Annotated in this window: 92 protein-coding genes (1 of these 92 running past the window's edge); 36 read left to right on the forward strand and 56 right to left on the reverse strand. The window is 48.4% G+C overall.

Annotated elements, in window-relative coordinates:
* Positions 1–54: 54 nt before the first annotated feature.
* The 12 genes from NG795_RS17775 to NG795_RS17835 form a co-directional block, all read right to left on the reverse strand.
* Complete coding sequence (locus NG795_RS17775; protein WP_367289981.1) at positions 55–2,091, reverse strand: ATP-binding protein; 2,037 nt, start codon at positions 2,089–2,091, stop codon at positions 55–57.
* Positions 2,092–2,418: 327 nt separating this feature from the next.
* A complete protein-coding gene (locus tag NG795_RS17780; RefSeq protein ID WP_367289982.1) occupies positions 2,419–2,739 on the reverse strand; it encodes a hypothetical protein in 321 nt (106 codons plus the stop codon).
* Positions 2,740–2,781: 42 nt separating this feature from the next.
* On the reverse strand, positions 2,782–3,177 hold the full coding sequence (locus tag NG795_RS28450) for a tetratricopeptide repeat protein (RefSeq protein ID WP_436836061.1): 396 nt from the start codon (positions 3,175–3,177) through the stop codon (positions 2,782–2,784).
* A 90-nt stretch (positions 3,178–3,267) separates the two neighbouring features.
* Entirely contained in the window at positions 3,268–3,423 is a 156-nt protein-coding gene (locus tag NG795_RS17795; protein ID WP_367289983.1) for a hypothetical protein, read from the reverse strand.
* Positions 3,424–3,653: 230 nt separating this feature from the next.
* Positions 3,654–4,544 carry a tetratricopeptide repeat protein gene (locus NG795_RS17800; protein WP_367289984.1) on the reverse strand — a complete coding sequence of 297 codons (891 nt, stop codon included), beginning with the start codon at positions 4,542–4,544 and terminating at the stop codon, positions 3,654–3,656.
* Positions 4,545–4,568: 24 nt separating this feature from the next.
* A complete protein-coding gene (locus tag NG795_RS17805) occupies positions 4,569–5,345 on the reverse strand; it encodes an SAM-dependent methyltransferase (protein WP_367289985.1) in 777 nt (258 codons plus the stop codon).
* Positions 5,346–5,474: 129 nt separating this feature from the next.
* Entirely contained in the window at positions 5,475–6,269 is a 795-nt protein-coding gene (locus NG795_RS17810; RefSeq protein WP_367289986.1) for a pentapeptide repeat-containing protein, read from the reverse strand.
* A gap of 206 nt (positions 6,270–6,475) precedes the next feature.
* Positions 6,476–7,327, reverse strand: a complete 852-nt coding sequence (locus NG795_RS17815) for an MBL fold metallo-hydrolase (RefSeq protein ID WP_367289987.1) — start codon at positions 7,325–7,327, stop codon at positions 6,476–6,478.
* Positions 7,328–7,401: 74 nt separating this feature from the next.
* A complete protein-coding gene (gene panD / locus NG795_RS17820) occupies positions 7,402–7,791 on the reverse strand; it encodes an aspartate 1-decarboxylase (RefSeq protein WP_254563706.1) in 390 nt (129 codons plus the stop codon).
* A 46-nt stretch (positions 7,792–7,837) separates the two neighbouring features.
* Positions 7,838–8,026, reverse strand: coding sequence for a hypothetical protein (locus NG795_RS17825; RefSeq protein WP_367289988.1), 189 nt, complete (start codon positions 8,024–8,026; stop codon positions 7,838–7,840).
* A gap of 11 nt (positions 8,027–8,037) precedes the next feature.
* Positions 8,038–8,553: an inorganic diphosphatase gene (locus NG795_RS17830; RefSeq protein ID WP_367289989.1), complete on the reverse strand. Its 516-nt coding sequence runs from the start codon at positions 8,551–8,553 to the stop codon at positions 8,038–8,040.
* A 342-nt stretch (positions 8,554–8,895) separates the two neighbouring features.
* On the reverse strand, positions 8,896–9,087 hold the full coding sequence (locus NG795_RS17835; protein ID WP_367289990.1) for a TLTLP motif-containing protein: 192 nt from the start codon (positions 9,085–9,087) through the stop codon (positions 8,896–8,898).
* A 239-nt stretch (positions 9,088–9,326) separates the two neighbouring features.
* Here NG795_RS17835 and recN point away from each other — a divergent pair, with 239 nt between their 5' ends.
* The 4 genes from recN to NG795_RS17855 all read left to right on the forward strand — a co-directional run bounded on the left by recN (position 9,327) and on the right by NG795_RS17855 (position 17,848).
* On the forward strand, positions 9,327–11,138 hold the full coding sequence (gene recN, locus NG795_RS17840) for a DNA repair protein RecN (protein WP_367289991.1): 1,812 nt from the start codon (positions 9,327–9,329) through the stop codon (positions 11,136–11,138).
* A 694-nt stretch (positions 11,139–11,832) separates the two neighbouring features.
* Entirely contained in the window at positions 11,833–14,505 is a 2,673-nt protein-coding gene (locus tag NG795_RS17845) for a GAF domain-containing protein (protein WP_367289992.1), read from the forward strand.
* Between the two features lie 121 nt (positions 14,506–14,626).
* Entirely contained in the window at positions 14,627–15,469 is an 843-nt protein-coding gene (locus NG795_RS17850) for an adenylate/guanylate cyclase domain-containing protein (protein WP_367289993.1), read from the forward strand.
* Positions 15,470–15,739: 270 nt separating this feature from the next.
* Positions 15,740–17,848 (forward strand): ABC1 kinase family protein, encoded by a 2,109-nt coding sequence (locus NG795_RS17855; RefSeq protein ID WP_367289994.1) that lies wholly within the window; start codon positions 15,740–15,742, stop codon positions 17,846–17,848.
* Positions 17,849–18,098: 250 nt separating this feature from the next.
* Here the strand turns inward: NG795_RS17855 and NG795_RS17860 are convergent, their stop codons facing one another.
* Both NG795_RS17860 and NG795_RS17865 read right to left on the reverse strand, forming a co-directional pair.
* On the reverse strand, positions 18,099–18,743 hold the full coding sequence (locus tag NG795_RS17860) for a Uma2 family endonuclease (RefSeq protein ID WP_367289995.1): 645 nt from the start codon (positions 18,741–18,743) through the stop codon (positions 18,099–18,101).
* A gap of 219 nt (positions 18,744–18,962) precedes the next feature.
* On the reverse strand, positions 18,963–20,525 hold the full coding sequence (locus tag NG795_RS17865) for an FAD-dependent oxidoreductase (RefSeq protein WP_367289996.1): 1,563 nt from the start codon (positions 20,523–20,525) through the stop codon (positions 18,963–18,965).
* 264 nt (positions 20,526–20,789) lie between these two features.
* Between NG795_RS17865 and NG795_RS17870 the strand changes: the two genes are divergently transcribed.
* The gene (locus NG795_RS17870; protein ID WP_015151455.1) at positions 20,790–21,473 is read left to right on the forward strand and encodes a response regulator transcription factor; all 684 of its coding nucleotides are present in this window, start codon (positions 20,790–20,792) and stop codon (positions 21,471–21,473) included.
* 343 nt (positions 21,474–21,816) lie between these two features.
* On the opposite strand, the gene NG795_RS17875 is transcribed toward NG795_RS17870, so the two are convergent.
* The 4 genes from NG795_RS17875 to NG795_RS17890 all read right to left on the reverse strand — a co-directional run bounded on the left by NG795_RS17875 (position 21,817) and on the right by NG795_RS17890 (position 25,940).
* Positions 21,817–22,560, reverse strand: coding sequence for a PHP domain-containing protein (locus tag NG795_RS17875; protein WP_367289997.1), 744 nt, complete (start codon positions 22,558–22,560; stop codon positions 21,817–21,819).
* 818 nt (positions 22,561–23,378) lie between these two features.
* Positions 23,379–24,653, reverse strand: a complete 1,275-nt coding sequence (locus NG795_RS17880; protein WP_436836062.1) for a HetZ-related protein — start codon at positions 24,651–24,653, stop codon at positions 23,379–23,381.
* A gap of 164 nt (positions 24,654–24,817) precedes the next feature.
* Positions 24,818–24,961, reverse strand: coding sequence for a hypothetical protein (locus NG795_RS17885; RefSeq protein ID WP_367289998.1), 144 nt, complete (start codon positions 24,959–24,961; stop codon positions 24,818–24,820).
* 343 nt (positions 24,962–25,304) lie between these two features.
* Positions 25,305–25,940 carry an L-threonylcarbamoyladenylate synthase gene (locus NG795_RS17890; RefSeq protein ID WP_367289999.1) on the reverse strand — a complete coding sequence of 212 codons (636 nt, stop codon included), beginning with the start codon at positions 25,938–25,940 and terminating at the stop codon, positions 25,305–25,307.
* Positions 25,941–26,022: 82 nt separating this feature from the next.
* Here NG795_RS17890 and larC point away from each other — a divergent pair, with 82 nt between their 5' ends.
* Positions 26,023–27,351 (forward strand): nickel pincer cofactor biosynthesis protein LarC, encoded by a 1,329-nt coding sequence (gene larC / locus NG795_RS17895; RefSeq protein ID WP_367290000.1) that lies wholly within the window; start codon positions 26,023–26,025, stop codon positions 27,349–27,351.
* Between the two features lie 58 nt (positions 27,352–27,409).
* On the forward strand, positions 27,410–28,204 hold the full coding sequence (gene yhdJ, locus NG795_RS17900; protein WP_367290001.1) for an adenine-specific DNA-methyltransferase: 795 nt from the start codon (positions 27,410–27,412) through the stop codon (positions 28,202–28,204).
* Positions 28,205–28,228: 24 nt separating this feature from the next.
* Here yhdJ and NG795_RS17905 read toward each other — a convergent pair whose 3' ends face one another.
* The 4 genes from NG795_RS17905 to argF all read right to left on the reverse strand — a co-directional run bounded on the left by NG795_RS17905 (position 28,229) and on the right by argF (position 32,028).
* Entirely contained in the window at positions 28,229–28,708 is a 480-nt protein-coding gene (locus NG795_RS17905; RefSeq protein WP_367290002.1) for a GNAT family N-acetyltransferase, read from the reverse strand.
* Positions 28,709–28,714: 6 nt separating this feature from the next.
* The gene (locus NG795_RS17910; RefSeq protein ID WP_254567000.1) at positions 28,715–28,966 is read right to left on the reverse strand and encodes a DUF8624 family small hydrophobic protein; all 252 of its coding nucleotides are present in this window, start codon (positions 28,964–28,966) and stop codon (positions 28,715–28,717) included.
* 152 nt (positions 28,967–29,118) lie between these two features.
* Positions 29,119–30,918, reverse strand: coding sequence for a sodium:solute symporter family protein (locus NG795_RS17915; RefSeq protein ID WP_367290003.1), 1,800 nt, complete (start codon positions 30,916–30,918; stop codon positions 29,119–29,121).
* A 189-nt stretch (positions 30,919–31,107) separates the two neighbouring features.
* Positions 31,108–32,028, reverse strand: a complete 921-nt coding sequence (gene argF / locus NG795_RS17920) for an ornithine carbamoyltransferase (RefSeq protein WP_367290004.1) — start codon at positions 32,026–32,028, stop codon at positions 31,108–31,110.
* Between the two features lie 413 nt (positions 32,029–32,441).
* On the opposite strand from argF, the gene NG795_RS17925 reads away from it, so the two are divergent.
* From NG795_RS17925 to NG795_RS17940, 4 genes are all read left to right on the forward strand, one after another.
* Positions 32,442–33,008, forward strand: a complete 567-nt coding sequence (locus NG795_RS17925; RefSeq protein ID WP_367290005.1) for a DUF2887 domain-containing protein — start codon at positions 32,442–32,444, stop codon at positions 33,006–33,008.
* A gap of 83 nt (positions 33,009–33,091) precedes the next feature.
* Positions 33,092–33,343 (forward strand): hypothetical protein, encoded by a 252-nt coding sequence (locus NG795_RS17930; protein ID WP_367290006.1) that lies wholly within the window; start codon positions 33,092–33,094, stop codon positions 33,341–33,343.
* A gap of 62 nt (positions 33,344–33,405) precedes the next feature.
* Positions 33,406–33,819 carry a type II toxin-antitoxin system HicB family antitoxin gene (locus tag NG795_RS17935; protein WP_367290007.1) on the forward strand — a complete coding sequence of 138 codons (414 nt, stop codon included), beginning with the start codon at positions 33,406–33,408 and terminating at the stop codon, positions 33,817–33,819.
* A complete protein-coding gene (locus tag NG795_RS17940; RefSeq protein ID WP_367290008.1) occupies positions 33,816–34,247 on the forward strand; it encodes a type II toxin-antitoxin system VapC family toxin in 432 nt (143 codons plus the stop codon). Before NG795_RS17935 ends, NG795_RS17940 begins: the two co-directional genes overlap by 4 nt.
* A 43-nt stretch (positions 34,248–34,290) precedes the next feature.
* Here the strand turns inward: NG795_RS17940 and NG795_RS17945 are convergent, their stop codons facing one another.
* The 4 genes from NG795_RS17945 to NG795_RS17960 form a co-directional block, all read right to left on the reverse strand.
* The gene (locus NG795_RS17945) at positions 34,291–37,047 is read right to left on the reverse strand and encodes a bifunctional acetate--CoA ligase family protein/GNAT family N-acetyltransferase (protein WP_367290009.1); all 2,757 of its coding nucleotides are present in this window, start codon (positions 37,045–37,047) and stop codon (positions 34,291–34,293) included.
* A gap of 622 nt (positions 37,048–37,669) precedes the next feature.
* The gene (gene pflA, locus NG795_RS17950; RefSeq protein ID WP_367290010.1) at positions 37,670–38,452 is read right to left on the reverse strand and encodes a pyruvate formate-lyase-activating protein; all 783 of its coding nucleotides are present in this window, start codon (positions 38,450–38,452) and stop codon (positions 37,670–37,672) included.
* A 99-nt stretch (positions 38,453–38,551) separates the two neighbouring features.
* Positions 38,552–40,840: a formate C-acetyltransferase gene (gene pflB / locus NG795_RS17955; protein ID WP_367290011.1), complete on the reverse strand. Its 2,289-nt coding sequence runs from the start codon at positions 40,838–40,840 to the stop codon at positions 38,552–38,554.
* 466 nt (positions 40,841–41,306) lie between these two features.
* Positions 41,307–41,609, reverse strand: a complete 303-nt coding sequence (locus tag NG795_RS17960) for an amidohydrolase family protein (RefSeq protein WP_367290012.1) — start codon at positions 41,607–41,609, stop codon at positions 41,307–41,309.
* Between the two features lie 998 nt (positions 41,610–42,607).
* Between NG795_RS17960 and pckA the strand changes: the two genes are divergently transcribed.
* The 11 genes from pckA to NG795_RS18015 all read left to right on the forward strand — a co-directional run bounded on the left by pckA (position 42,608) and on the right by NG795_RS18015 (position 63,634).
* Positions 42,608–44,365, forward strand: a complete 1,758-nt coding sequence (pckA, locus tag NG795_RS17965; protein WP_367290013.1) for a phosphoenolpyruvate carboxykinase (ATP) — start codon at positions 42,608–42,610, stop codon at positions 44,363–44,365.
* A 303-nt stretch (positions 44,366–44,668) separates the two neighbouring features.
* Positions 44,669–45,694: a type I glyceraldehyde-3-phosphate dehydrogenase gene (gap, locus tag NG795_RS17970; protein WP_367290014.1), complete on the forward strand. Its 1,026-nt coding sequence runs from the start codon at positions 44,669–44,671 to the stop codon at positions 45,692–45,694.
* 1,049 nt (positions 45,695–46,743) lie between these two features.
* Positions 46,744–47,538: a DUF928 domain-containing protein gene (locus NG795_RS17975; protein ID WP_367290015.1), complete on the forward strand. Its 795-nt coding sequence runs from the start codon at positions 46,744–46,746 to the stop codon at positions 47,536–47,538.
* 4 nt (positions 47,539–47,542) lie between these two features.
* On the forward strand, positions 47,543–52,351 hold the full coding sequence (locus tag NG795_RS17980) for a CHAT domain-containing protein (protein ID WP_367290016.1): 4,809 nt from the start codon (positions 47,543–47,545) through the stop codon (positions 52,349–52,351).
* Positions 52,352–52,429: 78 nt separating this feature from the next.
* Positions 52,430–54,616 (forward strand): CHASE2 domain-containing protein, encoded by a 2,187-nt coding sequence (locus tag NG795_RS17985; protein ID WP_367290017.1) that lies wholly within the window; start codon positions 52,430–52,432, stop codon positions 54,614–54,616.
* Between the two features lie 42 nt (positions 54,617–54,658).
* The gene (locus tag NG795_RS17990) at positions 54,659–55,909 is read left to right on the forward strand and encodes a response regulator (RefSeq protein ID WP_367290018.1); all 1,251 of its coding nucleotides are present in this window, start codon (positions 54,659–54,661) and stop codon (positions 55,907–55,909) included.
* A 790-nt stretch (positions 55,910–56,699) separates the two neighbouring features.
* Positions 56,700–57,029, forward strand: a complete 330-nt coding sequence (locus NG795_RS17995) for a DUF3040 domain-containing protein (protein WP_367290019.1) — start codon at positions 56,700–56,702, stop codon at positions 57,027–57,029.
* An 11-nt stretch (positions 57,030–57,040) separates the two neighbouring features.
* A complete protein-coding gene (locus NG795_RS18000) occupies positions 57,041–59,125 on the forward strand; it encodes a dynamin family protein (protein ID WP_367290020.1) in 2,085 nt (694 codons plus the stop codon).
* A gap of 115 nt (positions 59,126–59,240) precedes the next feature.
* Positions 59,241–61,319 (forward strand): dynamin family protein, encoded by a 2,079-nt coding sequence (locus tag NG795_RS18005; protein WP_367290021.1) that lies wholly within the window; start codon positions 59,241–59,243, stop codon positions 61,317–61,319.
* Between the two features lie 226 nt (positions 61,320–61,545).
* Complete coding sequence (locus tag NG795_RS18010) at positions 61,546–63,216, forward strand: dynamin family protein (RefSeq protein ID WP_367290022.1); 1,671 nt, start codon at positions 61,546–61,548, stop codon at positions 63,214–63,216.
* A 79-nt stretch (positions 63,217–63,295) separates the two neighbouring features.
* Positions 63,296–63,634 carry a J domain-containing protein gene (locus NG795_RS18015; RefSeq protein ID WP_367290023.1) on the forward strand — a complete coding sequence of 113 codons (339 nt, stop codon included), beginning with the start codon at positions 63,296–63,298 and terminating at the stop codon, positions 63,632–63,634.
* 176 nt (positions 63,635–63,810) lie between these two features.
* Here the strand turns inward: NG795_RS18015 and NG795_RS18020 are convergent, their stop codons facing one another.
* Complete coding sequence (locus NG795_RS18020; protein WP_367290024.1) at positions 63,811–64,470, reverse strand: SDR family oxidoreductase; 660 nt, start codon at positions 64,468–64,470, stop codon at positions 63,811–63,813.
* Positions 64,471–64,524: 54 nt separating this feature from the next.
* On the reverse strand, positions 64,525–64,743 hold the full coding sequence (locus tag NG795_RS18025) for a hypothetical protein (protein WP_367290025.1): 219 nt from the start codon (positions 64,741–64,743) through the stop codon (positions 64,525–64,527).
* 821 nt (positions 64,744–65,564) lie between these two features.
* On the opposite strand from NG795_RS18025, the gene NG795_RS18030 reads away from it, so the two are divergent.
* The 5 genes from NG795_RS18030 to NG795_RS18050 all read left to right on the forward strand — a co-directional run bounded on the left by NG795_RS18030 (position 65,565) and on the right by NG795_RS18050 (position 70,925).
* Entirely contained in the window at positions 65,565–66,611 is a 1,047-nt protein-coding gene (locus NG795_RS18030; protein WP_367290026.1) for a glycosyltransferase family 4 protein, read from the forward strand.
* 62 nt (positions 66,612–66,673) lie between these two features.
* Positions 66,674–67,930, forward strand: coding sequence for a competence/damage-inducible protein A (locus NG795_RS18035; RefSeq protein ID WP_367290027.1), 1,257 nt, complete (start codon positions 66,674–66,676; stop codon positions 67,928–67,930).
* A gap of 257 nt (positions 67,931–68,187) precedes the next feature.
* The gene (locus NG795_RS18040) at positions 68,188–68,325 is read left to right on the forward strand and encodes a hypothetical protein (RefSeq protein ID WP_015151235.1); all 138 of its coding nucleotides are present in this window, start codon (positions 68,188–68,190) and stop codon (positions 68,323–68,325) included.
* A 32-nt stretch (positions 68,326–68,357) separates the two neighbouring features.
* A complete protein-coding gene (gene aroQ / locus NG795_RS18045; protein WP_367290028.1) occupies positions 68,358–68,810 on the forward strand; it encodes a type II 3-dehydroquinate dehydratase in 453 nt (150 codons plus the stop codon).
* A gap of 423 nt (positions 68,811–69,233) precedes the next feature.
* Positions 69,234–70,925, forward strand: coding sequence for an NAD(P)H-quinone oxidoreductase subunit 4 (locus NG795_RS18050; protein ID WP_367290029.1), 1,692 nt, complete (start codon positions 69,234–69,236; stop codon positions 70,923–70,925).
* Between the two features lie 98 nt (positions 70,926–71,023).
* On the opposite strand, the gene NG795_RS18055 is transcribed toward NG795_RS18050, so the two are convergent.
* The 19 genes from NG795_RS18055 to hypE all read right to left on the reverse strand — a co-directional run bounded on the left by NG795_RS18055 (position 71,024) and on the right by hypE (position 94,961).
* The gene (locus tag NG795_RS18055) at positions 71,024–72,364 is read right to left on the reverse strand and encodes an SGNH/GDSL hydrolase family protein (RefSeq protein WP_367290030.1); all 1,341 of its coding nucleotides are present in this window, start codon (positions 72,362–72,364) and stop codon (positions 71,024–71,026) included.
* Positions 72,365–72,524: 160 nt separating this feature from the next.
* A complete protein-coding gene (locus NG795_RS18060) occupies positions 72,525–72,773 on the reverse strand; it encodes a hypothetical protein (RefSeq protein ID WP_367290031.1) in 249 nt (82 codons plus the stop codon).
* A 282-nt stretch (positions 72,774–73,055) separates the two neighbouring features.
* Positions 73,056–75,335 carry a 6-phosphofructokinase gene (locus NG795_RS18065; RefSeq protein WP_367290032.1) on the reverse strand — a complete coding sequence of 760 codons (2,280 nt, stop codon included), beginning with the start codon at positions 75,333–75,335 and terminating at the stop codon, positions 73,056–73,058.
* Between the two features lie 286 nt (positions 75,336–75,621).
* Complete coding sequence (locus tag NG795_RS18070; RefSeq protein ID WP_367290033.1) at positions 75,622–76,647, reverse strand: dihydroorotate dehydrogenase-like protein; 1,026 nt, start codon at positions 76,645–76,647, stop codon at positions 75,622–75,624.
* 373 nt (positions 76,648–77,020) lie between these two features.
* Positions 77,021–80,629, reverse strand: coding sequence for a pyruvate:ferredoxin (flavodoxin) oxidoreductase (nifJ, locus tag NG795_RS18075; RefSeq protein WP_367290034.1), 3,609 nt, complete (start codon positions 80,627–80,629; stop codon positions 77,021–77,023).
* Between the two features lie 578 nt (positions 80,630–81,207).
* Positions 81,208–81,441: a HypC/HybG/HupF family hydrogenase formation chaperone gene (locus NG795_RS18080; protein ID WP_367290035.1), complete on the reverse strand. Its 234-nt coding sequence runs from the start codon at positions 81,439–81,441 to the stop codon at positions 81,208–81,210.
* Positions 81,442–81,449: 8 nt separating this feature from the next.
* Positions 81,450–83,792 (reverse strand): carbamoyltransferase HypF, encoded by a 2,343-nt coding sequence (gene hypF, locus NG795_RS18085; RefSeq protein ID WP_367290036.1) that lies wholly within the window; start codon positions 83,790–83,792, stop codon positions 81,450–81,452.
* 294 nt (positions 83,793–84,086) lie between these two features.
* Entirely contained in the window at positions 84,087–84,875 is a 789-nt protein-coding gene (gene hypB, locus NG795_RS18090) for a hydrogenase nickel incorporation protein HypB (protein WP_367290037.1), read from the reverse strand.
* Positions 84,876–84,878: 3 nt separating this feature from the next.
* Positions 84,879–85,202, reverse strand: a complete 324-nt coding sequence (gene hypA, locus NG795_RS18095) for a hydrogenase maturation nickel metallochaperone HypA (RefSeq protein WP_436836063.1) — start codon at positions 85,200–85,202, stop codon at positions 84,879–84,881.
* The gene (locus tag NG795_RS18100; RefSeq protein ID WP_367290039.1) at positions 85,202–85,717 is read right to left on the reverse strand and encodes a hydrogenase maturation protease; all 516 of its coding nucleotides are present in this window, start codon (positions 85,715–85,717) and stop codon (positions 85,202–85,204) included. The genes hypA and NG795_RS18100 overlap by 1 nt, the downstream gene beginning before the upstream one ends.
* 17 nt (positions 85,718–85,734) lie before the next feature.
* Positions 85,735–86,895, reverse strand: a complete 1,161-nt coding sequence (locus tag NG795_RS18105) for a SpoIIE family protein phosphatase (RefSeq protein ID WP_367290040.1) — start codon at positions 86,893–86,895, stop codon at positions 85,735–85,737.
* A 1-nt stretch (position 86,896) separates the two neighbouring features.
* On the reverse strand, positions 86,897–87,403 hold the full coding sequence (locus NG795_RS18110) for a PAS domain S-box protein (protein WP_367290041.1): 507 nt from the start codon (positions 87,401–87,403) through the stop codon (positions 86,897–86,899).
* A 2-nt stretch (positions 87,404–87,405) separates the two neighbouring features.
* Complete coding sequence (locus NG795_RS18115) at positions 87,406–87,672, reverse strand: (2Fe-2S) ferredoxin domain-containing protein (RefSeq protein WP_367290042.1); 267 nt, start codon at positions 87,670–87,672, stop codon at positions 87,406–87,408.
* Between the two features lie 371 nt (positions 87,673–88,043).
* Entirely contained in the window at positions 88,044–89,468 is a 1,425-nt protein-coding gene (locus NG795_RS18120) for a Ni/Fe hydrogenase subunit alpha (protein WP_367290043.1), read from the reverse strand.
* Between the two features lie 78 nt (positions 89,469–89,546).
* Positions 89,547–90,095, reverse strand: a complete 549-nt coding sequence (locus tag NG795_RS18125) for an NADH-quinone oxidoreductase subunit B family protein (RefSeq protein ID WP_367290044.1) — start codon at positions 90,093–90,095, stop codon at positions 89,547–89,549.
* On the reverse strand, positions 90,083–90,799 hold the full coding sequence (gene hoxU, locus NG795_RS18130) for a bidirectional hydrogenase complex protein HoxU (RefSeq protein WP_367290045.1): 717 nt from the start codon (positions 90,797–90,799) through the stop codon (positions 90,083–90,085). Before hoxU ends, NG795_RS18125 begins: the two co-directional genes overlap by 13 nt.
* A 68-nt stretch (positions 90,800–90,867) precedes the next feature.
* Entirely contained in the window at positions 90,868–92,502 is a 1,635-nt protein-coding gene (locus tag NG795_RS18135; protein ID WP_367290046.1) for a NuoF family protein, read from the reverse strand.
* Positions 92,503–92,593: 91 nt separating this feature from the next.
* Complete coding sequence (gene hoxE / locus NG795_RS18140) at positions 92,594–93,136, reverse strand: bidirectional hydrogenase complex protein HoxE (RefSeq protein ID WP_367290047.1); 543 nt, start codon at positions 93,134–93,136, stop codon at positions 92,594–92,596.
* Between the two features lie 778 nt (positions 93,137–93,914).
* The gene (gene hypE / locus NG795_RS18145; protein ID WP_367290048.1) at positions 93,915–94,961 is read right to left on the reverse strand and encodes a hydrogenase expression/formation protein HypE; all 1,047 of its coding nucleotides are present in this window, start codon (positions 94,959–94,961) and stop codon (positions 93,915–93,917) included.
* A gap of 198 nt (positions 94,962–95,159) precedes the next feature.
* Between hypE and NG795_RS18150 the strand changes: the two genes are divergently transcribed.
* The gene (locus NG795_RS18150; RefSeq protein WP_367290049.1) at positions 95,160–96,128 is read left to right on the forward strand and encodes a formylglycine-generating enzyme family protein; all 969 of its coding nucleotides are present in this window, start codon (positions 95,160–95,162) and stop codon (positions 96,126–96,128) included.
* Between the two features lie 30 nt (positions 96,129–96,158).
* Positions 96,159–96,761, forward strand: a complete 603-nt coding sequence (locus NG795_RS18155; RefSeq protein WP_367290050.1) for a flavodoxin family protein — start codon at positions 96,159–96,161, stop codon at positions 96,759–96,761.
* Between the two features lie 74 nt (positions 96,762–96,835).
* Here NG795_RS18155 and NG795_RS18160 read toward each other — a convergent pair whose 3' ends face one another.
* Both NG795_RS18160 and NG795_RS18165 read right to left on the reverse strand, forming a co-directional pair.
* Positions 96,836–98,557, reverse strand: a complete 1,722-nt coding sequence (locus NG795_RS18160; protein WP_367290051.1) for a SulP family inorganic anion transporter — start codon at positions 98,555–98,557, stop codon at positions 96,836–96,838.
* Positions 98,558–98,660: 103 nt separating this feature from the next.
* On the reverse strand, positions 98,661–99,356 hold the full coding sequence (locus tag NG795_RS18165) for an MBL fold metallo-hydrolase (RefSeq protein WP_367290052.1): 696 nt from the start codon (positions 99,354–99,356) through the stop codon (positions 98,661–98,663).
* Positions 99,357–99,733: 377 nt separating this feature from the next.
* Between NG795_RS18165 and NG795_RS18170 the strand changes: the two genes are divergently transcribed.
* The 3 genes from NG795_RS18170 (at position 99,734) to hemJ (ending at position 102,119) form a co-directional block, all read left to right on the forward strand.
* A complete protein-coding gene (locus tag NG795_RS18170; RefSeq protein ID WP_367290053.1) occupies positions 99,734–100,276 on the forward strand; it encodes a rhodanese-like domain-containing protein in 543 nt (180 codons plus the stop codon).
* A gap of 409 nt (positions 100,277–100,685) precedes the next feature.
* Positions 100,686–101,402, forward strand: a complete 717-nt coding sequence (hetL, locus tag NG795_RS18175; protein WP_367290054.1) for a heterocyst differentiation pentapeptide repeat protein HetL — start codon at positions 100,686–100,688, stop codon at positions 101,400–101,402.
* A 153-nt stretch (positions 101,403–101,555) separates the two neighbouring features.
* Entirely contained in the window at positions 101,556–102,119 is a 564-nt protein-coding gene (hemJ, locus tag NG795_RS18180) for a protoporphyrinogen oxidase HemJ (RefSeq protein ID WP_367290055.1), read from the forward strand.
* Between the two features lie 69 nt (positions 102,120–102,188).
* On the opposite strand, the gene acsF is transcribed toward hemJ, so the two are convergent.
* Complete coding sequence (gene acsF, locus NG795_RS18185) at positions 102,189–103,262, reverse strand: magnesium-protoporphyrin IX monomethyl ester (oxidative) cyclase (protein ID WP_367290056.1); 1,074 nt, start codon at positions 103,260–103,262, stop codon at positions 102,189–102,191.
* 242 nt (positions 103,263–103,504) lie between these two features.
* On the opposite strand from acsF, the gene NG795_RS18190 reads away from it, so the two are divergent.
* From NG795_RS18190 to NG795_RS18200, 3 genes are all read left to right on the forward strand, one after another.
* Complete coding sequence (locus tag NG795_RS18190; protein WP_367290057.1) at positions 103,505–104,260, forward strand: biliverdin-producing heme oxygenase; 756 nt, start codon at positions 103,505–103,507, stop codon at positions 104,258–104,260.
* A 155-nt stretch (positions 104,261–104,415) separates the two neighbouring features.
* Positions 104,416–105,813, forward strand: coding sequence for an oxygen-independent coproporphyrinogen III oxidase (gene hemN, locus NG795_RS18195; protein ID WP_367290058.1), 1,398 nt, complete (start codon positions 104,416–104,418; stop codon positions 105,811–105,813).
* 265 nt (positions 105,814–106,078) lie between these two features.
* Positions 106,079–106,924, forward strand: a complete 846-nt coding sequence (locus NG795_RS18200; RefSeq protein ID WP_367290059.1) for an acyl-CoA desaturase — start codon at positions 106,079–106,081, stop codon at positions 106,922–106,924.
* Between the two features lie 307 nt (positions 106,925–107,231).
* Here the strand turns inward: NG795_RS18200 and cobJ are convergent, their stop codons facing one another.
* From cobJ to NG795_RS18230, 6 genes are all read right to left on the reverse strand, one after another.
* A complete protein-coding gene (gene cobJ, locus NG795_RS18205) occupies positions 107,232–108,668 on the reverse strand; it encodes a precorrin-3B C(17)-methyltransferase (RefSeq protein ID WP_367290085.1) in 1,437 nt (478 codons plus the stop codon).
* Between the two features lie 134 nt (positions 108,669–108,802).
* Positions 108,803–109,504: a precorrin-2 C(20)-methyltransferase gene (locus NG795_RS18210; RefSeq protein ID WP_367290060.1), complete on the reverse strand. Its 702-nt coding sequence runs from the start codon at positions 109,502–109,504 to the stop codon at positions 108,803–108,805.
* On the reverse strand, positions 109,501–110,130 hold the full coding sequence (locus NG795_RS18215; RefSeq protein ID WP_367290061.1) for a precorrin-8X methylmutase: 630 nt from the start codon (positions 110,128–110,130) through the stop codon (positions 109,501–109,503). The genes NG795_RS18210 and NG795_RS18215 overlap by 4 nt, the downstream gene beginning before the upstream one ends.
* Before the next feature lie 323 nt (positions 110,131–110,453).
* Positions 110,454–111,953, reverse strand: a complete 1,500-nt coding sequence (gene cobG / locus NG795_RS18220; protein ID WP_367290062.1) for a precorrin-3B synthase — start codon at positions 111,951–111,953, stop codon at positions 110,454–110,456.
* A 374-nt stretch (positions 111,954–112,327) separates the two neighbouring features.
* The gene (locus NG795_RS18225; RefSeq protein WP_367290063.1) at positions 112,328–113,338 is read right to left on the reverse strand and encodes an ROK family protein; all 1,011 of its coding nucleotides are present in this window, start codon (positions 113,336–113,338) and stop codon (positions 112,328–112,330) included.
* A gap of 322 nt (positions 113,339–113,660) precedes the next feature.
* On the reverse strand, positions 113,661–113,936 hold the full coding sequence (locus NG795_RS18230) for a hypothetical protein (RefSeq protein ID WP_367290064.1): 276 nt from the start codon (positions 113,934–113,936) through the stop codon (positions 113,661–113,663).
* Positions 113,937–114,190: 254 nt separating this feature from the next.
* Between NG795_RS18230 and cbiE the strand changes: the two genes are divergently transcribed.
* Positions 114,191–115,343: the 5' portion of a precorrin-6y C5,15-methyltransferase (decarboxylating) subunit CbiE gene (cbiE, locus tag NG795_RS18235; protein WP_367290065.1), read on the forward strand. It continues 83 nt past the right edge of the window; the window shows 1,153 of its 1,236 coding nt (coding positions 1–1,153); the start codon lies at positions 114,191–114,193; its stop codon lies beyond the right edge, outside the window.

Here is a 115,343-nt window from a genome sequence, read left to right on the forward strand (position 1 = left end):
CCCTGCCACTTGTGGTGAGCCTTCACTTATGGTTTCCTATCTCAGGGAGTAGGGTCAAAAATGAGCGAACCGTAAGTTATAATCGTCACTCAACGGTAAGATAAACCCCTCGTTCAGGGCAGGCTTTAAGGTGAGAGCAGTTTCTCGGGCTGACGTTTCAGCAATGATCGCTAAAGTTGTCAAGTCAAATTGGTTGCCAATACAAGCCGCTAACTCTAAAATTGTTTGGGTTTCTGGGGGCAGCTTGTGCAGTTTGGCAGCCATCAAGTCTACTACATTATCGGCGATGGGTTGCCCTTGAATCTGCTGGATATTCCATTGCCAGATTCTGCCGTTATAATCAAATCTCAGCCATCCTTCTCCATATAAAGTCTTTAAAAACTCGGTGAGGAAAAATGGGTTGCCACCCGTTTTGCTTTCAACTAATTCAGCGAGGGGTTGCACTTGTTGCGGCCTTTGATACAGGGTATCGGCGAGTAATTGCGTCACATCAGAGAGTGCTAAGGGTTTGAGGGAAATTTCCAGAACCCTTGCCTGAGTTTTTTTAATGGCTTCTACCGTCAGCATTAGGGGATGGGTAGCGCTGACTTCGTTATCCCGATATGCGCCGATTAAAAATAAGCATTGACTCTCTGGGGCCGTCATTATCAGTTCAATCAGTTGTAATGAGGCGCTATCCGCCCATTGCAAATCGTCTAAGAAGATTGCAAGGGGATGCTCGGGTTGAGTAAAGACTTTGATAAAATTTTGAAAAGCCAGATTAAAGCGGTTTTGGGCTTCCACTGGGGACAGTTCGGGAATGGGGGATTGAGTGCCGAGAATGGTTGCGAGTTCGGGGATGACTTCAATAATCACAGGGGCGTTTACCCCCAAGGCTTTTTGGAGTTTTTCCCGCCATTGGGCGATTTGGGAATCGGTTTCCGTCAGGAATTGTTTAATTAAAGAGCGAAAGGCTTGGATGAGGGAGGCATAGGGAATATTCCGGTGAAATTGATCGAATTTTCCCGCAATAAAATAGCCTTTTCCCCGAGTAATTGGTTTATAAATCTCTTGGACTAAAGCGGTTTTTCCGATACCCGAATATCCTGAAACAAGGGTTATTTTAGTTGAGTTAAATTCTGGATCGTCAGGAGGGGAGGTAACGCTTTTAAATGCTTCGATAAGGGTTGCCACTTCTTGTTCTCGTCCATAAAGTTTTTGAGGGATTTGGAGTCGCTCAGAAATATCCTGTATCCCGAGAGGAAACAACGCGATTTTTCCCTTTCTCTGCAATGAATCCCAGCATTGTTGCAGGTCAGCTTTTAATCCTGATGCAGATTTATAGCGGTCTTCAGCATTTTTAGCAACTAATTTGAGGATGATTTGCGAGAGTGCTTGGGGAATTTTGGAGTTGATTTGATAGGGTGGAGTCGGAGGTTTAGCAAGATGGGAATGCACCAATTCTAAAGGGTCCTGGGCGAGAAAGGGAAGGCTGCCGGTCAGCAGTTCATAGAAGGTAATACCGAGGGAGTAAAAGTCGGTACGATAGTCTACACTCCGATTCATCCGTCCGGTTTGCTCCGGGGAAATATATGCAAGGGTTCCTTCTAATAAGTTGGGATTACGAAAGGTAGAAATTTCTTGAGATAGGACCGTGGAAAGGCCAAAGTCAATGAGTTTAATTGTTTGGGTGGTGGGATTGAATAGGATGTTTGACGGATTAATATCTTTATGGATAATATGGTTTTGATGTAGATAGCCTAATATTTCGACTATCTCAATGGCAAGGGGAAGAAAGTCAGTCGGGGACAAGGGGGCAAGGTTGAGTTGGTGGAGGTTCTGCCCACCGAAATCTTCTAAAGAGATACACCAGCGATTGTTCAGTGTTTCGATATGATAGGCATCAATGATGCCTGGATGATGCAAGTTATGAGTGAGTTCGTATTCCCGTTTAAATTGGGCAATGCGTTCGGGGGATGGATAAGTATCTTGGAGGAGTTTGAGGATGACGCTTTGTCCGTCGGTTTGCCGGAGAACTCGGTAAATCAAGGAGTTCCCGCTTTCATAGAGGGTTTCAGTAATTTGATACGCTTCACTAAAAAAATTTTTCATTTTTTTTGCTTTCTACTGCTTAAACTTTAAAAGCTCAAATGTGAATAGCTGGATCCTTCCAGCTATTCACATTTGCAAATTCCCCTTCAACTTGAAGGAATGAGTGGGGAACGAGTTATAATAGCGGAATTAGCTACTCATAGGTCGCCTTTAACCCAACTCCTTAAGGGTGACAAATATACAGACGTTAGTAAAGCCTGGGCCGATAGGGCTATAGCCTTAAGAAGCTCGGGCTAAATAAAAAACAGAACTTTAACAACCGGATGGGTATGATTCGGTTTTTGTTGGTTTTACATTTTCAGATGAGTGGATAACCCTTGCTTTTGCTTATTCCTCGGAGGGTTGGGACTCGGGAGCATCGGTATAGGGTGGTGCATCGGAGGGTTGGGAGTCGGGAGCATCGGGATAGGGTGGTGCATCTGGATCTGGTAAGGGATCGGGTCCGGGATCGGTCACAATCACCGCTATCGGGGAACGGCCCCCAGCAAACAGGGCCTCAATTTGGGCCTGATCGCCACTAGAAAGGGCTGCTGTTTCCAGGTCGGATAAACCGGCTGCCTCTAGAATTCCTCGGGAATGTTTGGCAAATGCCACTTGAGTTTTAGGGTTGATCGCCAACTTAGTCAAGAATTCCACTGCATTACTCATTGTTTCTACCTCTTGAGTTTATTTCTAATTCCAGGACTGTTCTTATTCTCTCTCAAATTCCAGTTCCTCTACTTGTACATTTGATCGTAACATGGTGGTCTCTAAGTGGGACACCTGAGTAGACTTCAGGGCCTCAATCGGGAGGGTTGGATCGAGTTCGATCGCTCGCATTAAGCAGTCCCAAGCCTTTTTGTACTGATCCATCAAAGCGTAGATCACGCTGAGGTAGGCATGGGACCAAGCGTATTCAGGAATCAGATCAATGGACCGTTTAAAATGCTTTGCAGCCCTCTCATTGAGTCCTAAATAGCGAAGTACCCTGCCCCGATGAGCGATCGCCCAAGCGTAGTTGGGATTTAATTTGATGGCTTTAGTAAACGCCTCAACTGCGTCTTTATAGCTACCCATATAAAAGTAAGTCTCACCCTGATGAGCCAATGCCCAAGAGTAGTTAGGATGGTGGTGAATTGCCTCCTCGAAATCATTGATCGCCTGAAGATAGTTGCCTATCTCATAGTAGCTTTTCCCTCAATGACCCAATGCCCAATAATTTTTGGGATCCTCATCGATCGCTTGCGTAAAGTAAATGATCGCTTCTCTAGGATGTCCCATTAAGCGACAAGTTTCCGCTTGATGGAGAAGTTGCGAGACTTTAGTAGGATGACGTTTTATCGGATCGCTCATTGAACAGATACCTGCTTGGTTTGAGGATAGGTTAATTTCCGTCTTTATTCAAGTTAATTGAGGCCAATTAACTTGAAATTTCTAAGAATTTGATTGAAGTTATAAACGGTTAAAATGATAGAATATTAGTCCTATTCATGCAACGGTGCGATGAAGCAGGCTTTAGCAATAATCCGCTCGGCAAAGCTTATCGAGATTCCCTCCTATTTTTATAACAGCTTTTAGACTTTTTAATGTTCTGGTTCCTCTGGGTTAGAAGGCGTCGATAAAGGTAGAATTTCAACCGTTGTTGGACGGTTGGCAGTTTTTCCGATTAAGGCTTGAAAGCAAGAATTTTCCCCCAAGTCATGCCACACCGGGTCGTGATGCACTAGCTCGATCGCCTCCTCCTCAAGTGGAATAGCCTGTTCCAAATGGCTAAAGGCTAGGTCCTTCTCTCCTTCGAGGGCAGCCAAAGCTGCCAATCTATAGAGAACGATACCACAGGCAGGGGAATTTACTCTATTTCTTAAAGCAATCTTCGCAGTTTCAATCTCGTTGCCTGCCTTGATGAGTCCTTTCCAAGCAGCCTTGGCTACCGCTTGACAGTAGAGTGCTTGATAGTCATGAGGATCCTGTTCCAATGCTTCTTCACAACAGGCGATCGCCTCGGCATATTTTCCCTGATAATAAAACATCAGTCCCCGCTTGCTGCGCCAAGTCGGATAGAGGCTGGGTTCGAGGGCGATCGCCCGGTCAAATTCCTGCAATCCTTCAGCATAGCGATAGGTGAGTTCATAGATCAAGCAGCGATAGGCGATCGCCCAGGCATAGTTCGGTTCAAGGGCGATCGCTTGATTGAAATCCCCTAAAGCCTCGTCATAGCGATATAATTTTCGATACACTGCCCCGCGATGAGCATAATTCCAAGCCGTCGGATTGAGTTCCACCGCCCGATTGAAATCTACCAGGGCTTCGGAATATCGTTTCATCAAACAATAAGTTTCCCCTCGGTGGGCGATCGCCCAAGCATACTCAGAATTCAGGGCGATCGCCTTGGTAAAATAGGCGATCGCTTCATCATATTGTCCCTGTTGCCGAGCAGTTTCCCCTTGCTGTGCTAGTCGTCGGTCATTTGTCATTTGTCATTGGTCCATTGTCCATTGTCATTTGTCCATTCCTAAGCGTACCATCATCTCTTGATCCACAGGTGCAGGACCGAGGGGCGGTACATACAACGTAGAAACCGTTGTTACCTTGGCTGGCGGCAGAGAATGCAAGGGAATGCGATTGATTACCGGCTGACACACTGGGTAATAAACCGCTGCCTCATAGATCACCACTTGATGATCCGCCGGATAATCCTGTTGTAACACTTCTGCTAATACCTTTAACCCCCGTTTCTCAGACCCCTCTTGATAAAATCCCCGATTGCCAATGAGCGCAACTTGCCATAAAATCAAGTGAGAATTGGGGTCGAATTTGCGCTGCCGGATTAAAAAGTCTGTAGCTTCAAAACTCTGGCAGCCACCTTTTCCCGGGTCGATGCCCAGATCGGCAAATAAACAATCCTCCGCAGAAATTCCGGGTAACATTTGAGCAGCGTAACCTTCGCGCCTTGCCTGGGCGATCGCCATGAGTGCCGGGTCCGCAAATACCCCCGGATGGCCGTAAAATACGGCACAGATGTTCCCCCCTGAGCGCACCGCCTCCATCATGCGATCGACCATTTCCCCGTAAGTTTGCCTGCGGCGATCGCAGTTGGTGTTATAGGGCAATGCTTCAGCCGTGGGATTCAGAGTTTCTAACCATTTCGCCGTCACGGGGTCGGCGACCGCAAACAACAGTTTATCCGCCTGTTTAATCCAGGCTTGAGCCGCTAATGTGAGATGCCCTCCCAGTTGAATCTCCGTTCCTACAATTATTAATGAACCCCGTTGCAAAGTATATCTCCTAAATTCTTATTTCATGAGTTACTCAAAAAGATAGCACATTTAGGGCTTTAAAAAACAAAAGGTGAATTGTGAGCCATGCTACTCACAATTCACCCCCATAACTGAGCCGATCGCCGGTTACTGCATCCCCGGACGGGGAAGGGCCAAACCGCTACCGCCTCCGGGATAAGCCCCGGGGTGACCAAAGGGAATATACGCCATCCCCGCCTGATGCATCCCCGAGTTGCGATCGCCAGACATTCCCATGCCACTGCCATAGAGTCCGATCGCACCATCCAGCTTGGCATGAGCCAAATTTGCGCCTCCCAGGTTCGCCCCTGTGAGATTCGCCCCACTGAGATTGGCATTAAACAAATTGGCATTTCTGAGATCCGCCCCATTGAGATTGGCATCTCGCAAATCCGCATCCACCAACCGGGTATCACTCAAATCCCCATTGGTCAAATTTGCCTCCACCAATTGTGCATTCCCCAAATTCGCCCCCGCACATTGCACCCCACTGAGATTGGCATGATTGAGGATAGCCCCAATCAGATTCGCGCCTTTGAAATCCACACCGCTGAGATTTGCATCAGTGAAATTTGTATTCACGCAATTGGCAAAGGTCAAATCGGCCCCACTGAGGTTGGCATGATTCAGCTTCGCCTCAAACAGGTTCATCCCCTTGCCATCCAACCCACTCAGATCCGAGTGGGTGAGGTTGGCATCGACTAAGTTGGCAAAACTCAAATCAGCCCCACTCAAGTTGGCATGACTGAGATTGGTTTGATTGAGATTGGCAAACAGTAATTTAGCACCACTTAAGTCTGCTTTATTCAGATTAAAACGACCCAGGTTTGCTTCATTGAGGATGCCTCCCTGACACTGCTTGGTTTCGAGTAACCGTTTGATGTGGGCATTATTAGCAGCCATATAGTTTTTAAGGGATAGATGATTTTCTGATGGAAAATTATTCTTCTCATCTTACTCCCCTGGGTGGGAGATGGGGAGATGGGGAGATGGGGGATGAAGGATGAAGGATGAAGGATGAAGGATGAAGGATGGGGGAGACTGTTCATAGTAACGACTGAACGTTACTACGAACTTGGGTTTTTAGGAATTGTGATGGAGTGGTGACTTTAAATCAGATTTAACTTCATGCCTTCTCTGGCTAGGAAGGCATCGGGGAATTCGGCTTGGATTTGAGATTCTACATTAGCTAGAAACTCATCATCATGAGAGGGGTCGTGATGAAAAATGACTAAATGCTTGACTCCAGCGGCTTTGGCGATTTTGATGCCTTCTTTCCAGGTGGAGTGGCCCCAGCCTATTTTAGGGGTGACGGGGTGATAGTATTCTTCATCGGTGTAGGTGGCGTCGTAGATGAAGATATCAGCATTTCGGGCCAGAGAGAGGACATTTTCATCGAGGCGATCGGGATAATGTTCGGTATCGGTACAGTAAACTGCGGTATGTCCTCCCCAGGTGACGCGATACCCGAGGGCTTCACTGGGATGATTCAGATGGGCGGTTTCAATGGTGATATCATCAATGGTGACTACATCCCCGGGGTGTAAGTCGTAGAATTTCAACTCAGACCTCATGCCTTGAAGCGGAATGGGAAAGTTGGGATGCAGCATTTGGTCCGAGAGGCGCTGTTTCATGGTTGCACCATTGGGAGCAACGGCACCGTAAACATGAAAGAGATTGCCGGGGATAAACGCGGGGACGAAGAAGGGGAAGCCTTGAATGTGGTCCCAGTGGGAGTGGGAAAAAAACAGATGCGCCTCCACGGGCATCTGGGGCATTAAACTGGTGCCGAGGAGTCGCAAGCCGGTCCCGCCATCGAAAATCAGGCGTTTACCAGCGACGCGCATTTCCACACAGGAGGTATTGCCACCATAGTGAACGGTTTCTTTTCCGGGTGTGGCAACGCTGCCGCGCACGCCCCAGAAGTTGATAAAAAACGCAGAGTCCAGGCTGGTTTCCATAGAGACTATCCGATCGCAAGGCGGTGGGGTGGGTTTAGGGTAATCAGCAAAGGCGGGGTTTAGGGTAATTCCGCCTAAACGAGGCTAAAGGTATGCAATTCTTCATACCGTCGAACTTCCAACAGACGGTTTTGCTCATCAACCAGAACCACCCGAGGCGAATATGTTGTAACTTCTTCCGGGGTGAATTGTCCATAGGTCATAATAATCAGGCGATCGCCCGGTGCACCCAGACGCGCTGCGGCCCCATTGAGTTCGATCGCCCCAGACTTCCCAGGGGCCTCAATCGCATAAGTGATTAACCGTTCTCCGTTAGATTTGTTGACAACTTGCACCTGCTCGTAAGGCAAGATACCGGCTGCCTCCATTAAGGTTTGATCAATACTAATGCTTCCCACATAATTCAAATTAGCATCAGTGAGCGTGCAGTTATGGATTTTTGCTAAGAGAAGAGTTCGCTGCATGATCCGGAGTCGTTTCTAAGGAGGTTAGGGACTTTCTGCCTCAATGTTAGAACATCAGGACCGGAAAACCCAGAAAGTTCGGGGTAGCTTTGCGATCGCGACAGATTGCAGGGGGTCCAACGGGATGGATGCGAGGCAACATCCGGCGGGGGATCAATCCCATCAGACGAGCAGCCACATCCGACGGGGGTTTAAACCCCCGCCGGATGTGGCTTAACTCAGGGTGTCGTTCCACTCAGTCTCTATTTAGCCTTTTTGACCGGCCTTAACGCACTTCTCAACTAGAGGCATCACCTTCTCTACATCATGCCAGCCGAGAATTTCAGTTTTCTTCTTTTCCAGATTTTTGTAGGTTCTGAAAAATTCAGCAATTTCCTCTAATCGATGAGGGGCGATATCTTTCAGGGACTTGACATGAGCATAGCGGGGGTCTTTGTCCGGAACGCAGAGAATTTTTTCATCCGGGTCCCCCCCGTCAATCATTTCTAAAAACCCCACGGGACGGGCGGCAATTACACAACCGGGAAAAGTGGGTTCATCCATAATCACCATGCCATCGAGGGGGTCTCCATCCTCAGCCAAGGTATTCGGGATGAAGCCATAATCGAAGGGATACTGCACCGAGGCATACAGGACGCGATCGAGGGCCAAAGCGCCTAACTCTTTATCAAATTCATACTTATTCTTGCTTCCGCCTGCGATTTCAATTAAGACGTTAATCAGACCAGGTTTCGGTTGGGCTGGAATCTTCGTTAAATCCACAATAACTCCTTGGATGGCGAGGGTTGTTTTTACCTACCCGAATCTTGTCGATTCAGCAGGGTTAAATTGGGGTCAGCCCAGGGTCTTCAACGCCGTCGCTCAGATGGGCGATCGGCCTGTTTCACCCGGGGAGAGTCCGTCAGCCATCGTACCAGAAACCTTGAACCCACAAACCATCGGTTTGCGGTTTGTAATTGGGCGGAAGCTTGCCAGAGGAGAGTATCGGTCCGGGGTTACCGTCAAGATTAGAAACCGGGTTTTTGGTCCAAATTGGCTGCTGATGAGCAGAGATTTGGTTAAAAACCCGGTTTCTGGTCCCTGGGGGATATTAAGGCGCTAGGGTCACCTCCTCACCCCGCTGAGGGGATAGGATGGGGGGGACGGCAGGTTCGGGAGACGATTCGCGGAAAAAGTCCCGATCGCCAGGAGGGGGAGCAAGAGAGTCAGTAAGGCGATCGCCGCACCGAATAAATTGGATAAAGTATTTTGGGGAAAGGGTTCAGAAGACCGGGCAGAAGGACTACCGGATTCCATAAAGAAAACTATTGAATTTTTTTAAAGTGTCGCCGTGAAATCAATCTAACCAAAAGCTCTCGCACGGAGCCTCTATCATCAGTATTAAATATTTTTCGCGGTAAGATTGTCATCAAGCAAACAATCTGGGATATTTCTATTGTACTCAACATCCTGGAAATTGACCGGATCCCTGACCTTCCACAAGAAGGCTCGGCTTTTCCCCTGTATAGTTCAGTTCCACAAGGATAAGAATTGCCATGTTGCTGTCCCTGCGGATAGAAAATTTTGCCTTAATTGACTGCTTAGATCTGGACTTTGGGAGGGGTCTCAACGTCCTAACTGGGGAAACGGGGGCGGGAAAATCCATTATTCTGGATGCCCTGGATGCAGTGTTGGGGGGCAAATGTACGGGAAGGGCTATCCGCACGGGAACCGGGCGATCGCTGATTGAGGCCACCTTTGAACTGGAACCCCCGGTGGCGGCTTATGTCCGAGACCAAGAAATTGAGCTATTAGACGGCACTCTCCTAGTCGTGAGTCGGGAACTCGTCTTCGGGAAAGGAGGAACTATGCGGAGCCGATCGCGGTTAAATGGGGTGTTAGTCAATCGGCAACTCATGGAACAACTGCGCGATCGCCTGGTGGAAATCACCGCCCAAGGTCAAACGGTCCAACTGGGACAACCCACCCGGCAGCGCGATTGGCTGGATGCTTTTGCCGGTCCCGAGGTTTTGGCCCTCCGCCAAGGGGTGGTGACTCGCTATGCCGAAGCGAATGCCGCCCGACAAGCGTTAGAACAGAGTCGGCAATCAGAACAACAGCGCTTACAACGGATTGATTTACTGGATTACCAAGTCAAAGAGCTCTCGGAAGCAAATCTCAACGAAGCGGACGAATTAGAGCAACTGGAACAGGAACGGCAGCGCCTCTCCCATGTGGTGGAACTCCAGGAACAGAGCGATCGCGTCTATCAATCCCTTTATCAACAGAATGATGGGTCCTTGGCGGCGGCGGACCTGTTGGGAGAAGTGGAACAAACCCTGCGGGATATGGTTGCTTATGACCCGGAATTGCAAGGGGTCCTGGATGTGGTCAACGATGCCTTAGCCTTGGCGATCGAGGCGGGACGGCAGATGAGTAGCTACAGTTCCAGTTTAGAATCTGATCCCGACCGATTGGGGGAGGTGGAACAACGGATTGGCCAACTGAAGCAAATTTGCCGGAAGTACGGGCCCAACCTGAGTGCCGCGATCGCCTACTTCCATCGCATCGAAGCAGAACTAGAAGAACTCACCCAAGCCGATCGCGCAGTCGAGGTCCTAGAACGCCGCTATCAAGCCTGCCAAGCCGAACTGATTCAAACCTGTGAAGAATTAACCCATCTGCGGCGCACCGCTGCCTTGCGGCTAGAACAACGCCTGATTGAAGAACTCAAACCCCTGGCGATGGATAATGTCCAGTTTCAGGTACAGATTGAACCCGTAGCGCCCAGCAGTACCGGCAGCGATCGCATCATTTTCCTGTTTAGTCCCAATCCTGGGGAACCCTTGCAACCCGTAGCCGAAATCGCCTCTGGGGGGGAAATGAGCCGGTTTTTGCTGGCCCTGCAATCCTGTTTCGTGCAGGTGGATAGTGCCGCCACCCTTGTTTTTGATGAAATTGATGCCGGAGTCTCCGGACGAGTTGCCGGGGCGATCGCTCAAAAACTCCACCAACTCTCCCAGGGTCAACAGGTGTTATTTGTCACCCATCAACCGATTGTGGCAGCAATGGCCGATTTTCATTTTCGGGTGAATAAACAAGTCATTGGCAGTTCCGAAGAAACCCCCCAGGCGACAGGTCCTCAACTCGAAACCGCCAACTCCCCCGGGAACGGGTCCACCCTGCCTGCGCCGATTGCACCAGAAGAACGCACCGTAGTTCGGGTAACAGCACTGGACAGTGAACAACGACGAGAAGAATTGGCGCAACTAGCTGGGGGACAAGGAGCATCCGAGGCGATCGCCTGGGCGCAATCTCTGCTCAACCAAGCCGCCTCCGTCCGACAAATTCAAACCCGCAGTTCTTAAACACTCCCTGGATTTTTTCCCAAATTGGACCGCTAGAAACCAAAGAGACGGAACCGGATATAATAACCGTCTGTAATCCGTTCCCGCGAGGAATCATCACCGTGATACCTAGGGCCTGTAAAATTCAAAATCTGGGTTCCCAATTTGCCAAAAAATGTTACAACTAGAAAAGCGAATTTCACACGTTATGACGGGCTGACCGTTGGACCGAGTAACGCTTTTGCACAGGATCACCATTGCTCGTCAAAAATGCTACAACAACGAGGCGCTTTCAAGAATCGCCTTACTGTTCAATCCCCTCGGTTAATCTGCCCTCAAGCCTGATCCAACCCTAATAATCCATTGAACATTTATCAAAAATTTTTGAAAAAAGGTGGAAACAGTAGAAAGGGTCACATTGAATTTCAGCAGGTAGTGTCAGAATCTCCTTAGCGTTCTCCCTCTGACTTTCGTCCAAACTCGATGCGGACATCCCAGAGGACCCCAAAAAACCGCCCAAGGAGGGCTGAAAGGAAGCGATCGAAAATTAATTCCAAAATGTCTAATTATTTATGGACAGAGTAAACTTAAAGAGATAGTTATCCGGATCTGCTAGGCTTTGTACAACAAATCCGCGACCGCGTTCTCGGCAGGACACTCACATAATCCAAGAAATTCGCTGACTCCTGGTCTGAAGTAAAGAGTTATAGATCTTATGACAGCTGCATCTCCAAATCCAAAGGCTTGGGACCATAACAATAGTAGTGCTGGTGCCGTGATTGATGTGACCCCTCAAATCGTTGACGGCGGCAAGCCCGATCCTCAACGGTCCACATCTGCATCGGTAAGCGAACCCGAATCTAGCCCTGCAAATAACAGTGGCGGTGGGGGGTCTTTAGTTCAGTCCAAGGGGACCTTCACCAGCTTTCTCGCCCCCCTCAACAAAGACAGCTTCACCCAGGTTGTCAAAGATGTGGAAGGGAAGCTCGAAGTGGTCAATCAAACCCTGTCGATGCTCGACAGCCTCCTCGATTCCCAAGGGTTTGACTCGATTCTCGATGAAATGTTGCGTTCCATCACCCTAAAAACCGGGGAACTCCTCGGCGCGGACCGCACCACGATATTTTTATTAGATGAAGAAAAGAACGAACTCTGGTCCATCATCGCCAAAGGTGCAGGGGGTAAGGCATTAGAGATTAGGATTCCAGCGGATAAGGGAATTGCTGGGGAAGTCGCTACGTTTAAGAAAGTCGTTAATATTCCCTTTGATTTCTTTGACGATTCCCGTTCCGGTGCAGCTAAGGAACAGTTCAAGAAAACCGGCTACCGCACCTATACCATGCTCTGTCTGCCCCTGTTGAACGAACAAGGGGCATTAGTTGCGGTGGTTCAGTTACTCAATAAGTTAAAAAAAATCCATGATGCGGACGCTGAATTGTCCGAACGGATTAATGCCAAAGGCTTTACGGAAGAAGATGAGCGGGTATTTGAAGAGTTTGCTCCCTCAATTCGCCTGATTCTTGAATCCTCAAAGTCTTTCTATAAAGCAACTCAGCGGCAACGTGCCGCAGCAGCGCTCATGGCAGCGACCCAATCTTTGAGCAAGAGTAGCCTCGATCTGGAAGAAACCTTGAAAAAGGTGATGGATGAGGCGAAACAACTGATGAACGCCGATCGCAGCACCCTATGGCTGATTGACCGGGATAAAAATGACCTCTGGACCAAGATCCCGATCGGTCCGAGAGGCGAGTTAAAGGAAATCCGCATTCCAATGGGAGTCGGCTATGCCGGGACCGTAGGGAAAACTGGAGAACCCCTAAATATCCCCTTTGATTTGTATGATCATCCTGGGTGCGAAACCAGTAAGCGGGTGGATCAACAAAGCGGGTATCGGACTTGCAGTTTATTATGTATGCCGGTATTCAACGCGGATGGGGAACTGATTGGGGTGACCCAGTTGGTGAACAAGAAAAAACAAGGGGATCATCCCCCCTACGAACCGGCCCAATGGCCGGAAGCCCCTGATTGTTGGAAAGCCAGTTTCAATCGGTCCGATCAGGAGTTTATGCAGGCGTTTAATACCCAAGCGGGAGTGGCGTTGCAAAATGCCAAACTCTTTGCCACGGTCAAGCAGCAAGAGCAAATGCAACGGGATATTTTGCGAAGCTTGAGCAATGGGGTGATTTCCACGGATAAGGCCGGAAATGCGATCGCCGCTAATGATAGTGCCCGTCAATTGCTCGGTCTGGAACCGAGCGATCGCATCGAAGGCAAATCCGTTCGAGACTTGATCCAAATTAAAGATGGGGACTTTTCTAAGTGGTTTGATGCGGCATTGACGGCCAAAGATGATAAATCTCGTCAGCAGTATTATCCCGATCAAACCCTGGTTGCCAAAGACGACAAAGAGCAACACAGCATTAACTTGTCGATTAACTCCATTGCCGATGCCTCGGACCGTACCAATGTTTATGGTGCCCTGGTGGTCATGGAAGATATCAGCGATGAGAAACGACTCAAGAGCACCATGTATCGTTACATGACCCAGGAAGTGGCTGAACAGTTACTGGCCTCTGGGGACACCGGGTTAGGTGGCAAACGCAAGGAAGTCTCGGTCTTGTTCTCGGATATCCGCAGCTATACCACCCTCACCGAAGGCATGGAAGCGGAAGATGTGGTGATCATGCTCAATGAATATTTTGAGTCGATGGTCGATGCGGTATTTCAGTACAAGGGGACCCTGGATAAATATATCGGGGATGCGATCATGGCCGTGTTTGGGTCTCCTCTCCCCCTCAAGGACCATGCCTGGTGTGCGGTCCAAACGGCGGTAGAAATGCGGCGGCGGTTGATTGAGTTTAACAACCATCGCACCGCTGCCGGTAAGCAAATCCTGAAAATTGGGATTGGGATCCACTCTGATGAAGTGGTCAGTGGGAATATCGGGTCCAGCAAACGGATGGAATTGACCTCCATTGGAGATGGGGTTAACCTCGGGTCTCGGTTAGAAGGCACGAGCAAAATGTATGGGACGGATATCGTGATCAGTGAAAAAACATACAGTCCTTGTGCCGACAAGGTTTATGTTCGGGAGTTGGACTTTATTACCGTAAAAGGGAAAAGCGAACCCGTCAAAATTTATGAATTGGTCGGATTGCGATCGGACCCAATTTCTGACCACAATATGCAAATTATCGAATCCTACACGAAGGGACGGGAATTTTATCTGTCTCGGCAATTTGCTAAAGCTCTCCAAGAGTTTGGTAAAGTGTTGGAACTTGATAAGAATAATAAGGCGGCATCCTTACAGATGGATCGGTGTCAACATTTTGTGGTGGAACCCCCACCGGATGACTGGAATGGGGTCTGGAATCTCACCGAAAAGTAGTATCCTAAACAGAGCAAGGGTACAAGCTAGAATTCAGGAGTCAGAATCCTGCTTTGGCATCGTTCTTACTCCTGATTGCTTGAAGAAAGATGGAATCGGTAGTTGACAATGTGTATGGAATATGGTAAATTCTAGCGGCGATCGCCAAGAAGTTTCAGTCTTATTCTCTGAAATTTCCGGCTATAGTAGCTTGACGGAAAATTTAGAAGCCTCCGAGGTCGCCCGTCTGCTTCAAGACTATTTTGAGTCAATGCTGGAGGCTGTAAATCAGTACAGGCAGAATCATGAGCAGCAAATAGAAGTGGCTTGTATTGGCAATGGTCTAATTGTCGTTTTTGGTGCACCCCAGTTCCTAGAAAATCATGGGTGGATGGCATTGCAAACGGCGATCGCCATGCACAAAAAACTCGATGAATTTAATCATCATCGCCAAGAGAAAAATCAACCCGTGATTCAGATGGGGATTGGAATTAATTCCGATTGGACTATTAGCAATAATATTGCGGAAAATAAGTCCCTGCAATTTAGTGCCGTAGGCGATGGTGTCAATCTGGGCAATCTCCTCCAAGGGGTGAGCAATCAATATGGTTGCAATATTGTCTTGGGAGAAAACACTTATCGCGCCTGCGAGGAGCGCATTTGGGCCCGAGAACTCGACCGAATTCGGATGCGATCAAACTATCCCCCAGTGGCGTTATATCAATATCTAGGACTCAAAGGAGAAGCGATTTCCGACGAGAGTAAAAAGGTGATGGAGCACTATGACCTTGGGCGGCAATATTATCTCAGTCGCAAGTTTGCGATCGCAATGGGAGAATTTGCCACCGTCTTGGAAATCAACAGCCACGATCGCGCCGCCCGGTTGCATCTAAAGCGCTGCCAGCGATTGCTCAAAGAACCCCCTACAGAAGAGTGGGATGGGTCCTGGGTTGCTAAGAAATCTTGGGAACTGGCGGAACATTAGCAGCAAAACAACAAAACAATGGCATCCTGTTTTTGAATCAGTGGGTTTCGACGGAATAGGGATGAGCGTTCTTGCCATCGGATGCTCTACAACCGTGCAGTTCGTTCTTAAATCTCCCCGGGAGTTCCGTCGTTATACCCGCGAAAGATTTCAGGCGACTGCAACCTGGACTTCCTCATCCCGCAGACTTAGATCCCGAGGCAGTTCTGAGCAGACCGCGACGGAATTGTTACAATAGTTAACATGGTTCCGTAAGTGGGTCTCGAATACATGGATACAAAGACCGTTTCTCCTCCTTCCGTCAAATTTCAGCCCGATACCGTTTTGGAACAATCTCCCGGTTTATCCCCCTTTCCCGAACGGGTCAACAATCCCCCAGTTACCCTGGATATCGATTCCGCCGCCACCGAACTGGTCCCCCTCAAATCCGGTGCACCGTACTCAGACAGCAATGCGCTGTTGTACGACCCCGTTGCCATCACCGAACTTTATCGCGATCGGCCCTTTCTAGTCTGGGGGCGCAGATTTGCAATTTTGTGGCCCCTACTCACCCTCGCCTTTGGCATTTGGCGGGATAAAAAATTCGGTCGCGTCAAACAAAACGAACGCAAACGCGCCGAAAAACTGCGAATCACCCTGACGAAGTTAGGGCCGGCATTCATTAAAGTCGGACAGGCCCTCTCCACCCGCCCCGACCTAGTGCCACCCCTGTATTTAGAAGAACTCGCCAAACTCCAGGACCAGCTACCCCCCTTTCCCAACGAACTCGCCTACCAATTTATCGAAGAAGAACTCGGGGATCAGCCCTCCGCCATCTATGCCGAAATCACCCCTGACCCCGTAGCTGCCGCCTCCCTCGGCCAAGTTTACAAAGGTAAACTCAAAACCGGCGAAACCGTCGCCATCAAAGTCCAACGCCCTGGACTCGCCGAAAGCATGGGACTCGATGTCTATGTCTTACGGCAACTGGCAATCTGGGTGCAAAAAAATGTCAAACAAGTTCGCAGCGACTTAGTAGCCATCATGGACGAGTTCGGCACTCGCATCTATGAAGAAATGGACTACAACAAAGAAGGAGAAAACGCCGAACGCTTTGCCCAACTCTACGGCCATCTTAAAGATATATACGTCCCCAAAATTTACTGGAAATATACCGGACGTCGAGTTCTCACAATGGAGTGGATCAACGGCACCAAACTCACCCAAATCCCCGCCCTCACCGCCCAAGGCATCGACGCCAAATACCTGATTGAAGTCGGGGTGCAATGTTCCTTGCGCCAATTGCTTGAACATGGGTTTTTCCATGCTGACCCTCACCCCGGCAACCTCCTCGCCACCGAAGATGGGAAACTCGCCTATCTCGACTTTGGCATGATGAGTGAGGTCAAACCCTATCAAAGATATGGACTCATTCAAGCGGTCGTCCATCTCGTGAACCGTGACTTTGAAGGACTCGCCAAAGATTACGTTAAACTGGAATTTCTCACTCCAGAAACCGACCTCACACCGATTATCCCGGCCCTCGCCAACGTTTTTAATAATGCCCTCGGTGCCAGCGTTGCCGAACTCAACTTTAAGAGCATTACCGACCAACTGTCGGAAATCATGTACGAGTACCCCTTCCGGGTCCCCGCCTATTATGCCTTAATTATTCGCTCCTTAGTTACCTTAGAAGGGATTGCGATTAATGTTGATCCGAATTTTAAAGTTCTGAGTAAAGCCTATCCTTATGTGGCTAAACGCCTATTAACCGACCCTTCCCCAGAATTGCGCGGGTCATTGAGAGACCTGCTGTTTAAAGATGGGGACTTCCGGTGGAACCGATTAGAAAACCTATTGAGAAATGCCAAAGAAAGTGATGAGTATGACCTGTCCCAGGGATTAAATCAAGCCTTAGAATTTCTGTTTTCCGAACGGGGAGAATTCATCCGCGATCGCCTCGTCGAAGAATTAGTCAAAAGTCTAGATCATCTCTCTCGCGACGCCTTCAGTAATGCCACCTCCGTCCTCCGAGAATGGGTCGGCTGGAAAGGAAATAAACCCACTTCAGCCATCACCAGTGGTGATCAAGAGAAAATGGAGCGAATTAAACGAATTTGGGCAATTGTCCAAGAAACCCCCGGATTCAATACTACCGAATTCGTCCAAAAACTTGCCCCCTTCCTCATCAAACCCGAAACCCAACGCATGGGTCAAAAAATAGCCGGGGATTTAGCCCAAAGAATGTTAGCCCGCCTAATTCGGGAAGTTCTCCTCAAAGAAGAACCCACCAATGGCAATGGGAAAACATCCTATCCCACCCATCCTCAACAACAATTACCTCCCTCCCGTACCAATGGAAAAGTTATTACTTATCCCAATGTGACAGTGAGGAAATAGAGGGGCAGAAACCGGGTTTCTTTCCTAAATTTTTGTTAGGAAGCAAAAGTTATCGCAGAAACCCGGTTTCTAGCTTAACTCGGGGGTTAGAAACCGGGTTTCTTTCCTAAATTTTTGTTAGGAAGCAAAAGTTATCGCAGAAACCCGGTTTCTAGCTTAACTCGGGGGTCAGAAACCGGGTTTCTTTCCTAAATTTTTGTGAGGAAGCAAAAGTGATCGCAGAAACCCGGTTTCTAGCCTAACTCTGTCCTTATCCTTGCACCTCTTCCCAAAACCAATTGCACACCTCAGTATTATCCGCCTCTCGACTCCGCTGCAACCCCTCCTCTAGCAACGACATCTCCAAACCCGGTAACAACTTCGACTCTCGAATCCGTTGACTCCCATTGGGTGCAATCATCTCAAACGCAATGATCGGGGCATTTTGAACATCAACCACCCAATATTCCCGCACTCCTAACTCCTCATACAACAGTCGCTTAATTCCTAAATCATCTGCCAGAGAAGTCACCGCAATTTCAATCGCTAAATCGGGAGGGAGGTTTTTATCTAAATCCACCGCCGAACTCCCTTTTGGAGATGACTTTACCCGATCGCCGATATAATAAGACAGGTCCGGTTGGCACTCGTTTTTACGCGATTGCCGGTAAGTGCAATTAACCTGGACTCTCATGGGTATGCCTTTTGTCATTCCCCATAAATTAACTAAAAGGGCAAGGATTCCATTATCTTCAGCATGATTCCACCCCACTGCTGACATTTCTATTCTCCCTTGTCCGTTGTAGTAGTAGCCCTTAGATTTTTCATAGTCTGCATTTTCAAGGGTGTCGATATATTCCTCCCAGGTGGCAGTCACCCAGACATCGGTGGAAAACTCTGTTTTGAGTAAATTCATAACATTTACCTGCGGTGTTATAGCATTGTTTGGCTCCAGCCTTAATTTAGCTTGGATTTTCAAAATCTGTGAAAGTCCTGTAGAGCATCAGGGTAAAAATATCAAATGTATCTTTTGCTGGAATTATAGCAGACGTTCAAAGATGGAAACCGTTAATTTTTGTAAAAAAAAAAGGACAAGGCACTGCCCTGTCCCAAAGGTAATAACGGGTTACTTTGATTAGGCGATCGCCGATTCAAATTGTTGCAATTGAGCCAGATCCGGGGCCGAGTTTTTTCCGAAAATGGTCGGTAATTCCCCCACCTTAACCAGCACCTCTCGCACCTCTTGATTAGAAATATCCGCCAGGTTTCGATTACTTAACAGGGCTAAAGTTGCCGCAATGCCTAACCCATGACCCACTGCCGCATTGTATTCCACAATTCGTCCCGCAGCGGAAGCAAACCCCTCAAATCCAGAGGCAGGACTGACAACGGCTAAATTCTGCACCGAGTTCAGTTGTGCGTGACGGATGCCGACATTAAAAATTGGCTTACTAAACATGGTACTGACAAACCCATTGGCGAGGGCTTTATCGCCAATGCCAGGAATCCCTCCGCGCACATCAAAATGATAGGCAAAGGTTGCCAATGCCTCAGATTTGGGAACGCCCCCGGCTAACATTTCAGCACCACTTAAAGGCTCGATCGCCTCGGTGATATTTCCCGCGTGTCGGATGTACAATTCCGATGCAGGCGTTACCTTTTTGGCCCCAATACTCTTAAACCATTGCTCAACAAATTTCATCTCCTCCAGCATTGCCGGAGTCGGTTTCCCGCCATTGTTTGCCAGCGTCTCTGCTTCGCTGCCGGTAACCGCAATCATCAACGCATTCCAAGAGAGGCGATCGCCGGATAAAATCGCCACATTTCCTCGGTCTAAAATTGCCCCACTGTCATACAGGGATAACTTTTTACCTCGGAACGAATGATAGGCGATGGATAACGCATTACAGCGAATATCAATATAATCTTTCCCCGCCCACAAAGTTTTTAAATTTCCGTGGGAATCTACCAACTCCTGCCGCAATGATTCAGCTTTGCGCTCATCAAATCCAGCCGCAGACTTGAGGAAATTCTGAGCTTCCGTATCTGCCAAATTTCTGAAGCGTTTCAGATAAGCTAATTCTATCTCTTTGAGGCGCTGAATACTCAATCCTTCGGTTTCAAACACCAAGGTCACCGGCAGTTCAGAATCCGGTAAGCCAAAAGTTCCAAATCCTTGAGACTTTTTCGCCCCTGCCGCTTGTGCGAGTTCCGCATTCACGGTAGAATCAATAAATTGCTTTGCTGTATAGGTTTCACCGCGACTGGTAAGAATACTGGTCAAATTGGGTCCAGATTTAACCACCGAGGCGATTTTAACCTCACTGAGAATCGCCACCCCTGCTTCCCGAAGCATCTCTTTCAAAGCGCGATCGCCCTTTTCAGGGTCAAGAGCAATTTGCACCACTCCCGCCCGTTTTAAAAACTCTTGATACAGGGCAGAAGGCGCACCGAATGTATCCAGATTCAGAGAGGTTTGAAGCTGCCGATCAATTTGAGTGCGATCGAGATAAGATAATTTCCCTCGGATTAAATGACCCCCAATGCCTTCTCCAGCATTTGCCTTAGACATTAACAACATCTTGGGATACTTTTTCGTCTGACGGCGATACTCTCGCGCTGCCGCTACCATCGCTAAAACCCCGGGTACTTCATCCCCAAATCCGATGATATCGTAATACCGTTCTGCTTTATTCATAATGTGCGCTCTTGATCGCAAAGATTGGTAAACGCCGGTACAACCCGACAGAGATTATTCCCTATACCTTTGCTAACGCTGTTCATCCGGAGGCACTGAACCCCAAGAAAATCCCTCTTTTTTTCGTAGTAACGACTTCAGTCGTTATCCCCTCCCCAACCCAATCCCCACCCCCCTAAAACCCCACGATCATAATCCTCACCGTCAATCTGACCCCAAATTTCGTTAAAGTTAAAAGCAGTAACCTCTTTAGGAGATTTCAGGATGTCAGCTCAACTCCTCCTTGTCGATGATGAACCCGGATTACGGGAAGCGGTGCAAGCCTATCTGGAAGATGAAGGATTTTCCGTGCAGGTGGCGAGTAATGCCAATGATGGATGGGATTTGCTGCAACAGCAACATCCCGATTTAGTGATTACGGACTTGATGATGCCTCAAGTTGATGGATTTGAATTTCTCAAACGGATGAGAGAAGACCCCCGGTTTAAAGTAATGCCTGTGGTTTTTTTAACCGCTAGAGGGATGACAGGCGATCGCATCCAAGGCTATCAAGCCGGTTGTGATGCCTACCTCTCCAAACCCTTTGACCCCGATGAATTAGTGGCGATCGTCCGTAACCTGTTAGATCGTCGCGCCGCTGCGAGTGGGGAAGGAGAAGCCCCAGATTTAGCCTCCTTAGCGCGGGAAATTGGTGAAATTAAGTCTATGTTATCGGGACGGCATTCCATCGCCCAAACCCCACCCCCGATCAAAATTGACCTGACCCCGCGCGAACAAAGTGTTTTGGATTTAGTCGCCAAGGGACTGATGAACAAGGAAATCGCCCGCAATCTCGATACCAGTGTTCGCAATGTCGAAAAATATGTCAGCCGCTTATTTAGCAAAACCGGCACCAACAGCCGAACGGAGTTAGTGCGGTATGCGCTGGAACATGGGTTGACCGAATAGGGACCGATGGCTCGTTGCGGGTGATTGACTTCAACCTGTTGAATCATCCTCCGCGATCGGCAAATGATTAAGAAAAGTTACATTTCTTTAAAAATTGGTCATATTTTCTCATTTTGGAGAAAATTTTTGCTAACGTTTGACCCATTACTTGAACAAACAATAAGAAAAAAGACCTAAAACTTATGAGAGTTGCAAAAATTTCCTCACCTTTGGGACAAGTCTTAATGATGGCAGCGTTAATGATTTTGATGAGTCTGGGGACAATGGCTGTTGTTGTTTTAGCCGGTGGTGTCTGAGGCAGAAAACATGAGGGTTCTCTGCCTGGGTGCTTCTTTTGATTGGATCACAGACGTAAGAGCAAATTAGAGCCGTGGGTATCGGTGCCACAGGTATGGAATAATCCGTGGGTGGCACCTAACTCATAAACTTTGGCGGTTTGCTTGGGACTGGGTTTCCAGGGGTTAGGGTTTTTGTAGGCATAATAGGTTTCGATGCCATCAATGCCCAAATCGGCGGCTTCGGGAATCAGGTCCTCGGGCGATCGCTTGGCATACCGCGCCGGGTGAGCTAAAACTGCCAATCCTCCGGCAGATTGAATGGCATGAATGACCTGGGAGGCTTGATAATGGGGACCCTTGACCGTGTGACCTTCCAGATACGGTTGCATCCGAGGATGTTCTGGATTGAAGGCATATCCCAGAATATGGACCTCCGTATCCAGGAGACCCGCATTAATTTCGACCCCAGTCCAGAGTTGGGGGGCTTGAGGCAGTTCCGCAACGGTTCTGTCACTTTGATATAAATTGGAATGGTCGATCCACCATTCATCCAACCAGCGTTGAGCGGCATAGTAGCCTTTGACACTGTGATGATCCGTAATTGCCAGCCCTTTGAGACCAATGCAGATAGCTTGTTCCATCACTTCTTCCGGGCGTAACTTGCCATCGGAACAGACGGTATGGAGATGAAAATTATAAGTAGTCGGGCAACTATCAGGGTTGATCGCCTGAAACACGCGACCTAGCGCCGCTTTGTTCTGTGCGACGGGCTGAGTTGAAATAGACTGTTGAGAGACTAAGAGCGTCATAACTACCTCATAAATTGGGGAGTGTTCGGGTTGAACATCAACACACCCTGAAAAGGCGAGGGTTGACGGCAAAACGTCACCTTCGGCAAGTTCATCTCGACGTCGGCATCAAGGGTCGGCGATCGGAAGGGAAGGGCGATATAGTCCTGAACCCGTAGCACTCGCAACGAACGTTTAGAATTTAGAAGTCGATCTTGACGAGCGCGAGAATTTTCTTTACATATTTTAACAGTCCGAATCAAGTGCTCACCAAAAAATTAAAAAAATATTAACTATGCCGGGGAAAAGCCAGAATTATCAATCGACTATTAACAACGGGTGATTGATTAAACCTCAAACATTCAAGCCAAATCCCTGGGGTTAGAACGGTCCAATAGGTATAAATTCAGGGGACAAGAAACCGGGGTTTCAGGCCCTAATTTGTGGCAAATTGGCCTAACTTTTCTCAAAAAACCGGGTTTCTAACCGATATTCTTCGTAAAAACCCGCACCCTCAAGGGTGGGAAAAAAGCGGACGAAGCCCCAGAAGCGCCGGTTCAAGAGAAAACTAGGTTTTGACAACTGAATTTGGGATGACCTAAACCGGAGAAACTCCACAAAAATAACCAAGCTAGGGGCTTGGTTATCCAGGGAATATGCTCGGGGAGTCGAGGGACCGGCTCCCTATTGAACCTAAAACGGGGCTGAGAAATTTGGAAGGGGGGGGAAACAGAGGCGGCAGTCGGAGGGTGTCTGCCGGTCCCCCACCTGTGAATTGAGCGATCGCTCGTGAACAGAGACCGATGATTCGGGAACCTAGTAGTAATTAGCACAGGGAATTACTTCTCCTGAGATTCAGTATTACGAGATTGCCACGCTTTTTCCAGAAGTGCCGACCACCGCTTTTGGACCTGTTTGGGAGTACATTTAATCTCTTGGGCGATTTCAGCGTCGCTGGCTCCAGAGCGCTTCAGTTTGAGAAGCTGTTGCTGTTCTTCCGAGAGGTCACCGAGGAAATTATCCCACTGTTGCAAGGGCATTCCCAAATTTTGATCCAAGTCCGCACCGAGCCATTGATGGACCAGTTTCCAATGTCCAGAGCGAGCAAACTTTTCAACGTGATACTTGAACCGTTGTTGTAGGTAATCCCGCTGACGTGCGCTCAGACCGAGGATTTCGTCGATTTCCGGAGCTGCCAAATCTTGCAGTTTCAGGACTAAATAATCGATACAGTCCGATTGACCTTGAGACTCCAGATATTGAATCAACTCAGCAATCACGCGATCGCGCAACACGGCCTCGGCTGGGTCCACCATCTCGGCAATCATTTTTTCCCGAACCTGCTGTGCCGCATAAGAGCGACTTTGAACCTCAGCATCTTCACCCTTGGGAAACTCGATCGCCTGTTCAATATCCACCAGCGTTTCCGGGGGTTGACCTTGGGCGAACCCTTGAGCACGCAGCACAATCAGTTGTTGATTGTAGCGACCTGGGAGGGTAATCCGACGCTTGGCGTAATGTTCGGTAAACGCCATATACTCTGCCAGTTCTAACTGAGTCCGAGGGGTGTAGGTTAGGGGCATTTCATGTTCGCGACGGAAGGCACGCAGCACCTCGATATAGAACCCTTGCAAGAAATCTTCGATTAAGGTGTATCGCGCTTGGAAGCTCAGACGAGAGTGCAGGTGAGCCACATGACGGTAAACCATCGAGCTGAGTTGAGCATGGAGGTCCACCCGACCTTGCCGAGAACCGAGCTTGTAGTAGTGGAGAGACTTTTGTAAGCGATGGCGAGCTAGAGTAATCTGCCAGGAGCGAACTTCACCCGAATTTTGAATCCGATTGCTTTTCCGGCAAATCCGCTCAACCTCTTTGGCAATCCGTAGGGCCACTTCTTGGGCGCTTTTTGAGCCGCTTTTCAGCTTTTGGCTAAGTTCATCGAGGATTTGCTCGCTCAACTGTTCCGTGTCCATTCCCAGTATGAAGATGGGTTCTTCGGTGGTGTCTCCAGGTTGGCTCTCCACTTGAGGAGTGCCTGCGGTCATTTGCGGAGTAGCAGGAACTTGAGCATCGTTTTTCCGGGAATTGGACGAATTGGCTAGTTTAACGTTCATGAGTTTTGCCTCGGGTAACGCACCGGACTAAAGAACCGTAGACATTGAGGGAAAGGAAGAGAGGGTCGCTTGTCGGTTGAGCCTCTTGCTCTCGTTCCCTGCGCTGTCTACATTTAGACTGTCCCAAGATTGAGCGGACTTTGGTGGTCAGTAGATCCCTCTTTCTAAACCGGCATACTGCTGTAACGGGACAGGATGCGCCACTGTCTGTTCTTTTCCGGTTGCGATCGGCCAATGGCTAAGGTTTTACGGGTGGACGGTCGAGAAAGTGGTTGATTCCACCCACTCCGCATTGACAACTGGCACATGGGTATCATTTAAAACTTGGATATCAAATCTCCGTGATCCTCTTCGTTTGGGAACGCGGTTCATCCGGATCCAACGGTGGGCAATGTTTAAAAGATCACCCCTCGGGATGGTTAGGGGTGGGGGGATATAGGGCCTCTGCTAGAAGAGTGAATTGCTTTTAAAAACTGTGGGGTTGGCTAGAGTTGCGATCGCCTATCCTCCAACAAGGTTGAGAGCGTCCGTTGTAGGGTGCTAAAAAAAACCCGCCTGCGATCGCAGACAGGTCAAGAATTCAAGTTTTTTTAGCCCGCCCAGGTGGGCTTTGTCCATATAGCTCCACCCTTGAGGGTGCGAGGCGCTTGTTCAAATCACATTAGCAACCAGTTCAGCCCCTAACCCCTCCCGCACGATCGCCGGTTCATTGTCGGTTAAATCCAGAATGGTCGAGACTTGATATCCAGGCTCTTCCCCGGTATCAATAATCACATCCACCAGTTTTTCCACTTCGTCAAACAACTCCGCCTTACCGATGAAACCATTGTGTTCTAAATAACTTGGTAGAGGCGCTGAAGTCGAAATAATCGGATTTCCCAGTGCCTCAAGTAAATCTAAGCACACCCGACTATCTGGAACCCGGATACCTGTGGTTTTCCGTTTGGGGTCCATCACCAGCTTCGGCACCAGCTTCGTTGCCGGGAGTAAAAAGGTGTAGGGTCCTGGAATCAGGCGCTTGATAATGCGATAGGCTGAATCGGTGACGGTGGCGTAGGCCGCAATATTGGATAATGAAGGACACAGAAAGGTTAACGGCTTATCATTCGAGAGTCGCTTAATCTGCCTAACTCGTTCGATCGCCCCTTTAACGGTAATATCACAGCCGATCGCATAAACCGTATCTGTGGGGTAAAGCATGACTGCACCTTTTTGCAGTGCATCCACCACTTCTTCAATTTTGCGAACTTGGGGGGTTTCCGGATGAATTTCGTATAGAGTTGCCATAATCGGTGAATTGAAATGTGAAAATTAACTGGGACTGGATTGCCCATGAATCTGGGCTCTTGACTATTTATTGTGCGGATTGATGAAAAAAATTGCCTATCTTCAATGTCCCACCGGCATTGCTGGTGATATGTTCCTTGGCGCACTGGTGAGTGCGGGGGTTCCGTTTGATTATCTCAGGGAGCAACTCGACTGCCTCGGTATTGGTCCGGAATACCAACTCAGGCAAGAATGGGTGCACCGCAACACCCAGCAGGCGATGAAAATTCATGTTGATCTGGTTGAGACTGTTGCTCAGTCTAATCCAGATCCGGGCGATCGCCACCCTCATCACCCCCATGAACATGAGCATCATCATCATCCCCATGAGCATGAGCATGAACATCATCATGAGCATGAACACAAACATCATCACAGTCATCCCGCGACGCGCCACTTACCCGAAATCGAGACGCTGATTCAAGGGGCGCAGTTACCGAAACGGGCTGAAACCTGGAGTTTGCAAGTATTTCGGACTTTAGCGGTTGCCGAAGGGGCGGTTCATGGGATTGCGCCGGAACAGGTGCATTTTCATGAAGTAGGTGCAACCGATGCGATCGTGGATATTGTCGGGACTTGCTTGGGATTAGATTGGTTAGGAATTGAGCAACTGTATTGTTCACCCTTGCCTACGGGAGGGGGTACAGTATGGGCAGCACATGGCAGATTGCCGGTGCCCGTGCCTGCGGTCCTGTCGTTATTCCAATCGCGGCAGGTGCCAGTTTATAGTAATGGGATTGAGAAAGAATTAGTTACTCCAACTGGTGCGGCGATCGCAGTCACCCTCGCCACTGCCTTTGGGAATCCGCCTCCGATGAGGATTGAGCAAATTGGATTAGGTGCGGGTTCTCGGGATTTGCCCATTCCCAATATCCTGCGCCTGTGGGTTGGGGAATTAACCCCTAATCCGCCAGAATCGACGGTTACCGAGACTATTTCAGTCCTAGAAACGCAAATTGATGATGCCAATCCCCAGGCGATCGCCTATACCTTAGAGCGATTATTTGCAGCAGGTGCATTGGATGCCTTTACGGAGGCAATATCTATGAAAAAATCCCGAACCGGCATCTTGCTGACGGTGATTTGTCATCTTGAACAACAAAAAGCCTGTGAAGCGGTAATATTTCGGGAAACGCCTACCTTGGGGATTCGGATTTCGACCCAACAGCGATCGATTTTGCATCGGGAACTCCAGACCGTTTCCACTCCATTCGGGGAAGTGCGGGTCAAGGTTGCCACGGATAGTCAGGGGAGGATTATGAATGTGCAACCGGAGTATGAGGATTGCGCTAACATTGGGCGATCGCAGAATATCCCCTGGCAAGAAGTTCATCGCCAAGGATTGCAGGCATGGTATAGAAAATTAGAATAAGTGGGGAGGACAATGCGGTGCCGTTTCTCTATGCTTCAAATCATGGGATGAAACTTAAATGAAAGTATTTGAAATCCCCGGACATCAAGTGATTTGGGGAGATGTTATCGATGCTTTAGAAACCGGGATTGAAGATAACAGTATTAATTTAATTTTTGCCGACCCTCCCTATAATATCGGCAAAATTTTCAATGGCAAAAAAGAACAGTGGAAAGGTGATGAGGCTTATTTAGGCTGGTGCTATCAATGGCTAGAATTATGTTTTCGTAAGCTCACAACCACCGGGACATTATATTTGATGTCTGCTACACAATATATGCCTCATCTGGATATTTACCTGCAAAAAAGATTAACCATTTTATCCCGGATTATTTGGCATTATGATAGTTCGGGAATGCAAGCGAAAAAACACTTTGGCTCATTGTATGAACCGATTTTATTTGCCGTTAAAAATCCTAAATTTTATACATTTAATGCCGATGAAATTCGGATTGAAGCCAAGACGGGCGCAGTCCGAAAACTGATAGATTATCGAAAAAGGGAACCGGCTCCTTATTGTACGACCAAAATCCCAGGAAATGTTTGGTATATTCCGCGAGTGAGATACAGAATGCCGGAATATCGAAAACATCCGACGCAAAAGCCGGAAGCGTTACTCGAACGAATTATCAAAGCTAGTAGCAATCCGGGTGATTTGGTATTAGATTTATTTGCTGGAAGCTTTACCACCGCAGCCGTTTCTCAGCGATTAGAGCGAAAATCAATTAGTATTGAACGAGAATATGAGTATGTAGAAATTGGATTGAATCGCTTGGGAATAAACCTGAATCATCCTGAATTAAAACCAGATTGATTTGGGATAATTTGAGCGCTTTGATTATTCTAAAGATTTAAGCATCCAAACGGAATGACTTTGATAGCCTAATTTTTGATAGAGATTTAAGGCGGGGGGATTATTGAGGAAGACTTGTAAACCCATCTGCCGATCGCCTCGTTCCCTGGCCCAATTTTCAGCATATTCCATTAATGCTGAACCCAATCCTCGGCGACGGTGTTCTGGTGCAACATAGAGCACAAAAATATGAGCGTGCCGATCGCCTTTAACCTGATCCACTGCATTTCCTAACCACAAACAACCCACGGGTTCAGAATTATCAGCCGATTCCACCCACCATAATGGCGTTTCCTCGGCAAAATATTGGTCAACGGTTTGGCCTAAATGGGAAAAGTCATGGTCTGGGTAAAGTTCCTGATAGGTTAACTTCAAGAACTTTACCAGTAAGTAGCGATCGCGGGATGAACCAACCCGCAGGTGATATCCCGGAATCAGTTCCAGAGTTGCCGGTTTGCTATGCAAATTCCCCTAACTCTCTTGATTGAAAAACAGTGTATCTTCCGGTAACCCTTTAATCAAATGGGATAGAGAGGGAGGCAGTTCGGCAACGTTGGGGAAGGAGATACTAGAGAGGCGATCGGCAGGTTGCACTTGTTCTTCGATGGGTGCGGGGGCCATCATATCAGCAGGTAAGAAAATCCGCGCACTGACGGCGACTAATGCGACTAAAAAGACTAGGAAAATGAAGAAGGGCAAAATTTGCGATCGGATGATTGACATCATTGGGGTAAAAGATAGGACGATGTAACTGCGGGCATGAAGATTGAGCGGGCTGCACCCTTTTTGAGGGGTTACTTTGATTATTATCTCACGATTTGCTAGGGGATGACCAGACAAAGGGTGGGGGAGGAATCCTCACCCTTTGTTGGGTACTAATCGCGATCGCTTCCGGGACGAGGCATCAGTAAGGCATTCGACTTATTCAGTTGTCGCAACCACATCCATCCACCAACCCCGACAATTAGGGAAATCCACCCGATCGCCGGTTGTAAGAGTAAGAACCCTCCCGTGGTTAACAAAAACCCAAACAGCAGTAAAATCCCTGCTGCTACTCGTTGTAGATCCAGACTCAAATTCTGGGCGGGTTCTAATCCGGTACTGGCGCGTTGCTTTGTCCAACCGGGTCCCCCGGGACGAACCCGGCGATAGAATTCATTGAGGGTTGCTTCGGTTTCTGGTTTGGTTGCAAATAAAGCAATCACCCATAAGATGGTAACGCTGGCAGTGATGAACATCAGGCGTAACCCAAAGTCAGCGATGGTTAACGCCGGGACCAAACTGGTGACAGAACCAATGATGAAACTGCCGAGAATGGCGGTAAGTTCGGCCGCCGCATTCACGCGCCACCAGAACCAGCGTAAGATTAAGACTAAACCTGAGCCGGTGCCGATGGCAATCACGAGACGAAACACGGTGGCAACGTCAGAAGCAACAAAGGCGGCGATCGCGCCAATTGCGGTTACCAATACCGACGATAACCGCCCAATGAATACTAATTCGGTTTGAGTTGCTGAGGGTTTGATAAAACGCAAATACAGGTCATTGGTGATAAACGAAGCCCCCCAGTTAATGGAGGTAGACACCGTACTCATAAACGCTGCAATCAACGATGCTACGACTAACCCCAGCATCGCAGGCGGCAGGAAGTCTAACATTAATTTCGGGTAGCCTAATTCTTTATCTTGTAAATCGGGATACAGCACGAGGGCAGCTAATGCCACTAAAATCCAAGGCCAAGTCCGAATCACATAGTGCATGATATTGAACAACCATGCAGCTTTTTCTGCCTCGGTTTCGTTTTTCGCCGCCGCAAAGCGCTGAACAAATTCCCCACCGCCATCACTCCGCCGCCAGGACCACCATTGAATCGCAATATAAGCCAGAAAGGTACTGGCGGTAATCCCTGCGGTTTGGCTGAATTGAATGAAGGCATTACCTTCCCCACCAAAGCTTAGGGGTAACAAGGACAAAATATCTTTGTCAGAAACTAGAGGGACTTGCCGAACCAGTTCTTGAATGCCCCCAACGCTATTTACGGCAAAAATTGCCACCACGATCGCCCCAAATAAGGCGAGGAAAAATTGGAAGAAGTCCGTGGCAACGACGCCCCACAATCCCGCTAATCCGGCGTAGATTAACACGAAGATGCTAACGCCAATTACACTAATCAGTTTGAGGGTATTTTCTCCGGCATCAATGCCGAGACTTTGCCAAATTCCCAAGGCATCCACCACTTTTACCATTGCCAGCATGGCATAGCCGATGCCGATGCAGTTCATAGGAACGGCAAAGATAAAGGCCTTGACACCGCGCAAAACCGCTGCCATATTGCCGCCATAGCGGATTTCCGTAAGTTCTGCATCGGTGATGACTTCCGATCGCCGCCACATCCGGGCAAAGATGTACACCATGATGATATGGGAAATGCCAAAGGTCCACCATTCCCAGTTTCCCGCAATACCTCGGTTACCAACGATGCCGGTAATGTAGAGAGGGGTATCAATGGAGAAGGTGGTGGCAGCCATACTGGTTCCGGCTAACCACCAAGGTAGCGATCGCCCGGATACAAAGAATTCGGCCAGATTCTTGGAGCCTTTTCGGGATAGATATAACCCCACTGCCATTGTGGCAACGAGATAAAACAAGACAATTAACCAGTCTATGAGTGTCATTCTTTACTTATCAAAACCTAATCGCCAATCTTAACGCGCTGCATACCCCCATCCAGAAGGGCGATCGCATTCCATACCCGAATCAATTCAGCATTCTCTTAGCCCGCCTTTGCGGGCTACCCTTCGGGAACCCGCGAGGGCGTCTACGTCCGTATAGCCGCACCCTTAAGGGTGTCGGGCTGTTTCCCGCTAAATTGCCCCGAGTACGCTTGCCAACAGCGCTTTTTGGGCGTGCATTCGATTTTCGGCTTGATCCCAAACACGGGATGCCGCCCCTTCGATCGCCCCATCGGTGATTTCTTCACCGCGATGAGCGGGTAAGCAGTGCAAAATAATAGCACTTCCATCGGCATGATTAAACAACTCTTCATTCACCTGGTACGGCTGAAATAGGGGAATCCGGGTTCTGGCTTCTTCCTCTTGCCCCATACTCGCCCAAACGTCGGTATAGAGCACTTGTGCACCTTTCACCGCCTGGATGGGGTCATGGGTGATTAAGATTTCACTTTTGCCTTGGGCGATTTTCTTGGCTTGTTCGACAATCTCGGCAGCCGGTTCAAATTGTGCCGGGGTGGCGATGCGGATATTCATGCCAACCATTGCCCCTGCCAGGAGGAGGGAGTGGGCGACATTATTGCCATCGCCTAGATAGGTGAGGGTGACATCTTCGAGTTGTCCGAAACATTCGCCCACGGTCATGATATCGGCTAAGGCTTGACAGGGATGTTCGCGATCGCTCAAGGCATTAATCACCGGCATTTCGGCATAGTGAGCAAAGGTTTCTAGGTCCGCCTGATCAAAGGTCCGAATTGCGACAACATCCAAATATCGGTCTAACACCCGCGCTGTGTCCGGTAAGGGTTCCCCCCGACTCACCTGGGTGACATTGGGATTTAAGTCAATCACTTGGCCCCCCAGTTGGTACATGGCTACAGTAAAGCTGACCCGAGTCCGAGTTGAGGCTTTGGAAAAGAGCAACCCCAGCACTTTTTCACATCGGGGGGTGAGGGTTCCGGCTTTCATCTGCGTCGCGAGATCCAGCAGTTGATGCAGTTCTTCAACGCTGAGATCAGCAACGCTGAGTAGATCTCGTCCTGTTAATGTCGCCATAGTTCTCCTTTCTCCTGATTGTTTCGTTCTCTCTTATGGTTTGGCTTGGGGTTGTTGTCTGAGGGATTCAGACCCCACCACCCTCATGGGATTGCTTGTCCTAAAACAGTACCAGATTCACGCCCTGGCGATCGCTACGGTTTCTCCACGACGGTTGACAATTGATGACAATTCCCAATGATGTCCCAAAACTTGCCTCTATCTTCTCGATACTTTAGGTGGTAATTTGACAAGAGAACGTTAAATTTTGGTTTGTTTTACACAACAATTTAGGATTTTACTGTATTTTTTATAAGCCAACAAAATACTATTAAATTATTTTAAAAATATTTGAAGGCAATCAATCTTTTTCCGTTTTAATAGCAAATTTTTATTAGAAAAATCTACCCAGATTTATTAAATATTATTTGGAAATGTTTATAATAAAACTATCATTCGGGTTCCAGTCAAAAAATCGCCAATATCAACGGTTTCTGAGAAGCGACTCCCCGGAAGAGTCCCCACTATTAGTCCAACTTTATCTGGATGAACTACAAGACCCTCCGACTCCCTCCTTGGGATTGGGAATGGTTACCTTGGTGGTTGAGGAACGCCAAACGGCGATCGACAAAGCACACCAATTAATCCAGCAAGCAAAGCAGCAGCTTGTGGATGAAGGACTCAAGCAAAAAGTTGTAGGATTAATAGAGACCATCATGGTCTATAAGCTCACGGATTTGACAACTCAGGAGATTGAAGCCATGTTTGGATTAGACGAGTTGAAACAGACGCGGTATTTCCAAGAAGTCGCCGCGCAAGCGGAGGAAAAAGGCAAGCTCAAAGGTAAGCTCGAAGGCAAGGTGGAATCGGTCCCTAATCTATTGGAAATGGGGTTGACTGTACAACAAATTGCATTGGCCTTACAATTAGACATTGAGCAAGTTCGGCAAGTCATCCAAGACTTATCGAATCCTGATAATCCTCCTCTGAGTCAGAGTTAAAACCCGTTTTAAGCGGTATTGTCGGGGCTTTTTTTAGGAAAAGCCCCAGCCATATTCATTGAACAAGTCAGGAGATTAAAGCCATGTTTGGATTAGACGAGTTGAAACAGACGCGGTATTTTCAAGAAGTCGCAGCGGAAGCCAAGGAAAAAGGCAAGCTCAAAGGTCAGATCGAAGGTAAGCTCGAAGGTAAGCTGGAATCGGTCCCTAAGCTCTTGCAAATGGGGCTGACTGTACAACAACTTGCATTGGCATTAGAATTGGATGTTGAGCAAGTTCGGCAAGTAATCCCAGACTTATCGAATTCTGATAAGACTCCTGAGAGTCAGGCGTAGAGGGAGGGAAAAGTTATCAGGAATCAGGCAAGTCCAGATGAATGAAAGAATCATGACTGGGAATGAAATCGGAGAATAAAATTAGGACAAATTTGCTGAATATTCAGGTGCAAAAACCCGCTCAAACGAGTTGGAATAAAATTAATTTGACTGTTCTGATTTCCGAACAGTCAGAAGGGGGATATCAGGCAACTGTGCTGGGTTTGTCCGATTGCCAAGGGTCGGGATTGACTAAAGAAGAGGCGATCGCTAATCTCAATCAAGCCCTTAGCACTCGCCTAGAAACCACGGAAATAGCTTCTTTACAAATTGTCAATCCCAACGCGGAGCATCCTTGGATGAAGTTGGCGGGAAAATACAAAGATGATCCAGACTTTGATGAAGTGCTGAAAGATATTGAGGCGTTCCGTCAAGAAATTGATGCAGAAATGGAAGATTATTATCGTCAACTGGATGCGGAGGAATCAGGCAAATGACGTTATGGGTATTTGATACGGATTGTCTCTCTCTTTTACAACGCGGACATCCACACATTAATCAGCGCATTCAGCAGGTTGATCCTGAACACTTAGCCGTTACAATTGTGACGGTGGAAGAACAACTGTATGGACGACTCAATCGAATTCGCCGATCGCCCACCGGAGATGCGCTGATTTTAGCCTACGCCAAACTCCGGGAAACGGTAGAGGATTTCAATCAGCTCAATCTCCTTGATTTCGATCGCCCTGGGTTGACGCAATACCAGGAGTTCAGACAGCAACGAATCCGGATCGGGGCGCAAGACTTGAAAATTGGGGCAGTCGCCCTCTCCCTCAGTGCAATTCTAGTCACCCGCAACCATCGGGATTTTGAACAAATCCCAAGGTTGCAGTGGGAAGATTGGACGATCGCCCCAGAAGCGTGAGAAGGGGTACGCTCAGTTTCCCGATCGCACCCACTCCCCTTGACTACAACTCCATCTCAGCGCGAATCACATCTTCATCCCGTTTCAAGCTGAAACCAACTTTCTGAGACAGGTGCTGCATCGCCCCATTATCTGGCAGAATATCAGCGGTAATCCGCACCAGTTTCTCACTTCGTCCCACTTCAACCAACTGTTGCAACAGTTTCGTTCCTAACCCTAACCCTTGATACGGGTCGGCAATCAGTAATCCAAATTCCCCTTCATTGGAACCGTGCAACTTCGTGAGACGACCGAATCCGAGGATTTGGTGTTCGCCGGTTTCGGGATCTCGGTAATCTGCCACCAGTGCCATTTCGCGATCGTAATCGATAAAGCAAATCCGGGCTAACCGTTCGTGAGAAATCCGGCGACTGAGTTTAAGCAAGTGGAAGTACCGGAAATAGACCGAGCTATCGCTCAAAGACTCATGAAACTTAACCACCAACGGTTCATCTTCCGGACGAATCGGACGAATTCTCACCGGCGTGCCATTCTTCATCGACCACATCGTAATATACTGGGTCGGATAAGGCCGAATCGCTGGACGAGGTAACTCATCGGGATTGCTATCAGGTTCGTGCAGGACCACCCTGGCATCCAAGGCGATAATCTGTTCGGGAGATACCAGCAATGGATTAATATCCGTCTCTTTAATCCAAGGTTGTTCGACGATTAACTGGCTAAATCTCACCATCAATTGCTCGATCGCCCCGATATCCACCGGGTCCCGTCCCCGAATCCCCTGCAAGGCTTTGTATATTTTCGTCTGTTCCATCATCCGCCTTGCCAGGGTGGTATTCAAGGGCGGTAACCCCAGGGCTCGGTCTTTAAACACTTCCACCAACTGTCCCCCGGTACCAAAGAGTAAAACCGGGCCAAATTGCGGGTCGATACTGCTGCCCACAATTAGCTCATATCCGTCTAATTTAATCATCGGTTGGACAGTGACCCCTTGGAAATATTCCGCCCCGGCTTTTTCAGCCACCGAGGTTTCGATCGCCCGATAAGCATTTCCCACCGCTTCAGGACTGCCTAAATTGAGCTTCACCCCCCCAACATCGGTTTTATGGGTAATCGTTTCCGAATACAGTTTGAGGACGATGGGATAGCCGATTTGATTGGCGTATGCGACTGCTTCTGATTCACTGGTGGCAATGCGAGTTTCCACCGTGGGAATACCATAAGCGGCGAATACCTGTTTCGATTCAAACTCCGTCAACAGGTTGCGTCCCTCTTTCCGCGCCTGGGTAATAATTTTTTCCACCAAAGCGCGATCGGGTGTATTTTGGTCATCATCCTTGGGCAGGACCGGCGTCTCATACAAAGCGCGGAGGTTGTAGGTATAGCGCCACATATAATTAAACAACCGCGCCGCTGTATCCGGATAGGGAAAGGTGGGGATATTGGCTTGATTAAGCCACTTCGCCCCTTCTAGGACATCTTCTCCGCCCATCCAACTGGCCAAAATTGGTTTATCTTTGATTTTGGCGTAGGGTTCCAGTTGTTTGGCGGTTTCCGTGGGGTCCGTCATGGCTTGCGGGGTTAAAATCACCAACAATCCATCACTATTCGGGTCTTTTGCTGCCTTCTCTAGGGTTTTGGCATAGCGACTGGGTTCCGCATCCCCTAAGATGTCGATCGGGTTGCTGCGACTCCAATGGGTGGGTAAAAACTCATCCAGTTCTGAAATGGTTTCTGGGGCGAGTTCGGTGAGTTGTCCCCCTTCGGTAATCAGGGCATCGGTGGCAATCACCCCGGGACCTCCGGCATTGGTGAGGATGGTTAAATGGGGTCCTTTGGGGCGCGGTTGTTTGGCGAGGACCTCCGACATATAGAAAACGTATGAGATATTGTTGACGCGCAATACTCCCGTCCGTCGGAAGGCGGCATCGAGCACTTCGTCACTGCCGGTTAAGGTGCCGGTATGGGAGGCGGCAGCTTTGGCGGCTGCTTCGGTATGTCCAACTTTGATGACAATAATCGGTTTGCTGAGGGCTACTTCCCGGGCAGCAGAGAGGAACGATCGCGCATTGCCGATGGATTCCATGTAGATAACGATGCTTTGGGTGTTGGGGTCATCCCCGAGGTAGTAGATTAAATCCCCCCAACCCACATCCAGCATGGAACCAATGGACATAAAGGCGCTAAAGCCGACATTTTCCCGCAAACTCCAATCCAGAATGGCGGTACATAATGCCCCACTTTGGCTGATAAAGCCGACATTCCCGGGTTTGGCCATTTTGGTGGCAAAGGTGGCATTGAGTCCAGAGAGGGGACTCATCACTCCGAGGCAGTTGGGTCCGATAATCTGCATTTTACCCCGACGGGCTTCGGCGAGGATTTGCCGTTCCAGTTCGATTCCCCCCCGGCCAATTTCTTTGAACCCCGCAGAGATGATAATCGCCCCAGGAATGCCAACCGCGACGCATTCGCGAATGATCCCCGGAACTGTGGGGGCGGGGGTGACGATGATTACCAAGTCTACAGGGTCGGGCACGGCGGAAATGCTGGGATAGGCTTTGATCCCCAGCACGTTATCCCGCTTGGGATTGACGGGAAAGACTGCCCCACCAAAGGGACTGGCAATTAAATTAGATAAAATGGTTCGTCCCACACTACCGAGGCGATCGGTTGCACCGATTACGGCAACATTTTTGGGTTTAAAAATGGCATCCAGGGGTTGACGTTCGTAACGCAGGAAGTCTTGTTTAGAGACGCTGCCCTGGGTTTGGTCTGGGTTGGTTGCGATTGGCTTTTGCATCGCTGGATTTTCCTTAAATATAATCTTCTAAATGGATTGATTCCAGACGCGACCCTATCTTTCTGAGTAAAAAAGCTTAGAGTTACTTACCCCTAGCCTACCCAGTCCTGTACGCTTTTTCGGGAAAAAGTAACAATCCTTTTAGAATTGTGCAGTCACCTCGTTCTCAATTGCGTCAGGCATAGAGTCCCATCTTTCCCACCTTAACGAAATTAACTGATGCTTGTCGGTGAGTTGAGATACTCTACGGGGCGATCGCCTCTTAAATTCGCCTGCTGTCAGCAACCAGGGGACGCTCGCAAGTGAGACCCCCCTTTTGTCAGGAAAGCTTGAATATTCAGTCATTCGCCGGTTATCCACTCTAATTTTCTCCCGGCTAGGGCAATAGATACTGTTTTCAACCCCTGGGACAAGAAAGCCGGTTTTTGCCTTGTTCTGGGGTGTTTACAGGGCAATCGGTTTTCACCAACTCAGTTAGTCTTCCCCTGTACCAAGTCCTAGGGCATCAGGACAGCATTCGAGAACCCCCGCTTGGGATTTCTACCGCTACCTTGCTGCTGATTGCCCTAAATCTTGTTCAGAACGCCGGTATCTAACCGCTGCAGTACCTGCCTCCTGTGGTTTACTGCACCGGCAACCCATAACTTCTAAAAATTTCCATCACCGCTTCAATTTGTTCGGGGGTGGGGGGTTCGGTATTTTTCAGTTCATACTCATACCCCAACTGTTCCCACTTGTATTCTCCCATTTGATGAAAGGGCAACACTTCCACTTTTTCCACGTTGGTTAAGGTGGACACAAACTGGGCGAGTCCTTCCACATTCTCCCGGTTATCCGTGAGGTGGGGCACTAAAACAAACCGAATCCAAGCCGGTTTATTAATCTCCTTGAGATATTCCGCAAATTTCAGGGTGGGTTCCAGAGAAACCTTGGTCACTTTTTCATACAGCGCCCGATTATAGGATTTAATATCCAGCAGCACTAAATCTACATAATCCAACACGGGTTTGGCAGCATTTAATTGGACATAACCAGAGGTATCTAGGACGGTATGAATGTCTAATTCTTTACACCGACGGAAGATTTCCCGAACGAATTCCGGTTGCATCAACGGTTCGCCCCCCGTCACTGTCACTCCTCCTCCGGAAAAGCGCATATAGGAGCGATATTTTTGCACCTCTTCAATCAGTTCATCCACGCTGACGACTTTCCCTTCTTCGATATGTCGGCAATCGGGATTATGGCAGTACAGACAGCGCAGGGGACAGCCTTGGGTGAAAATTACAAACCGAATTCCCGGACCATCGACGGTGCCACAACTTTCGACGGAATGGATGGCCCCGACGGATTGAAAGGCTCGAACTGCGGGAGGTGTAGCGGTGGGATTGGCTGTTCTCTCTAGCATTTTTAAAGGTGAAAATAAACGGAATGCGGAATATTCATCTTAACATCCTACAAACTACAAAGGTGAGCTAGAAGGCCCACCTTTGTAGTTTTGGAAATGTTAGATGCGTTCGTGGAAGGTTCGGTTAATCACATCTAACTGTTGTTCGCGGGTTAGTTTAATGAAGTTGACGGCATAACCCGAGACCCGAATGGTGAGTTGCGGATATTTTTCCGGGTGATCCATCGCATCAATCAAGGTTTCGCGATCCAAGACGTTGATGTTAATGTGATGACCTTGATCATGGAAGTACCCATCTAAAATTCCCACTAGGTTGGTGAGCCGATCGCCTTCGGTTTTTCCTAATGCTTTCGGAACGATGGAGAAGGTGTAGGAAATCCCATCTTGGGCGTGTTCATAAGGCAGCTTCGCCACGGAAGATAAGGCTGCGATCGCCCCTTTGGTATCTCGTCCATGCATCGGGTTTGCACCCGGTGCAAAGGGTTCCCCAGCTTTCCGTCCATCGGGGGTATTTCCGGTTTTTTTGCCATACACCACATTGGAAGTAATGGTGAGGACAGATTGCGTGGGCACCGCATTCCGATAGGTTTTATGTTTGCGGATCTTGTTCATGAAGTTTTCAACGAGATCGGCGGCAATTTCATCTACGCGATCGTCGTTGTTCCCATATTTGGGATAGTCGCCTTCAATCTGATAATCCACAATTAAGCCGCGCTCGTTCCGGATGGCTTTGACTTTGGCATATTTAATCGCCGCCAGGGAGTCGGCTACCACGGAGAGTCCGGCAACGCCACAGGCAAGGGTCCGATAAATATCGCGATCGTGCAAGGCGGCTTCAATCCGCTCATAGCAATATTTATCATGCATATAATGGATCACATTCAAGGTGTTGACGTACAGTTTTGCCAACCAATCCAGGAAGCGATCGAATTTCGCCACCACATCCTCGTAATCCAAATCGTCTCCCATCACTGGGGCAAATTCCGGTCCAATTTGTTCTCCGGATGTTTCGTCTTTACCCCCATTAATGGCGTAAAGCAAGGCTTTGGCCAGGTTGGCCCGCGCCCCGAAGAACTGCATTTGCTTGCCAATTCGCATGGCGCTGACGCAGCAGGCAATGCCGTAATCGTCGCCATAAGTGGGCCGCATTAAGTCATCGTTTTCATACTGGGTGGAACAGGTATCGATGGAAACTTTCGCACAATAGCGTTTGAAGTTTTCCGGTAACCGTTCGGACCACAGAATAGTTAAGTTGGGTTCCGGCGCTGCGCCTAGGTTATATAAGGTATGCAGGAAGCGGAAGCTGGTGCGAGTAACCAAAGGACGTCCATCTTCACTCATCCCCCCGATACATTCTGTCACCCAGGTGGGATCGCCCGAAAACAGTTGATTGTAATCCGGGGTCCGCAGGAAGCGCACCATCCGCAGTTTCATGACGAAATCATCGATGATTTCTTGGGCGTCGGTTTCGGTGAGGGTACCGTTTTTCAAGTCGCGCTCAAAGTAGATGTCTAGGAAGGTAGACACCCGTCCCAGGGACATGGCAGCACCATTCTGTTCTTTAACGGCAGCCAAATAGCCTAAGTAGGTCCATTGGACGGCTTCTTGGGCGGTGTTCGCGGGTCGTCCCAGGTCAAATCCATACCCTGCACCCATTTCTTTGAGTTCTTGCAAGGCGCGAATTTGTTCGTTGACTTCTTCCCGCAGTTGGATCACGGGTTCAGTGATCGCATCAAACTCTAAGGATTCTAGCTGATGTTTCTTGTCCGCAATCAGACGGTTGACGCCATAAAGTGCGACGCGCCGATAGTCCCCAATAATTCGTCCCCGTCCATAAGCATCGGGCAATCCGGTGATGATCCCGGAATGTCGGGCCGCCCGCATTTCCCGGGTATAGCCATCAAATACGCCGTCGTTATGTGTTTTACGATACTGGCTGAAGATTTTTTCGGTTTCCGGGTCGAGTTTATACCCGTAGGCTTCTAACCCCGCTTTGACGATGCGAATTCCTCCGTAAGGCATGATCGCCCGTTTCAGGGGTTTATCGGTTTGTAGTCCGACGATCCGTTCTAATTCGCGATCGATGTAACCCGGACCGTAGGCTGTAATCGATGCCGGAATCTTGGTTTCCGCATCTAATACACCCTTGCTCCGTTCTTCTTTCATCAGTTCGGTGACTTTCTTCCAGAGGGTTGTGGTGCGTTCTGTCGCCTCGGCTAAGAAGGTCTCATCTCCCTGATAAGGGTTGTAATTTTTTTGGATAAAATCCCGGACGTCAATTTCTTTACCCCATTTGCCAGTCACGAAGCCTTGCCATCCCTCGCTAATGACGTTTTGTTGGCCTGTTAATTCGGTCGGTTGGGGAGATTTTACTGAAGTGGAAACCATAAGTTATATTACCTCGAATCGGTAAACCGTTTTGCTTGTTTTCTATCCACTTTTTTAATATAGCACACGATTCTATCCACTTTTCGGTTTTGAAATTTTTTTTATAAAAAATAAAGAAATCCCTGGGGGCAGGATGGGGGTCCGATGAGCTGGAATCGTTGCTGGGGGGTGGGTTTACCCCGGCGACTGCCGAGGCTGCCAGAATTGTCAAGGAGCTGTTGAAATATCTATAGATTTTCTTTGGAATTGTTTAAGATTTATAGGGGGGGGAAGGCAAAAAATATGGTGTTTGAACGTTGCTTTTTTGGGAAGATTAAGGTATAATCACAAAACCCCGGGTTTAAGGTTTTCATCCAACCGGAGATTCTCCCGAGGGACAGTGAGTTTGCTGCCCGGTTTCTAGTTCGGTGAAAAATTGCGATCGCATCGCCTCATTTGCGATCGCAACTTCAAAAGCATTGCGAGTCTATCGGGCAATACAGTCCAGGGATAAGCGGCGATCGCTGACTAACCGTTCCATCTCTTGGGTTAAATTCAGCCCAGACCCGGTGCGATCGTCAAAATTGACCGTCACCTTCACCCCTGCCTCATCTAGGGCGAGAATCGGGTGATTTTGATAGGAGGAGACGTTGCCCAGGGGTTCATTAGAGGGGGGACACATTTCTACGACTACGCCGCGCTCTAACAAAAGATTCACCACCTCTGGACTCTGCAACGGCAGAGGTCCCGTGACTGATTTGCCTGCTGCCAGCGATCGCGACAGCCGCATTGATGCTGGCGGGACCGTCCATTAACATCCGATGCGGTTCCCACTCTCCCATCAGGGTGGGGTACGACTCTGGTAATTGACAGTGGATCTATCTTGAACTCTATGCTAACACTTCTGGGAAATTTCTGACTCCCTTCTATACTGATCTGACCTTTTCCCTTGTTTTTATCCTATCTTAAAAATGGGCGATGTGAGGCGATCGCCCGGTGGTTACTTCCCCCTACTAGCCAATCCTGCCTGACCTTCTGGCATCAATAGACTCTTTTTTTCAAAAAAACCTCTTTTTTCACACAAAAAGATGCCTTTGCTAAGTTTAGCAAAAAACGGGTTCACGCACAAGTTTTTTGATTAATTTATGTAACGAATGTTATTGTTCCTTGTTATTTTTCAGAGAGATTTCGTGAGAACCCTTGCAAAATTTTCCGCCTAACAGTAGCTACATAGCAGATGGGTATTGCCCTTGAATCGCCTTGGGAAAAACCCCGGGAAAATCCGGACGGTTGTAAGGGAACCGAGGGCCTAACCTAAACCGCAATTTCGTAATATTTTGTAATTGTTTTAAGGTATTAAGTCGCTTATGATAAACTTGAAGACCTTCGCCAAAACCCTGCAACTTAAACCGCAGAGCCGGTAATCTCCTAAACTGTAGAACGTCGGAATCTGCCTCAATCCTACCCCCCATCAATCAGAAAGGGGGAACTACATTAAGCCCAGGGTGTAGACGCTTTCAGCGAGGTAACCCTCTTGGGATGAGACTCCCCGCAAACAGACCGAACAATCAAGTGTTAGGAGAGCCGTTCACCTCCCTAATCTGTTAGGGCCAGAAGCACAGGCTTAACATCCGGATCAGAATAAATCGGTAGATTTTTTAAACGCCGACAACTCAAAAAGTTTACCAACCCAATAGTTGCTAATGTAGCCCGGTTAGCGCACAACCTAAACGCAACTCCAGTCACGACAACACAATTGATTGCCATAGAAAGAACGAGGACCAACAAATGAGCGTTCAAAACTACAACACATCCCCAAAACCAAATATGGAAGAAGCAACCCGGTCCAGCCGCAATACTTATCAAGACGTAGCCGCATTTAAGACCATTAAGAATACCTTGGCATATAACCAAGCCCTCACCACCATGAAAGAAACCCTAACCTTAGAACATGACCAAACCCCCAAAACTTACGGACTAGAAGCCCTAGGGATGAAAAACCTCGGCCATGTCTATCGCAACCTCGCGATTCCGACCTTGGTCGAACACGCCTTAGCCCGGGCAGAAGCCATCCTCGCCGACAATGGCGCACTTTGTATTAATACCGGAAAATATACCGGACGGTCTCCTAATGATAAATTTATCGTAGATGAACCGAACATCCGGGACGAAATCCACTGGAACAAACTCAACGTTCCAATTTCCGAACAGAACTTCAAACGCCTCTATCGGCAAGTGCTCTCCTACGTCCAGGGTCGAGATCTTTATCTGTTTGATGGGTATGTCGGGTGCGACCCGAACTACCGAGTCGGCGTGAGAATCATCAACCAATACGCCTCACAGAATTTATTCGCCCATCAACTCTTCATTCGGGCAACCGAGGAAGAACTCGCCAACCATCAAGCTGATTTCACCGTGATCGCGGTTCCCGGTTTACAAGGTGACCCGGAAATCAATGGCATCAACTCCGAAGCCTTTATCGTCGTCAACTTTTCTCAAAAAATCGTCATTATCGGCGGTTCTAAATATTCCGGGGAGATCAAAAAATCTGTATTCTCCTTGATGAACTACTTTATGACCAAGCGGAACGTCCTGCCGATGCACTGTTCGGCCAACATGGATGACAAGGGCAATACCGCCTTATTCTTCGGACTCTCCGGTACAGGTAAAACCACCATTTCTGCCGATCCAACCCGTCGGTTAATTGGCGATGATGAACATGGTTGGTCAGAAGACGGCGTTTTTAACTTTGAAGGCGGATGTTATGCAAAAACGATCGCCTTGTCCAAAGAAAACGAACCGCAAATCTGGGATGCGATTCGCTTTGGTGCCTTGATGGAAAACGTCGTCCTCGATCCCGTCACTCGTCATCCCGACTATAATGATGGTCGTTTGACCGAAAATACCCGGGTTGCCTATCCCATCGACTATATTCCCAATGTAGTCCTTCCCAGTGTTGGCGGACATCCAACAGCGGTGATTTTCCTTTCAGCAGATGCCTTTGGCGTCTTACCTCCGATCGCCAAACTGACGAACCGGCAGGCGATGTATTACTTCATGTCCGGCTATACCAGCAAACTCGCCGGAACAGAACGAGGAATTACCGAACCCGAAGCCACCTTCTCCGCCTGTTTCGGAAAACCCTTCCTGCCTCTGTCAGCCACCGTGTATGCAGAAATGCTCGGTGAACGCCTGCGGAAACATAATTCTACCGCCTCCGTATATCTCGTCAATACCGGATGGTCTGGTGGTCCTTATGGCGTCGGCAGCCGGATTCAAATTAAATATACCCGGGCAATGGTATCAGCAGCCCTAAGTGGCGAACTCGATCACGTCACCTATCATCCTCATCCCATCTTCAAAATGTTGATTCCCCAATCCGTTTCCGGCGTACCCAGTGAGATTCTCGATCCGCGCAATACCTGGGCGGATAAAGAGGCTTACGATCGCCAAGCTAAAGAACTAGCCCGACGGTTTGTGGATAACTTCAAACGCTTTACCACCGCCAGTCAGGAGATTATCGACGCCGGTCCTAGCTTTGAATAACTGAACCGGAAACTAGAGAATCCAGGATATCAGGAATATCAATGGACTTCATGTCCTGATTCTCTAACTGCATATAACACTTCTCACCCATTGATTCGGGCAGTCCTCCTGGATAACTCCTCACGTTTCATCTGGAGGTCGGGGTCACTCTTCTGGGGATCTGCTCGATTCCTAAAATCTTTCTTAAGAAATGCAATCTCTCTCAAAAGTCTTAAAAGCTTGACGAGATGTGGCTGGGATAACACGAAGGGGGAGAGATTGCTGCTAAAGTACAAGTTGTTTGTTTACAGAGGAATGTAGTTCATGGGAACTTTAAAAATTGGGATTAATGGATTTGGACGGATTGGACGTTTAGTCCTGCGTGCTGGAATTAACAATCCCAATCTTGAATTTGTGGGGATTAACGACCTGGTTCCTCCGGATAACCTGGCCTATTTATTCAAACATGACTCCACCCAAGGGAAATTTCCGGGAACGGTGAAAGCGACTCCCGAGGGAATTGAGATTGACGGCAAGTTTATCCCCTGTACCGCCATTAAAGACCCGACAGAACTGCCCTGGGGTAAAGTCGGTGCCGATTACATTGTCGAGTCTACGGGACTGTTTACCACCCTAGAGGGGGCGTCCAAACATATTAAAGGGGGTGCCAAGCGCGTCGTGATTTCTGCCCCGACGAAGGACCCGGACCAAGTACGGACCTTCCTGGTTGGGGTCAACCATGAAACCTTTGACCCGGCAAAAGATACAGTGGTTTCTAATGCCAGTTGCACCACGAACTGTCTAGCCCCGGTTGCCAAGGTGATTAATGACAATTTTGGCTTCAGTGAAGGGTTGATGACAACGGTTCACGCCATGACAGCGACTCAACCGACGGTGGATGGACCCAGTAAAAAAGACTGGCGCGGCGGCAGGGGTGCCGCCCAGAATATTATTCCGGCGGCTACGGGTGCTGCCAAAGCAGTGACCCTAGTGTTACCGGAATTGAAAGGTAAACTGACGGGGATGGCATTCCGGGTTCCGACTCCGGATGTGTCCGTGGTGGATTTGACCTTCCGGACGACCAAGGCAACTAGCTATAAGGAAATTTGCGCGGCGATGAAGGCGGCATCGGAGGGAGAACTCAAAGGGATTTTGGGTTATACCGAGGATGAGGTGGTTTCGACAGATTTTGTCGGGGATTCTCATTCGAGCATTTTTGATGCCGGTGCCGGAATGGAACTGAACTCGAATTTCTTCAAGATTGTGTCTTGGTATGACAACGAATGGGGTTATTCTTGCCGCGTTGTGGATCTGATGCTGTCTATGGGGAAAAAAGACGGTATTCTCTAGGTCTATAGCCGGTTGATTCGGTGTTTTGATTAAAAAAGGGCGATCCGTTGCGATCGCCCTTTTTTAATTGTTCCATACTCCTCCACCGAGTAAAGCGAGGTGTCTGTATCTTGATTACAAGGGCTTATCCCCCAAGTCTTGGACGCTGTGGGACCAACCGATGAAATGCTCGGGAACTTTTATCGAGGGTCCGACGTATATCATCTGACATTCAGGGCTGGAGCAAATGTAGTTGTACTTTACCACAAATTGTACTACATTGTTCCTCTTTTTTTCGTGAAGGTATAGTTCATAAAATCGGGGTGGTGAGGTAAGGGTTTGGGTAAAAACCCGCTTTCTTAGCTGTTGTGTGGGGGGTCAGCATGGGGTAATTTACTCGCCGTATTATAACATATTGGGGTCAAAAGTTATTAAAATTTTAGTGTTTTTTTCAATTAAACCGGGATGGAATTGATTGGGCGAGGGTTTCAACTTAAACCTCCACCTAGAAAGGCCCTAGATCCGTAAAAATACTGAAGCCAGTAGTTGATTCAGCGCTTTAGAATGAAGGTGGAGGGTTATAGGGTTGCAATTATCCTGGAGTCTCTGGGGGGTGGGTCTCAAATTATGTACAAAATTCGTCACTTTGTTGATACACAAGTGAGGGAAGGAGGGTTCATACTAGAAGGGATACCCTCTACTTTCACAGGATCCGCTAATCCGGATCCCCAGGATGGCGAATGGGCCCTGACTCGATGAAGTTTTTCACCACGGGATTGAAAGTTCTGCCAAAACTTCAAACCGGAACAGCGTCAGATAGGGGTTATGGGAGAATTGACACCCCTAGAAGGAGGAGATCTACACCGCAGTTAGGTTAAAAGGGCAGAGTCTAGCTATATCTTGAGTTGTAAATTCTAAATTTCGTATTGACGATCTCAATAATTATTGGCATAAAAGAGAGGTTAGGTTTTATTACCCGTATTAAAGTAGGCTGGACAATCTTCCCCTAGGGGAAGTGGGTGTTAGGGGCGATCGCGATTATTTGATTAGATGAAGGGAGCTTCCGTATTATGCTTTGGAACAAATCGTTAAAACAAGTTACCACATTTTCAGTGGCGGTATGTTTAGGACTGGTGATGAGTCCGGGCCTGAATTTGCAGGCGAAGGCTCAAACTGAACCCGATTCCCTCTCTGCAACGACTGCTGGTCCCTGGTTACTCAGTCAATCATTCACGCCTCCCGATCGCGGTGCGCCCCAACGGACCGCAGAAGGCGGCACCAGAGGCTGTGGAACCTATCAAGCGGGCCAAAAACCTTTGACGGCATTAACTCCGGGTGATGCCATGCCCTTGACTTTGGCCGAGCATCCCACGTTGTACTGGTATGTCCCCACATCAGGCCCCCAAACCTTAGAGTTTGAATTGGTCGAGGGGGATAATGAGGAGAATGTGGTTTACCAAGCCAAAATCCAAATTCCCCAAGGGGGGATTATTAGTCACAGTTTACCTGTGAATGATGCGACCACCCTGGATCCGGGGAAAAGTTATCATTGGTACTTAAAAATGGTCTGCGATGCGAACGATCGCACCGGGGATATTGTCGTCGATGGCTGGATCGAACGAGTGGAACCCGATGAAACCATCGCCTTAGAACTCAAAAATGCCAGAACCCCAAGTAACCGGGTTTCCATCTATGCTCGGGAAGGGATTTGGCATGATGCTCTGAGCATTCTGGCTCAAATGCGCCGGGATAATCCCGAGGATACCGTCCTATTTGCCCGGTGGCACCAGTTTCTTAATTCTGTAGAATTGGGGGACTTCGCAACAGAACCCCTTGTAGATGCGACTCAAATCAGTCAGGAGTAAGGGCATGAAGTCATCATGGGTAATTGGCCCAAGTACCCTATTGGCCGTAGTTTGTTGGTGGGGCATTTTCCTAGAAGCGGGACGAACTCAATCGATGATTCCCGCTGTGGATGGAACCGGGACCCAAGTTACCCATGATGGCGATCGCTTTGATATCCAGGGGGGCAGTCGCTCCGGCGATGGCTCCAATCTCTTCCACAGTTTCGATCGCTTTGGTTTAGAAGCCGGTCAAACTGCAAACTTTCTGGCAAATCCCGACATCCAGAATATCTTCACTCGGGTTGTCGGGGGCAACCCTTCTCTAATTCAGGGTCTGCTGCAAGTCAGCGGCAGCCACTCCAATCTATATTTAATCAACCCCGCAGGCATCCTCTTCGGTCCTACCGCTCAGTTAAACCTCACGGGGTCCTTTTTTGCTACCACGGCGAACTCGCTCGGATTTAACTCAGGAGCGAGTTTTGATGTATTGGGGACCTCTTCCTATCACAGCCTTACCGGGTCCCCCAATCAGTTTGATTTTACTCAATCTCAGGCCGGGAGTATTGTCAATGCCGGAGATTTGACCGTGGAGTTTGGGGAAAATATTACCCTGATGGGGGGCAGCGTCCTCAATACGGGAACCTTAACTGCTCCCGGGGGCAATATTATCATCGCCAGTGTCCCCGGACCCCATCGCGTCCGGTTGTCTCAGGAAGGAATGCTGCTGAGTCTGGAATTGGAGGCGATCGCCCCAAACACCGAGACGGGAATTTCTCCCCTACAATTACCCCAACTGCTCACGGAAGGAAATCTCACTCAGGGACACGCCCGAGGTGCGGCAGTGAATCCCGATGGAACAATTACCCTCAGTGGTTCCAATTTATCCTGGTCCCCCGATCCGGGAACCACCCTTGTCAGCGGTGAGATTTCTGTTGCCGATGGGGTGCAAACTGGGGGGACCGTCACGATTTTAGGGGAAAAAATTGGGGCGATCGCCTCAACCCTTGATGCTTCTGGGGGCAATGGCGGAGGCGAAGTCTATCTGGGTGGCGATTTCCAAGGCGGGAGTCGATTGCCCACTGCCGATCGCACCTTAATCAGTCCCGATTCCACCATCCGAGTGGATGCCCTGAATACCGGGAATGGGGGACGCGCCATTGTCTGGAGCGATCGCGTCACCGGATTCTATGGCAATATTAGCGCAAGGGGAGGGTCTACCCCCTTGGCTCCCTCCCAAAATGGCGGATTTGTAGAAGTTTCAGGCAAAGAACACCTGATTTTTGAAGGCATCGTTGATGTCAGTGCCACCCACGGAAATTCCGGAACCCTGCTCCTCGACCCCTTGAATATTATCATTTCTAATGATGAGGATAATCCACCCAATATCGCGGAGTTTCTGCCGAATATTTTATCCGATGAATTTGCCGGGGAACCCATTACAATTTCGGCCCAAACGCTTCAAAATCAAATCGGCAATATCATCCTAGAAGCGACTAATAATATTGAGATTGCCAATGGTGTTTCCCTCGAATTTGTCCCCGGGGAAGCCATTGTATTTCGGGCGGATGCGGACAACGAAGGAACTGGCGCTTTTTTGATGAATGCATCCAGCCAAATCCTCGCTCAAGGGCGAGATATTAATATTTTTGGAGCGAATATCACGGTTACCACCATCGATACCTCCGCAGAAGGGAATGGGGGAAATATCTCCCTCACCAGTAGCAATGGCAATATTGAAGCGCGTCAGCTAATTTCCCAGTCTACAGGTGCGGGGACGGGGGGAGATATTACCCTGAGTGCCGGAGGACCCGGGGCGATCACTATCCAAACGGGCAACGCGAGTTTAGATGCGTCTTCGGCATCTGGAGATGGGGGAACCATCACCCTAACGACTCAAACCGGGGATATTACCACAGGAGAGATGATCTCCAAATCTGATGGGGAAGGAACGGCTGGGGATATTATCGTGAGTGCGGGAGGGACCGGGGCGATCGATATCGGTACAGGAAACGGAATTTTAGATGCGTCTTCGGCATCTGGGGATGGGGGAAGCATCACCCTAACCACTGAAACCGGGAATATTACAACCCGCACGATCCTTGCCAACTCCGATGGGGAGGGAACTGGAGGAGAGATTACTTTAAATGCCCGAGGGGATGGAAACATCATTATTCAAACTGGAAATGCCAGCATTGATGCGTCTTCGGCATCGGGAGATGGGGGGATAATCGAACTGAATACCGAGGGCGGAAATATCACCACCCAGGACTTGTCCACGAATTCTAATGCGACCCCTGGAACCATAAACTTGGATGCCAGCACGGGAACCCTGCGCTTGCAAGGCAACATCAACACAAATAATCTGAATGTGAGAGCCGATGCGATTGAGGTAACGGGCAACAGTTCCGCAACCGGGCGCGGGCGATTGGTCATAGAACCGGGTTCGGCAGGTAGAAATGTGGCGATCGCACCGACGGACAATAATCTAGCCAATGGCACATTGATTTTACGGGATAATCTGCTGAATGCTCTCACAAATGGCTTTAGCTCGATTATCATTGGTAGACCCGATAGTACGGGAGACGTAACTTTATATAATGGATTTAACTTTAATGCGCCGGTAACGATCGCCGGTGGCGAGACGCTCACAGGTCCGAACCAAGATACCACCTGGACTCTCACCGGCCCTGGCCGAGGCACTCTTAGCGGCTATCCCAACGGCATGAGGTTTGAAAATATTGAAAACTTGACCGGAGGCAGTGCCAGTGATACGTTCGCCTTTCTCGATGGGGCACGGTTTGGCCGTATTGATGGAGCAGCCGGGAGCGATGGCCTAGATTATTCCAATTATACCGGAGAAGTTACCGTAGATCTCCCCCAGAATATCGCCACGGGGACAAGCGGTGCATTCAACATTGAAAATGTGACCCTGCCAGATCCGGAAGAACCTGAACCCGCTCCATCCCCGGAAGAGGGGGAAAACTTGTTTGCTCCAGTTATCAAACCCGCCCCGAAAATTGACCCCCTGCCACTACCGCCTTCGGCACAGAGTACATCAGAACCGGAGACTGGTGAGGCAAGTAATCCAACCGCTCCGGAACCCGACATCAGTGAGTCCAGTCCCGTAGCAGAACCAGCCCCCATTCCGGTAGCAGAACCAGCCCCCAGTCCCGTAGCAGAGCCAGCCCCCATTCCCGTAGCAGAGCCAGCCCCCATTCCCGTAGCAGAACCGGCCCCCATTCCCGTAGCAGAACCAGCCCCCAGTCCCGTAGCAGAACCGGCCCCCATTCCCGTAGCAGAACCGGCCCCCATTCCCGTAGCAGAACCGGCCCCAGTGGTGGAACCCGAGCAGATTCCTATGGTGGGAGAACCGGGGATTCAGGGTGGGTCGAGCTTACCTGTACCGCCGATCGCCACTCCAGTTCCGGCAGAGCCCGCGCTCATGAATGTTCCCTCCTTGACCGAAACGGGCTATCCTTGGACCCCCTCCCTGGGCGATCGGTTTATGGGGTCCCCGGGACTCGAACAAAGGAATGAACAGGCTGTTTCCGATGTTTTAAGTGAACCGCCCATTCTCCAGTTGGACAATCGCCGTGACCTCGATAGCCTGCTAGATTCGGGTCAAATAGAACAGGCGATTGAAATGGGCGATCGCGCTTTTAGTGAGGACTTTAAGGAATATTTAGGGCAGACTATTAATCTGCCTTATTTATCCTTTGAGACCATCCAGAACAAACTTCGGGATATGGAAACCCTGACGGGTAAAAATGCCGGTCTGATTTATGTCTTTTCTCGAAATGAGCAATTAGATTTAGTCTTAATCCCTCCCGTTGGCAAACCGATTTACAAAAGTGTTCCTGAAGCCAACCAAGCCGTTCTGTTGCAGGAAGTGCAGCGCTTGCAGGGAGAGATTGGTAATGTATCCAGACGGCGCACCACCAGTTATTTAGCCCCGGCCCAGCAACTCTATCAATGGATCATTGCCCCCTTAGAACCGGACCTCAAACGGTTGGGAATTGAGACGACCATTTTTAGTATGGATGCGGGATTGCGGATGCTGCCCATTGCCGCATTACATGATGGGGAGCAGTTTTTAGTCGAAAAATACAGCATCACCTTAATTCCCAGTCTGTATTTAACCGATGCTCGTTATAGCAACTGGAAAAGTACCGAAGTCTTAGCAATGGGATTGTCAGAATTTTCTGACCAATATCCGTTACCCGCAGTACCGGTGGAAATTGACACCATTGTGAATCAATTATGGCCCGGTGCAGCCTTCTTAAACGAAGCCGTCACCTTGGATAAATTGCAAGAACTGCGCGGACAAGAACCGTTCGGGATCATTCACCTAGCGACCCACGGCCAATTTAACTCAGGGGCACGAGATAACTCCTATTTGCAGCTATGGGGGGAAAAATTACACCTAGATCGGATGCAGCAGTTAAAATGGAACGATCCGCCCGTAGAATTGTTAGTGCTGTCCGCCTGTCGCACGGCGATCGGAGATTTAGAGGCCGAATTTGGCTTTGCTGGATTAGCCGTGCAAGCCGGGGTTAAATCAGCCGTAGCGAGTCTTTGGTACGCCAATGATGCGGGGACCTTGGGACTGATGAGCGAGTTTTACCAAAACTTGCGATCGGCCCCGATTAAGGCAGAGGCGTTGAGGAGAGCACAAATCGCCATGATTGGCGGGACCGTGCATCTGGAAAATGGGGCCTTGGTAGGGTCGTTCGGAAACGTAGAACTCCCACCGGAGCTTTCGCGCCTCGGGAATCGCGAGTTAAGACACCCCTATTATTGGGCTGGCTTTACCATGATTGGCAGTCCCTGGTAGTAATTAAGAATTAGGAATTGAGGATTAAACTTCTCGGCGGTCTTAATTCTTAATTCTTAATTCTTAATTCTTAATTCTATGTGGGCCAAGGTTAAGCTAAAAATTTGGGAATGGCGCAGAGTGTCAATCCTCGCACCGACGGTAGCGGGATTGACGATTTTGCTGAGAATGAGCGGGTTATTACAGGCACTGGAATTATCAACCCTGGATTTATTATTTCAACTTCGGCCTGTGCAGCCCCCAGACCCCCGGATTTTGATTATTGGAATTAATGAAAATGATTTGACTACGTTGGGAACCTGGCCGATCCCGGATCAGATCCTGGCGGAATTACTAGAGAAAATTAAGGCCCAGGAACCGAAAGCGATCGGCTTAGATATCTATCGGGATTTGCCGGTAGGACCGGGCAATGAAGAATTAAAAAGGGTGTTTGAGACGACACCGAATTTAATTGGAATTCGCAAAGTGGTGGGGAATCAACAGCAAGCAGAGATTGCACCCTCCCCCATTCTTAATGGCCTTGATCAGGTGGGGGCGAATGATTTTCCCTGGGATATGGATAATAAAATTCGTCGTGGGTTTTTATATTTGAACGATGAAGAGGGAACACTCGTCTTTAGCTTGGCATTTAAGTTGGCGATGATTTATCTGGAGGGCGAAGGGATTGCCCCCCAGATGAAAGACGAGGTTCGCATCGAATTAGGAAAAGCAGTATTTTCCCCCTTTAGTGCTTATGATGGGGGTTATGTCCGCGCATCCGATGAAGGATATCAAATTTTGTTAAATTATCGCGGACCCCAGGGGAGTTTTGAAAGTATCTCTTTGATGGATGTGTTAGAAAATCGAATTCCCCCGGATTTAATGCGCGATCGCATCGTGTTAATTGGTTCGACAGCCATCAGTCTGAAAGATTTTTCCTTAACGCCTTATAGTAATACCTTATCGGGCATTCCGGAAGCGATGGCCGGGATAGAAATTCATGCCAATCTGACCAGTCATCTGATTGCAGCGGCCCTAGAGGGTGAATCGACGATTCATACCGCATCCGAGGGAGTAGAATGGCTGTGGATTTTTCTGTGGGGGGTCGTTGGGGCTGGATTTACCTGTCAGTGGCGAGATATTAAAGGGTTGCCCTATATCTCTTTTCCCCGGACTGGGGTGATGATTTCCCTGGCCAGCTTAGTGTTAATCGTAACGGTTTATAGTGCGTTTAGGCTCTGTTGGTGGATTCCCCTGGTTCCGCCGTTGTTAGCGTTAATCGGGTCAGCGATCGCCACAATTGGTTATACGCTTTTGGAAAACCTCCAGTTGTCCTATAAACAAATTGAAGAGTATTCCCGCACCTTAGAGGTGAAAGTCGAACAGCGAACCGTGGAGTTACGAGATAAAAATCAACAGCTTAAACTCACCCTCAAACAGTTAAAAGCGGCTCAAAAACAAATGATTGCCCAGGAAAAATTGGCTTCTTTGGGATCCCTGGCCGCAGGCATTGCTCATGAAATTAGAAATCCCCTCAATTTCGTCAATAACTTTGCTTCGATTTCCGTGGATTTAACCGAAGAACTGATAGAAGAACTGGATAATCCTCGGGAGAATTTAGAAGACTTAGATGTAGAATACCTGAATGAGACCTTGACCGACTTAAAAGATAGCGTGGTGGATATCAAACAGCATGGAGAAAGAATAGAAAAAATTGTTGAGGGAATGCTGCTGCTATCTCAGGCCGAACGAGGTCAGCGATCGCGGGTCAATCTTCATGCGATCTTAAGTGAGGCCATCGAGTTGGCCTACCACAGTTACCAGAATAAAGACACCAATTTTTCGATTGCGATCGAAACCGATTATGATGAAGCAATCAGTGAGATCTATATTGTACCCCAGGATATGAGCCGTGCCTTTCTGAATCTCGTCAATAATGCCTGTTACGCCCTGTATGAGAAATACCAAGCTGATCCCGATGGATATCGTCCTACCCTCACAGTAAAAACCCGTACAAGCAGCGATCGCCCCACCGAATCGGCCAGGGATCCCTGGGTAGAAATCCGGATCCGAGATAATGGTCCTGGGATTCCCGAGGACATCCTGGATCAAATCTTTAATCCCTTTTTTACCACCAAACCTACGGGAGAAGGCACGGGTTTGGGTTTATCTCTAACCTATGAAACCATCGTGGGACAGCATGGCGGACAGCTAGAGGTCAATAGCCACCTCGGAGAACATACTGAATTTATGATCATCTTACCCCAAACCAACCCCTCTAACTAACCCCTTCAATTCCCCCTATAACCCCTATAATCGGAGTAAGCTATGCCACCCAAAATTTTATTTGTAGATGATGAACCTTCATTTGAGAAATTAATTAGAAGGCAATTTCGCAAGCAAATTCGGTCCGAACAATATGAATTTATATTTGCCGGTAATGGAGTGGAAGCCCTGGAAGCCTTACAATCTGATGCCGAAATTCGGGTGACCATCACCGATATTAATATGCCCCAAATGAATGGCCTAACCTTACTGGAAAAAATCCGCGAACTCGATTCCAGCATTGAAACTGTGGTCGTGTCCGCCTACAGCGATATGAAAAATATTAGAACCGCCATGAATCGGGGGGCTTTTGACTTTCTGACTAAACCCATCGATTTTGAAGACTTAGAAATTACCATCAACCGAGCCTTAAGTGAAGTCCAAAAACTCAGGGAAGACCGTAAAAAATTATTGGATGCTCAAACTCAAATGATCCAAAATGAAAAAATGACCGCCTTGGGTCAATTAGTGGCGGGGGTAGCCCATGAAATTAATAACCCCGTGGGTTTTATTGCGAGCAATATTGAAATTGCCGAAGATTACATGAACGGACTCATCGAACTGATCCAGTCTTATCAGGGCAAGTTTCCCGAACCCGGAGAAGATATTGCTGAGAAAATTCACGAAATCGACTTAGAATATATTGTGAATGATGTTCCCGAAGTGATTGCCTCCATGAAAGAGGGCAGTGAGCGCATCTGTTATTTGAGTAATTCATTACGCACCTTTTCCCGGTCCGATACGACCACGAAAATTCCCTTTAATATTCATGATGGCATCGATAGCACTCTGTTAATTTTAAAACATCGATTAAAATCCAGTGAAGTCAGACCCTCTATTGAAGTAAAAAAAGACTATGCAGAATTGTCGCCCGTGATTTGCTATCCGGGACAACTGAATCAGGTGTTTATGAATTTAATTGCCAATGCCATTGATGCCCTAGATGAGGCCAGCGTCGGACGGGATTGGGCCGAAATGATGAAGAACCAGCCCAATATTATCAGCATTCGCACTTACCCGATTGAGGGCGATCAGGTGGCGATTTCGATTGCTGATAACGGTCCGGGGATGAGTGAGGAAGTAATGGCCCGAGTTTTTGAATACTTATATACCACCAAACCCGTCGGTACCGGCACCGGCCTAGGATTATATATCAGTCATCAAATTATCGCCGACAATCATGGGGGACAATTACGTTGTGTGAGTGCCCCAGGACAGGGAGCAGAATTTATTATTGAAATCCCGATGAAATAGGGTGCCTCGCGCTCCCTCCCTTCCATCCTGACTATAGGGACAAGGCACTCCCTTGTCCTCCCACCCCAGTATTGCTTAGAAACCGGGTTTCTTCACCAAATCTATAGCAATTAGCAGCATTTCTGGGGCAGAAACCCGGTTTTTTGTCCTGGCATGGAATCCGCTACTGCCGTTCTAGGCGATCGCTGGGATGAGATGGCCTCCCCTCAATTAGACAATCCCTGTTATTGGGCGATCGCAAGGCGGGCATTTTCTGACCTGGGGTGAATCAATAGCAGGGATTATCTTTCTCCGAATCGGTCCGGTCCGACGATTCCCTAAATCGTACAGGGGTTGACCCCGGTGACAATACCCTGACCAAATGCGCAGGAAAGCCCGGTTTTGTGATTGAAATCACAGACCCCGATCCGGATGATGTTAAATTTTAACTAAAGCTCAAATCAAAAGAGGTGTTGTCCATAAAAGTTCACAAACTTAGGCCAAAAAATATCAAATAACGCCTACTCTCTGGTTAGGGAAATCATAAAAAGGGCCAATTTGTTAATTGTTTAAATTATTTTACAATAAAACAATTGTAAAATAAAATTCTAAAAATGGGGTAAAATATTTAATTGAAATTGAAGGAGGTAAGTGAGTTAAATGTTTTCACGCTATATCCCCTTTATGAGGACAATGAACTTGCCAGGAGTGAGGAGTCAGGCGTACAATAGAAGCGGAAAAAGTGGCCTAATTGGGAGTAAACTTTTTCAACCAAGGGTGGGAACTCATTGTATAGAGAGGGTGAAGGGAGATGAATGACAAACGTAACCCAGACAAGGAACTCGCAGAGCGAGAACGAGAAATTGCGGAGCGAGAGCGATCGCTACGACTGCGGGAAATGGAGATGGAGCTATACAAAGCAGAACCTCCCCTGTATCAAACCATTAAAGAGGAACCTGTTGAATCGAAGCGGCAACGCTGGGGAAGACAACTCAAGCGGGTAGGAAAGTATGCCCTGGTTGTGGTTCTCGTTTTCACTGCTGTCCGGGTGGGAACGATGCTGGCGAGTGCGGTGATTGTTGGGGCGATCGCTTGGGTAGGTTACAAACTTTTTTTTGACTCAGATAAACCCAATAAATAGAGAGAAGACCAATGGTTTATAAAATGGAAGCCGCAAGTTTTATTAACAATTTGGAGCGTGTGGCTCAAGTCCGATTTGAGGTGGCTGCCTGTCTGGATCGGATGGTTGATTTGTTAGAAACTGACGAATCCCAGGGGGAGGAAACCTCTGGAAAACTGGGATTACAAAGCAACATCACGGATCTGACCCTCGGCACAAAGAATTTACGGCAGGGGGTGTTTAGACTGCTGGTTCTGGGCGACATGAAGCGGGGAAAAAGCACCTTCTTGAATGCTTTAATTGGAGAGAAACTATTACCGGCAGATGTGAATCCCTGTACAGCCTTGCTCACGGTGTTACGCTACGGAAAACAGAAAACGGTGACGGTTTATTTCAAAGAGGGCAAACCCCCGGAACGTTTAGATTTTCCTACCTTCAAGCAGCGTTATACCATTAATCCAGACGAAGCCAAGACCCTAGAACAGGAGAAAAAGTTAGCCTTTCCCGAGGTGAACTATGCGGTGGTTGAATATCCCTTAGCATTACTGGAAAAGGGTATTGAAATTGTAGACAGTCCGGGCCTGAATGATACGGAAGCACGGAATGAAATGTCTCTGAATTATATTAATAACTGTCATGGAATTTTGTTTGTCCTCCGTGCGGGTCAGCCGGTGACTTTGGAGGAGCGCCGCTATTTGGATAATTATATCAAAGGGCGCGGATTAACAGTTTTTTTCTTGATTAATGCTTGGGATGAAATTAGCAAGGGACTAATTGACCCTGATAACGTGGAAGAACTCCAAGAAGCGCAGGAAAAACTGCGGCAGGTATTTCATAGCAATTTGGCTGACTATTGCCAGGTGGAGGGCTATGATCTGTATCCTGAACGAGTGTTTGAAATTTCTTCACTCCAGGCATTGCGGCGACGAGTGAAAGACCCGAATCAATCCTTAGAAGGGACGGGATTTCCGGAGTTTATGGGGGCGATTAATCAGTTTTTGACGGAAGAAAGAGCGGTAGCTCAAATGCGGCAAGCGCGAACTTTAGCGCGTCAGAGTACCGATCGCCTACGGGAGGCGATCGCCCGTCGGATTCCTTTACTCGATCGCGATGTTAACGAATTGAAAGCGCGGATTTCCTCCGTAGAACCGGAATTCGAGAAACTCAATGACATCCGCGATCGCTTCTCTGATGAAATTAGAAGCGTCCGGGATCAGAAAGCGCGGGGGATTTCCGAGTCATTGCGCGCCTACATTCTCAATCTGGGCAGTACCTTTGAAGCCGATTTCTCCCCGTACCAACCGGATTTAGGCTTTTTTGAATCCTTAAACCAAGGGAAACGAGAAGCGTTTAATGACGCATTTAAACAGGCATTTGAACAATACCTGAATGATAAAATAACCGCATGGGAAAAAACCGCAAACCAAGAAATGCAGGAAGCTTTTACCCAACTTGCCAAGCGAGCATCCGAGTATGGTTCAGCCTATAGTCGCATCACCCAGGCGATGACTGACAAATTAATCGGGCAACAAATTTATACCCGCAGCGATTTTAATTCAGAAGACAATTCTCCCACCTGGGCGAGTTGGGCAATGGGATTAGTTTCCCTGGCAACGGGTAACATCGCAGGCGTCTTTTTAGCAAGTGCGGGATTCGACTGGAAAAACATTCTTGTTAACTCTCTATCGGTGATTGGTATCTATAGCTTTTTAGCCATTTTTTCGATTCCGGTGCTGTTAACTGGACCCCTGGGCATCCTGCTGGTGGGATTAGGCGTGGGTGCATTGCAAGCAGAACAAGGTCGCAAAGAATTGATTAAGGCAACGAAAAAAGAGCTGATTAAATATCTGCCCCAAATCGCAGAAGAACAGGGTAAAGTCATTCATCAAGCGATCACAGAGTGTTTTGATACTTATGATTGTGAAGTGATGAACCGGCTGAATGATGATATTAAATCTCGTCGGATGGAATTAGATAATTTGCTCCAACAAAAACAGTCCAGAGAAATTAATCGAGACAGTGAGTTAAAGCGTCTGCAAAAACTAGAGGCAGACTTTATCTCAGAATGCCGGACGGTTAACCGGGTTTATGAGTCCTTAATCTCATACAATGGCTGAAATGGCATCAGAGTGGTTGCAAGTTTTTTGTTCGGGTCTGGTTTGGAGGCCTGAACCGGAAACAACAGAAGTACAATCGTGTCAACTTTATTGATGGATATTACCCTAAATCAGCATGAGCTATAAAATGGAAACAAAAAGTTTTTTGACTAATTTAGAGCGGGTCGCAGAAGTGCGAGCAGATGTGGCTAATGCGTTCAGCAAGATAGCCGAAATTTTGCAAGAATCTGAAACATCAGGGGCGAAAAAATCTGGGCAATTGGGCTTAGAGCGCGAAATAGAAGATACGCAAAAAGCCAGCAAAAATTTACGGCATGGGGTCTTTCGGCTGCTGGTTTTGGGAGATATGAAGCGGGGAAAAAGCACTTTTCTCAATGCGTTAATTGGAGAGAATATTTTACCCAGTGATGTCAACCCTTGTACTGCCCTGCTGACGGTGTTGCGCTACGGACCGGAAAAGAAGGTAACGGTCTATTTTAAGGATGGAAAAAGCCCCCAAGAGCTAGATTTTAAAAGTTTTAAGCAGAACTACACCATCCCTCCCTCGGAAGCGAAACAACTGGAACAGAACCAGCAACAAGCGTTTCCCGATGTAGACTATGCAGTGTTAGAGTACCCGCTATCGCTACTGCAAAAAGGGGTGGAAATTGTTGATAGTCCAGGGCTGAATGATACGGAATCTCGAAATGAATTGTCCCTGGGGTATATTAACAATTGCCATGCAATTTTATTTGTGATGAGGGCATCACAACCTTGCACCCTGGGAGAACGCCGCTATCTGGAGAATTATATTAAGGGTCGGGGATTGAGTGTGTTTTTCCTGATTAATGCTTGGGATCAGGTGCGGGAGAGTTTAATTGACCCGGATGATGAGGAAGAATTGCAGGATTCTGAGACGCGATTGCGGCAAGTTTTTAAGGCGAATTTGGCAGAATATTGTGTGGTGGATGGGCATGATATTTATGAGGAGCGGGTGTTTGAAATTTCAGCGATTCAAGCGTTGAGACGACGGATTAAGGATGCAGTGGCTTCGTTAGAGGGAACGGGATTCCCCAGTTTTTTGGGGGCGTTGAATGCGTTTTTAACCCAGGAACGGGCGGTTTCTGAATTGCGGCAGGCGCGAACTTTAGCACGTCAAACCTCCACGCGAGTGCGCGAGGCGATCGCCCGCCGGATTCCGTTACTGGATGGGGATGTGAATGAGTTAAAACAGCGGATTAGTTCGGTTGAACCGGAGTTTAAAGCTTTAACGAATATTCGCGATCGCTTCAAGGATGAAATCAAACAGGTCCGAGATAACAAAGCGCGGGCGATCGCTGATTCATTCCGCACTTATGTCCTCAACTTAGGCAATACCTTTGAAAGTGATTTCTTAACCTATCAACCGGATATCAAATTTGGAGATTTTATCGATAAAGGCAAACGAGAGAACTTTGAAGCCCGGTTTCGGCAGGCATTTGAGCAGTACATTAATGATAAATTATCCGCTTGGAGCCTCACCGCCGAACAAGAGATGAATGGGGCGTTCATTCAATTAGCCAAAAGTGCCTCACAGTACGGGTCCGACTACACCAAAGTCACCACTAAAATTACCGAAAAACTCACCGGACAACAAATCCATGCCGGTAGCAACAGTTTACCGGAAGATAGCTCTCCCGCCTGGGCAAATTGGGCAATGGGATTAGTTTCATTAGCTACAGGAAATCTAGCAGGAGCCGCCCTCATGGGAGCCGGTTTCGACTGGAAAAATATCCTGTTAAATATGGTAGCCGTGATTGGAATTAGTGCGGCGATTTCCACCGTGTTTGGGGTTATTTTAGGGCCAATTACTTTAGCACTGGTGGGATTAGGCGTGGGGTTATTTCAGGCCGATCGCGCTCGCTTAGAAGTGGTCAAAGTGACTAAAAAAGAACTGGTCAAATATCTGCCCCAAGTCGCTGATCAACAGTGGCAGCCGATTCACGATGCGGTTAAAGAGTGTTTTGATGCTTATGACCGGGAGGTAACTCAACGCATTGATGATGATATCAAATCTCGCCAAGCGGAATTAGATAATTTGCTGGCACAAAAGCAATCCCATGAAATTAATCGGAGCAGTGAATTAGAACGACTCAGAAAGTTAGAGTCTGATGTCAGTTTGGAGGCGCGAAATATTGAGACAGAATATCAGGATTTACTGATTTCTGTAGGCTAAACTATAGCGTAACTTTCAATCATTCAGACCATTCAATCTATGCAATGGGAGGGTTTCGCTCCCTTACCCGATTAGGGAGCGAGACCCTCCCACTGCTTTGAATAAGGGTCTAATTCATTGAGGGTTACTCCATGAGGTTGTTTCCGCCCTTGCCTACGCCGTAAGCGGGGGAAGTCAGCACCCAAGTCTATCCTGTTAATTGACAGTTTTACACCGAGGCAAAAAGATGCAGCAGGAAGTTTATCAAGATGTAGTCAGGAATATCAGGGCAGCATTAGGGGCATTAGAATTGGATAAAAGTTTACCCCTGTATCAAGATAGCCTGACAATTTGCGAAGCGTTGGAAAATCCCGTCTTTCGGATTGCGGTTTTTGGGCCTTTTAATTATGGCAAATCTACTTTACTCAATGCTTTGCTGGGACAGCGCACTCTCCCGATTGATTTGATTCCGACAACGGGGGCTGCAATTCATGTTAGATATGGGGAAGAACTGAGCGCTAAAATTACCTTAACTGATGGACAGGTAATGAGCGATCGCGGGACGGCTATCCTCAAGCAATATGCTATTTTAGACCAGGAGCGCCGGATGCGAAATGATGTTGCTGCGGTGGAGGTGTTCTGTCCTCATTCTTTTCTGCAAATTGGGGTAGAATTTTTGGATTTGCCCGGAACCAATGACCGGGAAGAACAGGATAATCTAGTCAGAAATCAACTATTAACGGCAGATTTGGTGGTGCAGGTACTTGATGCTCGTAAGTTGATGACCCTGGGAGAACGGGAAAATCTCCGGGATTGGCTGCTCGATCGCGGGATTGAAACGGTGGTGTTTGCGGTCAATTTTATGAATTTAATGGACCCAGACGACCAAAAAGAAGTGTCCAGTCGAATGCGGTTTGTGGCAGAAAGTTTTCGCTCTAATTTGCCTCCGGGGATTAGTAATTTGTATCGAGTTGATGCTTTACCCGCCCTGCGAGCCAGACTGAAAGGGGATGCGGCAGCAGCGCAGACTACGGGTCTGCCAATGTTTGAATCGGCGCTGCAAAGTATTGTGGCATTTCATCAAGAAAAAACTACTAATTGGTTGCCACGCTTAGAGGCGATCGCCTTTCAAATCTGCCAGTCTTTAACGGCAAAAATTCAAGGGTTGAACACTGATTTAGCCGTTATTGAAGAAAAACAGGCGAATAAAATTCAATTGCAACAAAAGGCGGAAAAACTGATTAAACAAGGGTTTGAGGGGAGCGTTTCTGATTTGCAAAGTAAGCTGTATTTACCGAATCTGTTAAAGCGATATGAACTGGAGGCGATCGCCGCACTGCAACAGGGTCAATTTCGCACCTGGGAAACCCAATCTTTTCAACCGGCGATGGTTAAACATCAACAAGAAATTACCAGTTGGGTAAATAAATCTTGTGAGTTTTTCAACCACTCCCACCCCGGAACATTAACCCTAAAATTTCCTGACCCTCCCTCGGTCCCTGGTCCCCAAACTCCCTCGGCTCCTAAGTCGCCAAAACGTCCCACCGCTATCTCAGGGGACACTCCTTTGGATTGGCTATTAGAAAGTCCTGTGGGGAATACGGTGGCTCGCAGTGCTTATTATATCCTGAATCGAATTATTGAACCCAATTCATCTACCCCCGCCACTCCTAGCACTCCGGGGAGTTCTCTTGATTTACAAACGATCTATAAAAAAGCGGTGGAGGACTATCTGACGCGGTTCAGTGAAGCGGCTTTTTCAACCCTGCAAGACTATGAAAAAATAGCCTCGTCCGTGATGCGATTTCAACCCGTTAAGCCCTCCTCGGAGATGCTCACGAAGCACCATCAAATCCAGTTTTTGCAGAATGTATTGGAGGCGTTAACTCAGGATTTGCAGTCTTTGAAGGGGACTTAAATTGACTGGAGATTGAGGGAGTGTTGTTCGGATATGGGCTAACCCCGTTGGGGGAAATTCAAGTGAAGAGGTTTTGGAAATGATTGACCCTGTGGAAGCCAAGTTTCAGGCATTGGAAATGGATGCAGAATTAGCCAATCTGAAACAGATGAACCGGCGATCGCATCAGGAGGCGATCGCTCTTCGTCCGCAAGCACCTCCGCCACCTGTTAGCGATAAAATTGCTCGGTTTTACAAAATCCTCGGGCTGAACTCTAATGCTTCGCTGAAAGAGGTGAAACAAGCTTATCGAACTTTACTAAAAAAATGGCATCCTGATTTATTTTATGAAAATCCAGAAAAGCAACAAAAAGCTCAGGAAGTTATCCAAAAAATGAACGAAATTTATAAAGAAATATGTGGTCAAATGGGGAAGTGAATGCATTATTCACCCTTCCCCTGTTCAGAATTGATCAGATTTGGTACTCTGCCGAGTGGAGTGCAACATCGAGTCAGGTTCTACCCCTCACGGGTTCGGAACATCTCCCCATAGAGGCATCCATCCGTTACACTCCAACTAGACTAATCTCTCATCACCTAATCAGTTTCCCTCTTCTACCACGGTAAGACTTCGCCATTGGCGTGCCAAAACGTACCCGAATTATCCAGAGTGAGATTATCAATTCGCTGAATGATACCATGCGCGGCTTCCCGGGTGGAAATTCCACTAAAATCCGTCATGCGGGTCTGAACTAACCCGGGATGTACAATCCCTACGGCAATTTTGCGCGGTTTTAAATCGATCGCCAGGGATTTGCCTGCCATACTCACGGCGACTTTTGACATCCGATACCCATAATAACCTCCGGAACTATTATCCTCAATAGAACCCATGCGACTGGTGACAATCCCAATTTTGGACCCCGGAGAGAGAAACGGTAGCAGTGCCTGAGTCACTCGCAATGTTCCCAAAGCATTGACCTCAAACTGCCGTTGAATGCTGTCAAAATCTAGGCGATCGAGGCTATCTTCTTCTAAAATGCCCGCATTATTGACCAACACATCTAAGGATATCCCCTGCAATCGCTGCACCAGTTCTTTTAGGGTTTGATCCGAAGTGATATCAATTCCGGTTTCGACTCGAATCCCTAATGCATCTAACTCCGGGGACGACTCACGACAAACCGCGATCGCCGTATCCCCCCGTTCCTGTAACTGCTGGCACAATGCTAACCCAATGCCACGAGCAGTTCCTGTTACTAAATAAGTTGCCATGTTGGTAATTTACTCACCCTAAATCCTTCGCTCCCTATTCTAAATCAATTTTATTTATTCTTTGAGGGGCACTTCCCCACACTCTGATCGCAATTCCTGACCCTCTCCGGGTTTCAGGGATTGAAATAGGTTTGATAAAGGCTTAGAAGGATTAACATGGCGATCGCTCGGTAGTTTCGGATTTTTGATCACCATCCATTTCCCCGTGAGTGGATCTCGATAAACCTCATAAGGATTTTGACGCAATTTTTGGGTGACCGTTGTCACTTCCATTTCCTCTTCTCCTCGATTATCCCAGATGTTTATACGGAAGGGGTTTAGACCCTTTCTTAAATAAATTTTTTCGCCCGATCAGACCTCGGGTAACCGTCCAAAACTCCCCCCTTTTTTTAAGTATTGAGAGGGAACTCTTCAGAATGAAGTCAGCAATTGATTCAGGACTGTTCCCTCTAATTTGAGTGAACAAAACTGTAATTCCTGGATCTCCCTCTTCTTTTTCAAGTTTCCTACGGTTGGGGAACCCTTGATGAGGAACTGTGCCACTTCTTAAGGGGGACCAGATTTAACTGGGGGCTGTTTAGAGTAGTGGGGTAAATCATCTATTTAGAGATGACCCGATGCACTGGCAGAATAATTGCACCGAATAGACCCTGATTGATTCCTTGATCCGATCAGGGGGGGAGAACCCGGAAAAAATGCAGCAACCGCAGATTTAACTCCATGTTTCCTCTAGGGAGCGATCGCCCGAGTCATTCTCGGACTCCTCCCCTCCAAACGAGGAAAGCAGACATTGCCCAGATTATTATAAAGATTATTTCACCCGATCGCATCCCATCCACCCCTCAATGCTGAAATGGGCTAAAAAAGGGTTAGGCTTATTTGGGTTATAACCGTAGGGGCGAGCGGGGCATCCAATGATGAGGGTTGTCACCCACCGCCCCCTGTAGCAACGCCCCTACTAAACTCTTGAAAACCATAACGGCTTTATTTTAATAAATCTTCCACTTTCATCCGTAGCTCGGTTCAGTTAAATGTAGTAAATGTAGGTAGAATTTGCCTGAGATGTTTTTTGTCTTGCAACTGAGTTTATTCTGATGCCTTACCAGCTCTACCATGTGGTTGCTTTTATCGTCGCCGCCCTTGTTGTCCTTGCAACGACGCCGGTCGTCAAAAAAATTGGGATTAAAAGTGGCCGAGTTGATCTTCCCTCAGAACGCAAGGTACACCGCCAGCCAATGGTGCGCTTGGGAGGCGTATCCATCTTCCTAGGGACCACGATCGCCCTATTAATCGTCTGGTGGATGGGTGGATTTGGCTTCTTGCCCACTCCGAAAGAGTACGAAATTTGGGGCCTCACCCTCGGCGGCCTTGCCTTCTTCGCGATCGGACTCGCTGACGATTTATACGGACTCTCTCCGTTCTTGCGACTCCTGTTACAAACCATCTGTGCCAGTGGCGCTTGGGCCGTCGGTGTTCAAATTGAATTTTTAACCATTCCCTTTCTGGGACTCGTGAAATTCCCTGACTTGATTAGCTATCCCATCACCGTGATCTGGCTGGTTGGCATGACCAATGCCATTAACTGGATCGATGGATTAGATGGTCTGGCGGCAGGTGTTTCCGGCATTGCCGCCTTAGTTATGCTGATGGTGAGCCTGTTTATGCATCAACCCGCTGCTGCGTTGATTGCGGCGGCCTTAGCCGGTGCAACTTTGGGCTTCCTCCGGTACAACTTTAATCCGGCCCAAATTTTCATGGGGGATGGTGGCTCTTATTTTATCGGCTTCACCCTGGCTGGGGTCGGTGTGGTGGGTTTGGTCAAAACTACGGCTGTTACTGCGGTGGTCCTGCCTTATATCATTCTAGCGGTCCCCATTCTGGATATGTCAGCGGTGATTGTCGATCGCATTCGCAATGGCAAATCTCCCTTTACCGCCGATAAGCGTCATCTGCACCACCGTCTCCTCGAAGCTGGACTCTCCCATCGGTTAACCGTTCTGTTTATTTACGCCCTGACCATTTGGGTTGGCAGTATCGCCCTAGCGTTTGCCGGAATTCCCAGTGGCGTCGCCTACGCTTTTGCGGCAACGGCTTTACTCAGCTATGCCAGTTGGAAAGTGAAGAAACACGCGAGGTTATAACCCGGCTGAGTAAACACCTATCTCTGGTGCCTATCCTATCTAAACTCTAAAATCAAACATTCATGAGTGCTGAGATTATTTGTGTTGGCACAGAATTGCTGTTAGGAGACATTCTTAACAGCAACTCTCAATTTTTAGCGAAACAACTGGCTGGACTGGGTATCCCTCATTATTTTCAAACGGTGGTGGGGGACAATCCAGACCGAATTAAACAGGTGGTGGCGATCGCTATCGAGCGTTCTGCCCAAATTCTTATCTTTACCGGCGGTCTGGGCCCCACCCCCGACGACCTCACCCACGAAACCCTCGCTGCTTGTTTTGGGGTGGAAATGGTCGAAAGAACGGACATTCTCGAAGACCTGATCCAAAAATACGCCTCTCGCGGTCGGCCAATGGCGGCCAGTAATCGCAAACAAGCCTCAATTCCTGCGGGTGCGGACATTTTACCCAATCCCCTCGGCACGGCCCCAGGTATTATTTGGCAACCTCGTCCTAATTTGACGATTCTGACCTTTCCTGGTGTTCCCAAGGAAATGTACCGAATGTGGGAAGAAACTGCCGTCCCCTACCTCAAAGCCCAAGGCTGGGGTCAAGATATTATCTACAGTCGGATGTTGAAATTTTGGGGAATTTCTGAGTCGGTTTTAGCGGAAAAAGTGGCTCCGTTACTGGATTTGACCAATCCCACGGTGGCTCCCTACGCCCTCAATGGCGAGGTCAAACTCCGGGTTTCCGCCCGCGCCTCCAATGAAACCGCAGCTCAAGCGGCGATCGCCCCCGTACAGCAACAGATTCAAGCGATCGCTGGCTTTGACTATTTTGGGTGCGACCAAGATACCCTCGCTTCCGTGGTGGGTGATTTACTCCTCCAACGGGGTGAAACCCTCGCCGTGGCCGAATCCTGCACCGGGGGAAGTATCGGCAGTCTCCTCACCGCCATTTCCGGCAGTTCTCGCTATTTCTTAGGCGGGGTGATTGCTTATGACAATTCGGTAAAAATCGGGCTTCTGGATGTCAACTCAGCGGATTTAGCCCGGGAAGGTGCAGTTAGCGATATTGTGGCTCAACAAATGGCCCTCGGTGTCCGTGCTAAATTAGGCGCAACTTGGGGTCTGAGCGTCACGGGAATTGCCGGTCCTGGCGGTGGCAGCCAGACAAAGCCTGTGGGATTAGTTTATATCGGGTTAGCTGGACCCAACCGTGAGGTTGAAAGTTTTGAATTCCGCTTGAGTGCTTTCCAAGAAAGGGACTTGATTCGCCATTACAGCGCCGAAGGTGCTCTGGACTGCCTCAGAAGAAAAATGTTAAGAATAGCTTAACATTCTTAATATTTTCTCTAAAACACTACTTGTAGTGTTTATTTTTAAAAATATGACTACATATAGGGGCTGTCAGGGGTGAAGCCCCCGAGACTGATCCCCAAAAGCCCGTTTTGTACGGTTGAGTCTACTTGCTCATTTCTCAGGATTCGTTATGATCAAAGAAACAGAGTAATTCCAATTCTGTTACAAACGGCAATCAGTGACTGCCGTCAAGTAGTAGAGCGATAGCCTGGATTCAAGGAGCTGTCTTTTCAATGGATTATATAGATAACCTAATCGACAAATTAAAAGAATGGGCCCGGAAAATTATTGAGGCCCTTCTCGGTCCAGAGGCAGAACCGGAACCGGAACCTATTCCTATTCCCGTCAACGAACCCCGTCGGCGTCGGTAAATTTATAGTGTTAAAGGCATAGGCATCGGCGATTGCTGAATATATTGGTACTGCATGGGCCAAACTTGAATCTCCTGGGTCAACGAGAGCCAGGAGTCTATGGGAGTGCGACGTTAGAAGATATTAATCGCTTGCTGGAAACCGAGGCCCAGGCTTTGCAAGTCAAGGTGTCTGCGTTGCAATCCAATCATGAGGGGGTACTGGTGGATGCTATCCATGCCGCCAGAGACCAGCACTCAGGACTTTTGATTAATGCCGGGGCTTATACTCATACGAGTGTGGCCATCCGTGATGCGATCGCAGGGGTTAACATTCCCACTGTGGAAGTTCACTTGAGCAATATTTATCGCCGTGAACCGTTTCGCCATCACTCCTACATTGCCGCGATCGCCGTCGGGCAAATTAGCGGGTTTGGTCCCAATAGTTATCGTCTGGGACTTCAGGCGTTGGTCCATCATCTCCGAGAAAACAACCCATCCGGTTAATCTCCCCCTCATGGGGGTTTCTTCCTAGAGGTGGGCGGCACTTCAGTCCCACCTCTCATCTTTTGATGAGGCGATCGGCTTCTACGGTTTTCCTTTTTATTTACCCCAAAAATTGCAGATTGCCAACATAAATAAAATATATAGAGCATTCAAGATGCCTGACCCTTTTAAAAATCTATGGCTATCCAAGAAGGATGAATCAGCAGATTCTCTGACCGGACTTACGCCTCAAAACCTCATGGGAAGGACATCCCAGCCCATCCCTGCTCCATTTAGGTATTTAGGCGTAAGTTTGTTTGGTCTGGGGTTCAATATAAAATTTTCTTAATCCCTTCCCGAAAAGTTAAAGAAATGTTACAAAAGCAGGCATAATAGGTTCAAGATTAATGCCCTGGCCCCTTTAAAAAGAGAAAAATCACTGCAATGCTTGCTGATTCATTTCCTTGGTTAACTACTATATTTGCTCTGCCCCTAGTGGCGGCCTTACTGGTTCCGGTGATACCCGATCGCGATGGAAACGTCTTGCGCTGGTATGCAACTGGAGTGGCGATCGCCGACTTCGCCCTGATGTGCCTCCTCTTCTGGCAACATTACGATCCCCAGGTTTCCGGCTTTCAACTCGTCGAACAATTTAGCTGGATTCCCCAACTCGGCATCAGCTGGACCGTCTCCGTGGATGGCATCTCCATGCCCTTGGTCCTCCTAGCCGGATTCGTCACCAGCATGGCCCTGCTGTCCGCATGGCAAGTAGACCGCAAACCCCGAATGTTCTACTTCCTGATGCTGGTGTTATATGCAGCCCAGGTGGGGGTGTTCATCGCCCAAGACCTGCTGCTATTCTTCATCATGTGGGAAATCGAACTCGTCCCCGTCTATCTCCTCGTTTGCATCTGGGGCGGACCGAAACGACAATATGCCGCCATCAAATTTCTACTCTACACCGCTGCGGCCTCTATCTTTATTCTAATTGCCGGACTCGCTTTAGCTTTGTATGGACCCGGCCCTGCTTCCTTTGATATTGCAGATATCGCCTTGAAAGAGTTCCCCTTGGCCCTGCAATTGCCCCTCTATGCTGGTTTATTAATTGCATTTGGCGTCAAACTCGCCGCCTTCCCCTTCCATACCTGGCTTCCCGACGCCCACGGCGAAGCATCCGCCCCAGTTTCGATGATTTTGGCCGGGGTGTTATTAAAAATGGGTGCCTATGGATTAATGCGAATGAACATGGGATTACTACCCGATGCTCATGTTTATTTTGCCCCGGTTTTAGTCATTTTGGGAGTCGTTAATATTGTTTATGGGGCATTAACCTCCTTTGCCCAAACCAATATGAAACGGCGACTCGCCTATTCGTCCGTTTCCCACATGGGATTTGTGTTAATTGGGATTGCCTCCTTCACCGACCTCGGAATTAATGGGGCAATGTTGCAGATGATTTCCCACGGATTAATTGCCTCGGTGCTGTTTTTCTTAACCGGGGTAACTTACGATCGCACCCATACCATGACCATGCAAGATATGGGGGGAATTGGGATTTTCATGCCCAAAGTTTTTGCTCTCTATACTGCTGGTGCAATGGCATCCCTTGCCCTACCTGGCATGAGTGGATTTGCCAGTGAAGTGGCGGTATTTATTGGGATTGCCACCAGTGATTTTTATAGCCTGACCTTCCGGATTGCCGTAGTCTTTCTAGCTGCAATTGGGGTGATTTTAACCCCGATTTATCTGCTGTCGATGGTGCGTCAAGTGTTTCACGGGTCCTTCTACGGGTCGAAGGAAATTCCCGCTTGTGACATCACCGATCCAGAGTTACGGGAAGACTTCATTGAAAACCAAGCAGCGGTCTGTTTTGGGACCAATTGTATTTTGCCTGGAGAAGCGGCATTTATTGATAGTCGCCCTCGGGAAGTAGCGATCGCCTTGAGTTTCTTGGTCGCGATCGTGGCGATCGGTTGTTATCCTAAAATTGCGATGCAAGTGTATGACAATACGACCGTGGCGATTAATAGTGTAGCGACCCAAGCCTACGCCCAGGTGCGATCGACCGAAACCATCGGCTTCAAAGCACCCAGCCTCACCCCAATGGCAAAAATTGCTGAATTCACTCCCGATTAATCCGGTGAGTACCAGGCTTATAACCCTAGGGATAAGATGATGAAAATGCGGGTATCTTGCGCGAGTGAGATGCCCGCATTTTCTAAGGGGTTGGAGGGTTAGAGAATCACCTTCGCCAGTTGAGATAAGTCCGTCACGGTTTTAAGGGCGGCATCGGCAATAATTTGATGACTGACGGTGGTGGGATGGACATCATCCCAAAACAGGAAGGTATTGGGGTCACTTCCGATGGATTTCTGGGCGGGGTCGGTGACATTTGTGAATCCATATTGACTGGGATTGGCGATCGCATCATTGACCAACCCATTGACATCAACCAGAATAATATTGATATTCGGGTTTTGGTCTAAATTGGCGATCGCGGAGGCCAATGCCGTATTATGAGCATTGGTAAGTTGGCTTAACAATTGCTGCGCTTGCGGGCCCCGATTTCTGACTCCAGGCGTGTTACCCAAGTCCGGGAGGTTCATCACCATAAAATTGCGAGCACCATCCTCTGCCAGTTGAGTCACCGCATTCACTACATTATTCACCGGAATTGTGACATCTGTAATCCCCGCATTCAGGTAATCATTAGACCCTGCCCAAATGGTGTATAATCCAGTGGGATTAGATACAGGAGTTTCGGCAAGAAAACTGTCAATTTGTGTTTGCAACCCAGGCAAGCTAGGTAACAGCGGATTTTGCAAGTTGAGAGAATTCACAGACGAACTCGTAGCCCCTCCAAAAGCAATATTAGTCTGAGGATTGACCTCTAACCCTAGACGAGAGGGGAGTAGTTCGGACCAAACGGGTCCATTGCTAAATCGGCCCTTGTCATATAAGGGTTCTGGGGGAAATAGACCCTGAGTTAAGGCAAACAAATTGCCATCATCGGAAAGACTGTCCCCGAAGACGTACATTTCATTAAATAAGCGACGAGGCAAGCGACCCTCCGATTGACCGAAGTTTGCAAAATGGGCGATCGCCGTCGTCTCTCCTCGGGAAACCCCCTCAGCAACATCTGGGTTTTGTTCCAGATAAAAACTCCGATCAAAAAAGGCCACAGGACTGCGACCTTCTTGCGCCCCAACTGTTATAAAATGAGCAAAGAAACCCGTCAAGGGGTCTTGCCGAACCGCCTCCGCTACATCAGGATTAGTTTGGGCGTAAAAGTTGGTATTAAACAAGGGAGTCGGACTGCGCCCTTCCCGGTAACCGACATTAATAAAATGGTCAAACGGGGTCAGGTTTGGGGAAATTGCTGCCGCTACGTCTGGGTTTTGTGCTAGATAGTAATCGGTCTGAAAAAACGCACTCGGGTCGCGTTTTTCCTGGTCTCCAAATGCAAAAAAGTGTTCGGCTGCACTACTGAATATCCCACTCGCCACCGCTACCGCTACATCAGAATTTCTCGCTAAATAAAACCCTTCATCAAATAGGTTCATTGCAGATAACATACTTTCAGTTACTCCTACACCAAGGTAAATCAGATTTTTCAAAGGTCTAGGTTTATCTTAACCTACAAATTTTGTTTTTAGAAAATTTGGCTTGCCGTCTTTTATTCGTATTAGTGTTAAAGGGTTTATTGCTTACGTCGCTAGTGACTGAACCAACAGGTTAACCTAAAGTTTGTAAAAAGTCTGCCAGTAAGAATTTATTTTGAAATGTGGCACGGATGGAATCTCCATTGTTATAATCAATTATCACCTCAACCCGTTGAAAATCACCCCTAGGATTTTCTAAGTCTAGGGTTTCGAGGGTGGCGATCGCCTCTTGCAAGCCAGTAACCTTAGAGCCGGTTCCAAACAGGGGCATAATCATAATTTGAGTAATATGACGCGCCAGACCGTTTTTAAGCTTCATCATAAATTCCTCAACTTGTTTTTGATCCACCTCTATTAAAGCTTATCAAAGCGGCTGTTTTTCTGATTCAGTTATCAGAGTCGATAGACAAACGGATGCGCTTCCACGGCATAAGAATGGATGCCTAATTTATAGGTGACTACAGAAACCGTACCGGAACCGGCAGATGTACAGGGTTTGGCATGACAGGCAATCGGGTCCGGGATAGGATAATAGAGTATAGTTTACCGCGTTTTTCTCCCCTCAGCCGCCAGGGACACGGCAAACGCCGTGTCCCGAAGAACTTCATCCTTGAGTTGGGGGTGCGGTATGGGCCAGAATTTTGCCGATCGCCGCGATTTCCATCCACCATTGTTCTTTAGGACGTTGGTGTTCTTTGTCTACCATGCGCGGAATCATGCCGAGGTCAATAAATCGCACATTACCGGCTTCCGTTCCCATGAAAGCCCCTGTGGGTGTAGGTTTTTGGGCTTGTTCAATCAGGAAATCTAAACCGATCGCCGAGAAGCGGGTAGCTTGGATGCGATCAAAGGGGGTGGGGTCGCCGCCTTGTTGGAGATGCCCTAAAATGGCTTGTCTCACCTGAAACACTTCTCTCCCTTCTTCCGCAAACAAATCACAGATAAAGTCGCTATCATACACCGGATGGGCATTTTCATTACAGATAATTAAACCCACTCGTTTCCCTTGTTTAAATCCAGAAATCAGGGTAGAGAGGTTTTTTTGTAAGTCCGTGAGGGCAACACCTTCCTCGTTAATATACACCTGTTCCGCCCCGGTTGCCAAGCCACTCATGACGGCTAAATATCCGCAGTAGCGTCCCATAACTTTGACTAAAAAGCAACGGTTGGAGGCAACCGCCGATTGCTTGATTTTATCCACCGCTTCGATGATATTATTCAAAGCAGTATCGGCCCCGATACTCAGTTCACAGCCGGGAAGATTATTGTTAATTGAGGCGGGGATGCAGAGAATCGGTATATTGAAGGCGGGGAAGGTTTCACATTGTGAATAGAGTTGATAGGCAGCTTGATAGCCACTCCAACCGCCAATAATCAGCAGTCCATTAATGTCATAGCGCTCAATTTGACGGGCGATCGCATAAAAATCTTTACTTTGGGGAATCTTGCGGCTAGTCCCCAGTTCAGAACCGCCGGTAGTCGCCCATCCTCGTACACTTAACCAGTTTAATTCTTTGATGTGACCCTCAATTAAGCCGCGAAATCCATGTTCTACCCCTAACATGGTATGTCCTTTGTCGATCGCCAATCGGACGGCGGCGCGAACCGCAGTATTCATTCCCGGGGCGGTTGCGCCACAGTTGAGGATGGCGAATCTCAGGGGTTTGCCTTCCCGAGGTTCGGGGGTACTGGGTTTGGCTTGCATCAGGGTATGCAAGATTTGATAGGCGTTTTTGAAGTTCTCACCCCGCAGATCCATCGCTTTGGCATAATCTCCATCAGCGATCGCCTGAGAAACCGCATGGGTTTGTTCCACACAATGCATTAGAGGCGCTTGATAAACCCGGTTTCCCCGCATTCCAATCAAGACCGATTCAGTTTCGGGGGTGGCCGTTTGGAAGGCATTAACCGCCGCATGACCCAACAAAGTGCTTAAGTTCCGGTCAAATGCCGTGGGCGATCCACCTCGTTGCACATGGCCTAAAATCGTGACTCGGGCATCTTCCCCGAGTTTTTCTTCTAGCACTTGGCGCACATATTCGCAGGAAATCGGGTTATTGTGACGGTCCCTGGCACCTTCGGCGACAATCACAATGGTATCACGACGCCCGGATTCTCGACCGGCTTGTAAGACTTGGCACATTTTTTCCTCCCAGCAGTCGCCCTCGGGAGGACATTCGGGAATCAATACCCAATCTGCGCCGGTAGCTAACGCCCCCATTAACGCTAGATAGCCGCAATGCCGTCCCATCACTTCCACCACAAAGGTGCGCTGATGGCTGGCTGCTGTGGAGGAGATTGAGTCTACAGCCTCGGTTAAGCGGTGGAGGGCGGTATCGGTCCCGATGGTCATGTCACTGCCATACATATCATTATCAATGGATGCCGCTAATCCAACAATGGTTAAGTGACGGTGACGTTCGGCGATTTCAGGATCAATCTCACCTCGTTCTAAGAGTTCGGCGACTAATTCCGGCCATTCGCTGCGGAACAAGTGTGCGCCTGTGAGACTACCATCCCCCCCGATCGCCACTAATCCATCGATATCATTGGCTAACAGATTCCGAACCGCCTGCAACCGACCTTCCCGAGTCCGAAACTGGGCCGATCGCGCCGTTCCGATAATCGTCCCCCCTTTATGCAAGATCCCCGCCACGTCATACCAATGCAATTGGCGAATACAGGCTTCCGCATCCGGGGCGACACGGCGCGGGTTCTCGAGGTCGCATTGTCCCCCCTCCACCATCCCCTGATAGCCTTCATAAATGGCAAATACATCGATTCCTTGGGCGATCGCAGACCGAACCACGGATCTAACTGCCGCATTCATTCCCGGTGAGTCTCCCCCACTGGTTAATACCCCTAGTCTTTTTTTCTGATGCATGAACTCCTCCTCATTTATGGGTTGACTCGTTTAACCGGCAAGATTCCAGACCTTAATATCTTGCATTTTAAAATTTAATCGACTTTTTAGTTTGGAGGGAACCGGGGGTTTGGTGATGATTTTTCCATAATTTTGGGGAGATAGGGGACAGACGGGTGATGGGGGAAACGACTGAAGTCGTTACTCCAAACTTCCCCATCCTGCCTATCTCCCGCAAAAAAGGCGGCATTGCCGCCATATTGGGATTTCCTGACATTGGAAAAAATCACTCAGGGGAGAAAATTGGTTAGACTGTGGAAGCGGTAACCACCGCCTGATCGTAATCGAAACTTTGAATCACCTTCATGTATTGCGCCCGTTCATAGGCACTGCGATCGGCCACATTCATCTGACTCATGGTCCCGATCGCCTGTTTCACCGAGTGATATTCATGTTCCTCCAACCACTCCACCAGTTCTCGTTCAATTTCCCGCAGATGTCCGATGCCGTGGCGCAACAGAGGAGAACAGACTTGGGTCACTTTCGCCCCCACCATCAACATTTTCACCGCATCCCGCCCTTTTTGAATGCCCGTGGTTGCCGCCAGGTCCGCATTAATGCGACCATAGAGTAATCCTAGCCAACGCATCGGCAGGAGAGATTCCTGATGATTGCTTAACACGACATGGGGCCAAACTTCCAGTTCCTCCGGGGAAATATCCGCCTGCATGAAGCGGTTAAATAGAATCAACCCATTGGCACCGGCTTTATCCAAGCGCATCGCCATATTGGCTAAATTGGTAAAAAATGGGCTAAGTTTCACCGCCAAGGGAATGGTCACATCGGCGCGAACCGCTTCTACAATAGAAAGATAATCTTCCTCAATTTGCGCCCCGGTCAAGTGAGGGTCAGTGGGGATACTATAGATATTCAACTCTAAAGCATCCGCCCCAGCTTCCTGGATTTGTTGAGAATAATCCACCCAATCGCCCAAGGTAGAACCATTCAAGGAGGCAATGATGGGAATTCCCACACTTTCTTTCGCTTGGCGAATATGTTCCAGATAGGTTTCCGGTCCCACATGATAGGTATCCGGGTCGGGGAAATAAGTGAGGGCCTCAGCGAAACTTTCAGTATGGGAAATCGTGTGATAATGGAGTTCGTGTTGTTCGATTTTGAGTTGTTCAGCAAAGATACTATGCAGCACGATCGCCCCTGCCCCTGCATCTTCTAACCGTTTGATGTTATCCAAGTCTTCGGTTAGGGGTGCGGCAGCCGATGGCATTAAGGGGGATTTTAGTTGTAAGCCGAGATATTCTGTACTCAGATCCATTATGTTATGTTCTCCTGTAATAAGAAAGGGGAAGATGTTCGTAGTAACGACTTCAGTCGTTATTTCCGATGTTCGTAGTAACGACTTCAGTCGTTATTTCCAATGTTTGTAGTAACGACTTCAGTCGTTATTTCCAATGTTCGTAGTAACGACTTCAGTCGTTATTTCCGGGTTGGGAAAGATATCGTTTCACCCTCATAATCTGGGGAAGAACCCCACCCTAACCCTCCCCTTGCCAAGGGGAGGGGACCGGAGTAGTCTTGGGGAATTTTCCAATCATCTGGGGAAGAACCCCACCCTAACCCTCCCCTTGCCAAGGGGAGGGGACCGGAGTAGCCCGCGCAGGCGGGCTTTGTTTGTATAGCCCCAGGCTTTAGCCTGCGGGGGCTGCGGGGGCTGCGGGGGCTGCCCCTGGGGGCGCTACCGCAGCATCCCCATTGTGAGTTTCCAGGTGGCGGGAGGCGAGATATTCATACATCTGCCAACGAGTGTCAATGTCGTTTTGGGCTTCTTCCAATAACCGCTTGGCATCAGCGGGTTTGGTTTTGGTCAACATCTTGAATCGGTTCTCGTTGTACATGGAATATTCCACCCCTTTCTTGGGCGATCGCATATCCAATTGCAACGGATTCTTACCTTGTTCCACCAAATCCGGGTTATAGCGATACAATAACCACCGTCCCGCTTCTACAATTTCCTTCTGGTGATTCATGGCGGTAACCATGTTGATGCCGTGGGCGATACAGTGGGAATAGGCGATAATTAAGGACGGTCCGTCATACGCTTCGGCTTCTAGGAAGACTTTCAGGGTATGTTCGTCTCGCGCCCCCATTGCGACGCTGGCGACATATACATTCCCGTAAGTCATGGCAATTAAGCCGAGGTCTTTCTTAGCAGCGGGTTTGCCACCGGCAGCGAATTTAGCAACCGCACCCCGTGGGGTGGCTTTGGAGGCTTGTCCTCCGGTGTTGGAGTAGACTTCGGTATCTAGGACGAGGATATTGACATTTCGTCCGGAGGCGATGACGTGATCTAAGCCACCATAGCCGATGTCATACGCCCAACCGTCTCCCCCGATAATCCACACATCTTTTTTGACGAGGTAATCGGCAATACTGGCAAGTTGTTTGGCATCTGGGGAGTTCATCCCTTGTAATTTTTCTTTGAGGGCTGCGACGCGATCGCGTTGTTCCCAGATGTCGGCTTCGGATTTCTGGGTGGCATTGAGAATGCCGGTAACTAGGTTATCCCCAATCTCACTACTGAGTTTTTGCAGTAATTCGGCGGCGAATTGGGCTTGTTTATCGATGGAAACCCGGAATCCTAGACCGAATTCGGCGTTATCTTCAAACAGGGAGTTGGACCATGCGGGTCCCCGTCCTTCAGCGTTTTGCGCCCAAGGGGTGGTGGGTAGGTTGCCACCATAGATGGAGGAACAGCCGGTGGCATTGGCGATGACGCTGCGATCGCCAAAGAGTTGGGAAACTAACTTCAGATAGGGGGTTTCGCCACATCCGGCACAAGCCCCGGAGAACTCGAATAAGGGTTCTTGGAGTTGTTGTTGACGAATGCGATCGAGATGCAATGTGCGGCGATCGGGGTTGGGTAAGTTCATGAAGAATTCCCAGTTTTCCCGTTCGGGTTCCCGCAGCGGAATCTGCGGTTCCATGTTAATCGCTTTCAGGGATGGCATGGATTTATTCTTGGCGGGACAAACTTCGACGCAGATACCGCAGCCGGTACAGTCTTCCGGGGAGACTTGAATGGTAAACTGAGTTCCGGCAAAGTCTTTATCTTTGGTATCCGTTGCCTTGAAGGTTGCCGGTGCATTCGCTAGTTCTGCCGGTTCGTAGACTTTCCCTCGGATGACGGCATGGGGACAAACCATGATACATTTGCCGCATTGCACGCAAACATCCGGGTCCCAAACAGGTATTTCCGTGGCAATATTCCGTTTTTCCCATTTGGACGTAGCAGTGGGATAAGTACCATCACAAGGTAAGGCACTCACGGGCAAACCTTCCCCTTCTTTCACCAACATTTTGCCTTCGACTTCGCGCACAAATGCCGGGGCTAAATCTGGAACAGCAGGTTGTTTGTGGATAGGACTGCTGGCTTGTCCGAGGGGAACTTCAAACAGGTTCGCCAAGGTATTATCCACCGCTTGCAGGTTCATGCGGACAATTTCTTTCCCTTTTTTGCCGTAGGTTTTCTCGATCGCCTTTTTGATTTGGGCAATGGCTTCGTCCCGAGGTAGAACTCCGGCTAAGGCGAAGAAACAAACCTGCATGACGGTATTAATTCGTCCACTCATGCCACTCTCGCGAGCAACTTTGTTGGCATCAATAGTATAGACTTTTAAGCCTTTGCGGACGATTTGTTCTTGGGTTTCAATGGGGAGTTGATTCCACACTTCCTCAGCAGGATAGGGGCTATTTAAGAGGAAAATGGCCCCCGGGGCGGCTGCACTTAAAACGTCTAATTTTTCTAGGAAAATCCACTGATGACAGCCGATAAAGTTGGCTTGTTCAATCAGGTAAGTGGAACGAATCGGCTGGGGTCCAAACCGCAGGTGGGAAATGGTAATCGCCCCGGATTTTTTGGAGTCATAGACAAAGTAGCCCTGGGCATAATTGTCTGTTTCTTCCCCAATAATTTTAATGGAGTTCTTGTTCGCCCCGACGGTGCCATCGGACCCTAATCCATAGAACATTGCCCGAACAACGCTATCGGGTTCCGTGGAGAAGTTGGGGTCATAATCTAGGGAGGTGTGAGTGACATCATCATTGATGCCGATGGTAAAGTGATTTTTGGGTTTAGCTTGGCTGAGATTATCGAAAATGGCTTTTACCATTGCCGGGGTAAATTCCTTGGAGGATAAGCCATAGCGCCCTCCGACGAGTTTCGGCAAGCTGTCTCCCGCCCATTCTTCATGCAGGGCGGTGACGACATCGAGATACAAAGGGTCACCTCCGGCCCCAGGTTCTTTGGTACGATCTAAGATAGCGATCGCCTTAACGCTTTCCGGGATAGCGGCAACTAAGCGTTTCATATCCAAGGGGCGATACAGTCGCACTTTCAAAACGCCGACTTTTTCCCCTTGGGCGTTCAGATAATCCACAGTTTCATGGACGGTTTCGCAACCGGAACCCATTAAGATAATCAGGCGATCGGGGTCTGGTGCACCGTGATACTCGAACAGTTGATATTTACGTCCCGTGAGTTCCCCAAACTGGTCCATTGCCTGCTGTACGATGTCGGAACAGTCGGTATAGAAGGGGTTGACCGTTTCCCGGGCTTGGAAATAAACATCGGGGTTTTGGGCAGTACCGCGTAAGACAGGGCGATCGGGAGTTAAGGCGCGATCGCGATGGGCGAAGACTCCAGCATCATCAATCAGCGATCGCAGGTCCTCATCCTCTAACAGTTCTACTTTCTGGATTTCGTGAGAGGTCCGGAACCCATCAAAGAAGTGAATGAAGGGAACGCGAGATTTCAAGGTCGCGGATTGGGCAATTAAGGCGAAATCATGGGCTTCCTGGACCGAGGCGGAACATAACAGGGCAAATCCGGTACTACGGACCGCCATCACATCACTATGATCGCCAAAAATAGACAGGGCCTGGGCTGCCAGCGATCGGGCGGCAACGTGAATTACTGCACAAGTGAGTTCCCCGGCTATTTTGTAGAGATTGGGGATCATTAATAGTAATCCCTGAGACGCGGTAAAGGTAGTGGTGAGGGAACCTGTTTGCAAGGACCCATGTACTGTTCCCGCAGCCCCCGCCTCACTTTGCATTTCTACCACCGAGGGAATGGTTCCCCAGAGGTTCGGACGCCCTTCGGACATCCAGGCATCCGCCCATTCTCCCATCGGTGAAGCGGGGGTAATTGGATAAATAGCAATGACTTCATTTAATTTATACGCAACCTGGGCAACGGCCTCGTTTGCGTCGAGAGTCGCAAATGTTCTTGTACTCATGTGTTTAACCTTTGGGGAGCAACAATTTATCGTTTGTGCGCCTAAATAGACCAGATTAGCCCGGGTACGTTTCCCAGGAATCCGGAATCATTTTTCTGGCGAATCGGCAATGAGATGACTCGCTGGGGTGTTCTGTCCTCTCAGCAAATTTTGAGCGGTTGTTTAATGGCAATGGTCCCTTTAAACAACTGTTGTTTTGTTTAATTTGCCTTGCTCATATTTTTTTTGTTTTGCAACCGGGATGTTTCTTAATTGGGTTTTAATCCTCCTGAAAACGGACAGTTGCTTTTTTTTCTCCTTTTAATTATACCATCATCAAAGATGATAATTTAGAGATTTTTTTGAGAAAATACTCAGATTAATTCGGAGGGGGTTTCCTGGCGGTTAATGTGCCTAGAGGGGTGGGGCATTATTCCCATCAAGGGTTTAAATTTTTTTTAAGATTTAGGAAAAAGGTGATTCCCTATGGTATTTTCTGGGGAACGCTAAAATCTTTACATAACTTATAAAAAAAATACCGCCCCCAGTGAGGGTAGCGGTTTGTTTATAGGATCTCTTGATTCCCGGGTTTGGGGGAATTAGACCTCTTGAATTTGTTTAAAATAATCTAAAGTTTCTTGCGCTTCGCCCTCATCGATGATACTCAAGGCGAACCCGACATGAACAATGGCATAGTCCCCTATTTTCGCCTCGGGAACGTAGGCCAGATTCACGGTTTTGACTACGCCGCCAAAGCTGACCCTGCCCGATCGCAACAACGGTTCGTCATTTTCATTAATACTGATAATTTGGCCCGGTATTGCTAAACACATTCTGAAAATTACTCCTGATTCAGATTTCGATAGGCGGCAACCACTTGCCCCAGGGCAATTCCCCCATCATTGGGTGGGATCCGTTGATGCCAGTAAGGACGGAACCCCTTTAATTTTAACCGATGAATGACCTGTTCCGTTAAGTAGGCATTTTGAAAACAACCCCCGGTGATCACAATTCGTTCCTCACCTACCCATTGGGCAACAGCCAGGATAGAGTCTACTAAGGTATTATGAAATTTAGCCGAAATTATCCCAATGGGAACGCGATCGCCTACATCGCTTAAGATTGCTAAAATTGTCGGTTCCCAATCCGCAATGACCACCCCTTCCCCGGTTTGAATCGGTAAGGGATAACTCTCCTGGGTTGTCCAACCTTCTAGGGCAAATTCCAATGCAGTCGCCGCTTGTCCTTCAAAACTAATCCGGGAATGTAACCCAGCGATCGCCGCGACGCCATCAAACAACCGTCCTACACTAGAGGTCATCGGAGTATTAATCTGTTTCTCCAACATCGATCGCAGCAGGGTCAACTCCAATGGGGTAAACGCCTGGAGGATATGTTGATAATTTTCAGTTACACCCTCCGTAAACAACCGATTGCCCAACACTTCATATAATAACCCCAAGGCCACCCGGCGAGGTTCCTTCACCGCCTTGTCCCCTCCCAACAGGGGAAACGTGCGAAAATGGGCCACTCGGTCCCAAGATGTCGGAGAAACCCGCAGAAACTCACCCCCCCAAATCGTCCCATCCAACCCATATCCCGTCCCATCCCAGGCCACTCCCAGGACCGTTTCCTCTAACAGTTGATTTTCGGCCATACAAGCGAGAACATGGGCATAATGATGCTGAACCGCAAGTTGTGGCAACGCCAGTCCCTCGGCAAAGCGGGTAGAACGATAGTCTGGATGGGCATCGCGGGCCACCACTTGCGGCGTGGCGTCATACAGTTGCTGTAAACTGGCCGTCGCCTCCTGAAATGCTTGGAATGCTTGGGGAGTTTCTAAATCCCCGATATGCTGACTCACAAAAATTTGAGGGAATAGACCAATTGCGATCGCACTTTTCAAATGAGCACCCACCGCTAAAATCGTTGGGGGAGACGTAGGAGAATCCGGCGTAACCTTCAGGGAAATCGGCAAAGGCGCATACCCTCGGGCCCGTCGCATCACCATTTCTCGCCCTGCCACGACTCTCACAACGGAGTCATCCACCGCCCGAACAATGGGGCGATTGTGGACGAGAAATCCATCGGCAATGTCTTTCAGGCGATCGCCCGCTTCCCATTCATCAATACAAATGGGTTCATCAGAAAGATTCCCACTCGTCGCCACCACAGGTTTACCCAACCCAGACAACAGGAGATGATGTAAGGGTGTGTACGGCAACATTACCCCTAAATAGGGATTATCTGGGGCCACTTCTGGGGCGATATTTGATGCCACGTCGGACAACCGCCGTAATAATACAATGGGACATTCGGGCGATCGCAACAGTCTCTCCTCAATCGCCGTTACCTGACAATCTTGGCGAACTTGTTCCACGGAGGGATACATGACGGCAAACGGTTTTTCTTCCCGATGCTTACAACGCCGCAGACGACGGACTGCTGCCGAGTTTCCGGCATCCACCATCAGATGAAATCCACCTAATCCCTTCACTGCTAAAATTTTGCCGCGATTCACCTTAGAAATGGCCGTTTCTAAAGCGCGATCGCCCGTTGCCAACACCTCACCCCACCCTTTCCAAAATTCCAACTGCGGACCACAATTGGGACAAGCATTTGGTTGGGCGTGAAATCGCCGATTTAAGGGATTTTCATATTCCGCCTGACAGTCAGGACACATTTGAAATCCCTGCATCGACGTATTGGCGCGATCGTAAGGTAATCCCCGAATAATCGTATAACGAGGACCGCAGTTAGTGCAATTAGTAAAGGGATAGCGATAGCGGCGATTTTGGGGGTCAAAAATCTCCTGTAAACAATCGGGACAAGTGGCCACATCCGGCAACACCACCGCCGTTTTTTCCCCTGCCACACTGGGCCGAATTTCAAACTCAGTAAATCCCAGAGGTTCTAACCATGAGGATTCTAGGGATTGAATAAAGGAAATGGCCGGTTTTTCCCGTTCCAATCGCCATAAGAAGGTTTCTAATTGTTCCTGAGTTCCTTCTACTTCAATAAACACCCCTTGGGCGGAATTATTCACCCATCCGTTTAGTTCCAGTTCCGTGGCAAGTCGATAAATAAAGGGCCGAAATCCCACCCCCTGTACCGCCCCCCGAACCGTGATACAGAGGCGATTTAAGTTAGACATAAAAATAGTAGATTTCAATAATAAATTCATAAACACCTCCCCTGTTCGTAGTAACGATTTCAATCGTTCTCTTAGTTCGTAGTAACGACTTCAGTCGTTCTCTTAGTTCGTAGTAACGATTTCAATCGTTTCCGGATTGTTCGTAGTAACGATTTCAATCGTTCCGGATGTTCGTAGTAACGATTTCAATCGTTTCCGGGTTCGTACTCAAGAGGGATAACGACTGAAGTCGTTACTACGAACTAAGAGAAGATAACGACTGAAGTCGTTACTACGAACTAAGAAAGAGAACGCCTGAAGGCGTTACTACGAACTTAAGAGAAATCATGAGATTGTGCTGACTGGCGACTTTTTCAAATGCTGTTGTAAATACCCATACCACTCGGTCATTCCTTGTCCTTTGCGGGAAGAAACTTCAAAAATTGTCGCTTGCGGGGCCATTTTTCTAATATTCTCTAACGCCTTCTCCCGGTCAAACTCCACCGCTTCGGCAAGGTCAATTTTACTAATAATCACCACTTGCGCGGATTTAAACATGGTCGGATATTTCAAGGGTTTGTCTTCCCCTTCCGTCACCGACAACAACACCACGCGCAAATCTTCCCCTAAATCGTATGCCGCAGGACAAACTAAATTTCCGACATTTTCAATCACCAATACATCTAACCGATCTAAATTCAGTTGTTGGGCCGCTTTCAAGACCATATCCGATTCTAAATGGCAGACGGTTCCCGTGGTAATTTGGACGGTGGCGGCCCCACTATTACTCAAGCGAACGGCATCGTTATCGGTTTCTAAGTCTCCGACAATGATGCCGGTGGGGATGCGACTGCCGATATCCTGAACCATCCGTTCTAAGAAGGCAGTTTTCCCAGAACCCGGAGAAGAAAGCACATTCAAAACCAGCAAATTTTTAGCCATAAAATAGCCCCGATTTCGTTCAGCAAGGCGGTCATTTTTGGCTAAAACTGCTTGTCCCACTGCAATAGTTTGATGGGTGTCATGATGATGATGGTGATGGCCATTTTCATGACTGTGACTATGGCCATTTTCATGACTGTGACTATGGATTCCGACTTCTCCGACGACGCTGCATCCGCAATTAGTACACATCAGTTAGGAAACCTCCAAGGATGTTAACTCGATTTCTTGTCCGCTTTGAATATGAGGGGTGAGTTGATGACAATGGGGACATTCATAGAACCAATCCATCGGTTCAAAGTCCCGATCGCAAGTAGGACAGTGACAAATCACTGGAACTCGTTCAATTTCAAATTCTGCCCCTTCGGCGATCGTCCCTCGGGTCACCACATCAAAGGCAAATTCTAAGGCATCTGGAACCACCCCAGATAAGTCACCCACTCGCATTTTTAGGCGATGAATTTTGCTGGCATTTTGCGCTTTAGCACAATCTAAAGCAATATTCAAAGTGTTTTCCATCAAACTAACTTCATGCATAATCCCCCCGCTTCTTTCTCTTCCCCCCATCCCCCAGTCTCAATCAAGTTTGCGATCGCCACTAATGCCTCCGCCATGCCTTTTTCAGTGACAGCAGAAAACGTATCCCCAAACTCGAAATCCATCGCCGGAATTGCCACTAACCACCCTTCAGGGGCCTTGCCATAGAGGGTTTTAGCGAGGATGAGAAGGGATGAAGGGTCGCTACTATGGCCTAAACTTTGGGGAGAGATGGAGTCATCATCGTTGAGTTTGACCACTTGTAGTCCTTGTTCAGCAGTGGCAGGATAGGCATCGATAAAGATTGCCAAGTCTACCTCAGACAAGGGTTCGGCCAATTCTGGGGTGAGTTGATGTTGCGACAGCGATCGCACCTTGGGTAATCCCCAGGATGCCACTTCTTCCGCCACCCGTTGTCCTACGCCGTCATCGCGACGCAGGTCATTTCCGTATCCGATCGCCAAAATTGCCAGAGACTCCTGTTGGATTGACAGCATTTTATTAATTTGATTCTCTAACAATATTCTAACGTAACTTCTTTCTGTTTGTCCCGCAAAAACTTCACCACTTCCTCCACTAAACTACGGCGAATTGAAATATTCTTCGGCAGCAAGGGATTCTGATAAAATTCATTAATCTTTTGTCCCACCATAAATAAAATCGAATCCGCTTGTAAGATTTCTTTCGCCAACAACACGGATCCATTTTGGTCTGAGGGTAACCGGGTAATATCACAGTTGCAATTTTTCAGAACTTCCAGACATTTGGACAGGGTTAAAATTCCTTCGGTGACCAAATCAATGGCACTTAATTTGCCAATCGGGGGTAAGTCACGCCGCATGGTTGAAATATCCATTTCGATGGTTTCTCCCAGATATTTGGCGACAATATTTCCCGTTGTCCCGCCACAAACCACTTTGCGTCCTTCAAACGTTAGCAAGCGTTCCACATACTGTGGGTCATGACTATTATCTAACGGTGGACCCGTGAAAATCATTAACGGATTGCGTTGGCGAACATAAACCCCGACAAAGGTTGCATCATCTCCTATTTTTCCCCCATAGAGAGAATAGGTTTCGGCGATGGTTTTTTGGACAATTCGTCTGGCATTTCGCGTCTGAGTTAGAAAGAGTCCTTCTATATAGTGGGCCACATTATCCCATCCCCACCCGAAATTTAAGGCCACCCCTAAACCAGCGTAGAGGACCCCATCACTCATACATCCTAAAAAGTCTCCTTCTTTGAGACGGCCTTCATAAACAGTAATTTTTTTTTCTAAAATCTTCTCGGTTTTCCCGTCTAATTTGACTAATTTGCCTTGGTCAAAATACAAGGGAGGCGGATTGTCAAAATTGATAACTTTAAACAGGTCCGTATGGTTATCGATTTGTAAAATCGTAAAGGTCGCGTATGCAATCTTTCGGACTTGACAAATCGGTAAAGTCCCAATAACGGTTTTAATCACTTCCTCTAACGGGACATCCTCATTCAGCATGGAAATGAGAATTTCTGTGGTAAGAGTAGCGAGAATATTCGCTTTAACCCCACTGCCTAATCCATCGGAAAGGACAATAGTGGTTTTCTCCGGAGTCTTGCGAAACCGGACGCGATCGCCGCAGAGTTCTTCTCCTTTTTTGTTTAAACTTAAATCAAAAATATCTAAGAAACTATCCATGCTAAAGCGTCTCCCTTTCAACCAGTTTCAGAATTTTTAATAAACTGACTTTGGTTTCCGCTGTAGTTTCTCCCAGCAACCCGGCAATTTCCTGGGCGACTTTCATCTGGTTATCCACCACTTCATTCACTTTGGCAACGGTTTCTCGCTTCAGTTCAAATAACTCTTTCTTCCGTTGCCACTCGTCCGTAATATCCACCATGATGCAGGCGATCGCATTCTGGTCTCGAATTGAAAACAGGACCTGACGCACATACAGATTGTACTTGGGATATTCTTTCTCTTTCCCCCGAATTACTTCATTCTTTTCCCAGACTCGTTGAAACTCATCCACCGTCCCCAACAACTCAACTGCCGGTTTCCCCACCATTTCCTCTGCCGTTACATTAAACATTTTGCAAAATGCTGGATTAACAACGGCGATCGTCATCTCCTTATCCAAGACAATCAATCCATTTGGGTCGTACTCCCACAGGAGTTCCCACAAGGTCTTTTCACTAGATACCATTGCTATTGAACCACTGCTAAAATACTGGGTAAAATTTCGTCGCTGAACTTAGACTCGATATTTTCTGGGTTAATTTGGGTGAATACTTTCTCCTTAAATTTCATAACAATTCCCACACTACAAGTTTCCAGACAAAACGACCCTTTCAGTTCAATTTTGTCCTGTAGTTCATACCGAACAATCAACTCCTGGAGTTGAGGCAGTACCTCATACACTCCCAGTTGATGACAAGCAGAACCCATACATAAATAGAGATTTTCTTTGGTCATAATGTCTCCAATTTCGGTTATTTTTTCACCGATTTGGACCGAATCTGGCTTTTAAAAACCTGAAATTTTAGAATGAAACAGCCCTACCCTCACTTCCGGTCCCCTCCCCTTGGCAAGGGGAGGGTTAGGGTGGGGTGTTGGCGTTGACGCGCTTAAGCGCGTCAAGGAAGAATGGGTGGGTGGACCGTCATAGTGAGGGGTGATCGGCACCTGTATAGAGGTTGGACCAGCTTCTATACAGGTGCTTAAACCGTTAAGAGTGAGTGACGTGGCGGTAAGCGCAGCTATCCCGTAGGGAATCGCCAGGTTAAGAGGACCCCACCCTAACCCTCCCCTTGGCAAGGGGAGGGGACCGGACGTATCACCTCCAATTACTGCCGATATACTTGATTTACCACGGTCCCTTTCGCATCAATTAATTCAATATGCAACGGCATTTGACCCGCTGCATGGGTGGAACAACTCAAACAAGGGTCAAAGGCGCGAATCCCCGCTTCCACCCGGTTCAACATTCCTTCTTGAATCTCATTATTATGAATGAAATGCTGGGCAATTTGAGTCACCGTTTTATTCATCGCCAGGTTGTTTTGTCCCGTCGCAATAATCAGGTTTACCTTCTTAATTAACCCATTTTCATCCACCTTATAATGATGGAATAAAGTACCCCGAGGTGCTTCGCTGACCCCAACTCCTTCTAGGTTATTAATCCCAGCAGTTGCACGAGTTCGGGGGGAAACAATATCCGGGTCATTGACCAATTGTTCGATATGTTCAATGGCACAGAGAATTTCAATTAATCGGGCATAATGATAGTAGAAGGAAGAGGTTGCAACCCCACCGGCCCGATCGCGAAATTCTAGCAACTCTCTATCCGCTGCCTCGGTTCCCATCCGACTACAGATATTCACCCTTGCTAAAGGTCCAACCCGATAAATGCCATTCGGATATCCCAAGGGTTTATAATAGGGAAATTTCAGATAAGACCAGGGTTCGACTGCTTCACCAAGGTAGGATTCATAGTCATCTTCGCTGAGATTGTCGGCAACAATATTGCCATCACTATCAGTAAAGCGAATCTTGCCATCGTAATGTTCCCAGAGTCCATCTTTCCCCACTAACCCCATAAATAAGGAGGGGAATTTGCCAAAGGTTTCGACTTCTGTAGAAAAGCGGTCTAGGAGAGTTTTAAATAGACCTAAAGCGGTTTCAATGGTTTGCCGAGATTCCGGGAGGCGATCTCGAATCCAGGTGCAACTTTCTTCGGACAAGGGCGATCGCACCCCACCGGGAACCGCCCAAGAGGGGTGAATCTTTTTCGCCCCTAACAGTTCAATTATTTTTTGTCCAAACTGCCGTAAGCGAATCCCACTTCTAGCTAAATCCGGGTCTGCGGCAATCAATCCGAAGACATTTCGTTTCGCGGGGTCGCTATCCCATCCTAACAGAAAATCTGGACTACTCAGATGGAAGAAACTCAAGGCATGAGACTGAGTAATCTGGGCCAAATTCATCATCCGGCGCAATTTTTCCCCGGCAATAGGAATTTTGACCGCTTGAATTTTATCCCCGGTTTTGGCCGAGGCGAGGAGGTGGGACACGGGACAGATTCCGCAAATCCTAGCGGTAATTCCGGCCATTTCCCACATGGGACGACCTTCGCAAAATTTCTCGAATCCGCGAAATTCGACGACGTGGAAGCGGGCATCTTCGACTTCTCCGGCATCGTCTAAATAGACGGAGATTTTGGCATGACCTTCAATACGGGTAACTGGATCGATGACGATTGTTTTAGACATATTAGTAACCACTGATTTCACTAAGTTTCACGGAGGGGGAGAGAGGGGAATGAGGGTCTCTCTCCTCGGTGAATTGGGTTATCCGAATTTAATCATAGGACGCCCTTTCATTTCGGGTAATTCACCCCGGAGGAGGGGTTCCACGGTTGCGAGAATGCGTTGGGCGGAAGGGGGACAACCGGGCATAAACAGATCGACATCGACGACTTCATGAACGGGACGGACGCGATCGAGGAGTTCGGGGACGATGCCGGGAAAATGGGGAAGTTGGCGGGTTTCGTCGCTTAATTCTAGGTAGCAACGTTTGAGGACGGTTTCCGCTTTTCCTAACATATTTCGCATCCCCGGAACGTTGGCAGTTACGGCACAATCTCCGAAGGAAATTAGGAATTTGGTGCGTTTTCTCGCCTCAATCAGCAGTTCCATATTTTCCTCGTTGGCGACGGCCCCTTCTACGAGGCAAACATCGACGTTTTCGGGATATTCTTTGATATCAGAGGCAACGGGACTAAAGACGATATCGACTTTTTCGGCGAGTTCAATTAACCATTCGTCTAGGTCCAGAAAGGACATATGGCAACCGGAACATCCACCTAACCAAACGGTCGCGAGTCTTATCTTGTCCATTGTTTGTTCTCCCTGGCATTCACGATAAATTCTAATTTGTTGCGATCGCGAGTCATTTCGGCAACGGTAGAACCCTTGCGGAAAATTGACCCAGTTGGACAAGCTTCGACACATTTACCACAACTGGTACAGGCATCAACGGTTCCCCAAGGTTGATTTAATCCAGTGACAACTTTGGCCGCTGCCCCTCGAAAGGCCACATCCCAAACATGAGCCCCTTCGATTTCATCACAAACTCGGACACATCTTGTACAGAGGACGCAACGATTGTGGTCAATGCCAAATTGTGGATGGGAAATATCAATTTCTCTTTCCGGAAATCGATAGGGAAATCGACTGTGATCCATGCCGACTTCAATCGCTAAATCTTGCAGTTCACAGTTCTCATTGGCAACACAAACGGCACAAACGTGATTGCCTTCAGAAAACAGCATTTCTACAATCATTCGCCGATATTCTTGCAGGCGATCGCTGTCTGTGGTGATATCCATTCCTTCTGCAACTTGCGTCACACAGGAAGGCAACATTTTATTCACCCCGGCAATTTCCACCAAACACAACCGACAAGCGCCCACATCGGTAATCCCGTTCAGATGGCAGAGGGTGGGAATCCGAATCCCTGCTTCCTTGGACGCATCCAGAATGGTTGTCCCCTCTTCGATCGCGAGGTCAACTCCATTAATTTTTAAAGTGACGACTGACATATCTTTTCTCTCTCTGTTAGATCGATGGGTTGCGATCGGGGCAACTTCACCATTGCCCCTGTTTTCCTCTAGGAGGTGATGGATGCCGCTGTCCCTGCCGGAACTTTCCCATTAGGACTGTCTTTCAACAGGGTCAAATACTCCTCGCGGAAGTAGCGCAAGGTACTCATCACCGGGTTCGGGGCCGTCATTCCTAACCCGCACAAACTGGTGTTTTTCACCATGTCACACAGTTGTTCGAGTTTCACAATATCCTGCAAAGTCGCCTCTCTATTCAGGATTTTGGTCAGCATTTGATACATCTGCACCGTCCCCGCCCGACAGGGAATACATTTCCCACAGGTTTCACCCCGGCAGAACTCCATATAAAATCGGGCCACTTCCACCATGCTGGTCTTTTCATCCATGACCACCATGCCGCCAGACCCCATCATAGACCCGATTTTCACCAGGGAATCGTAATCCACTGGCGTATCTAACAAGGATGCTGGAATACAACCCCCAGAGGGTCCGCCGGTTTGTACCGCTTTGACTTTACCATTGGGGACACCCCCGCCCATTTCTTCGACAATCTCACGCAGGGTAATCCCCATCGGGACTTCGATGAGTCCATTATTGCGAATCTGACCCGTGAGGGCAAAAACTTTGGTTCCCTTACTCTTTTCGGTCCCAATTCCCGCATACCACGCGCCGCCTTCGCGGATAATCGCCGGAATATTAGCAAAGGTTTCCACGTTATTAATTAACGTCGGCGACTTCCAGAGTCCTTCTTGGGCGGGATAGGGTGGACGAGGACGGGGATTGCCGCGTCCCCCTTCAATGGATTGAATTAATGCGGTTTCTTCCCCGCAAACAAAGGCCCCGGCCCCAATTCTAATCTCGATTTTAAAGTCAAAGGGGGAATCAAAAATTTGACTACCGAGAATCCCGTATTTTTTCGCTTGTTTAATCGCCTTTTGCAACCGTTCGATCGCCAGGGGATATTCTGCCCGCACATAAATATATCCCTCACTGGCCCCGATCGCATAGGCAGCGATCGCCATGCCTTCTAACACCCGATGGGGGTCACTTTCCAACACCGACCGATCCATGAATGCACCGGGGTCGCCTTCATCAGCATTGCAGATCACATACTTCTGCTGTCCCGGCATTTTCGCCACCGTCGCCCACTTCAACCCAGTAGGATATCCACCGCCACCGCGTCCCCGCAATCCACTCTTACTCACCTCATCAATGGTTTCCGAGGGGGTGAGGTCATGAATTGCTTTATACAGGGGTTCATATCCCCCAACGGCGATATATTCCTCAATCCGTTCCGGGTCAATTTTCCCACTGGTTTCCCGGACAATCCGCATCTGCCGCGCAAAAAATGGATGTTCCGGGTCTCCTTCTGCTGCGCTTGCGGTCCCGCCTGCGATCGCCTCAATAATACTCGCCGCATCATCCGGGGTCACTTCTTCATATAGCTTGTTCTGGGCCTCAATTTGGACCAACGGCCCTCGCCCACAAAATCCCATACAACCCACGCCCACCACTTGGACGCGATCGCCCATCTTCTTCTCTTTACAAGTATTTTCTAAATTCTTCTTGACGCCGAGGGAGTTCGCCGCCTGACATCCCGTGGAGGTACAACAATGTACCCGGATGGGTTTCTGGGCAGTCCGTTCCTTCTCGCCAATCTCCCTAAGTTCCGCTAAATCCATAGTGTTCTAACCTCTCGCTTTCTTCCGTTCAAGGAGGGTGGTTGTCTGAGTCAATGGGTGAAACCTTCTCCTTGCCTATAACGCTCTCACCCTACTTGATCCATCCTTTAATATGTTCGAGTGCTTGTTCCGAAGTCTGCTTACCAGCAACGGTTCCGTCATACACCACCACCGGCGCAATTCCACAGGCCCCAACACATCGGGCGGTGATTAAGGAAACCTCGCCATCTGCCGTGGTTTCCCCTTGCTGAATCCCCGTCTGTTTCTCCAGGGATGCGAGTACCTCACCCCCTCCTTTCACATAACAGGCGGTTCCCAAGCAGACCACGCAGGTATGTGATCCACTGGGTTTCAGGGAGAACAAATGGTAAAATGTCGCTACTCCGTAAACCCGACTTAACGGCAGTTTCAGATTCCGCGCTACATAGAGTAATACATCTTCTTCCAGATACCCAAACGCTTCCTGAGCTTTATGGAGTACCTCGATTAGCGCATCTTGCCGATACTGGTTCCGCTTCATCGTGATATCCAGGACCTTAAAGCGCTTATCCCCACTGGGATGCTCCGTTGCCGCTTTTTTTTCCTTCGGGTCTGATTTTTCGTGTTCGTCGCTCTTTGCCGCAGTTGATTGCATAGCTTATATCCTTACTCTAAACTTGATCACCTGGCACTGACCTGTTGCTTCCTCCCTTAACTCTCCCGTTCCTTAGGGACTAGACCTCACCCCTTGACCCTTTTTTCTCCCCTCCCCCTGTTCTTTCTATACTGTACCGCTTAACCATAAAACATTTTCATTCATTCTATAAATTTTTGTAATGTTTTTTTAAGACTGCTAGGGAAATGGCGTTACTGCGAGTTGTTTAGCGTATCATATAAAATAGAGAAACTAGCAATAATTTTAAATCCCTTAAGAATTCTCCCGGATCCCAGAAAAAGTCGGTTCAGAATTAACCCATTTATCCCCCTGAGTCTTGCGGTTCCTCGCAGATTTCATCCCTAAAAGAGCAATGCTTATAGATTTCTTAAGAGAATGTTAAATTTAAAAAATCTGGAAATTTTGATAATTTTTAGGCCAATGGGAATAGCAGTGTCTAGGGTCTATTACCCAGGATAGAGAAAGGCTTAGTTTAACAATAAAAAAGTTGTCAAAGTTAAGAATAAGCGATTTCCCATAATCATCCGGTCAAGTCACAAAATCCCCGAACCCATTCGGGCTATTTTCCCAACAAAACCGTTGCTAAAGTTACCGAAATCCACTCTTAAAATTAATTTAAGAATTGAGATATGAAGGATGAAGGATGGGAGAATGTTCGTAGTAGCGACTTCAGTCGTTATCCATGTTCGTAGTAACGACTTCAGTCGTTCTCTTAAGTTCGTAGTAACGACTTCAGTCGTTCTCCCCATCCCCTCCATCAACAAATCCGAGGCAATTGTTCCCCACTCAGCATATCCAGAATCCGACTCGCACCAATTTGACTCCGCAACGTCACAAAACCCTGACCCGTCCCCGTCACCGTCCCGATCGCCACCGCATCCACCCCCAACGGATGAGACTTCATCACCTCCAAAGCGCGACTGGCATAGTCTGCCGGAACAAACGCCACAAATCGTCCCTCATTCGCCACATATAGCGGGTCAAACCCCAAAATCTCACAAGCACCCTGGACCTGTTCCTGAACCGGAATCGACCGTTCATCAATGGTAATCCCTACCCCCGCTGATGTCGCAATTTCATTTAACGCACTGGATAACCCACCGCGTGTTAAGTCGCGCAAACAGTGAATTTCGATGCCAGCATCCAGTAACTGTAAGACAAGGGAGGCGATCGCCGCTGAATCACTCTCAATCGTCGTTTCAAACTCCAACCCCTCACGGACTGCCATAATCGCAATCCCATGTCGTCCCAAATCTCCATTAATCAACAAAACATCCCCCTCACGCACCGACTGCGGTGCGATCGCCTGGTTATGTTCAATCATCCCTACCCCGGCAGTATTGATAAAAATTCCATCTCCCTTCCCGCGATCGACCACCTTCGTATCCCCCGTCACAATTTGTACCCCCGCACTCTGTGCCGCTGCCTGCATCGACTGCACCACCCGCCACAGGGTCTCCATTGGCAACCCCTCCTCCAAAATAAACCCTGCCGTCAGATACAAAGGACGAGCACCACTCATCGCCAAATCATTCACCGTCCCATGAACCGCCAAGGAACCGATATCCCCACCGGGAAAAAATAGAGGACGAATCACATACGAATCCGTCGTCATCGCGATCCGAGTTCCCGGCAACGTCAACGCCACCGAATCATGAGGAACCCCATCCGGCGTCCCAAACACCGGCAAAAACATCCGTTCAATCAACTGGCGCATCAATGTTCCCCCACCCCCATGCGCTAACAACACATGAGGATATTGAGAAATCGGAATCGGACAGGTTATGGTAAAATCTTCTATCATGGCGACTGCTTCTATCAACTAAAGAATATTCTACCCCTCAACCCCAACCCCAAATACCCCCTCATCTATCGGCAAACGACTGTACCCCTGGGCTAGTTTTACCCAAAGTGCTGAATTTTATCGGGTGGAGAAATAAATCCCTTGAAATAAGGACTATCCAGAACCTTACCCCATCCCACAACACCGTCTTAAATCACTATGCATCCATCCCAAACAGTCAATCCGTCCCAAAAACCCGCTCATCCCTTGACTCGCCGCCACTTCTTGAAATTAGGCGCTTTATCCAGTCTCGGCTTTTTAGCTGCTTTAGCGGGCCCCAATTTCGGGGGCAAAATGGCCAAAGCACAAGCACCACAAATCCCCCAACTTTCTTCCTGGAAATTTACCACCGTTCAGGTGAATGAAACCGGAGAAATCATTCAAAAAGTTTGCAAAGAAGTCCCCTATTTTCAAGAATCCCTAGGCAAGGGTCTGGGTATTGATTTAATTCAGATTCCTGGGGGTAGTTTTTTGATGGGTTCCCCTCCGACGGAATTAGAACGATATGACAGTGAAGGTCCTCAACATTCTGTGACTTTGCCCGACTTCTTTTTAAGTCAATCTCCCATCACTCAGGCACAGTGGCAAGCGGTGATGGGAAACAATCCCTCCACTTGGCAGCAAGACAATTTACCTGTGGAAAATGTCTCTTGGCATGATGCGGTAGAATTTTGTCACCGACTGGCGCAAAAAACGGGACGCGGGTATCGTCTGCCGTCAGAAGCGGAATGGGAATATGCCTGTCGCGCCAAAAGTTCTACCCCGTTTTATTTTGGTGAAAAAATTACCGCCGAATTAGGGAACTATGATGAAAGTTTGACAGGAATTCCTCACCACAAAACCACCCCAGTGGGCAGTTTTCCCGCGAATGGGTTTGGATTAGTCGATATGCATGGCAATCTCTGGGAATGGTGTCAGGATTTGTGGCATAATAGTTATGAGGGTGCGCCGACAGATGGCAGTGCCTGGGAAATTGGAGGAAATCCAGAATTTCGGATACTGCGCGGCGGGTCCTGGCATGATTTACCGTGGTATTCTCGGGCGGCGCAACGGTTTGGTAAGGAACCGGATTCTCAAGAGGCGATCGCCGGGTTTCGGATTGCTGTTTCTGGGTTGCTTAACCCCTGATTTCACGGATTGACGCAGAGAGGAAAAAAAATGAATAGAGATAAAAAAGTTGTAGGAATTGTCGGCAGTTATCGCAAGGGCGGAACGATTGATACCGTGGTGAGTGAGGTCCTGGCAGAAGCTGAAAATCAAGGTGCAGAAATTTCCAAGATTTATTTGCAGGACCGCCAGATTGAGTTTTGTACGAATTGTCGGGTTTGTTTACAGCAACCGGGACCAGAACGGGGAGAATGTGTGCTCCAGGATGAGATGGATGGGATGTTGCAGGAAATTGAGGCAGCAGATTCTTTGGTAATTGGTGCGCCGGTTAATTTTGGAAATGTTAATGCCCTGACTCAACGGTTTTTAGAACGGTGTGTTTGTTATGGATATTGGCCCTGGAATACGCCGGGACCACAAATGCGAAAGTCCGAAGCAACGAAGAAGGCGGTCCTCATTTCGTCCAGTGCAGTTCCTGGGTTTATTGCGCGTTGGTTATCCGGTGCAATTAAAAGTTTGAAGTCTCTGGCGAAAATGTTGGGGGCCAAACCCATTGGGATAATTTGTGTGGGAAAAGTGATTTCCAAACAAGAAGGTGTGTCGGATAAAATTAAACGGCGGGCACGGCATTTAGGTCATGAGTTGGTTATGTAAAGGGGTAACCACAGATTGCACAGATTGACACAGAAAATTCTCAGTGAAAATCTGTGTAATCTGTGGTTTAGTATTTACTGACATTCTAAGGTTTTCATGGCGATGTCGGTGGTCAAAAAGATGCGATCGCTGCCGATAAACTCAGTGAATCCAATTTTTTTGAGTTTATCTAATACCGGCCCTTTCACTTCGGCCAGATAAAAGTCTATGCCGAGAGTCTTTAACTCTTCGATTAAACTTTTCAAGGTTTCCAATCCACTGCCATCAATCACATTAACCGCGCTACAAACTAAAACTAAATGCTTGACTTCCGGAGATTTAGCAATGGTATTTTGTACATAAGTTTGTAAATATTTGGCATTAGCAAAATACAGGCTCTCATCAATCCGAATCGCTAAAACATGAGGACAGGTTTTAACCGGATATCGCTCTATATTCCGGAAATGTTCTGTTTCTTCAATTCGTCCGACTATGGCAATATGGGGTTTGCTGGTGCGCCACAGATGCAGGGCCAAGGAAATAGCAGCACCGATGAGAATTCCGGTTTCTACGCTGGTGGCAAGGACCGCAATAAAGGCAGCACTCCAGGCGATCGCATCTCCTTTATCATATCCCCACAGTCGTTTTAATGTCCCAAAATCTAACAAATTAGCGACAGCTACTAAAATAATAGCGGCTAAAATTGTTTGGGGTAAAAAATAAAATAAGGGAGTTAAAAACATCACCGTAATTGCAATTACAATTGCCGTAATAATTGAGGCTAATCCCGTATTTGCCCCCGCCGCAAAATTCACCACGGACCGACTCAATCCCCCGGTAACGGGATATCCCCCAGTAAAAGCAGCACTCGCATTGGCCGCCCCTAATGCAATTAATTCCTGATTTGCATCCAGTTTTTGGCGTTTCTTACTCCCTAAAAAACTCCCCACGGCAAATGCTTCCATAAATCCCACAAAGCTAATCGCTACAGCAGCGGGAAATAACTGTTGCAGGGTCGTGGCATCAAAAATTGGCAGCGAAATCGGCGGCAATCCTTGGGGAATCGTTCCCACCACTTTCACGCCAGCTATTTCATCTAATCTCAATCCCCAAACCAACAGAGAACTAATAATAACCAGCAACAACGGCGCGCTTTTGGTAATCGGGACGATCGCCGCTTCTGAGACTCGCCATTGTTTCAGATAATCCTTAAATTTTTTGTTAAAAAAGATTAAAATCCCCAAGGCAATTAACCCTAAACCCAGGGTAACTCTGTTGGTATTTCCCACTTCTGCACCTAAATAAGAAACCAGTTGGAAAAATGACTCGGTTTGGGGAATTATCACCCCCAAAAAATGTTTAATTTGGCTGAACCCAATTAACATAGCCGCCGCACTAATAAATCCCGAAATCACCGACTGACTCAGGAAATTTACCAGAAACCCCAGGCGGAAGACTCCCATGATAATTTCAATAATTCCCACCAGAAATGCCAGGGTTAAGGCTAATCCTAAATATTCGCCAGTATTTTCCCCAGCAAAGGCACTGACGGCGGCAGCAACCATCAGAGAATCCACCGCCACCGGCGCAACGGAGAGATTGCTACTCGTTCCCAAACAAGCATAGACAATCATCGGTAAAATGCTGGCATATAACCCCACTTCTGGCGGTAATCCAGCCAGCATTGCATAAGCCATGCCTTGCGGAATTAATAAGCTGGCAAGGATAATCCCAGCAGTAATATCTCCCACTAAATACTCGCGTTTGTAATGCCTTGCCCAATTCAAAATGGGAATATACTGTTTGATTGCGTTCATCAAAAGACTCGGTTAAATAGTCGGGTGATTTCCCTGAGTAATTGTAGGGTAACCGGATTCAAAGTCCCTCTCCCATTTTGGGAGAGGGATTTAGGGTGAGGGTCTAAACAACTGCGGGTTTACCACAGCCTTCATTGGCAGGAACGGCTTCGGCAATTTTCTTGGGGTCTGGCAAATTCAGGTTGTTCATTTGTTCGATGAAACTATCACGGTTTTTGCCGACAAACCGAGGGTTATAGTTCTTTTCTTCACCAATGGTGGAGACGGTTCTGCCTTTGTAGTCGTGACCGGGATAGACGAAGGTTTTATCGGGTAAGGTGAAGATTTTTTCGGTAATACAATCATAAAGTAATCCGGGATTTCCACTTTGAAAATCCGTTCGTCCACATCCGCGAATTAGTAGGGAGTCTCCGGTTAAAATGCGATCGCCATTGACGAGATAGGCATTATGACTATCGGTATGTCCCCAGGTGGCAATGGTTTTAATTTCGATGTCTCCCACCTGCAAAATTTCCCCATCTTTGATGAAGCGATCGGCACAGGCAGCACTGGCATTTTCGGGGACCACTCCCTGACAGTTCGTGCGCGATCGCAACTCTCCTGTACCCGTGATGTGGTCCGCATGAATATGGGTTTCCAAGCAATAGCGCAAGGTTAATCCCAACTCTTCCAGCAGTTGCAAATCGCGATCGACTTGCTCAATCACAGGATCCACTAGGACCGCTTCTTTGGTGGTTTCGTCAGCAATTAAATAAGTATATGTACTGGTTTCGTTGTCATACAGTTGGCGGAATAGCATGGGTCGTTTCTCCTTAGCCGTTAGCCATTGTCAAGTTGTACGGTTGACTCGACCTGAGTCTAGCAGTACCCTTAAGAGGCGATCGCCTTTTCTCCTGGGGTGCGATTAGTAGCCTCTACTGTGAGCATATCCAGACAAATTGACAGTTATAGATTTACTACTATATAGTAATGGAATTAACGGAAATTGACCACTCAGGTGAAATAGTGGAAGTCTGGAGTTGAGTAAATCTACTCAAACGGCCCAGCCACTCTGACCCCGGAGAGTTCTAATCTCGAAATAGATTAATTTCACTAAACGTTCTAAACTTTTTCAATGGTTCATGACAACCCAATGTTGTCTATCCTCAATTAAAGTAACCCCCTTAGAGGCTAACGATGACGACCCACAAAACCAACAATCAACTTCTAGATATTGATGCCTTGACTCTCAAAAATGGGCTAGATGAGCAAAAAGTTACCCTGATTGATGTTCGAGAACCTGGGGAATTCGCTGGAGAACATATTAAAGGCGCTACCCTATTACCCCTGTCTCAATTTGACCCCCACTCGCCTAAATTGCAGGGGGACAACGATATCGTTCTCTACTGTCAAAGTGGCAACCGTTCCCAACAAGCGGCGCAAAAACTCTTAGCAGTAGGGGTTCCCGAGGTGATGCAGCTTAAAGGAGGCATCAACGGCTGGAAACAAGCGGGATATTCGGTAGAAGTGAATAAAAATGCCCCGATTTCGATTTTCCGTCAGGTGCAAATTGTCGCAGGAACCTTGGTGTTTACGGGCACAGTCCTCGGTTATTTTGTGAACCCCGGGTTTTTATTTCTGAGTGGGTTTGTAGGGGCCGGTTTAGTCTTTGCTGGCATTAGTAATACTTGTGCAATGGGAATGCTGCTGGCTAAACTTCCTTACAATCAAGTGAAGTAGTCATTAAAATTTAAAAACCTAAAAAAAGGAGTATAGCGGTTGGCTATACTCCTTTTTTTAGGCTTTCTCAGAAATTTCCTTTTGTAAAATTTTTCGATACGAAAAAGGCAATTTGCTTAAACGATTGATGCAAGTCTAAACCTTAGCAGTCTTGAAGAAAAAATTTTATTGTTTGGAGTGGCCTTCCCGGGTTAACAAATATCAGGAAACTCTGACAAAATTTGGGAATTTTGAGAGGGAAAACCCGCAGATTTATAGTTGAGGGTTCAGAATTGGCTAAACCGCAGCAATTCTGAATCCCAATCCCTTGAATGAATGGGGTGTTGAGACCCTCAAGCCTGGGGAGTTACCATGATAAACTGTTTTCATCAAACAGTTACTGTCCACTCATCCTTTAACGAGAAACTCCATGAATAGTGAAGAAATTCAAAAACGATATCTTGAAGGCGATCGCAGTTTTCGGAAAGCCAATCTTCGGGAGGCGGATTTAATTGATGGTCATTTCCACGGCATCAATTTGAATCAAGCCGATTTACGACAAACTCGACTGGGTAAAACTGACTTCAGTCGCGCCAGTTTTCGCGAGGCAGATTTGAGCGAAGCACTGATGTGGGGAACTGATTTAACTGAAGCGGATTTGTATCGCGCTGTTCTCCGGGAAGCTGATTTGAGTGGTGCCAAACTGACTTATGCCAATTTAGAGTTAGCAAACCTCAGTAAAGCCAGTTTATGTGGTGCCAATTTAGTCGGCAGTCGGTTATCTCGGGCGAACTTATTTGAAGCGGATTTCCGTCCCACTTCTGACCAAGTAACAGATTTAGGGCGGGCTATTTTAGCTTATGCGGATTTGTGCTACGCCAACCTCAGTGGCGCGTTGTTATATCAAACGGATTTAGAAGGTGCAAAGCTCTGTCGCGCTCATCTGAATCGGACGTTTCAACAGGGTGCAGCGGATCTGAGTGAAGCAAATTTACGGGAGGTTGACCTGAGTTTTGCGGACTTGACGGGGGTCAATTTACGCGGGGCTGATTTACGCGGGGCTGATTTGACGGGCGCGATTCTGATTGATGCTAATTTAGAAGAGGCGATCATGCCTGATGGCAGCCTTTACAAAAAAACAAGCTGATTTGAGATGGGGTTTGGTGCCGGGAATCGGTATGATATTAAAGTGATTTCTGGCCCTAGGCCAGTCGCCGGTTTCGGGGGCATCTGGACCCAATCCTCGCGATCGCCTCTCGAATCCATTCCCAGCTTGTCTTCCAAGGAGTAATCAAAGTTTATGGCGTATCTCTGGTTTAAGTCGTTCCATATTATTGGCTTTGTCGCTTGGTTTGCCGGATTGTTTTATTTACCCCGGTTATTTGTCTATCATATTGAAGCCAGTGACCGCCCGGAAGCCGTTAGATCCGCGCTCAAAACCGAATATAACCGCATGGAAAAACGGCTTTATAAATTAATTATGAGACCTGCGATGATTTTTACAATTGTCATGGCGGCGGGCATTATCTACCAGGAACCCGGGGTTTTTAAGGAAACTTGGCTTCATGTCAAACTGTTGTTAGTCTTGGCCTTAGTCGGCTTCCATCATTACTGTGGCCGGGTGATTCGTCAGTTGGAGGAAGGAACTTGTACCATTAGTGGCATCCAAATGCGACGTTTAAATGAAGTTCCAACTATTATATTGGCTTTAGTGGTGTTCTTAGCCATTTTCAAAAACAATTTTCCCACGGATATTGTCACTTGGGGAACCATTGCCGCAATTATCGCCTTTGCGGTGATTATTCAACTCTATGCTCGCAAACGACGTTTGCAAGAACAGGGAGAATTAGAGGCATCCAGTTAAGGTCCTGATATGAGTAACGATCGCCCCTTGACTCACGGATAAAGGGCGATCGGCTCAGTCCCCGAACTGTTATCGAACCGTTCCCCGTAATGCCTCAGCATCAATGCCTTTAAGGAAATAAATCCGCAGCAAATGGCCGAAAATTGACAGTTGAAAGGGTAATTTCTTCAACGCCTTGATCCACTTCGGTTGAGAACTGGCATCAATTTCCGACAGCTTCTCATTCAAGTCACAACACTTCTGTAACCGAGGGAAAAACTCTGGATGTTCAGTATTCAGACCCGATGGAAATGCGCGCAGTGCTGTTTCATTGGTTTTGCGAATCACTTCCCGATCAAACTCTGTGGGGCCGATTCCCAAAGCATAATAAAATCCCGTCCGTTCATGCACCGTTAAAGTATGGGTGGCGAACACCGTCAGCAGGAAAAAGCGACTCCACAAGCGGGAAGTCCAGGTTTGCCAGAGTTTGGGTTGCGATCGCAGCAACGCCTTGAAAATATCCCCATGCCGGTTTTCATCCTGACACCAGCTTTCAAAATAGTTGAACAACGGATAAAACTGATGCTCTGGATGCTGTTCCAGATGCCGATAAATAATAATATAACGCCAATACCCAATCTTCTCCGACAGATAAACCGTGTACAACACCCACTCAATTGGGAAAAACGTATAAACCCGATTTTTCGTCAGATAGCTCAAATCCATCGTACAGCCAAAATCGGCCATCGCCTTATTTAAAAATCCGGCATGACGCGCTTCATCTCTAGCCATTAAACTAAACATTTCCGCCAACAAAGGACTCTTTTGTTTCAGGTTGCGCGAGAGTTCCTTAAACAGCAGAAACCCGGAAAACTCCGACACGCAGGACCGTTCCAAATAATCAATAAAGGCTTGGCGCGCTTCTCCGGTAATGTGATCCCAGGATTGGGCAAACTCCTCATTCCGCACGAAGTGATGGCGGTTGTAGTCTGCCCGCATTTCCTCTAACATCGCCCGCAACTCGGTTTCCTGGGCGGATAAATCTAAATTGGCGGTCTTCTCGAAGTCGGTTGTATAAAATCGGGGGGTCAGGATATTTTCCTTTAGGGCCTTGGTTTTGGTGACGGTCATCTCAGCAGGGGCCGGGGATGGGGTAGCAATCATGGGCGGATCCTCGAAAAAAACTTAATAGCTTTCAAGTTATAATACTTTTTCAATTTTGAAAAGACCCTTACCCCAAAACCGTAACAATCGTTAACGTTTGACAACCGTTAAGTTATGTAACAGACTATTGCTTTATCGCCGTATGGTTATATACTGGCTGAAGTCGGTCGCGGTTTCCCTTGCTGGAGATGGCCCCAACCGGCATTACCCAGATCAATCTGAAAGGAAAAAGGTCATTTAACATGAGCCACGATTTAGCCAACCGTCTGAGAGAAGGAACCCAAAAGTCCCATACTGCTGCTGAAAATACAGCTTATATGAAATGCTTCCTCAAAGGGATTGTCGAGCGGGAGCCCTTCCGCAAGTTGCTGGCGAATCTCTATGGGGTGTATTGTGTGATGGAAGAAGCGATGCGACGACACCAGGATGATCCGGTAGTCGGACCGATGTATTTCCCCGAACTCAACCGCACGGCGAATCTGGAAAAAGACCTCGCCTTTTATTATGGTGAAAACTGGCGCGAGCAGATTGTCCCCTTAAATGCGGGTCAGATTTATGTTGATCGCCTTCAGCAACTGGCAGATACTGACCCGGCACTGCTGATTGCTCATGCCTATACTCGCTATATGGGAGACCTTTCCGGGGGCCAAAGTTTAAAAAAAATTATTCGATCGGCACTGGATTTACCGGAGAATCAAGGAACCTCACTCCATGAATTTGAGGCAATTCCCACCGCAGAAGCGCGACGAGCATTTAAGGAAAAGTATCGGGATGCTTTGAATTCCTTACCTGTCGATGAGGCAACCATTGAACGGATTGTGGAAGAAGCTAACTATGCGTTTCACCTGAACCGAGATGTGGTGCATGAGTTGGAAGATGATGTCAAAGCGGCGATCGGGACTCATGTGTTTGAGTTGCTCACTAAGCAGGATAAACCGGGAAGTACCGAGAGACATTCTCGCCATTCTGCTTCTATACCGGCGGAAGTAGGCGCTTGATTTTTCCTCAAATCCTCACGAGGAAACCGGAGAGAACCCCACCCTAACCCTCCCCTTGCTAAGGGGAGGGGACCGGAAGAACCCCACCCTTGGTAAGGGGAGGGGACCGGAGAAATTTTGTTAAACCATTGAGTTGTAAACGTCATCTAAATCCCATGAACGCTTTAATTTCTACCGTTGAATTTGATGCTGATTTGTTGAACAAGTATGACCGTCCGGTGCCACGTTACACGAGCTATCCACCGGCGACGGAATTGAAACCTGAGTTTGAAGAAGTAGGATTTAGAGCGGCTATTGCTGTTGGCAACTATAAGAAAACTCCCCTATCCCTGTATTGCCATATTCCTTTTTGTGAAACTCCTTGTTATTTCTGTGGGTGCAATACTATCATCACCCAGCGGAAATCCTTGGCTGAACCTTATCTGGATTATTTGACTCGTCAAATTCGGGCAATGGCGGAACTGGTGGATACGGCTCGTTCCGTGAATCAAATGCACTGGGGGGGAGGGACGCCGAATTATTTATCGCTTCCTCAAGTGGAGCAGTTGTGGACGACGATTAATCGGTATTTCCGGTTTGAGGAAAATGCAGAAGTTTCGATTGAGGTGAATCCCCGGTTTTTAGATAAAAACTATCTGTTGTTTTTACAAGATTTGGGATTTAACCGGATTAGCTTTGGAATTCAAGATTTTAATCCGAAGGTGCAGAAAGCGGTGAATCGGATTCAGCCGGAAGCGATGCTGTTTCAGGTGATGGATTGGGTGCGGGATGCGGGATTTGAGAGTGTGAATGTGGACCTGATTTATGGGTTGCCGTTTCAAACTTTGGAGACGTTCCGGGATACGATTCATAAAACGACGCAACTGGACCCGGACCGAATTGCGGTATTTAATTTCGCCTATGTGCCTTGGTTAAAACCTGTGCAGCGATTGATTCCGGAGGATGCGCTGCCTCCGGCATCGGAAAAGATGGATATCTTAAAGATGGCGATCGAGGATTTAGGGGAAGCAGATTATCAGTTTATTGGCATGGATCATTTTGCCAAACCTGATGATGAGTTGGCCATCGCCCAACGGGAAGGGCAACTGCATCGCAACTTCCAGGGATATACCACCAAACCGGAATCGGATTTAATTGGGTTGGGGATGACTTCCATTAGTATGCTCCATGATGTCTATACCCAGAATCACAAACGCTTGAAAGACTATTATCAAGCGATTGATTCAAATCAGTTACCGATTGAAAAAGGGGTGAGTCTGAGTGCCGATGACATCCTGCGCCGGATGGTGATTATGGAGTTGATGTGTCAATTTAAGCTCTCTAAAAATGAGTTTGAGCAAAAATATCACCTCAGCTTCGATTGCGATTTTGATGAATATTTTGCAGCCGAACAATTAGAGTTACACCAGCTAGAAGCCGATGGATTAGTGCGCCTATCCCCCAATCATATCGAAGTCACCCCAGCGGGACGCTTGCTCGTTCGGAATGTGGCGGCTGTCTTTGATACTTATCTGAGCAAAAAAGCGTTAAATAGTTTCTCTAAAGCAATTTAGAGTCCGGTTCGTAGTAACGACTTCAGTCGTTCTCTTTATGTTCGTAGTAACGACTTCATTCGTTCTCTTCATGTTCGTAGTAACGACTTCATTCGTTCTCTTCATGTTCGTAGGAAACAAGAGGCAGAGCCTCCAATTGGCATTCCCTGGCTCTGCCAGGGAACAAGGTCATAAACTAGCCTGCGTAGGCAGGCTTTGTCCGTATAACCCCACCCTTTAGGGTGCGGGTTTTCACGGGAATTATTGTGTGGTTGAGGAAGTGTGTATGCAGTTAGAATCGATGCCAAATTCACCGGAAAATCAATCCAAGTTAAATTGGGTGATTACCGCATTTTTTATTGCCATTCATTGCCTTGCTTTATTTGCACCCTGGTGCTTTTCCTGGTCCGCATTAGGGGTAATGTTATTACTCCACTGGTTTTTAGGAAGTATTGGCATTTGTTTGGGCTATCATCGCCTTTTGAGCCATCGGAGTTTTCAAGTTCCGAAATGGCTAGAATATACGATCGCCCTCGTCGGTGCATCGGCACTCCAAGGCGGACCCATTTTCTGGACTGCCGGACATCGGCTACATCATGCCTATACTGAAGATGAAATCAAAGACCCCTATTCGGCGCGTAAGGGCTTTTGGTGGAGTCATCTCCTCTGGATGATTTATCCGCGTCCCGAATTTTTCAACAAAGAATTGTATAACCGATTCGCTCCAGATTTAGCTCGTGATCCCTTCTACCGTTGGCTTGATCGCTACTCTCTCTTGCTGCAAATCCCGTTAGTGGTTGTCCTGTATCTCTTAGGCGGTTGGCCCTTTATCGTCTATGGCGTGTTTGTGCGAATTGTGCTGCTATGGCACAGCACTTGGCTGATTAACTCGGTTACCCATCTGTGGGGATATAAAACCTTTCCCACAGAGGATAATTCCCGGAATCTCTGGTGGGCGGCCATTTTCACTTATGGCGAAGGATGGCATAATAATCATCATGCTTATCCCAATGTTGCCAAAGCCGGTTGGCGCTGGTGGGAATTGGATATGACTTGGTGGGCGATTTGGCTTTTAAAAACCGTTGGGTTAGCCAAAAAAGTAGTGATGCCGCCGACAACTAAAGCTCTCTAGGGCGCCGGTAGAGTATTAGAGCAGCTAGGAAAAGAAACCAGGTTTCTGAGCCTAATTTGTGGCTAATTACCCAGATTTCTGTTTAGAAACCTGGTTTCTAACCTTTACTGTACCGGCGTCCTAGGGATAAAGTCGAGCGATCGCTCAAAATGCCGACTTCGGTTGGTTAAAGGAGGAACTCTATAGGGTTGATTCGCGAATCAACCCTACCTGCAAGGGTTAGATATTAAATAATGCGTAAGTTTTGTAGGAATAGGGTAAGCAACAGCCTACCCTACAATTGCTTTAACAACCCAATGGGGATGATTTATGTTTGGGAATTTCCATAATGTCGCGGCGTGTACACCCATTGTTTGCCCGATCGCTGCTGTAGGATGCGAGTTTTACTAGAGCCAATCAACACTAACGTTCGCATATCCGCATCGCTACTCGCTAATTCTCCGAGGGATTTAACCGTCACCGTTTGTCCGGGTCTGCCTAAATTTCGGGCTAAAATTACCGGAGTCTGGGCCGATCGCCACTGCAACAACATCTCTTTCGCCTTTTCCAGTTGCCAAGTGCGCTGTTTCGAGACGGGATTATAGAAGGCGACTGCAAAATCTGCCTGAGCTGCTGCTGCAATCCGTGAGGCGATCGCTTCCCAAGATTTGAGAATATCCGAGAGGGAAATCACACAAAAATCATGGCCGAGGGGGGCACCCACCTGGGCCGCCGCCGCTTGCATGGCGGAAATTCCCGGATAAACCTGAATCTCAATCGACTCCCACCCCGGTTGAGGAGATTGCTCTAGCACCTCAAAAACCGCCGCCGCCATCCCATAAATCCCCGGATCCCCTGATGAAATCACCGCCACCGTTCGTCCTGTAGCGGCTAAATCCAAGGCCGCACGAGCGCGATCGAGTTCCACCCGGTTATCCGATTCATGGCGGATAGTGGAGGGTTTTCGCCACAGTTCCACCAGATCCAGATAGGTTTTATACCCCACCCAATCCGTCGCCGCTTGCAGCATCTCCTTCACTTCCGGGGACATCCAAGCGCTTGAACCCGGACCCGTGCCAATAATTGCCAGCTTTCCGGGGGAGGTGGGGTGGGTGGGATTGAACCGATAGACCAAACAATCGGGACCCGGAGAGGACATCACCCCCTCCCGATTCGGAGACAGAATCTCAATTCTCAGGGTATTGTCCCCCGCCTCGGATTCTGGGACAATCGGCAAACGACTCTGGGCAATCCAGGGCGCTTCCCCAATCAGTTGAACCCGGGCTCCCCCCAGTAAATTGGCAATAAAAGTTTTGGCATCATCGGGATTGACCAACTCGTATCCAGGCGGGGGTGACAAGAGGGTGGTTTGAAAGCGCAGTTCGCCGGTGGTGGTAATCGCTGGCGCTACTTGCAAAACCTTAGCAATTTGCCTTGCGAGATGATTCACCCCCTGCAATCCGCCCAAAAGCGGGACAACGGCACTGCCATCCTCGGCGATCGCCACCACCGGAGGTTCCTGCCACTTATTGCTTAGGAGCGGGGCGATCGTGCGAATCAAAATCCCGGCAGCACAAACCCCCAGGATGGGAGTACCCGTTTGAAACAATTCCCGCACCGTTTCCCCAAAGTTGTCGTAAGGGTGATCCACCGATTGGGTGCGAGTTGCTAATCCATAAATCATCGCTTCTGGAATAGCAGTTTGAATCTGACGAGCAACGGGAAGACTCGCCTCTCCCAAAATGACAATCGCCGGAGCATTTATATGTAATTGATCCTTGAGCATGGATAATAATCAATTGCTAAAAATCCCACAGGATAAGACTTGCAGTCGTCTTTAGACGACTTTAGCTTTTAGGCGTGGGTTTTAACCCTCGCCTCGCCTACTCGCCTACTCGCCTACTGGGGTTGAGTTTGGCTAGGAATGAGAATCAGTGCCCAGTAAGGCACCTCGGCAGGATCGAGTTCCGTAATCGGGACAATTCGCTGATTGGGTTGAGTCGCCCGTTCGATGTAAAGGGCGCGATCGAGTAATCCTAATTCATCGAGGATGGTGCGAACTTTGGCAAAGTGTCTCCCCAGTTTGATGATGACTGCTGCATCTGCCACGGCGAGGCGATCGCGCAAAGTCTCGGCATCCAGCGTTGCTGGCATAATGCTCAAGACATCATTGCGGAAGGTAATCGGCGCACCCAACATTGCCGCACTCGCCATCGTCGAAGAAATACCCGGCACCACTTCCGTGGGAAAGCGCGGTGCTAACCGTTGAAACAGGTACATAAATGAGCCATATAACATCGGTTCTCCTTCACAGAGCACCGCCACATCTTGCCCTGCCGCGAGGTATTCGGCAATTGTTTCAGCCGCGCGATCGTAATGAGGTTGAGACGATCGCTCCACACTAAAGGGCAGAGGCATGGGAATTTCAATCTGGTCAGGACGGATAAAGTCCGCCACGATCGCCCGGGCCAATACTTTGCCATTCTCCAGGGTAGGATAGGCAATCACCGGCACCGTCGTCAAGATGCGGTGGGCTTTGAGAGTGAGGAGTTCCGGGTCCCCTGGACCAATGCCCAAACCGTAGAGTTTACCTGTATTCAAAGTTCATTCTCCTTTGCTAACGCATTCACTGCCGCCGCTGCGATCGCACTCCCCCCCCGCCGACCTTGAAGCGTCATAAAGGGGACGCCGCGACTATTGGCCGCCAGTTCCGCCTTCGATTCAGCAGCACCCACAAATCCCACGGGAAACCCTAGAATCAAGGCCGGTTTAGGAAATCCCCGATCCAATCCTTCCAAGAGATAAAACAGGGCAGTGGGGGCATTCCCGATCGCTACTACGGCATTTTCCAGATGCGGGATCCACAGTTCGATCGCCGCCGCCGATCGCGTATTCTCGATCCGTCTGGCAATCTCTGGCACTTCAGACTCATTCAGGGTACAAATCACCGGATTGTTTGCGGGTAATCGTTTGCGGGTAATCCCATTCGCCACCATTTGCGAATCGCATAAAATCGGCGCACCCGCCCGCAACGCCTCTCGTCCCACCCGAACCGCATTTTCTGATGCCTGCAAATCCTCCACAATATCCGTCATCCCGCAGGCATGGATTAACCGCACCGCCACATGAGCCAAATCATCGGGCAATTGTTCTAAATCAGCCTCGGCACGAATGATGGCAAAAGATTGACGGTAGATGTCCTCCCCATTGCGAATATAATCCATCATGCAATTTCTAATCTCATCCCCTTCTAAACAGTAAAGCCCGCCATCATACCAAATCCGCCTATCAAAAATTTGTTTTCTCTATAGTAGTAGCGCGTCCAGCTTAAAATTGTGGGTTCTATCCCTCCTAACCCGCCTTGCCAAGGCGGGAACTCAGAAATTTTTACCCACAATTTTAGCCTAGACGTGCTAGTAGGGTGGGCACTGCCCACCTTAATGTCGGTGGGCAGTGCCCACCCTACTCTATAGCCCCCGCAGGTGCGTCTACGTCCGCAAGTGCCTCACCCTTTAGGGTGCAGATTTTTCCCGACTTTCAATACCAGATTTCATATCAACAGTTGAAGTTGGTTGATATCAAATCGATGAGTAAAGGCTGGAAACGATTCCTCCGGCGTTGTCCGATGTTGTTGATAGAAAGCCAGTAATTGAGCAATTCGTGATGGCAGTTCAGGGGTTGTTACCTCGCCTAGATAATGTTGATGGGGAATAGATTGGGACTCAAGGGCAAGATCGCCCGAGTCCGAGTTGCTCTCCACCCGACCCACATAAATATGATAGCCCTCTAGGGTCTGACCCGACTGCTCAATAGTTGTCCCCAATAGGGTGATTTCTGCTGGACTGGGTTGAGCGCAAGACTTGGGACAGGCGGTCAAGTGAATATTCACCGGGTACTCTAGGCTCAGGTGCTCATTGAGATAATCCTGAAGGGCGATCGCATCCCTCTGAGTCGCCGTCACCGCCGAAGCACAGCCCGGTTTGCCCGCACAGGCAACGATCGCCGCCTCCACCCGTTCATCAGACACCCCCAATCCTAACCCCGCCAGATGCTGCAACACCTCAGCCACCTCTGGATCCCGAATATCCGGCAGTAAAATCGTTTGCCAGGGCGTTAACCGCAGCCCCTGACTGCCAAAGGTTTGGGATAATTCTGCCAATCCCTGGAGTTGAGTTGGGGTGAGTTGCCCTAATCTCAGATGAATCCCGATGTAAGAGAACCCCCCTTGTCTTTGACCCTGAACCCCTAAATGGGCGTAGGGCTGACTGGGCCGCTGGGGGACCGCCTCCCGCACCAGAGGCAAGGGATGAGTCAGCGACAATACCGCTTGCAGATAGCGCCGTCCCCCCCAGTCTTGTAAGAGATGCTTCATCCGGGGCTTTTTAGCCCTTCCCGCCCGTTGATTTACATAGTCCAAATAGACCTTTACCAAAGCCCCCACCACAGCCACGCAGTCATCTGGGGGAATCAACATCTGAGTATCCCATAATTGTTTGTCCGCCCCGAGGTAGAGTTGAAAATAGACCTCTTGGCTATATCCAACCACTGCTGAAAGCTGAATCTCGTTATACCGATGTTCCCAAGGAACGGGCGATCGCGTGCCAATTCCCACCGCACCGCCTCCATCGATGCCCAGACTAAACTTTGCCGGAAGTCCTACCAGTTCCGGATGATGTTGAATATAAGCATCCAAAGCGGTTACCAACGGACGGGTATCGATCAACTCTTGAGCATCAATTCCCGCCGTCGGGCTCGTCATCACATTCCGCAGATGATCGAGGCGGGGATTTTCCGAGGCTAACCCTAGAGACTGTAATGTTTCCAGGACTTCAGCCGTAGGAGCGCCTTGAACTGCCCGAATTTGCAAATTAGCGCGATTCGTCACCTGGATCACGTCGCTTCCCCAAGTTTGCGCCAGGGTCGCCAGTACCCGTCCTTGCTGGGCATTCAGGAACCCACCGGGAGTCCGAATGCGAATTAAGTAGCCATCCTGGGCAGATGTGCCATAGAATAGCCCCGGACAAACATTCGGTTCCATTAACCAAGCCACAGTCTCCTCCCTCTCTGTGCAACGCAGAACTATAGGGTTAGGGTTCCTCAGATTTAGAAACCCCTTGAGGCTGGTATTCTGACTCGCTTTCAGATGGGCATTTTTTGAGAGTTGGTATTAGCAACTTCCCCTCTCAAATCGCTCCCTCTGCTATGGCATTACAGTTGCGGCACAGTACCGGAATCCCACCGGACTTCCCCAGCATCAAGTTAGGGTAGTTTACCACAGAATCGGGGCTGACTAGAGTAGGGTGGGTACTGCCCAACTTAATGTCGGTGGGCAGTGCTACAATTCTTTACTTGTCCATTGGACCGAATGCAATGTAACCCAACATTTGACCCGGATTTGTTGGGTGGCGCTTCGCTTTACCCAACCTACAACGTGGTATTCCCTGTCACACTGGCATATTGAGCTGCACCGTAAGCCGCACTATCTAGGAGCGTATCAATAGACCATTCCACCCTTGTCTGGGTGAGATGGGGGAAACTCTGGTCAATTCCCTGACGAATCGAGGCGATCGCATCCTGTTTAAATCGTTGATATGCCCCATCGGATGCCGTTTTTTCCTTTTCTTGCGCTCCCCCAGAAATCACAATCAGGTCACAGCCTACCGTATTGACGACATTACGAGCCGCTATACCCAGGCTTGTAAAATACTCTTGCCAAATCGCGACAACATCGGACAGAGGATCATCCATTTGACCCAAGCGACGCAGGGTTTTCGCCACCTCTATATGCTCTCCTTGTAACGCTTCCGGCACATTCCCCTTAGCCTGTCGGTGTTTAACCATATTTCTCAGACCCAATAAAGAGGCTCTCGTTTCCACACATCCCCTCGCACCACATCCGCAGGGATCCGCATTTTCAGAACTATTAATACAAATATGACCCAATTCTGCGGAAACCGCCGGAGCCGACCAGATTTTCCCGTTGATAATCAAAGCGCCACCTAATCCGGTTCCGGTAATAAACTGAGCCATGCAGGAAGAGGCCTTATTTTGAGCCTCGCGGACCCTGTATTCCCGGTAAGCAGCCGCGTCTCCATCATTGAGGAGGAGGGCTGGCAACTGGAGAGCCTCGGAAAGTTTTTGCCTGACGTTGACCCCTTGCCAAGAGTGATCAATATTGGTGGGATAAACACACATTCCCGAAGCATCAATAGGAGTGGGACAACAAGCACCAATGGCTTTTAAATCCTTGAATTGTAGATCATTGGCTTGGAGTAGCTCACTGGTGGCGGTTTTAATCACATTTACGGTAGCGTCGGGACCCTCAGATGCTTTGCAGGGACGATCTAACCTTTTTCCGATGACCCCTTTTTCTGGATCAAATAATCCCAGTTTGACGGTGGTAGCACCAATGTCAATCCCCAAGTAAATGCTCATGATTCTTTCCTAAGATCCAACTCTTTTGGATTATAAACTTTGTAGGTTGGGTGGAATGCAATGTAACCTAACATTTGACCTCAATTTGTTGGGTGGCGCGCTTCGCCTTACCCAACCTCCGACTACGACTTGTCCAGTAGGTTGGACCGAATGCAATGTAACCCAACATTTAACCCGGATTGGTTGGGTTTTGCCCTTCGCTTCACCTAACCTACGACTTGACCCAACCTCCGACTGTAGGGTTGATTCTCGAATCAACCCACCCTAAAAGGGTTCGACATCAAATAATAAGTAACTCCGGTTTTCGTTTCCTTGATTTTGCCTAGTTTCGACTCCATCCAATCAACAGTTTAGCGACCTTCCAAGCCACCACAGCCGCCCCAATACTCAACAACAGGGCGATCGCAAACCGATGTAAATTGTCCCCGTGATTAGGTTGCCAAGGATAGGCGATCGGTTCCTGGAAAATTAAAGCCGAAGTCGAGGCAAAAATTGCCCCAAATGCAATTCCGACCCCCAGAGCCTGAATTTTGTCTTGTAATTTTTGGTTCGCTTTTGCGTCTTGCTCTCGATTCGCTGCCCGGAGAATCAATGTCAAAGGTTCGGATACCCATGTAATTGTCCGTTTTCTAATTAGAACAGTCCAAGAGTTCTTGAATCAGGTTGGGTATAATAGCGGACTGAGCAGGCTCTTGAAGAAAGAACAAAAATTCGTGGGATTGCACCTTGACACGGCTCGTTCTTATAGACTATCACTCTTGGAACCGCTATTTTTGCTAAAAAACACCCGATGCGGCGAGAAACCTGGTTTTTTTCTTATAAAATGGCAGCAGGTCAGGCCAGGAGGGGAATGTGCAGAAGTGGTTATCGGTTGTGGGGATTGGGGAAGATGGGATAGCGGGAATTAGTCCTGTGGCCCGATCGCTCCTGGCTCAAGCTACAGTTATCGTTGGTGGAGAACGTCATCTCGCTATGTTGCCGCCAGAAGACAGCCAAGAAAAACTCCTCTGGACTTCTCCCATTGCCGACTCGGTGCAGCAGGTGATCCAGCGTCGCGGACAAGCCATTTGTGTGTTAGCCACTGGTGACCCTCTGTGCTACGGCATTGGTGTCACCCTCCTGCGCCACATTCCCATCACTGAAATGACCCTCGTTCCTGCTCCCTCTGCCTTCAGTCTAGCCTGTGCGCGCCTAGGTTGGTCCCGGACTGAGGTGGAAACTCTCAGCCTCTGTGGACGAGACCCGGCCCTGTTAAATGCCGTCCTGTATCCCGGGGCCCAAATTCTTGTCCTCAGTGCGGACAAAACTACCCCCTCCACTGTCGCCGAATCTCTCACATCCCAGGGGTATGGCAATAGTCAAATGACGGTGTTAGAGCGCATGGGCGGCCCCCAGGAACGTCTGACTGAGGGCATTGCCGCCACCTGGACTGAGACCGAACTGGATAATCTGAATACGATCGCCATTCATGTCCACTCCCCCGCTTTCTCCCCCCTCTCTCCCCAGACTCCAGGACTACCGGACACCGCCTACCACCATGATGGACAGTTGACAAAACGAGAAGTGCGTGCAGTTACCTTATCCAGCCTTGCACCCCTGCCGGGACAACTGCTGTGGGATGTGGGAGCAGGCTGTGGTTCGATCGCTATTGAATGGATGCGGACCGATCGCCGTTGTCGAGCGATCGCTATTGAGCAACATCCCACTCGCCTACAATACATTGCCAACAATGCCAACGCATTGGGCGTACCTCACCTCACTATCATCCCCAAACCCGCCCCCGATGCCCTCAAAAACCTCCCCGAACCCGATGCCATCTTCATCGGGGGGGGTGTTACCACACCGGACCTCCTAGAAACCTGCTGGCAGGCCCTGCGTCCCGGCGGTCGTCTCGTCGCCAATGCCGTCACCGTCGAGAGCGAACAAACCCTCTTCCAAGGATATCGCCAATGGGGAGGTCACCTCACCCGCATTGCCATTCAACGAGCGGAACCTGTGGGAAAAT

The sequence above is a fragment of the Laspinema palackyanum D2c genome (assembly GCF_025370875.1).
In the GTDB taxonomy this organism is placed as follows: Bacteria; Cyanobacteriota; Cyanobacteriia; order Cyanobacteriales; family Laspinemataceae; genus Laspinema; species Laspinema palackyanum.

Coding starts and splice junctions, on each gene's coding strand:
- NG795_RS17880 (WP_436836062.1), bottom strand. CDS start 24,653: ATGAACGTTAAACTAGCCAATTCGTCCAATTCCCGGAAAAACGATGCT.
- hoxE (WP_367290047.1), bottom strand. CDS start 93,136: ATGCAATCAACTGCGGCAAAGAGCGACGAACACGAAAAATCAGACCCG.
- hoxU (WP_367290045.1), bottom strand. CDS start 90,799: ATGTCAGTCGTCACTTTAAAAATTAATGGAGTTGACCTCGCGATCGAA.
- NG795_RS17775 (WP_367289981.1), bottom strand. CDS start 2,091: ATGAAAAATTTTTTTAGTGAAGCGTATCAAATTACTGAAACCCTCTAT.
- NG795_RS17885 (WP_367289998.1), bottom strand. CDS start 24,961: ATGTGCCAGTTGTCAATGCGGAGTGGGTGGAATCAACCACTTTCTCGA.
- NG795_RS17815 (WP_367289987.1), bottom strand. CDS start 7,327: ATGGAAACCAGCCTGGACTCTGCGTTTTTTATCAACTTCTGGGGCGTG.
- NG795_RS18020 (WP_367290024.1), bottom strand. CDS start 64,470: ATGGCAACTTATTTAGTAACAGGAACTGCTCGTGGCATTGGGTTAGCA.
- NG795_RS17935 (WP_367290007.1), top strand. CDS start 33,406: ATGAAATCGGAGAATAAAATTAGGACAAATTTGCTGAATATTCAGGTG.
- NG795_RS18015 (WP_367290023.1), top strand. CDS start 63,296: ATGATTGACCCTGTGGAAGCCAAGTTTCAGGCATTGGAAATGGATGCA.
- NG795_RS18080 (WP_367290035.1), bottom strand. CDS start 81,441: ATGTGTTTAGCAATACCGGGCCAAATTATCAGTATTAATGAAAATGAC.
- NG795_RS17780 (WP_367289982.1), bottom strand. CDS start 2,739: ATGAGTAATGCAGTGGAATTCTTGACTAAGTTGGCGATCAACCCTAAA.
- pflB (WP_367290011.1), bottom strand. CDS start 40,840: ATGGTTTCCACTTCAGTAAAATCTCCCCAACCGACCGAATTAACAGGC.
- hemJ (WP_367290055.1), top strand. CDS start 101,556: ATGGCGTATCTCTGGTTTAAGTCGTTCCATATTATTGGCTTTGTCGCT.
- hemN (WP_367290058.1), top strand. CDS start 104,416: ATGAACGCTTTAATTTCTACCGTTGAATTTGATGCTGATTTGTTGAAC.
- larC (WP_367290000.1), top strand. CDS start 26,023: ATGAAAAAAATTGCCTATCTTCAATGTCCCACCGGCATTGCTGGTGAT.
- NG795_RS18030 (WP_367290026.1), top strand. CDS start 65,565: ATGCCTTACCAGCTCTACCATGTGGTTGCTTTTATCGTCGCCGCCCTT.
- NG795_RS18155 (WP_367290050.1), top strand. CDS start 96,159: ATGAATAGAGATAAAAAAGTTGTAGGAATTGTCGGCAGTTATCGCAAG.
- yhdJ (WP_367290001.1), top strand. CDS start 27,410: ATGAAAGTATTTGAAATCCCCGGACATCAAGTGATTTGGGGAGATGTT.
- NG795_RS17890 (WP_367289999.1), bottom strand. CDS start 25,940: ATGGCAACTCTATACGAAATTCATCCGGAAACCCCCCAAGTTCGCAAA.
- NG795_RS17980 (WP_367290016.1), top strand. CDS start 47,543: ATGAAGTCATCATGGGTAATTGGCCCAAGTACCCTATTGGCCGTAGTT.
- NG795_RS18035 (WP_367290027.1), top strand. CDS start 66,674: ATGAGTGCTGAGATTATTTGTGTTGGCACAGAATTGCTGTTAGGAGAC.
- NG795_RS17850 (WP_367289993.1), top strand. CDS start 14,627: ATGGTAAATTCTAGCGGCGATCGCCAAGAAGTTTCAGTCTTATTCTCT.
- NG795_RS18065 (WP_367290032.1), bottom strand. CDS start 75,335: ATGCATCAGAAAAAAAGACTAGGGGTATTAACCAGTGGGGGAGACTCA.
- NG795_RS18135 (WP_367290046.1), bottom strand. CDS start 92,502: ATGGATTTAGCGGAACTTAGGGAGATTGGCGAGAAGGAACGGACTGCC.
- NG795_RS18040 (WP_015151235.1), top strand. CDS start 68,188: ATGGATTATATAGATAACCTAATCGACAAATTAAAAGAATGGGCCCGG.
- NG795_RS18190 (WP_367290057.1), top strand. CDS start 103,505: ATGAGCCACGATTTAGCCAACCGTCTGAGAGAAGGAACCCAAAAGTCC.
- NG795_RS18000 (WP_367290020.1), top strand. CDS start 57,041: ATGGTTTATAAAATGGAAGCCGCAAGTTTTATTAACAATTTGGAGCGT.
- hypA (WP_436836063.1), bottom strand. CDS start 85,202: ATGGAAAACACTTTGAATATTGCTTTAGATTGTGCTAAAGCGCAAAAT.
- recN (WP_367289991.1), top strand. CDS start 9,327: ATGTTGCTGTCCCTGCGGATAGAAAATTTTGCCTTAATTGACTGCTTA.
- NG795_RS18200 (WP_367290059.1), top strand. CDS start 106,079: ATGCAGTTAGAATCGATGCCAAATTCACCGGAAAATCAATCCAAGTTA.
- NG795_RS17960 (WP_367290012.1), bottom strand. CDS start 41,609: ATGCGGCTGTCGCGATCGCTGGCAGCAGGCAAATCAGTCACGGGACCT.
- NG795_RS18115 (WP_367290042.1), bottom strand. CDS start 87,672: ATGACCAAAGAAAATCTCTATTTATGTATGGGTTCTGCTTGTCATCAA.
- NG795_RS17865 (WP_367289996.1), bottom strand. CDS start 20,525: ATGAATAAAGCAGAACGGTATTACGATATCATCGGATTTGGGGATGAA.
- NG795_RS18160 (WP_367290051.1), bottom strand. CDS start 98,557: ATGAACGCAATCAAACAGTATATTCCCATTTTGAATTGGGCAAGGCAT.
- NG795_RS17940 (WP_367290008.1), top strand. CDS start 33,816: ATGACGTTATGGGTATTTGATACGGATTGTCTCTCTCTTTTACAACGC.
- hypE (WP_367290048.1), bottom strand. CDS start 94,961: ATGATAGAAGATTTTACCATAACCTGTCCGATTCCGATTTCTCAATAT.
- NG795_RS18110 (WP_367290041.1), bottom strand. CDS start 87,403: ATGGTATCTAGTGAAAAGACCTTGTGGGAACTCCTGTGGGAGTACGAC.
- NG795_RS17910 (WP_254567000.1), bottom strand. CDS start 28,966: ATGTCAATCATCCGATCGCAAATTTTGCCCTTCTTCATTTTCCTAGTC.
- NG795_RS17855 (WP_367289994.1), top strand. CDS start 15,740: ATGGATACAAAGACCGTTTCTCCTCCTTCCGTCAAATTTCAGCCCGAT.
- NG795_RS17945 (WP_367290009.1), bottom strand. CDS start 37,047: ATGCAAAAGCCAATCGCAACCAACCCAGACCAAACCCAGGGCAGCGTC.
- NG795_RS17990 (WP_367290018.1), top strand. CDS start 54,659: ATGCCACCCAAAATTTTATTTGTAGATGATGAACCTTCATTTGAGAAA.
- NG795_RS18165 (WP_367290052.1), bottom strand. CDS start 99,356: ATGCTATTCCGCCAACTGTATGACAACGAAACCAGTACATATACTTAT.
- argF (WP_367290004.1), bottom strand. CDS start 32,028: ATGGCGACATTAACAGGACGAGATCTACTCAGCGTTGCTGATCTCAGC.
- NG795_RS18105 (WP_367290040.1), bottom strand. CDS start 86,895: ATGGATAGTTTCTTAGATATTTTTGATTTAAGTTTAAACAAAAAAGGA.
- NG795_RS18120 (WP_367290043.1), bottom strand. CDS start 89,468: ATGTCTAAAACAATCGTCATCGATCCAGTTACCCGTATTGAAGGTCAT.
- NG795_RS17845 (WP_367289992.1), top strand. CDS start 11,833: ATGACAGCTGCATCTCCAAATCCAAAGGCTTGGGACCATAACAATAGT.
- NG795_RS17810 (WP_367289986.1), bottom strand. CDS start 6,269: ATGGCTGCTAATAATGCCCACATCAAACGGTTACTCGAAACCAAGCAG.
- NG795_RS18005 (WP_367290021.1), top strand. CDS start 59,241: ATGAGCTATAAAATGGAAACAAAAAGTTTTTTGACTAATTTAGAGCGG.
- NG795_RS17925 (WP_367290005.1), top strand. CDS start 32,442: ATGTTTATAATAAAACTATCATTCGGGTTCCAGTCAAAAAATCGCCAA.
- NG795_RS18070 (WP_367290033.1), bottom strand. CDS start 76,647: ATGGATCTGAGTACAGAATATCTCGGCTTACAACTAAAATCCCCCTTA.
- acsF (WP_367290056.1), bottom strand. CDS start 103,262: ATGATTGCTACCCCATCCCCGGCCCCTGCTGAGATGACCGTCACCAAA.
- NG795_RS17915 (WP_367290003.1), bottom strand. CDS start 30,918: ATGACACTCATAGACTGGTTAATTGTCTTGTTTTATCTCGTTGCCACA.
- NG795_RS18050 (WP_367290029.1), top strand. CDS start 69,234: ATGCTTGCTGATTCATTTCCTTGGTTAACTACTATATTTGCTCTGCCC.
- NG795_RS17985 (WP_367290017.1), top strand. CDS start 52,430: ATGTGGGCCAAGGTTAAGCTAAAAATTTGGGAATGGCGCAGAGTGTCA.
- pflA (WP_367290010.1), bottom strand. CDS start 38,452: ATGCTAGAGAGAACAGCCAATCCCACCGCTACACCTCCCGCAGTTCGA.
- hypF (WP_367290036.1), bottom strand. CDS start 83,792: ATGAATTTATTATTGAAATCTACTATTTTTATGTCTAACTTAAATCGC.
- NG795_RS17860 (WP_367289995.1), bottom strand. CDS start 18,743: ATGAATTTACTCAAAACAGAGTTTTCCACCGATGTCTGGGTGACTGCC.
- NG795_RS17800 (WP_367289984.1), bottom strand. CDS start 4,544: ATGACAAATGACCGACGACTAGCACAGCAAGGGGAAACTGCTCGGCAA.
- NG795_RS17975 (WP_367290015.1), top strand. CDS start 46,744: ATGCTTTGGAACAAATCGTTAAAACAAGTTACCACATTTTCAGTGGCG.
- NG795_RS18025 (WP_367290025.1), bottom strand. CDS start 64,743: ATGGAAGTGACAACGGTCACCCAAAAATTGCGTCAAAATCCTTATGAG.
- NG795_RS18215 (WP_367290061.1), bottom strand. CDS start 110,130: ATGATGGATTATATTCGCAATGGGGAGGACATCTACCGTCAATCTTTT.
- NG795_RS17835 (WP_367289990.1), bottom strand. CDS start 9,087: ATGGAATCCGGTAGTCCTTCTGCCCGGTCTTCTGAACCCTTTCCCCAA.
- NG795_RS18125 (WP_367290044.1), bottom strand. CDS start 90,095: ATGGACAAGATAAGACTCGCGACCGTTTGGTTAGGTGGATGTTCCGGT.
- NG795_RS17995 (WP_367290019.1), top strand. CDS start 56,700: ATGAATGACAAACGTAACCCAGACAAGGAACTCGCAGAGCGAGAACGA.
- hypB (WP_367290037.1), bottom strand. CDS start 84,875: ATGTGTACTAATTGCGGATGCAGCGTCGTCGGAGAAGTCGGAATCCAT.
- NG795_RS18225 (WP_367290063.1), bottom strand. CDS start 113,338: ATGAGCATTTACTTGGGGATTGACATTGGTGCTACCACCGTCAAACTG.
- NG795_RS18100 (WP_367290039.1), bottom strand. CDS start 85,717: ATGCTGTCAATCCAACAGGAGTCTCTGGCAATTTTGGCGATCGGATAC.
- hetL (WP_367290054.1), top strand. CDS start 100,686: ATGAATAGTGAAGAAATTCAAAAACGATATCTTGAAGGCGATCGCAGT.
- NG795_RS17795 (WP_367289983.1), bottom strand. CDS start 3,423: ATGAGCGATCCGATAAAACGTCATCCTACTAAAGTCTCGCAACTTCTC.
- panD (WP_254563706.1), bottom strand. CDS start 7,791: ATGCAGCGAACTCTTCTCTTAGCAAAAATCCATAACTGCACGCTCACT.
- NG795_RS18010 (WP_367290022.1), top strand. CDS start 61,546: ATGCAGCAGGAAGTTTATCAAGATGTAGTCAGGAATATCAGGGCAGCA.
- NG795_RS18060 (WP_367290031.1), bottom strand. CDS start 72,773: ATGATGAAGCTTAAAAACGGTCTGGCGCGTCATATTACTCAAATTATG.
- pckA (WP_367290013.1), top strand. CDS start 42,608: ATGAGCGTTCAAAACTACAACACATCCCCAAAACCAAATATGGAAGAA.
- NG795_RS17875 (WP_367289997.1), bottom strand. CDS start 22,560: ATGACGCTCTTAGTCTCTCAACAGTCTATTTCAACTCAGCCCGTCGCA.
- NG795_RS18055 (WP_367290030.1), bottom strand. CDS start 72,364: ATGTTATCTGCAATGAACCTATTTGATGAAGGGTTTTATTTAGCGAGA.
- NG795_RS18170 (WP_367290053.1), top strand. CDS start 99,734: ATGACGACCCACAAAACCAACAATCAACTTCTAGATATTGATGCCTTG.
- NG795_RS17870 (WP_015151455.1), top strand. CDS start 20,790: ATGTCAGCTCAACTCCTCCTTGTCGATGATGAACCCGGATTACGGGAA.
- NG795_RS17930 (WP_367290006.1), top strand. CDS start 33,092: ATGTTTGGATTAGACGAGTTGAAACAGACGCGGTATTTTCAAGAAGTC.
- nifJ (WP_367290034.1), bottom strand. CDS start 80,629: ATGAGTACAAGAACATTTGCGACTCTCGACGCAAACGAGGCCGTTGCC.
- NG795_RS18150 (WP_367290049.1), top strand. CDS start 95,160: ATGCATCCATCCCAAACAGTCAATCCGTCCCAAAAACCCGCTCATCCC.
- gap (WP_367290014.1), top strand. CDS start 44,669: ATGGGAACTTTAAAAATTGGGATTAATGGATTTGGACGGATTGGACGT.